106 protein-coding genes and 2 pseudogenes (1 of these 108 cut by a window edge) are annotated in these 111,579 nt (G+C 65.5%); 48 read left to right on the top strand and 60 right to left on the bottom strand.

The features are described 5' to 3' along the window. Nucleotides 1-107: pseudogene (locus QQL87_RS37330) on the top strand (IS30 family transposase); the annotation flags it as partial. 51 nt (nt 108-158) lie between these two features. Here QQL87_RS37330 and QQL87_RS16880 read toward each other — a convergent pair. Beyond that, nucleotides 159-359: a hypothetical protein gene (locus tag QQL87_RS16880; protein ID WP_006614616.1), complete on the bottom strand. Its 201-nt coding sequence runs from the start codon at nt 357-359 to the stop codon at nt 159-161. Nucleotides 360-525: 166 nt separating this feature from the next. Further along, a complete protein-coding gene (locus QQL87_RS16875; protein ID WP_284420044.1) occupies nt 526-2,385 on the bottom strand; it encodes an ABC transporter ATP-binding protein/permease in 1,860 nt (619 codons plus the stop codon). 233 nt (nt 2,386-2,618) lie between these two features. Between QQL87_RS16875 and rpmE the strand changes: the two genes are divergently transcribed. Next, nucleotides 2,619-2,846, top strand: coding sequence for a 50S ribosomal protein L31 (gene rpmE / locus QQL87_RS16870; protein ID WP_015664357.1), 228 nt, complete (start codon nt 2,619-2,621; stop codon nt 2,844-2,846). 156 nt (nt 2,847-3,002) lie between these two features. Here the strand turns inward: rpmE and rcdA are convergent, their stop codons facing one another. After that, entirely contained in the window at nt 3,003-3,515 is a 513-nt protein-coding gene (gene rcdA / locus QQL87_RS16865; RefSeq protein WP_284420043.1) for a protease adaptor protein RcdA, read from the bottom strand. A 612-nt stretch (nt 3,516-4,127) separates the two neighbouring features. After that, nucleotides 4,128-4,319 carry a DUF1192 domain-containing protein gene (locus tag QQL87_RS16860; protein WP_284420042.1) on the bottom strand — a complete coding sequence of 64 codons (192 nt, stop codon included), beginning with the start codon at nt 4,317-4,319 and terminating at the stop codon, nt 4,128-4,130. An 84-nt stretch (nt 4,320-4,403) separates the two neighbouring features. Between QQL87_RS16860 and QQL87_RS16855 the strand changes: the two genes are divergently transcribed. From QQL87_RS16855 to QQL87_RS16845, 3 genes are all read left to right on the top strand, one after another. Continuing rightward, nucleotides 4,404-5,402 carry an NAD(P)H-quinone oxidoreductase gene (locus QQL87_RS16855; protein WP_284420041.1) on the top strand — a complete coding sequence of 333 codons (999 nt, stop codon included), beginning with the start codon at nt 4,404-4,406 and terminating at the stop codon, nt 5,400-5,402. Nucleotides 5,403-5,571: 169 nt separating this feature from the next. Then, nucleotides 5,572-8,448, top strand: a complete 2,877-nt coding sequence (locus QQL87_RS16850; protein WP_284420040.1) for an EAL domain-containing protein — start codon at nt 5,572-5,574, stop codon at nt 8,446-8,448. Between the two features lie 161 nt (nt 8,449-8,609). Then, the gene (locus tag QQL87_RS16845; protein WP_284420039.1) at nt 8,610-9,146 is read left to right on the top strand and encodes a hypothetical protein; all 537 of its coding nucleotides are present in this window, start codon (nt 8,610-8,612) and stop codon (nt 9,144-9,146) included. A gap of 79 nt (nt 9,147-9,225) precedes the next feature. Here the strand turns inward: QQL87_RS16845 and QQL87_RS16840 are convergent, their stop codons facing one another. Continuing rightward, nucleotides 9,226-9,717 (bottom strand): MarR family winged helix-turn-helix transcriptional regulator, encoded by a 492-nt coding sequence (locus tag QQL87_RS16840; protein WP_284420038.1) that lies wholly within the window; start codon nt 9,715-9,717, stop codon nt 9,226-9,228. A gap of 287 nt (nt 9,718-10,004) precedes the next feature. Between QQL87_RS16840 and QQL87_RS16835 the strand changes: the two genes are divergently transcribed. From QQL87_RS16835 to QQL87_RS16825, 3 genes are all read left to right on the top strand, one after another. Further along, the gene (locus tag QQL87_RS16835) at nt 10,005-11,867 is read left to right on the top strand and encodes a feruloyl-CoA synthase (protein ID WP_284420037.1); all 1,863 of its coding nucleotides are present in this window, start codon (nt 10,005-10,007) and stop codon (nt 11,865-11,867) included. 19 nt (nt 11,868-11,886) lie between these two features. Beyond that, the gene (locus tag QQL87_RS16830; protein ID WP_284420036.1) at nt 11,887-13,719 is read left to right on the top strand and encodes an AMP-binding protein; all 1,833 of its coding nucleotides are present in this window, start codon (nt 11,887-11,889) and stop codon (nt 13,717-13,719) included. A gap of 154 nt (nt 13,720-13,873) precedes the next feature. Continuing rightward, nucleotides 13,874-15,859 carry a methyl-accepting chemotaxis protein gene (locus QQL87_RS16825; RefSeq protein ID WP_284420035.1) on the top strand — a complete coding sequence of 662 codons (1,986 nt, stop codon included), beginning with the start codon at nt 13,874-13,876 and terminating at the stop codon, nt 15,857-15,859. A 16-nt stretch (nt 15,860-15,875) separates the two neighbouring features. Here QQL87_RS16825 and QQL87_RS16820 read toward each other — a convergent pair whose 3' ends face one another. From QQL87_RS16820 to QQL87_RS16790, 7 genes are all read right to left on the bottom strand, one after another. Further along, nucleotides 15,876-16,874, bottom strand: coding sequence for an ABC transporter ATP-binding protein (locus tag QQL87_RS16820; RefSeq protein ID WP_284420034.1), 999 nt, complete (start codon nt 16,872-16,874; stop codon nt 15,876-15,878). Next, nucleotides 16,874-17,884 (bottom strand): ABC transporter ATP-binding protein, encoded by a 1,011-nt coding sequence (locus QQL87_RS16815; RefSeq protein WP_284420033.1) that lies wholly within the window; start codon nt 17,882-17,884, stop codon nt 16,874-16,876. The genes QQL87_RS16820 and QQL87_RS16815 overlap by 1 nt, the downstream gene beginning before the upstream one ends. Then, nucleotides 17,884-18,825: an ABC transporter permease gene (locus QQL87_RS16810; protein WP_284420032.1), complete on the bottom strand. Its 942-nt coding sequence runs from the start codon at nt 18,823-18,825 to the stop codon at nt 17,884-17,886. The genes QQL87_RS16815 and QQL87_RS16810 overlap by 1 nt, the downstream gene beginning before the upstream one ends. Beyond that, nucleotides 18,791-19,750: an ABC transporter permease gene (locus QQL87_RS16805; RefSeq protein ID WP_284420031.1), complete on the bottom strand. Its 960-nt coding sequence runs from the start codon at nt 19,748-19,750 to the stop codon at nt 18,791-18,793. Before QQL87_RS16805 ends, QQL87_RS16810 begins: the two co-directional genes overlap by 35 nt. Before the next feature lie 42 nt (nt 19,751-19,792). After that, the gene (locus QQL87_RS16800) at nt 19,793-21,586 is read right to left on the bottom strand and encodes a peptide ABC transporter substrate-binding protein (protein ID WP_284420030.1); all 1,794 of its coding nucleotides are present in this window, start codon (nt 21,584-21,586) and stop codon (nt 19,793-19,795) included. 261 nt (nt 21,587-21,847) lie between these two features. After that, on the bottom strand, nt 21,848-23,641 hold the full coding sequence (locus tag QQL87_RS16795; protein WP_284420029.1) for a peptide ABC transporter substrate-binding protein: 1,794 nt from the start codon (nt 23,639-23,641) through the stop codon (nt 21,848-21,850). Between the two features lie 144 nt (nt 23,642-23,785). After that, entirely contained in the window at nt 23,786-24,043 is a 258-nt protein-coding gene (locus QQL87_RS16790; RefSeq protein ID WP_284420028.1) for a DUF7662 domain-containing protein, read from the bottom strand. Nucleotides 24,044-24,184: 141 nt separating this feature from the next. Here QQL87_RS16790 and QQL87_RS16785 point away from each other — a divergent pair, with 141 nt between their 5' ends. Beyond that, the gene (locus QQL87_RS16785) at nt 24,185-25,693 is read left to right on the top strand and encodes a GGDEF domain-containing protein (RefSeq protein WP_284420027.1); all 1,509 of its coding nucleotides are present in this window, start codon (nt 24,185-24,187) and stop codon (nt 25,691-25,693) included. 39 nt (nt 25,694-25,732) lie between these two features. Here the strand turns inward: QQL87_RS16785 and QQL87_RS16780 are convergent, their stop codons facing one another. Beyond that, nucleotides 25,733-26,614: a UTP--glucose-1-phosphate uridylyltransferase gene (locus tag QQL87_RS16780; RefSeq protein WP_284420026.1), complete on the bottom strand. Its 882-nt coding sequence runs from the start codon at nt 26,612-26,614 to the stop codon at nt 25,733-25,735. Between the two features lie 212 nt (nt 26,615-26,826). On the opposite strand from QQL87_RS16780, the gene QQL87_RS16775 reads away from it, so the two are divergent. Together QQL87_RS16775 and QQL87_RS16770 are read left to right on the top strand one after the other, a co-directional pair. After that, entirely contained in the window at nt 26,827-28,227 is a 1,401-nt protein-coding gene (locus tag QQL87_RS16775; protein ID WP_284420024.1) for a lytic murein transglycosylase, read from the top strand. A gap of 152 nt (nt 28,228-28,379) precedes the next feature. After that, a complete protein-coding gene (locus tag QQL87_RS16770; RefSeq protein WP_284420023.1) occupies nt 28,380-30,164 on the top strand; it encodes an SGNH/GDSL hydrolase family protein in 1,785 nt (594 codons plus the stop codon). A gap of 175 nt (nt 30,165-30,339) precedes the next feature. Here QQL87_RS16770 and QQL87_RS16765 read toward each other — a convergent pair whose 3' ends face one another. The 3 genes from QQL87_RS16765 to QQL87_RS16755 form a co-directional block, all read right to left on the bottom strand. Further along, nucleotides 30,340-30,708: a CsbD family protein gene (locus QQL87_RS16765; protein WP_284420022.1), complete on the bottom strand. Its 369-nt coding sequence runs from the start codon at nt 30,706-30,708 to the stop codon at nt 30,340-30,342. A 74-nt stretch (nt 30,709-30,782) separates the two neighbouring features. Then, nucleotides 30,783-31,517, bottom strand: coding sequence for an SDR family NAD(P)-dependent oxidoreductase (locus QQL87_RS16760; protein ID WP_284420021.1), 735 nt, complete (start codon nt 31,515-31,517; stop codon nt 30,783-30,785). A gap of 109 nt (nt 31,518-31,626) precedes the next feature. Continuing rightward, nucleotides 31,627-32,772 (bottom strand): PQQ-dependent sugar dehydrogenase, encoded by a 1,146-nt coding sequence (locus QQL87_RS16755; protein ID WP_284420020.1) that lies wholly within the window; start codon nt 32,770-32,772, stop codon nt 31,627-31,629. A gap of 249 nt (nt 32,773-33,021) precedes the next feature. On the opposite strand from QQL87_RS16755, the gene QQL87_RS16750 reads away from it, so the two are divergent. The 3 genes from QQL87_RS16750 to QQL87_RS16740 all read left to right on the top strand — a co-directional run bounded on the left by QQL87_RS16750 (nt 33,022) and on the right by QQL87_RS16740 (nt 35,755). Continuing rightward, complete coding sequence (locus QQL87_RS16750) at nt 33,022-33,801, top strand: SDR family NAD(P)-dependent oxidoreductase (RefSeq protein WP_284420019.1); 780 nt, start codon at nt 33,022-33,024, stop codon at nt 33,799-33,801. A gap of 136 nt (nt 33,802-33,937) precedes the next feature. Next, complete coding sequence (locus tag QQL87_RS16745) at nt 33,938-34,825, top strand: TauD/TfdA dioxygenase family protein (RefSeq protein ID WP_284420053.1); 888 nt, start codon at nt 33,938-33,940, stop codon at nt 34,823-34,825. 90 nt (nt 34,826-34,915) lie between these two features. Continuing rightward, entirely contained in the window at nt 34,916-35,755 is an 840-nt protein-coding gene (locus QQL87_RS16740; protein WP_284420018.1) for a DUF4261 domain-containing protein, read from the top strand. An 83-nt stretch (nt 35,756-35,838) separates the two neighbouring features. On the opposite strand, the gene QQL87_RS16735 is transcribed toward QQL87_RS16740, so the two are convergent. Next, the gene (locus QQL87_RS16735; protein WP_284420017.1) at nt 35,839-36,489 is read right to left on the bottom strand and encodes a YqgE/AlgH family protein; all 651 of its coding nucleotides are present in this window, start codon (nt 36,487-36,489) and stop codon (nt 35,839-35,841) included. Between the two features lie 137 nt (nt 36,490-36,626). Between QQL87_RS16735 and QQL87_RS16730 the strand changes: the two genes are divergently transcribed. The 3 genes from QQL87_RS16730 (at nt 36,627) to QQL87_RS16720 (ending at nt 39,813) form a co-directional block, all read left to right on the top strand. Next, nucleotides 36,627-37,466 carry a protein-disulfide reductase DsbD domain-containing protein gene (locus QQL87_RS16730; RefSeq protein WP_284420016.1) on the top strand — a complete coding sequence of 280 codons (840 nt, stop codon included), beginning with the start codon at nt 36,627-36,629 and terminating at the stop codon, nt 37,464-37,466. 133 nt (nt 37,467-37,599) lie between these two features. Then, entirely contained in the window at nt 37,600-38,976 is a 1,377-nt protein-coding gene (locus tag QQL87_RS16725) for a lipopolysaccharide biosynthesis protein (protein ID WP_284420015.1), read from the top strand. 177 nt (nt 38,977-39,153) lie between these two features. Beyond that, on the top strand, nt 39,154-39,813 hold the full coding sequence (locus QQL87_RS16720) for a L,D-transpeptidase (RefSeq protein ID WP_284420014.1): 660 nt from the start codon (nt 39,154-39,156) through the stop codon (nt 39,811-39,813). Nucleotides 39,814-39,830: 17 nt separating this feature from the next. Here QQL87_RS16720 and QQL87_RS16715 read toward each other — a convergent pair. The 14 genes and pseudogenes from QQL87_RS16715 to cysG form a co-directional block, all read right to left on the bottom strand. Continuing rightward, nucleotides 39,831-40,381: pseudogene (locus tag QQL87_RS16715) on the bottom strand (RNA 2'-phosphotransferase). Nucleotides 40,382-40,390: 9 nt separating this feature from the next. Then, nucleotides 40,391-40,642: a SemiSWEET transporter gene (locus tag QQL87_RS16710; RefSeq protein ID WP_284420013.1), complete on the bottom strand. Its 252-nt coding sequence runs from the start codon at nt 40,640-40,642 to the stop codon at nt 40,391-40,393. 240 nt (nt 40,643-40,882) lie between these two features. Next, complete coding sequence (locus tag QQL87_RS16705; RefSeq protein WP_284420012.1) at nt 40,883-41,674, bottom strand: 3-hydroxybutyrate dehydrogenase; 792 nt, start codon at nt 41,672-41,674, stop codon at nt 40,883-40,885. A gap of 5 nt (nt 41,675-41,679) precedes the next feature. Beyond that, complete coding sequence (locus QQL87_RS16700) at nt 41,680-42,855, bottom strand: DUF3734 domain-containing protein (protein WP_284420011.1); 1,176 nt, start codon at nt 42,853-42,855, stop codon at nt 41,680-41,682. A 143-nt stretch (nt 42,856-42,998) separates the two neighbouring features. Continuing rightward, nucleotides 42,999-43,514, bottom strand: a complete 516-nt coding sequence (locus QQL87_RS16695) for a CAP domain-containing protein (protein WP_284420052.1) — start codon at nt 43,512-43,514, stop codon at nt 42,999-43,001. Between the two features lie 412 nt (nt 43,515-43,926). Then, nucleotides 43,927-44,967, bottom strand: coding sequence for a sulfate/molybdate ABC transporter ATP-binding protein (locus QQL87_RS16690; RefSeq protein ID WP_284420010.1), 1,041 nt, complete (start codon nt 44,965-44,967; stop codon nt 43,927-43,929). Beyond that, on the bottom strand, nt 44,957-45,862 hold the full coding sequence (cysW, locus tag QQL87_RS16685; protein ID WP_284420009.1) for a sulfate ABC transporter permease subunit CysW: 906 nt from the start codon (nt 45,860-45,862) through the stop codon (nt 44,957-44,959). Before cysW ends, QQL87_RS16690 begins: the two co-directional genes overlap by 11 nt. 9 nt (nt 45,863-45,871) lie before the next feature. Then, a complete protein-coding gene (gene cysT / locus QQL87_RS16680; protein ID WP_284420008.1) occupies nt 45,872-46,708 on the bottom strand; it encodes a sulfate ABC transporter permease subunit CysT in 837 nt (278 codons plus the stop codon). A gap of 57 nt (nt 46,709-46,765) precedes the next feature. Beyond that, the gene (locus tag QQL87_RS16675; RefSeq protein ID WP_284420007.1) at nt 46,766-47,755 is read right to left on the bottom strand and encodes a sulfate ABC transporter substrate-binding protein; all 990 of its coding nucleotides are present in this window, start codon (nt 47,753-47,755) and stop codon (nt 46,766-46,768) included. 318 nt (nt 47,756-48,073) lie between these two features. Beyond that, nucleotides 48,074-48,799, bottom strand: coding sequence for a phosphoadenylyl-sulfate reductase (locus tag QQL87_RS16670; RefSeq protein ID WP_284420006.1), 726 nt, complete (start codon nt 48,797-48,799; stop codon nt 48,074-48,076). Then, nucleotides 48,796-49,314, bottom strand: coding sequence for a DUF934 domain-containing protein (locus QQL87_RS16665; protein WP_284420005.1), 519 nt, complete (start codon nt 49,312-49,314; stop codon nt 48,796-48,798). The genes QQL87_RS16670 and QQL87_RS16665 overlap by 4 nt, the downstream gene beginning before the upstream one ends. Further along, entirely contained in the window at nt 49,301-50,956 is a 1,656-nt protein-coding gene (locus tag QQL87_RS16660) for a nitrite/sulfite reductase (RefSeq protein WP_284420004.1), read from the bottom strand. Before QQL87_RS16660 ends, QQL87_RS16665 begins: the two co-directional genes overlap by 14 nt. 10 nt (nt 50,957-50,966) lie before the next feature. Next, complete coding sequence (locus QQL87_RS16655; RefSeq protein ID WP_284420003.1) at nt 50,967-51,281, bottom strand: DUF2849 domain-containing protein; 315 nt, start codon at nt 51,279-51,281, stop codon at nt 50,967-50,969. Then, nucleotides 51,282-52,712 (bottom strand): siroheme synthase CysG, encoded by a 1,431-nt coding sequence (gene cysG, locus QQL87_RS16650; protein ID WP_284420002.1) that lies wholly within the window; start codon nt 52,710-52,712, stop codon nt 51,282-51,284. It abuts the gene before it with no gap. A gap of 204 nt (nt 52,713-52,916) precedes the next feature. Between cysG and cysD the strand changes: the two genes are divergently transcribed. Both cysD and cysC read left to right on the top strand, forming a co-directional pair. Further along, nucleotides 52,917-53,741 carry a sulfate adenylyltransferase subunit CysD gene (cysD, locus tag QQL87_RS16645; RefSeq protein ID WP_284420001.1) on the top strand — a complete coding sequence of 275 codons (825 nt, stop codon included), beginning with the start codon at nt 52,917-52,919 and terminating at the stop codon, nt 53,739-53,741. Between the two features lie 14 nt (nt 53,742-53,755). Continuing rightward, nucleotides 53,756-55,672, top strand: coding sequence for an adenylyl-sulfate kinase (cysC, locus tag QQL87_RS16640; RefSeq protein ID WP_284420000.1), 1,917 nt, complete (start codon nt 53,756-53,758; stop codon nt 55,670-55,672). 366 nt (nt 55,673-56,038) lie between these two features. Here the strand turns inward: cysC and QQL87_RS16635 are convergent, their stop codons facing one another. Next, on the bottom strand, nt 56,039-57,064 hold the full coding sequence (locus QQL87_RS16635) for a cytochrome-c peroxidase (RefSeq protein ID WP_284419999.1): 1,026 nt from the start codon (nt 57,062-57,064) through the stop codon (nt 56,039-56,041). A gap of 472 nt (nt 57,065-57,536) precedes the next feature. On the opposite strand from QQL87_RS16635, the gene QQL87_RS16630 reads away from it, so the two are divergent. The 4 genes from QQL87_RS16630 (at nt 57,537) to QQL87_RS16615 (ending at nt 59,896) form a co-directional block, all read left to right on the top strand. Next, the gene (locus tag QQL87_RS16630; protein ID WP_502871182.1) at nt 57,537-58,271 is read left to right on the top strand and encodes a hypothetical protein; all 735 of its coding nucleotides are present in this window, start codon (nt 57,537-57,539) and stop codon (nt 58,269-58,271) included. Between the two features lie 201 nt (nt 58,272-58,472). Next, nucleotides 58,473-58,643, top strand: coding sequence for a hypothetical protein (locus QQL87_RS16625; RefSeq protein WP_284419998.1), 171 nt, complete (start codon nt 58,473-58,475; stop codon nt 58,641-58,643). A gap of 76 nt (nt 58,644-58,719) precedes the next feature. Continuing rightward, nucleotides 58,720-59,181 carry a hypothetical protein gene (locus tag QQL87_RS16620; RefSeq protein ID WP_284419997.1) on the top strand — a complete coding sequence of 154 codons (462 nt, stop codon included), beginning with the start codon at nt 58,720-58,722 and terminating at the stop codon, nt 59,179-59,181. A 31-nt stretch (nt 59,182-59,212) separates the two neighbouring features. Next, nucleotides 59,213-59,896, top strand: a complete 684-nt coding sequence (locus QQL87_RS16615) for a DUF1493 family protein (RefSeq protein ID WP_284419996.1) — start codon at nt 59,213-59,215, stop codon at nt 59,894-59,896. A 59-nt stretch (nt 59,897-59,955) separates the two neighbouring features. Here QQL87_RS16615 and QQL87_RS16610 read toward each other — a convergent pair whose 3' ends face one another. Further along, nucleotides 59,956-60,429, bottom strand: coding sequence for a hypothetical protein (locus tag QQL87_RS16610; protein ID WP_284419995.1), 474 nt, complete (start codon nt 60,427-60,429; stop codon nt 59,956-59,958). A 978-nt stretch (nt 60,430-61,407) separates the two neighbouring features. Here QQL87_RS16610 and QQL87_RS16605 point away from each other — a divergent pair. Then, nucleotides 61,408-63,570 (top strand): malate synthase G, encoded by a 2,163-nt coding sequence (locus QQL87_RS16605; RefSeq protein ID WP_284419994.1) that lies wholly within the window; start codon nt 61,408-61,410, stop codon nt 63,568-63,570. Nucleotides 63,571-63,635: 65 nt separating this feature from the next. Here QQL87_RS16605 and QQL87_RS16600 read toward each other — a convergent pair whose 3' ends face one another. Beyond that, on the bottom strand, nt 63,636-63,791 hold the full coding sequence (locus QQL87_RS16600; protein ID WP_284419993.1) for a Thivi_2564 family membrane protein: 156 nt from the start codon (nt 63,789-63,791) through the stop codon (nt 63,636-63,638). Between the two features lie 169 nt (nt 63,792-63,960). Here QQL87_RS16600 and QQL87_RS16595 point away from each other — a divergent pair, with 169 nt between their 5' ends. Together QQL87_RS16595 and QQL87_RS16590 are read left to right on the top strand one after the other, a co-directional pair. Then, nucleotides 63,961-66,054, top strand: a complete 2,094-nt coding sequence (locus tag QQL87_RS16595; protein ID WP_284419992.1) for a methyl-accepting chemotaxis protein — start codon at nt 63,961-63,963, stop codon at nt 66,052-66,054. Nucleotides 66,055-66,163: 109 nt separating this feature from the next. Further along, nucleotides 66,164-68,257: a methyl-accepting chemotaxis protein gene (locus QQL87_RS16590; protein WP_284419991.1), complete on the top strand. Its 2,094-nt coding sequence runs from the start codon at nt 66,164-66,166 to the stop codon at nt 68,255-68,257. 13 nt (nt 68,258-68,270) lie between these two features. On the opposite strand, the gene QQL87_RS16585 is transcribed toward QQL87_RS16590, so the two are convergent. Both QQL87_RS16585 and QQL87_RS16580 read right to left on the bottom strand, forming a co-directional pair. Then, complete coding sequence (locus QQL87_RS16585; RefSeq protein ID WP_284419990.1) at nt 68,271-68,927, bottom strand: DUF2865 domain-containing protein; 657 nt, start codon at nt 68,925-68,927, stop codon at nt 68,271-68,273. 15 nt (nt 68,928-68,942) lie between these two features. Beyond that, nucleotides 68,943-69,680, bottom strand: coding sequence for a L,D-transpeptidase (locus tag QQL87_RS16580; RefSeq protein WP_284419989.1), 738 nt, complete (start codon nt 69,678-69,680; stop codon nt 68,943-68,945). Between the two features lie 220 nt (nt 69,681-69,900). Between QQL87_RS16580 and QQL87_RS16575 the strand changes: the two genes are divergently transcribed. From QQL87_RS16575 to QQL87_RS16565, 3 genes are all read left to right on the top strand, one after another. Continuing rightward, complete coding sequence (locus QQL87_RS16575; protein ID WP_284419988.1) at nt 69,901-71,022, top strand: AI-2E family transporter; 1,122 nt, start codon at nt 69,901-69,903, stop codon at nt 71,020-71,022. Nucleotides 71,023-71,102: 80 nt separating this feature from the next. Then, a complete protein-coding gene (locus QQL87_RS16570; RefSeq protein WP_284419987.1) occupies nt 71,103-71,474 on the top strand; it encodes an ElaB/YgaM/YqjD family protein in 372 nt (123 codons plus the stop codon). A 110-nt stretch (nt 71,475-71,584) separates the two neighbouring features. Next, nucleotides 71,585-72,028 (top strand): hypothetical protein, encoded by a 444-nt coding sequence (locus QQL87_RS16565; RefSeq protein WP_284419986.1) that lies wholly within the window; start codon nt 71,585-71,587, stop codon nt 72,026-72,028. A gap of 86 nt (nt 72,029-72,114) precedes the next feature. Here QQL87_RS16565 and QQL87_RS16560 read toward each other — a convergent pair whose 3' ends face one another. After that, nucleotides 72,115-72,564 carry a hypothetical protein gene (locus QQL87_RS16560; RefSeq protein WP_284419985.1) on the bottom strand — a complete coding sequence of 150 codons (450 nt, stop codon included), beginning with the start codon at nt 72,562-72,564 and terminating at the stop codon, nt 72,115-72,117. Between the two features lie 341 nt (nt 72,565-72,905). Here QQL87_RS16560 and QQL87_RS16555 point away from each other — a divergent pair, with 341 nt between their 5' ends. Beyond that, on the top strand, nt 72,906-73,379 hold the full coding sequence (locus QQL87_RS16555) for an energy transducer TonB (RefSeq protein WP_284419984.1): 474 nt from the start codon (nt 72,906-72,908) through the stop codon (nt 73,377-73,379). Nucleotides 73,380-73,462: 83 nt separating this feature from the next. On the opposite strand, the gene QQL87_RS16550 is transcribed toward QQL87_RS16555, so the two are convergent. After that, a complete protein-coding gene (locus QQL87_RS16550; RefSeq protein ID WP_284419983.1) occupies nt 73,463-74,266 on the bottom strand; it encodes a response regulator in 804 nt (267 codons plus the stop codon). A 196-nt stretch (nt 74,267-74,462) separates the two neighbouring features. On the opposite strand from QQL87_RS16550, the gene QQL87_RS16545 reads away from it, so the two are divergent. Both QQL87_RS16545 and QQL87_RS16540 read left to right on the top strand, forming a co-directional pair. After that, a complete protein-coding gene (locus QQL87_RS16545; RefSeq protein ID WP_284419982.1) occupies nt 74,463-74,699 on the top strand; it encodes a NepR family anti-sigma factor in 237 nt (78 codons plus the stop codon). Beyond that, nucleotides 74,700-75,248, top strand: coding sequence for a sigma-70 family RNA polymerase sigma factor (locus QQL87_RS16540; protein WP_284419981.1), 549 nt, complete (start codon nt 74,700-74,702; stop codon nt 75,246-75,248). An 89-nt stretch (nt 75,249-75,337) separates the two neighbouring features. Here QQL87_RS16540 and QQL87_RS16535 read toward each other — a convergent pair whose 3' ends face one another. From QQL87_RS16535 to urtA, 15 genes are all read right to left on the bottom strand, one after another. Continuing rightward, nucleotides 75,338-76,993, bottom strand: a complete 1,656-nt coding sequence (locus QQL87_RS16535; RefSeq protein ID WP_284419980.1) for a CHASE domain-containing protein — start codon at nt 76,991-76,993, stop codon at nt 75,338-75,340. Nucleotides 76,994-77,299: 306 nt separating this feature from the next. Then, nucleotides 77,300-77,923 carry an urease accessory protein UreG gene (ureG, locus tag QQL87_RS16530; RefSeq protein WP_284419979.1) on the bottom strand — a complete coding sequence of 208 codons (624 nt, stop codon included), beginning with the start codon at nt 77,921-77,923 and terminating at the stop codon, nt 77,300-77,302. A gap of 91 nt (nt 77,924-78,014) precedes the next feature. Then, a complete protein-coding gene (locus QQL87_RS16525) occupies nt 78,015-78,737 on the bottom strand; it encodes an urease accessory protein UreF (RefSeq protein ID WP_284420050.1) in 723 nt (240 codons plus the stop codon). Continuing rightward, complete coding sequence (locus tag QQL87_RS16520; protein ID WP_284419978.1) at nt 78,724-79,368, bottom strand: urease accessory protein UreE; 645 nt, start codon at nt 79,366-79,368, stop codon at nt 78,724-78,726. Before QQL87_RS16520 ends, QQL87_RS16525 begins: the two co-directional genes overlap by 14 nt. Before the next feature lie 27 nt (nt 79,369-79,395). After that, nucleotides 79,396-79,695 (bottom strand): putative quinol monooxygenase, encoded by a 300-nt coding sequence (locus QQL87_RS16515; RefSeq protein WP_284419976.1) that lies wholly within the window; start codon nt 79,693-79,695, stop codon nt 79,396-79,398. Nucleotides 79,696-79,743: 48 nt separating this feature from the next. After that, nucleotides 79,744-81,459, bottom strand: a complete 1,716-nt coding sequence (gene ureC / locus QQL87_RS16510) for an urease subunit alpha (protein WP_284419975.1) — start codon at nt 81,457-81,459, stop codon at nt 79,744-79,746. A gap of 54 nt (nt 81,460-81,513) precedes the next feature. Then, on the bottom strand, nt 81,514-82,053 hold the full coding sequence (locus QQL87_RS16505; protein WP_284419974.1) for an HD domain-containing protein: 540 nt from the start codon (nt 82,051-82,053) through the stop codon (nt 81,514-81,516). A gap of 4 nt (nt 82,054-82,057) precedes the next feature. Then, nucleotides 82,058-82,363, bottom strand: coding sequence for an urease subunit beta (locus QQL87_RS16500; protein ID WP_015669636.1), 306 nt, complete (start codon nt 82,361-82,363; stop codon nt 82,058-82,060). A gap of 128 nt (nt 82,364-82,491) precedes the next feature. Then, nucleotides 82,492-82,794: an urease subunit gamma gene (locus tag QQL87_RS16495; protein WP_015669637.1), complete on the bottom strand. Its 303-nt coding sequence runs from the start codon at nt 82,792-82,794 to the stop codon at nt 82,492-82,494. A gap of 48 nt (nt 82,795-82,842) precedes the next feature. Beyond that, nucleotides 82,843-83,679: an urease accessory protein UreD gene (locus QQL87_RS16490; RefSeq protein ID WP_284419972.1), complete on the bottom strand. Its 837-nt coding sequence runs from the start codon at nt 83,677-83,679 to the stop codon at nt 82,843-82,845. Nucleotides 83,680-83,738: 59 nt separating this feature from the next. Further along, a complete protein-coding gene (urtE, locus tag QQL87_RS16485; protein ID WP_284419971.1) occupies nt 83,739-84,434 on the bottom strand; it encodes an urea ABC transporter ATP-binding subunit UrtE in 696 nt (231 codons plus the stop codon). 118 nt (nt 84,435-84,552) lie between these two features. After that, a complete protein-coding gene (gene urtD / locus QQL87_RS16480; RefSeq protein WP_284419970.1) occupies nt 84,553-85,314 on the bottom strand; it encodes an urea ABC transporter ATP-binding protein UrtD in 762 nt (253 codons plus the stop codon). Nucleotides 85,315-85,318: 4 nt separating this feature from the next. After that, nucleotides 85,319-86,482 (bottom strand): urea ABC transporter permease subunit UrtC, encoded by a 1,164-nt coding sequence (gene urtC / locus QQL87_RS16475; protein WP_284419969.1) that lies wholly within the window; start codon nt 86,480-86,482, stop codon nt 85,319-85,321. Next, the gene (urtB, locus tag QQL87_RS16470; protein ID WP_284419968.1) at nt 86,479-88,092 is read right to left on the bottom strand and encodes an urea ABC transporter permease subunit UrtB; all 1,614 of its coding nucleotides are present in this window, start codon (nt 88,090-88,092) and stop codon (nt 86,479-86,481) included. Before urtB ends, urtC begins: the two co-directional genes overlap by 4 nt. A gap of 81 nt (nt 88,093-88,173) precedes the next feature. Next, entirely contained in the window at nt 88,174-89,496 is a 1,323-nt protein-coding gene (urtA, locus tag QQL87_RS16465; RefSeq protein WP_284419967.1) for an urea ABC transporter substrate-binding protein, read from the bottom strand. A 508-nt stretch (nt 89,497-90,004) separates the two neighbouring features. Between urtA and QQL87_RS16460 the strand changes: the two genes are divergently transcribed. The 3 genes from QQL87_RS16460 (at nt 90,005) to QQL87_RS16450 (ending at nt 92,245) form a co-directional block, all read left to right on the top strand. Then, nucleotides 90,005-91,414, top strand: coding sequence for a DEAD/DEAH box helicase (locus QQL87_RS16460; protein ID WP_284420049.1), 1,410 nt, complete (start codon nt 90,005-90,007; stop codon nt 91,412-91,414). Nucleotides 91,415-91,437: 23 nt separating this feature from the next. Then, on the top strand, nt 91,438-91,728 hold the full coding sequence (infA, locus tag QQL87_RS16455; protein WP_015669645.1) for a translation initiation factor IF-1: 291 nt from the start codon (nt 91,438-91,440) through the stop codon (nt 91,726-91,728). Nucleotides 91,729-92,032: 304 nt separating this feature from the next. After that, nucleotides 92,033-92,245, top strand: a complete 213-nt coding sequence (locus QQL87_RS16450; RefSeq protein WP_006612155.1) for a cold-shock protein — start codon at nt 92,033-92,035, stop codon at nt 92,243-92,245. 132 nt (nt 92,246-92,377) lie between these two features. On the opposite strand, the gene QQL87_RS16445 is transcribed toward QQL87_RS16450, so the two are convergent. The 4 genes from QQL87_RS16445 to QQL87_RS16430 form a co-directional block, all read right to left on the bottom strand. After that, the gene (locus tag QQL87_RS16445) at nt 92,378-92,935 is read right to left on the bottom strand and encodes a TadE/TadG family type IV pilus assembly protein (protein ID WP_284419964.1); all 558 of its coding nucleotides are present in this window, start codon (nt 92,933-92,935) and stop codon (nt 92,378-92,380) included. Between the two features lie 48 nt (nt 92,936-92,983). Then, the gene (locus QQL87_RS16440) at nt 92,984-93,532 is read right to left on the bottom strand and encodes a TadE/TadG family type IV pilus assembly protein (RefSeq protein ID WP_284419963.1); all 549 of its coding nucleotides are present in this window, start codon (nt 93,530-93,532) and stop codon (nt 92,984-92,986) included. A gap of 320 nt (nt 93,533-93,852) precedes the next feature. Then, on the bottom strand, nt 93,853-94,290 hold the full coding sequence (locus tag QQL87_RS16435) for a pilus assembly protein N-terminal domain-containing protein (protein ID WP_284419961.1): 438 nt from the start codon (nt 94,288-94,290) through the stop codon (nt 93,853-93,855). A gap of 197 nt (nt 94,291-94,487) precedes the next feature. Continuing rightward, entirely contained in the window at nt 94,488-95,315 is an 828-nt protein-coding gene (locus tag QQL87_RS16430; RefSeq protein WP_284419960.1) for a sterol desaturase family protein, read from the bottom strand. Nucleotides 95,316-95,746: 431 nt separating this feature from the next. Between QQL87_RS16430 and QQL87_RS16425 the strand changes: the two genes are divergently transcribed. From QQL87_RS16425 to QQL87_RS16375, 11 genes are all read left to right on the top strand, one after another. Next, a complete protein-coding gene (locus QQL87_RS16425) occupies nt 95,747-95,911 on the top strand; it encodes a Flp family type IVb pilin (protein ID WP_008964729.1) in 165 nt (54 codons plus the stop codon). A gap of 83 nt (nt 95,912-95,994) precedes the next feature. Beyond that, on the top strand, nt 95,995-96,123 hold the full coding sequence (locus tag QQL87_RS16420) for a hypothetical protein (protein ID WP_284419959.1): 129 nt from the start codon (nt 95,995-95,997) through the stop codon (nt 96,121-96,123). Nucleotides 96,124-96,262: 139 nt separating this feature from the next. Beyond that, nucleotides 96,263-96,787 (top strand): A24 family peptidase, encoded by a 525-nt coding sequence (locus QQL87_RS16415; protein WP_284419958.1) that lies wholly within the window; start codon nt 96,263-96,265, stop codon nt 96,785-96,787. Nucleotides 96,788-96,913: 126 nt separating this feature from the next. Further along, nucleotides 96,914-97,711: a Flp pilus assembly protein CpaB gene (gene cpaB, locus QQL87_RS16410; protein WP_284419957.1), complete on the top strand. Its 798-nt coding sequence runs from the start codon at nt 96,914-96,916 to the stop codon at nt 97,709-97,711. 17 nt (nt 97,712-97,728) lie between these two features. Then, entirely contained in the window at nt 97,729-99,210 is a 1,482-nt protein-coding gene (locus tag QQL87_RS16405; protein WP_284419956.1) for a type II and III secretion system protein family protein, read from the top strand. 22 nt (nt 99,211-99,232) lie between these two features. Then, a complete protein-coding gene (locus tag QQL87_RS16400) occupies nt 99,233-99,973 on the top strand; it encodes a CpaD family pilus assembly protein (protein ID WP_284419955.1) in 741 nt (246 codons plus the stop codon). Next, nucleotides 99,970-101,238 (top strand): CpaE/TadZ family protein, encoded by a 1,269-nt coding sequence (locus tag QQL87_RS16395; RefSeq protein WP_284419954.1) that lies wholly within the window; start codon nt 99,970-99,972, stop codon nt 101,236-101,238. The genes QQL87_RS16400 and QQL87_RS16395 overlap by 4 nt, the downstream gene beginning before the upstream one ends. 20 nt (nt 101,239-101,258) lie before the next feature. After that, entirely contained in the window at nt 101,259-102,722 is a 1,464-nt protein-coding gene (locus QQL87_RS16390) for a TadA family conjugal transfer-associated ATPase (protein WP_284419953.1), read from the top strand. Nucleotides 102,723-102,733: 11 nt separating this feature from the next. Continuing rightward, the gene (locus QQL87_RS16385; protein ID WP_284419952.1) at nt 102,734-103,708 is read left to right on the top strand and encodes a type II secretion system F family protein; all 975 of its coding nucleotides are present in this window, start codon (nt 102,734-102,736) and stop codon (nt 103,706-103,708) included. A gap of 9 nt (nt 103,709-103,717) precedes the next feature. Then, nucleotides 103,718-104,692, top strand: a complete 975-nt coding sequence (locus QQL87_RS16380; protein WP_284419950.1) for a type II secretion system F family protein — start codon at nt 103,718-103,720, stop codon at nt 104,690-104,692. An 84-nt stretch (nt 104,693-104,776) separates the two neighbouring features. Next, complete coding sequence (locus QQL87_RS16375) at nt 104,777-106,015, top strand: Zn-dependent hydrolase (RefSeq protein ID WP_284419948.1); 1,239 nt, start codon at nt 104,777-104,779, stop codon at nt 106,013-106,015. A 6-nt stretch (nt 106,016-106,021) separates the two neighbouring features. Here QQL87_RS16375 and QQL87_RS16370 read toward each other — a convergent pair whose 3' ends face one another. Further along, complete coding sequence (locus QQL87_RS16370; protein WP_284419946.1) at nt 106,022-106,843, bottom strand: tetratricopeptide repeat protein; 822 nt, start codon at nt 106,841-106,843, stop codon at nt 106,022-106,024. A 198-nt stretch (nt 106,844-107,041) separates the two neighbouring features. Between QQL87_RS16370 and QQL87_RS16365 the strand changes: the two genes are divergently transcribed. After that, a complete protein-coding gene (locus QQL87_RS16365; RefSeq protein ID WP_284419945.1) occupies nt 107,042-108,424 on the top strand; it encodes a leucyl aminopeptidase family protein in 1,383 nt (460 codons plus the stop codon). Continuing rightward, on the top strand, nt 108,417-109,265 hold the full coding sequence (locus QQL87_RS16360; RefSeq protein ID WP_284419943.1) for a C40 family peptidase: 849 nt from the start codon (nt 108,417-108,419) through the stop codon (nt 109,263-109,265). The genes QQL87_RS16365 and QQL87_RS16360 overlap by 8 nt, the downstream gene beginning before the upstream one ends. A 795-nt stretch (nt 109,266-110,060) precedes the next feature. On the opposite strand, the gene QQL87_RS16355 is transcribed toward QQL87_RS16360, so the two are convergent. Together QQL87_RS16355 and QQL87_RS16350 are read right to left on the bottom strand one after the other, a co-directional pair. Then, nucleotides 110,061-111,377 carry an O-antigen ligase family protein gene (locus QQL87_RS16355; RefSeq protein ID WP_284419942.1) on the bottom strand — a complete coding sequence of 439 codons (1,317 nt, stop codon included), beginning with the start codon at nt 111,375-111,377 and terminating at the stop codon, nt 110,061-110,063. 1 nt (nt 111,378) lies between these two features. Beyond that, on the bottom strand, nt 111,379-111,579 hold the final stretch of the coding sequence (locus QQL87_RS16350; RefSeq protein ID WP_284419941.1) for a glycosyltransferase family 4 protein. 1,221 nt of this gene lie beyond the right edge of the window; 201 of the gene's 1,422 nt are visible here — the last part of the coding sequence; the start codon falls outside the window, past its right edge — the gene reads right to left on this strand; the stop codon is at nt 111,379-111,381.

Raw genomic sequence — 111,579 nt, 5'->3', positions numbered from 1 at the left:
AGCAACGCGTCCACCGCCTCAACAATACCCCGCGCAAGTGCCTGGACTTCCAGACACCCGCCGAGGCATTCTCAAAACTCAAATCAACCGTTGCACTTCAACCGTGAGTCCATCTCCCTGCTTTCGCAGGGGCGACACCGAGAATGCCGGGATATCAACTACACCCCGCGAAACAGCACGCCGATCGTCAACACCACGAAGGCAATCGCCAGCGCGTCGAAGGCGTGAGCGGCCGACAGCAGCGGCACCGAGGCGTGCATGTAGTGCGCGAGCATCGCGACGAGGGCGAGCACCAGCGCGATCGCGAAGATCACGAACGAGGGCGGGGTGAGGGCAAAACTGCCACGACGATAAGGCATGCGCGTTGCTCCTGTTCGGTACAGTGTGCGGTACAGTGTGCGGTCCGGCGCGCGTCAGCGCAGCGCGCCATCTGTTCCGGCAGGGAACGTACAAGGCCCGCGAAAGGTTGCAGGCCCGGAAACGAGAATTCGCGGGTGTTGCCCCCCGCCCACGGTGTTGCCGGACCTACACGGTCTCGAACTGCAGCCGTGCGAGGCGCGCATAGAGGCCGTTGGCGGCGACCAGGGACGTGTGCGTGCCCTGCTCGACGATGCGGCCGCGGTCCATGACCAGGATGCGGTCGCAGGACAGCACGGTGGCCAGGCGATGCGCGATCACCAGAGTGGTGCGGTCCTTCATCAATCCTTCAAGCGCGGTCTGCACCAGGGTCTCGCTCTCGGCATCGAGCGCCGAGGTCGCCTCGTCGAGCAGCAGCAGCGGGGCATCGCGCAGGATGGCGCGCGCGATCGCGATGCGCTGGCGCTGGCCGCCGGACAGGGTGACGCCGCGCTCGCCGAGCGGCGTCTCGAAACCCTCCGGCAGGCGGCGGATGAATTCGCTGGCATGGGCGAGATCGGCGGCGCGCTCGACCTCGGCGTCGGTCGCTTCCGGCCGGCCGAAGCGGATGTTCTCGCGCGCGCTTGCGGCGAACACGACCGACTCCTGCGGCACCAGCGCCATGCGCTCGCGCACCTTGCGCGGATCGGCGGCGCGCACCGGCACGCCGTCGACGGAGATCGCGCCGGAGGCCGGATCGTAGAACCGCAGCAGCAGGTGAAAAAGCGTGCTCTTGCCGGCGCCGGACGGGCCGACGATCGCGACCTTCTCGCCGGCGCGGATGGCGAATGACACATCCTCGAGGACGCGGACGTCGGGGCGGCCCGGATAGGCGAAGCTGACGCGGTCGAAGCCGATGTCGCCGCGCGGCGGCTCGGGCAGCTCGCGCGGCTGCGCCGGCGCGGTGATCTCCGGCTGCTCGTTCAGCAGCTCGAACAGCCGCTCGGCCGCGCCGGAGGCCGCCGACACCTCGCCCCAGACCTCCGAGAGCTGGCCGAGGCCGGCCGCCGCGAAGGCTGCGTAGAGCACGAACTGGCCGAGGCGGCCGGCGCTGATATTGCCGGTCAGCACGTCGTGCGAGCCGACCCAGAGGATCGCCACCACGCTCGAGAACACGATGAAGATGATGATCGCGGTGAGCACGCCGCGCGCCTTTGTCGAGACCCGCGCCGCCTCATAGGCCTGCTCGACCTCGCCGCCAAAACGCCCGGCCGCAAGCTTCTCGCTGGTATAGGCCTGCACGGTCCGGATCGAGCCGATCAGCTCGGACGCATAGGCCGAGGCGTCGGCGAGGGTGTCCTGGGCGTTGCGCGACAGCCGGCGGACCCAGCGCCCGAAGGCGACCAGCGGCAGCACGATCAGCGGGATCGCCAGCAGCACGAAGCCGGAGAGCTTCGGGCTGGTGAACACCATCATCGCGGTGGCGCCGAAGAACAGCATCAGGTTGCGCAGCGCGATCGACACCGAGGCGCCGGCCGCCGACTTGATCTGGGTGGTGTCGGCGGTGAGCCGCGACACTAACTCGCCGGAGCGCGTGGAATCGAAGAAGGACGGCGACAGCGACATCAGATGCGCGAACACGTCGCGCCGGAGGTCGGCGACGATGCGCTCGCCGATCGTCATGACGAGATAATAGCGGGCCGCACTGGCCAGCGCGAGCACGACCACGACCGCGATCATGACGCTGAAATAGCTGTTGATCAGCGCGATGCCCTTCGGCGTGAAGCCGAAATCGATCATGCGGCGGACCGCGACGGGCACCAGCAAGGTGGTCAGGGCGGCGATCGTGAGCGAGATGAGCGCGAGGATTGCGCGGCCGCGATAGCGAAGGATATAGGGCGCAAGCGCCAGCAGCGGGCGCAGCTTGGAGCGGCGGACCGGAACGGCCGGCTCGGTCAGCGCCTCGACGGCGGCGACGGCATCCTCGACCGCCTCCTGCGCTGAGGGGGCAGCGCTCTGGCGCTCGTCAAGCCGTTCCACTGCACTCATGGGGTCACCTGAGAATTCATCCAATCTGACGTGGTGATAGGCCTGCGATACCGGCCTTGGCAAATCCGGAAACTTACCAAGGTGGTGCAGCGCCGCTGGCTTGTTTCGCGACCTTGGCTTGTTTTGGGCGGGACCATGGGCTATAGAGCCCGCGAATTGTCCCCCTTCAGTGACGACAGGATCAGGCGCGGCTGCGCCGTGTCATGTCTTCGCATCACGTCGCAGGATCAGCCATGAAAGCCGATATTCACCCGAATTATCATACGATTACCGTCGTGATGACCGATGGCACCGAGTACCAGACCCGCTCGACCTGGGGCAAAGAGGGCGACAAGCTCAACCTCGACATCGACCCCAAGTCGCACCCGGCCTGGACCGGCGGCACCCAGCAGCTGATGGATCGCGGCGGCCGCGTGTCGCGCTTCCAGAAGAAGTTCCAGGGCTTCCTCAAGAAGGATTGATGCTCAAGGCCGCCTCGCCGCGGCCTTCGGCTCTGCCCGACTGGATTGCTCACAGCAAAACGCCCCCGGAAACGGAGGCGTTTTTGTTTTGAGGCTGAAGCTGTCCTTGGACGCAGACCGGCTCGGCCGAAGCAGAGCCGGTGAGGCCAAAAGGTCTTACTGCTCGAACGCGGCCTTGAGCCGATTCAGGTGCGGAACCAGGGGATTGCCGATCGCGCTCTGGTCCGGCGGCGGGGAATGGATGGTGGCGTCGAGGCGGCGGACGCGCGCCTGCAGGTTCATCGAGCGCGAGATCAGGTCCTGCAGCTGCTGCGGCAGCTTCTCGAGCAGGTCATCCGGCCCGGGATCGGCGGCCGTGAGCTTGACCTTGGTCTTCTCGCGATTGGCCTGGCCGAGGGTCATCTCCCCCTCCTTCACCGCGCGGTGCAGCAGCAGCCAGGAGGCGAGCTGCATGAGGCGCGTGGTGAGCCGCATGCTCTCCGTCGCATAGGTCAGGCTGACGGCGCGATCGAGCGCCTTGGCTTCATTGCGGCCCTCGCCGTCGAGATAGGCGGCGGTCTCTTCGACGAGATCCATGCCTTCCCGGAACAGCGTGCCGAAAGCAGCGGAGTTGGTGAGCCGCTCATTGAACTGAACAAGAGCGCCATCGCCCAGCAAACGGTCCGACATGGTTAACGCCTCATAAACGCGACTGTTTACGCAATCCGGCAACCGTGCCGGTATGATGAACAAATCATTGCGCGCCCGGTTTCGAGAGTCCAGCAGCAACGCCTAATATGGTTTCCACGGCGTGGGACGTGCCGTGTCGGCGTACCACTTGAGGCTGCAGGACGGTCAGTTGAGCCGAGTCGCACCCTCGGCTCAACTAGCAAACACGATCACGGCAATAATGTGCGGGACGCGGACAACGATGACGTTTCTCTTGCTGCGACGCAAAGGATCCTGTCGCTGCCCGCCTGATATAAAGAGCCGACCCGAACTGATCGTTCCAAGCGACTGCCGCCGCCGCATCCTCGGCGTTCGCGGGCGTTAACAAGTTCGCAACGGAGGGGGCGGGAGGCGCGGATGGCGCGCGCAAAAAAAGAGCCGCCGTTTCCGGCGGCTTTGAAGTTGATAACAGGGAGGCGTCAAACAGAGTGGACAGGAGCCACTCAGTGTCCAAACGAGGACAGTCACGGTTGTAAACGCGAAAGCTTAATCAACCGTAAATGGCAGCATTTTTTCAAACTTCATTAGCCATGTCGGCCACTGGCCGACCGTAATCCTACGTGCCGGATGAGCTCATGACTTGAAGATGCTGGCCGCGGCGTCGCGCGAGGCGCGCTTCTTGGCCACGGCCTGCTCGATCCGCTCGATCTCGGCGCGCAGCAGCGCGACACGGCCGGTCAGTTCCTCGACCGACAGCATCGACAGATCCTGCCCGATTTCGTGTGAAACGGCCTTGCGCGGCCGATCATCGTCCTCTTTTGCCATCTCGCCCTCTCCCGGTTGCCAGCGGGGCCCGGGCTGGCTTAAGCACGCCGCAGCACCCGCTCGATCACTAGGGAAGGATTTCTCATGGAACAGCTGCCCGCGCAAATGACCGTGGTCGCCATCAGCCAGCCGGGCGGACCCGAGGTACTCAAGCCGGAGACCCGGCCTGTTCCCAAGCCCGGCCCCGGCGAGATCCTGATCAGGGTGAAGGCGGCCGGCGTTAACCGTCCCGACGTTGCCCAGCGCTCCGGCAGCTATCCGCCGCCGCCCGGCGCCAGCGACCTGCCGGGGCTGGAAGTCGCCGGCGAGGTGGCGGCGCTCGGCGAGGGCGCGGTCCGGCACAAGCTCGGCGACACCGTGATGTCGCTGGTCGCCGGCGGCGGCTATGCGCAATATTGCATCGCACAGGACGCCCAGGCGATGGCGGTGCCCTCCGCCCTCTCCATTCTGGAAGCCGGCGCCCTGCCCGAGACGCTGATGACGGTGTGGCACAATGTGTTCGAGCGCGGCGGCCTCAAGGCGGGCGAGACGCTGCTGGTGCATGGCGGCTCCTCCGGCATCGGCACCATGGCGATCCAGCTCGCCAAGGCGTTCGGCGCCAAGGTGCTGGTCACGGTCGGCTCGCAGGACAAGGCGGATGCCTGCGTCAAGCTCGGCGCCGACCGCGCGATCAACTACAAGACGGAAGACTTCGTCGCCGTGGTCAAGGAAGTGACCGGCGGCAAGGGAGCCAATGTCATCCTCGACATGGTCGGCGGCGACTATATCGAGCGCAATTACGACGCCGCGGCCACCGATGGCCGCATCGTCCAGATCGCCTTCCTGGGCAGCCCGAAGGCCACGGTCAATTTCGTTAAGCTGATGGTGAAGCGCCTCACACACACCGGATCGACCCTGCGCCCGCGCAGCAATGCCGACAAGGCGGCGATGGTGGCGGCGATCGAGGCCAAGGTGATGCCGTTCCTGCGCGAGGGTCGCATCAAGCCGCTGATGGACTCGACGTTTCCACTCGCAGATGCAGCCAAAGCGCATGCACGCATGGAGACGAGCCAACATATTGGCAAAATTGTGTTGGAAATCTAGGTGCGCTCTAAACAGAGCGTGTGTGGAATCCCTTTGATTTTCCTCGCTTTCGTGCCAATGATCGCGCACATCTGAACCGTGCCTGGAACGGCTCCAATTCCTTTCGCGAACGCGACTTTAAGTTTGATCTGTTTCGCTGTGGTCTGGTGTCGAACGCGGAGATTTGACATTGCGTCTGATCAGGTACCTGGCGTCGTTGGTGGCGCTGGGCCTCGTGATGTGTGCCGCTGCCCCCGCTCAGGCCGTTGACGCCGTCAGCGTTCGCAGCGACGCGCCTGCTATCGACCTGACCGGCATCCTCGATCACCAGCGCAGCGAGAACGATCGCATCCAGGTCTCCACCGCGCCGGGCACCGACGGTATCGTCCGCCGCATCGAGGTGCGCGCCCGCGAGGGCGGCCAGCACTGGATCGTGTTTGCGCTGGCCAACAACACCGACGACCAGCTCGACCGCCTGATCGTGGCGCCGCATTACCGCGTGGTCGGCTCCGGCGTGCTGTGGCCCGATCTCGGCCTGTCGCGCATCGCCACCATCACGCCCTCGATCGGCGACCTGCCGGAGCGGCAGGAGAGCCCGACCGCCGACGTGTTCCGCGTCACCCTGGATCCCGGCTCGGTCGTGACCTTCGTCGCCGAGCTGCGCACCGACAAGCTGCCGCAGCTCTATCTCTGGGAGCCCGAGGCCTACAAGGACAAGGTCAACTCGTTCACGCTGTACCAGGGCATCGTGATCGGCATTTCCGGTCTTCTTGCCCTCGTTCTCACCATTCTGTTCGTGGTGAAGGGCAGCATCATGTTCCCGGCGGCGGCCGCGCTGGCCTGGGCGGTGCTCGTCTATATCGGCGTCGATTTCGGCTTCTGGGGCAAGGTCCTGGACATGTCGAACAATGCCGAGCGCGTCTGGCGCGCCTCCGGCGAGGCGATCCTGGCGGCGACCCTGCTGGTGTTCCTGTTCGCCTATCTCAACCTGTCGCGCTGGCACGTCCGCTATTCCCACATCACGCTGGGCTGGCTGTTCTTCCTGGGTTCGCTGGTCGCGGTTGCGCTGTTCGATCCCGCCGTGGCGTCAGGCATCGCGCGCATCTCGCTGCTCCTGATCGCCGTCATCGGCTTCGCGCTGATCGTCTATCTGTCGAGCCACGGCTTCGACCGCGCGGTGCTGCTCATCCCGACCTGGTTCCTGCTGACCGTGTGGGTCGGCGCCGCCAGCATGACGGTGGCGGGCCAGGTCACCAACGACATCGTCGGCCCGGCTTTGCTCGGCGGCCTCGTGCTGATCGTGATGCTGATCGGCTTCACGGTCATGCAGCACGCGTTCGCCGGCGGCGGCGCCACCACGGGCATCGTCTCCGACGTCGAGCGCCGCGCGCTGGCGCTGGCCGGCTCCGGCGACCTGATCTGGGACTGGGACGTCTCCGCCGACAAGGTGTTCACCAGCCCGGAGACCGAGACCCTGCTCGGCCTCAAGCGCGGCACGCTCGAAGGCCCGGCGGCGAAATGGCTCGAGGTGCTGCATCCGCTCGACCAGGACCGCTTCCGCGCCGCGCTCGACAGCGTACTCGACCAGCGCCGCGGCCGTCTCGTGCAGGACTTCCGCCTGCGCACCCCCGACGGCCATTTCATGTGGTTCGCGCTGAAGGCGCGGCCCGTGGTCGGCTCCGACGGCGAGGTCTCGCGCGTGGTCGGCACGCTGACGGATGTGACCGAGTTCAAGAACGCCGAGGAACGCCTGCTCCATGACAGCGTGCACGACAATCTGACCGGCCTGCCCAACCGCAAGCTGTTCATCGACCGCCTCGCCGCTGTCGCCAATTTCGCCAAATCGATGCCGGCGATGCGGCCGACCTTGATGGTAATCGATCTCGACCGCTTCAAGCAGGTCAATGATTCCGTCGGCATCGCGGTCGGCGATTCCATCCTGCTGACCCTGGCGCGGCGGCTGTCGCGGATCCTGAAGCCGCAGGACACGCTGGCGCGGCTGGCCGGCGATCAGTTCGGCCTGATCCTGCTGTCGGAGCAGGACCCCGCCCGCATCACCGCCTTCGCCGAGACCATCCGCAAGACCATCCGCGCGCCGATCGCCTTCAACGAGCGCGAGATCTTCCTGACCGCCTCGATCGGCCTGGCGCTGTCCGATCCGCAGACCCAGCTGTCGGAGGACATCATCAAGGATGCCGAGCTGGCGATGTATCACTCCAAGCGCATCGGCGGCGACCGCATCGACGTCTACAAGCCGGCGATGCGCGCCCGCAAGAACGACCGCCTGACCCTGGAGAGCGAGCTGCGCCGCTCGATCGAGCGCCAGGAGATCACGATCCTGTACCAGCCGATCGTGCGGCTGGAGGATCGCTCGATCGCCGGCTTCGAGGCCCTGGCACGCTGGGACCATCCGAAGCTCGGCCGGATGTCGCCGATCGAGTTCATCACCATCGCCGAGGAGATCGGCCTGATCGTCGATCTCGGCACCTTCGTGCTCGACCAGACCGCGCGGCAGCTCTCAGTGTGGCAGCGCGCGACGCGGCTGCGCGAGCCGATCTTCGCCAGCGTCAACGTCTCGTCGCGGCAGCTGCTCCGTCACGACCTGATCCACGACATCCGCTCGGTGCTGGCGCGCTCCTCGGTTGCGCGCGGCTCGCTCAAGATCGAGCTGACGGAATCGCTGGTGATGGAAAACCCCGAGCACGCCGCGCAGATGCTGACGCGCATCCGCGAGCTCGGCGTCGGGCTGTCGATCGACGATTTCGGCACCGGCCATTCCTCGCTGGCCTATCTGCAGCGCTTCCCGTTCGACACCCTGAAGATCGACCAGTCCTTCGTCCGCACCACCGCGCGCGGCACCCGCCCGGTGATCCTGAAATCGATCATCGCGCTGGCCCACGACCTCGGCATGGACGTGGTGGCGGAAGGCGCGGAGTCGGATTCCGACGCCGTCGAACTCTACCAGCTCGGCTGCGAATACGCGCAAGGCTACGCCTTCGGCGAGCCGATGGACGCCGACGCCGCGATGCGGCTGCTGACGGAAGAGCGGCTCGAAGCGGCGAGCTGACGGGCAGCGTCCCTTCGCTGCGATCCAGTCCGCGAGAGCGTGCCGACGGCCCCCCACTTTCGTGCAACGGGCGAGCATGCCTTAAGATGCATCTTTCAATTCATGTATCTTGAGGTAGAGTATCTCGGCACCGCGTTTCAACCGATACAGGAGTGATGCTGATGGGCGCCAGGACGAACGCAGCCTTGGTCATCGCATCCCTGATCGTGTTCGTGACATCGTCCGTTGGTGACATCATCTTGGCTGCCGAGCCGCAAACCTCGGCGAGCACGGCCGACGAGCAGTGGTTGTTCTTTATCGTGGGGTCGAGAGGATTCGACCGCCGTAAGATTCTCAACTGCGGTGACGACAGGACGCTGTTCGACCGAGACGGGATGTGGGGAATCCGCGACGCCGACGGCCACGAGATCATCGCACCGCGCTATCGCGCGCTTGACTGCTTCAAGAGCGACACGATCGTGGCTGCCATAGACGAACGGCGTCAATGGTGCGCGTTGGCAGCTGACGGAACGCCACGAGATCCGTCCTCATGCAGCAGCTACTACTCGCCTGTGAATTGGACGCACACGCGCCAGCAGGAGCTCGACAAGGACCCCTACGAAAGCAGTGTGCTGTGGGCGCGCGCCCGGCTCGAATTTGGCGCTGGTAAACGCGATCGCCCACCGCAGTTCGAGAGTATCAACGTCAACACCTTCTAAGAACCGATTGAGACGAGCGCCGCTTCCTCGATCGTCCGACAGATAGCGCATGCGACACATGCCCGCGTATTGCTGCCGTCTAATCCATCTCGAACTGCGACAGCGCCGCCAGCGCGCGGCGATAATTGTCGGCGCCGAGGCGGCGCGCGACGCGCTTCTCATGGGCGGCCACGAGGGCATGGGCCTTCTTCAGGATCAGGCGGCCGCGCGGTGTCAGGCCGAGCGCGTGCGCCCGGCGGTCCTGCTCGGAACGTTCGCGCACGATCAGCCCGGCCTGCTGCAGATCGTCGAGCAGTCCCACCATGCGTGCGCGTTCGATGCCGAGCGCGCCGGCAACCGCGATCTGCGTCGCGCCGGGATTGGCCGCGATGGCCTCCAGGATCGAATAGAGAATGACGTCGAGATCGACAGCGGCCAGCGCCGCGTTGATGTCGCGGAAGATCCAATGCTGCAGGCGGCGGACGAAATAGCCGAGATGGTTCTCGAGCTCACCGAGACCGATCCCGGTGTCCTGTCTGGTGTCCTGCCTGACGGCGTCTCGTTGCGCTCCGGCGCTTGCGCTCTTGGACATGCTGGCTCGCTGATATGACGCGCTCATGCCTAGACCGGCGGCCGAGCCAGGACAAGTCGCCGCAATTGGTCACATCCACAATAATTGCAAATCACAACCATTCTGTTAGTCTGACCTGCAACGAATACAGCTGGGAGGGAGAGCCATGCCGTCATCGAGGACGACGACTGTCTGCATTGCGTCAGCAATGCGGCGGCGCATGACAGCGGATCGCCGCGCGTCCCGGATCGAGCGGACGCGGTTCGCATCAGCCAGCGACGTGCCCTCTCACGCGACGGAGGTGCGCCATGGGTAACGCCGAGCGCCGTCTCGACGCCGAGCCTGCCATGTTTGCGACACCCTCGATCGAGGCTTTGAAGCGAGACGACGGCGCGATCATCCTGCGCTCGCGCATGAAGCTGCAGCCTTCGGCGCGCTGCACCGGCGAATGGCTGGAAAAATGGGCACGCACCGTTCCCGACCGGACATTCCTGGCAGAGCGCCGCGGCGACACCTGGACCCGTCTCACCTATAGCGAGACGCTCGCCCAGGTCCGCGCCGCAGCAGCCTGGATGCTGGCGCACGGCCTCGGCCCCGACCGTCCGCTGGCGATACTCTCCGACAACAGCATCGCCCATGGCGTGCTGGCGCTCGCCGCGCAGCATGTCGGCGTGCCCGTCTGCGCGATCTCACCGGCCTACTCGCTGATGTCGACCGACCACGAGAAGCTGCGGGCGATGATCCGGCTGCTCGATCCCGGCGCCATCTTCGTGGCGCAGCGCGGCGCATTCGCGCGTGCCCTCGTCGCGATCGAGGGTCTGCACCGCGCCACGATCATCGCCGGCGACGGCGATGGGATCAGCGCCGTGCCGCTGCAGACCTTGATCGCGACGAAGCCCGGCCCGGACGTGGACCGCGCCTTCGCCGCAGTCACACCGGACACGATCGCAAAGCTGCTGTTCACCTCGGGCTCGACCGGACAGCCGAAGGCCGTGATCAACACGCACCGGATGCTGACGATGAGCCAGCAGGCGAAGTCGCAGCTGTGGACGTTTCTGCGCGAGGTCGAGGGCGGCCCCGTCATCCTCGACTGGCTGCCATGGAGCCACACCTTCGGCGCCAACCATAATTTCAACCTGGTGCTCGCCCAGGGCGGCTCGATCCATATCGACGGCGGCAAGCCGGCGCCCGGCCTGTTCGAGACCTCGCTCGCGAATCTGCGCAGCCTGGTGCCGACGATCTATTTCAACGTGCCGCGCGGCTTCGACATGCTGGTCACAGCCCTCAAGGCGGATGACGATCTGCGGAAGAAATTCTTCACGGGCGTGAAGTGCATCCTCTACGCGGCGGCGGCGCTGCCGCAGAACCTGTGGGATGCGCTCAACGAGATGAGCATGGCCACGATCGGCCGCCCGGCGCCGCTGGTCTCGGCCTGGGGCGCCACCGAGACCTCGCCGCTGGCGACCGACTGCCACTTCTTCGCCGAGCGCGCCGGCAATATCGGCGTGCCCATTCCCGGCACCGAGCTCAAGCTGGTGCCCGCGGGCGAAAAGCTCGAGGTCCGCGTCCGCGGCCCGAACGTGATGCCGGGCTATTGGAAGGCGCCGGAGATCACGGCCGCCGCCTTCGACGACGAGGGCTTCTACAAGATCGGCGACGCGGTGAAGCTGGCCGATCCGGATCACCCCGAGCGCGGCCTGTTCTTCGACGGCCGCATCACTGAGGATTTCAAGCTCTCCTCCGGCACGTGGGTGAATGTCGGCGCGTTGCGCGTCGCCGGCATCGCCGCGCTGGCGCCGCTGGCGCAGGACATCGTGATCGCCGGCCACGGCACCGACGAGGTGCACTTCCTCATCGTGCCCAACATCGCCGTGTGCCGCAGCACAGCAGGTCTGGCGGACACGGCCTCCGTCGGCGAGGTGCTGGCGCATCCGTCCGTGCGCGAGGGCGTCGCGCAAGGGCTCGCAAAGCTGCGCGACGAGGCCGTCGGCTCGTCGCGCTATGCGACGCGCGCGCTGCTGATGGCGGAGCCGCCGTCGCTCGATGCCGGCGAGATCACCGACAAGGGCTACATCAATCAGCGCGCGGTGCTCGTCCGTCGCGCCGATCTGGTTGCCCGGCTGCAGGACGACGCAGCGTCCGACCTGATCAGGCCGGGCACGAGCAGCTGAGCGCGAGAACGGAGCGGCGATGTCGCGCTGGATCGTCCGGACCGAAGCGGACCTCGCCGCCATCGAGCGCGACGGCCTCGATGCGTTCCTGCCGCACGCCTCGCCGTTCGCGCTGATCGAAGCCAGCGCGCGGCACTGGCCGCAGCAGACGGCGATCCGCTACGTCACCAGGGTCGGCCAGCCCGAGACCGACATCGCCGTCAGCTACGACGCTCTCGCTCGTCGTATCCGCCAGGCTGCGAACCTGTTCCGCAGGCTCGGCGTCGGCCCAGACGACGCCGTTGCGATCCTGGCGCCGCATACGCTCGCAACTGAGATCGCGTTGTGGGCGGCGCAAGTGGCTGGCCGCGCCTGCCCGATCAATCCGATGCTGCCGTCCGAGCATGTCGTGAGCCTGATCGCGGCGTCCGGCGCGAAGATCGCGATCGTGCTCGGCGAGAACGGCGATCTGCCGCTGTGGCCACGGCTGGTCCCGGCGCTGCGCGCGTCCAAGCGCCTGTCTGCGATCCTCCATTGCGATGCCGACGAGCCCACCGCCGGATCGGACGGCTGCTTCGAGGACCTGCTCAATCAGGAAACTGCCGACACACTCGACTTCGCCCTGTCAGGTGATGACGATGCGATCGCGGCCTGCTTCCACACCGGCGGCACGACAGGCGCGCCGAAGCTGGCGCTGCATACGCGCCGCAACGAGGCCTTCGTCGGCCGTGCCGCTTCCGTGATGTATGACCTCGGCCCGGGCGACATCCTGATCAACGGCTTCCCGCTGTTTCACGTCGCCGGCGCCTTCGTCTACGGCCTGTCGGTACTGGCGGCCGGCGGCACCATCCTGATCCCGACCCGGCTCGGCCTGCGCAACCAGGCCTTCGTCACGTCGATCTGGAGACAGGTGGCGCACTACGGCGTCACGGTGATCGGCGGCGTGCCGACGGTCATGAGCGCGCTGATGGCCGTCCCGGTCGACGCTGATCTTGCGACGTTGCGGATGATGCTGACCGGCGGCTCGCCGCTGCCGACCGAGCTTGCCGATGCCTTCGAGCGCGCGGTCGGCAAGCCCGTGCGCAACATCCTCGGCATGACCGAATGCGCCGGAATCGTCACGATCGAGCCGTTTCACGGCCCGCGTGTGTCAGGCTCCACCGGCTTGCGGCTGCCCTTCACCGAAGTGCATGCGTTCGCAGCGACGGCCACGCCGGCCGATCTCGCCCGGCCCTGCGCTCCCGGTGCGACCGGCGTCCTCGCGCTGCGCGGACCCAATGTCAGTCCAGGCTACAGCGATGCGGGCCGCAACGCCGGCACGTTCGATCATGGCTGGCTGATCAGCGGCGATCTCGGTCATGTCGACGCCGACGGCCGCGTCCATGTCACCGGCCGCGCCAAAGACGTGATCATCCGCGGCGCGCACAACATCGATCCCGGCCTGATCGAGGACGCGCTGCTGCAGCATCCCGCGGTGGCGATCGCGGCCGCGATCGGACGTCCCGATGCCTATGCGGGCGAACTGCCCGTTGCCTATGTCACGCTCAGGCCCGGCACTGGCGTCGACCCGGACGAGCTGCGGCGCTTCGTCGCCCGGCATCTCGAACCGGCCGCCCAGCCCAAGGCCGTGGCCGTCCTGACGGAGATGCCGCTGACGCCGATCGGCAAGATCTACAAGCCGGCGCTCCGCCTGCTCGCGACCCGCGAGGCCATCACCGATGCGCTCGCGCAGCGCGGGCTCCAAGCCGATGATTTTGCATTGGATGTCACCGAGGCCGGACTCGCGCTGCGGCTGAGACATGCCGGCCACGAAGCCGGCGCGCGGGCCGCGCTGCTCGGCATGCCCATCAACTACACGCTCCACGTAGGCTGAGACGTGTTTCCGGCTCAAGGCGCGCCGGAAAGCCGTAGAAATACGTAACAGCGCTCAAAATCCAGCAGCATGTTACCATTTCTACTTAACCGGGCATCAACCGCGATTCCTTAAGATTCTTTGCAACTAAGGCCCCTCGCGCCCGGATCGTCTCATGGCTCAACTGCGTTTTTCGCTCGCCTTCCGCATCTATGCGATCATTGGGCTGTCGTTCTGCGGGCTCGCCGGCCTCGCCGCAACACAGAGCCAAAATCTCGAAACCGCGCTGAAGGATCAGCGGCAGAGCGAGCTCGTTCACCTCTCGCAGACGGCGCTCAGCATCGCTCGCGAGGAGTATGACACGATCGCGCGCGACAAGGTGGCGCCCGAGCTCGCGCAGAAGAAGGCGGCCGAGCGGATCGGCAAGCTGCGCTACGGCAGCGGCGACTACTTCTGGATCAACGACATGGCTCCGAAGATGGTCATGCATCCGATCAAGCCGGAGCTGAATGGCCAGAGCCTCGCTGACAACAAGGACCCGACCGGCAAGCGGCTGTTCATGGAGATGGTCGACGTCGTCAGGCGCCAGGGCGCCGGCGTGGTCGACTACATGTGGCCCAAGCCCGGCAAGGACGCGCCGCAGCCGAAGATGTCCTATGTCGTCGGCTTCGAGCCATGGAGCTGGATCATCGGCACCGGCGTCTATGTCGACGATCTCGAAGCCCAGATGTGGGAGAGCAAGCGCGGCGTCATCATTGTCGCCGTGCTGGTGATGCTGATCATCGGATCGATCACCTTGATCATCGCGCGGCGGATGTCGTCGGCTTTGGCCGCGATGAGCGGCGCCCTGACCGAGCTCGGCCATGGCAATTTCGACATCAAGCTGCCGGGCCAGGACCGCAGCGACGAGCTCGGCGACATGGCGCGCTCGATTGAGCAGTTCAGGCTGAAGACAGAGGAGAAGACGCGGCAGACGGCGATGCTGGAGGACGAGCAGCGCCAGGTCGCCGAGCGCATCAAGAGCAGGGCGCTGAAAGAGATGGCCGAGGCCGTCGAGCAGGCGGCGAGCGCCGCGGTCGGCGAGGTCGCCGAAGGCACCGGCCACATGGCCACGAATGCCAAGTCCATGACCGAGAGCGCGCTGACCTTGGAGCGCAATTCGAGCAGCGTGGCGGCGGCCGCCGAGCAGGCGCTGGCCACGACGCAGACCGTCGCCAAGGCCTCCTCGCAGCTCGCGGCCTCGATCTCGCAGATCTCCAGCCAGGTGAACTCGTCCCGCGAGCTGACCCGCAAGGCGGTCGCTGCCTCCTCCGAGGCCCAGGCGACGATCGCGAAACTGTCGGAGGCGGCTGACAAGGTCGGCGCCGTGACCAGCCTGATCAGCGAGATCGCCGGCCAGACCAACCTGCTGGCGTTGAACGCCACCATCGAGGCCGCCCGCGCCGGCGATGCTGGCCGCGGCTTTGCGGTCGTCGCCTCCGAGGTCAAGTCGCTGGCCGAGCAGACGGCCAAGGCCACCAGCGAGATCGCGCAGCAGATCGCCGAAATTCAGGACTCGACGCGCGCCTCCGTGACCTCGATCGGCGCGATCGGCGAGGTCATCCGCAACGTGGAAGCGGTATCCTCCGGAATTGCCGATGCGATCCAGGCCCAGAACAGCGTGACCATCGAGATCTCGCGGACCGTCGAGGAGACCTCGGCAGCGGCGCGCGAGGTCGCGACCCAGATCTCCGAGGTCTCGCGCGAGGCCAGCGAGGCCGGCCGGCGCTCGACCGACATCCGCGACGGCTCGACGACCGTCGCCGAGAAGGTGCAGCGGCTGCGGACCGAGCTGGTGCGGGTGATCCGGACCTCGACCGCCGATGTCGACCGCCGGCTGTCGACGCGGCTCAACATCAACCGTCCGGGCACGCTGCAGGCGAATGGCGAGCAGATCAGCGTCACCGTGCGCAACCTGTCGCTGGGCGGCGCCCTGCTCGAAGCCGTTCCGGTTCGCCTGGCTGTCAACACGTCGGTGACGCTCGAGATCCCCGGCATGATATCCGACCTGCCGGGCACCGTGACACGCGCCGGCGATCGGACCGCGCTGATGCAGTTTACGCTCAGTGCGGAGCAGTCATCGCGCCTGACGGCCCTGATCTCGGACCGTCAGGCGGCGTGACCGGCTGAGGTTGACCTCAGCGGAAATGGCAGGCGACGAGATGCCCCTCGTCGCTTGCCTTGAGAGGCGGCACTTCCTTGCTGCAGACATCCTTCGCGATCGGGCAGCGGGTGTGGAAGTGACAGCCGGACGGCGGATTGATCGGGCTCGGCACCTCGCCCTTGAGCCGGATGCGCTTGCGCTTGACGCTTGGATCGGGGATCGGCACCGCCGACAACAGCGCTTCCGTGTAGGGATGCTTCGGCGTCGAATAGAGCTGGCGTGACGGCGCGGTCTCGACGATGCGGCCGAGATACATCACCGCGACGCGGCGGCTGATGTGTTCGACCACCGAGAGATCGTGCGCGACGAACAGATAGGCGATGCCGAATTTCTGCTGCAGGTCCTCGAGCAGGTTGATGACCTGGGCCTGGATCGAGACGTCGAGCGCCGATACCGGCTCGTCGCAGATGATCAGCTTGGGCTCGACCGCGAGCGCCCGGGCAATGCCGATGCGCTGGCGCTGGCCGCCGGAGAATTCGTGCGGATAGCGCGTCATGTGGTCGGCCTGCAGGCCGACGGTCTCCAGGAGATGGACGATACGCTCCTCGTATTGCTGCCGCGAGCTGGCCAGGCCGTGGATCGTCAGGGCCTCGCCGATGACGGCGCCGATGGTCATGCGCGGATTGAGCGAGGCGTAGGGATCCTGGAAGATGATCTGGATGTCGCGGCGCAGCGCGCGCAGGTTTTCGCCTGACAGCGCGATGACGTCCTTGCCCTCGAACTTGAGCTCACCCGAGCTCGGCTCGATCAGCCGGAGCACGCAGCGGCCGGTGGTCGACTTGCCGCAGCCGGACTCGCCGACCAGACCGAACGTCTCGCTCGGCTCGATGTGGAAGTTGACGCCGTCGACGGCACGCACGCTGCCGATCTGGCGCTTGAGCAGCCCGCCCCTGATCGGGAAGGCCTTGGTCAGGTTGCGTACGCTGAGCAACGGCGCCGGCGCAGCGGCAGGAGCAATACTGGCTTCAATCATCACGACAACGTCTCTTCGGCGCGGATGCACGCCACCTTGTGGCCGGGCTCGATCTCACGCAGCTCAGGCTGCGCGCGCCGGCAGTCCGGAATGGCGAAGCCGCAGCGCGAGGCGAAGCGGCAGCCTTCGGGTGGGTTGACCAGCTTGGGCACGCTGCCAGGGATGCTCTCCAGCCGGCTCTTCCTGACCGCCGCGAGATCGATCCGCGGGATCGAGCGGATCAGGCCTCTCGTGTAGGGATGGCGCGGATTGGCGAACAGCTGGTCGACCGGCGCCTCCTCGGCCACCCGGCCCGCATACATCACGACGACGCGCTGGGCGACCTCGGCGACGACACCCATCGCGTGGGTGATCAGCATGATCGACATGCCGAGCCGCTCCTTCATGTCGAGCAGCAGATCCAGGATCTGCGCCTGGATCGTCACGTCGAGCGCGGTGGTCGGCTCGTCGGCGATCAGGAGCTTGGGATTGCAGGACAGCGCCATCGCGATCATCACCCGCTGGCGCTGGCCGCCCGAGAAGTGATGCGGGTAGTCGTGAATGCGGCGCTGCGGGTTGGGAAGCTGCACCAGCGCCAGCATCTCCGCCGCGCGGTCCAGAGCCGCCTTCTTGGACAGGCCCTCATGCAGCCGGATCACCTCGGCGATCTGATCACCCACGGTGTAGACCGGGTTGAGCGAGGTCATCGGCTCCTGGAACACGATCGCGATCTCGCTGGCGCGGATCTTGTTCATCTCGGACGAGCCGAGCGGCACCAGGTCGCGGCCCTGCCACAGGATCTGGCCGCCGGCGATGCGGCCTGGAGGCATCGCGATCAGCTTCAGCACCGACATCGCGGTGACGGTCTTGCCCGAGCCGGACTCGCCGACCACGCACAACGTCTCGCCGCGGTTGATCGTGATGTCGACGCCGTCGACGGCCTGGACCTGGCCATCGTCGCTGTTGAAATAGGTCTTGAGCCCCTTGATCTCGAGGAGCGGTGTGGCGTTGGAGTGCACTTGCGCGTCCATCACATCACCTTCCGCGGATCGAGCGCGTCGCGCAGGCCATCGCCGATGAAGTTGATCGCGATGACGGTGAGGAAAATCGCGCCGCCGGCAAACAGCGCCCAATGCGGCGCGATGTCGAGATAGTCCTTGGCGTCGAACAGCAGACGACCCCAGGTCGGAATATCGGGCGGAAAGCCAAGGCCGAGGAACGACAGCGTCGATTCCGCGATGATCGCGGCCGCAACGTCGATCGTGCCGGCGACGATGACCGGGCCAAGCGCGTTGGGCAGGATGTGGCGGGTGACGAGACGAAAGTTGGAGGCGCCGAGCGCACGCGCGGCCTCGACGAACTCCTTCTCGCGCAGCGACAGGAACTGCGCACGCACCAGCCGCGCCACCGGCATCCAGCGGAAGCCGCCGATCACCAGCACGATCAGGACGAAGGTGCCGCCCTCCGGACCGACCAGGCCCTTCAGGAGATCGCGGAACAGATAGATCACGAGCAGCAGCAGCGGCAGCTGCGGCAGCGACAGGAACAGGTCCGTCAGCCACATCAGCGCGGCATCGACCGGTCCCTTCGAGTTGCCGGCGACGGCGCCGATGACGACGCCGACGAACAGGCCGACCGCCATCGCCGCAAAGCCGACTGCGAGCGAGATGCGTCCGCCATAGATCATCCGCGCCAGCAGGTCCTGGCCGAGATCGTCGGTGCCGAACGGATGATCCCATGACGGCGGCGCGAGCCGCGCGGTGAAATCGATCTCGTTGATCGGCACCCGCCAGATCCAGGGGCCGACGACGATCGCGAGCGCCAGCAGCGCCAGCACGACGATGCTGACGGCCGCCATGCGATGGCGCAGGAAGCGCCTGACGGCGTCGCGTCCGGGCGAGAAGCGGCGCTTCTTCGCAGCCGGCGCGACCGCCGTCTCAACGGAAGGAGATGCGTGGGTCAAGCCAGCCATACAAAATGTCTGCGATGAGGTTGAAGAGGACGACGAGGCAGGCGAACACGAAGGTCACCGCCATGATGACGGGCGTATCGTTGGCGAGGATCGCGCTGATCAGGAGCGAGCCGATGCCGGGAATGCGGAAGATCTGCTCGGTGACGATGGCGCCGCCGAACACCGTGGGCATCTGCAGCGCGACCAAGGTGACCACCGGGATCAGCGCGTTGCGCACCACGTGCTTGACGATCACCTTGCTCTCGTCGAGCCCCTTGGAGCGCGCCGTCGTGACGTAATCGAGCTTGATGACGTCGAGCACGGCCGAACGCACATAGCGCGTATAGGACGCGGCCTGGTAGAGGCCGAGCACGGTGACCGGCATCACCGCCTGCTTGAAGTTCTCCCACCACCACATCCATCCCGTGGCCGGGATATCCGCGCGATAGACGAACGGCAGCCAGCCGAGATTGACCGAGAATACCAGGATCAGGAGCAGGCCGGTGAAGAAGGTCGGCAGTGAGAAGCCGATGAAGGCGAAGGTGTTGGCGATCTGGTCGAAGATCGAATAGGGCCGCCGCGCCGCCAGCACGCCGACCGGGATGGCCACGATCAGCGCGAGCAGCTGCGCGGTGCCGACCACGTAGAGCGTGGCCGGAATCCGCTGCAGGATCAGCGTGTCGACATTGACGCGGCTGGCGAAGGAGAAGCCCCAGTCGCCATGGATCATGGCGACCAGCCAGCGGAAGTAGCGCACCATGATCGGATCATCCATGCCGAACTTGATGCGCAGGGCCTCGCGGACCTCCGGGGGAATGTTCGGGTTGCTCGCAAGCTCGCCGAACGGATCGCCCGGCGCGAGTGCAAGCAGCACGAACAGGATCAGGCTGATGCCGAGCAGGCTCGGCACGGCGACGATGAGGCGCCTGAGAAGGTAGTTTCCCATCGCTCCACCTCTACGATGTCTGGCTGGTCATGCTGGTTGCGATCAGGTCTCGCGATACCAGTTGGCGATCTGCCAGAGGTCGTTGTCCCAGCCGCTCTTGTTCGCGACCATCCCGTTCTTCAAGCCGATGCAGTTGCGGCGGTTGATCTCGGGCAGGATGTAGTTGTCCTGCACGACGAGGTCGTTGAGCTTGACGAACAGCGCCGCGCGCTTGACCGGGTCGAGCTCGCTCGAGGCCTGCTTGTAGGTCTCGTCGTAGTCCTTGTTCTGCCAGCGCGAGATGTTGCGGCCCTGCCACTTGTTCTCCTTGCTGGCGACCTCCCAGGAGGTGAACTGGTTCATGAAGAACTGCGGGTCGGCCTGCGGCATGGTGGTCTGGTACATCTCCATGTCGCAATAGAAGTGCGGATAGGTGTCGGGGTTCGCCGGGTCGGAGGAGAAGAACACCGACGCCACCACCGACTTCAGCTCGACCTCGATGCCGGCCTTCTGGAACGCCTGCTTGATGATCGCCTGGTTCTTCTGGCGCGGCGCGTTGATCGAGGTCTGGAACACCAGCTTGATCGGCTTGCCGTCCTTCTCGCGCACGCCGGACGAATTCTTCTTCCAGCCAGCCTCTTCCAGGATCAGGTTGGCCTTCTCGATCGAGAACTCGAACTTGTTGTTCGGCGAGCGGAAGCGCTCGGGGTTGTTGAGGAAGTTCGCGGTCGCAACACCGGCGCGGCCGTAGATGAACTTCTGCACCGAGGCGCGGTCGATCAGCAGGTTGATGGCCTTGCGCACGGCCGGGTCGGTGAAGAACGGATGCTTGGTCTTGACGCTGGCGCGCTCGCCGTCGACCTCGGTCCAGGGATCGGTGACGTTGAGCGCGATGTACTCGATGTGGCCGGTGACCGTGAGCTGCGCCTTGCCCTGCCCGCCGGCCTCGAGCTTGGTCAGGATCTCGTCCTCGACCTGCAGATTGTAGGCGTAGTCGTATTCGCCGGTCTGCAGCACGGCGCGCGCCGCGGAGACTGCGTCACCACCGCCCTTGACCTCGACGGAGTCGAAATACGGACGGTTCGCCTGATGGTAGTCCGGATTACGCTTGGCGGCGATGGAATCGCCGGGCTTGAAGTCGACGTAGACGTAGGGGCCGGTGCCGACCGGCTTCAGGTTCGCCGGCGCCTCGCGCGACTTGGCGCCGATATAATCGGCGAACAGATGCTTCGGGATGATGAGGCCGTAGGCAGCGACGAACGGATCGGCCCAGAACGGTGTCGGCTGCTTGAAGTTGAGCTTCACCGTGTAGTCGTCGATCTTGTCGATCGCCTTGATGCCGCGATAGCTGCCGACCGAGACGGCCGCGGTGTCCGGATTGACCGAGTATTCCCAGTTGAAGATCACGTCGTCGGCGGTGAAAGGCTTCCCGTCGTGCCACTTCACGCCCTGCTTCAGCTTCCAGGTCACGGACATGCCGTCGGCGGCGAGCAGACCGTTCTCCTTGCTCGGAATCTCCGCTGCGAGAATCGGCACCAAATTACCGTCGGCATCCCAGCCGGCGAGCGGCTCGTAGAACAGGCGGCTGGCCTCCTGATCCTTGGTGCCGTTGGCGAAGTGGGGGTTGAGCAGGGTCGGCGCCTGCCAGAACAGCAGCTTGAGCGGACCACCAGCGCCGGCCTTGGTCGGCTTGTACTCCATCGAATCGGCGGCGAAGGCGACACCGGAATGGGCGAGCATCGTGCCGGCCATCGGCGCGGTCAGCCCCACGGCAATCATTCGCTGCACAAATTCGCGCCGTGACAGGCGTCCCGCTTTGACATCAGCGATCTGGTTACGGAGGTCACGCTCGTTCATCATCAACTCCAGTGTGGTGCTGAATGCCAAAAAAATGCGCCCCGCGACGCATCTGCGCGGAGCTGCATAAAATTGGATCAGCCTTCGAAGCGACTGTCAAAGCAGAATCCGGGCCAATTCCGCAAGAAGGAACGGATCGATTGTCGCACCTTGCATTGCGGCAAGAAACACCCGCGAACCATCCCGGAAAATGGAACTACATCACCGGAGATGGTCCGCAGTGCAGCGGGTGTTCTGCTGGCGCGGAAGCCGAGATCGCGCTCAGCTCTCGCGATACCAGTTCGGCAGCTGCCAGAGGTCGTTGTCCCAGCCCGAGGAGTGCGTCTGCAGCCCCTTGCGGATGCCCGAGAGACGCGGGCGGTTGAGCTCGGGCAGCACATGATGCTCAGAGCAGACGATGTCGTTGAGCTTGATGTAGAGCGCGGCGCGCTTGACAGGATCGAGCTCGATCGTCAGCGCGTTGTAGAGATCGTCGTATTCTTTGTTCTGCCAGCGCGCGATGTTGCGGCCCTGCCATTTGTTGGCCTTGCTCGCGGCCTCCCACGAGACGTACTGGGTCATGAAGGCCTGCGGCTCGGGCGACGCCATCGTCATCTGGAACATTTCGATGTCGCAGTAGAAATGCGCGTAGGTATCGGGATTGGCGACGTCGCTGGAGAAGAACACCGAGCCCACGACGGATTTCAGCTCCATCTCGATGCCGGCCTTCTGGCAGGCCTGCTTGATGATCGCCTGGTTTTTCTGCCGCGGCCCGTTGGTCGATGTCTGGAACACCAGCTTGAGCGGCTTGCCGTCCTTTTCGCGGATGCCGCTCGCTCCCTTCTTCCAGCCGGCATTCTCCAGGATCTGATTGGCCTTCTCGACCGAGAACTCGAAGCGCATGTTGGGCGAGCGATAGCGCTCGGGATTGTTGACGGCATTCGCCGTGGCGATGCCGCCGCGGCCGTAGATGAACTTCTGGATCGAGGCGCGGTCGATCAGCAGGTTGATCGCCTCGCGCACCGCGGGATCGGAGAACAGCGGATGCCTGGTCTTGAGGCTCGCGCGCTCGCCATCGACCTCGACATTGGGATCGGTGGCGTTGAGCAGGATGAACTCGAGATTGCCGGTCGGCACGATCTCGACGACCCCGGCTCCACCCGTTTCGAGCTTGATCAGGATCTCGTCCTCGACCTGCAGATTCCAGGCGTAGTCGAACTCGCCGGTCTGCAGCACCGCACGCGCGGCCGACACGGCGTCACCGCCGCCCTTGATCTCCAGGCTGTCGAAATAGGGACGGTTCGGGACGTGATAGTCCGGATTGAGCTTGCCCGTGACGGTGTCGCCGGGCTTGAAGTCGACGAACAGATAGGCGCCGGTTCCGACCGGCTTGAGATTGTTCGGCGCCTCGCGCGACTTGGCGCCGATGTAGTCGGCGAACAGATGCTTCGGAATGATCGCGCCGCGGCCGCCGACGAACGGCGTGAACCATTGCGGCGTCGGCTTATCGAACACGAGACGGACGCTGTGATCGTCGATCTTCTCGATCGCCTTGATGTCCTTGTAGTCGGCGATGGTGACCGCGGACGTCTCGGGATGGGTGGCGTATTGCCAGTTGAAGATGACGTCGTCGGCGGTGAAAGGCTGGCCGTCATGCCATGTCACGCCGGGCTTGAGCTTCCAGACGACCGATGTGCCGTCGGCTGCCAGCGTACCGTTGGCGAGGCTCGGAATTTCGGCCGCAAGCACCGGCACGAGATTGCCGTCGGCATCCCACCCCGCGAGCGGCTCGTAGAAGGCGCGCGCGGCCTCCTGGTCCTTGGAGCCGATCGCAAAATGCGGATTGAGCAAGGTCGGCGCCTGCCAGAACAGGATCTTCAGCGGTCCGCCACCGCCGGCCTTGGTCGGCTTGTAGGGAAAGGCCTGCGCGGCCATCGCGACACCGGAATGCGCCAGCATCATGCCAGCCAGCGGGGCCGTCAGTCCGGCGGCGAGCATCCGCTGCACGAAGTCGCGGCGCGACAGCCGCCCGTGCTTGACCGCAGCAATCTCGCGGCGCAGGTCCTGTTCATTCATTCCTTGTCTCTCCAACCATCAAAGATTGCGACCGTGCTCGCATCTCGAGCGAGCGGCGCAGCCGCGTCACGATTGACTCTCTGCCCGAGTGCCCCTGTTCCCAGGCCGAAGGCACGATCCGGGCCAATTGGCTGCGACATCCCGTCAGCGCGGCGGCTTCAGCTTACGGAATCGGACGCCTTTGCCATCCGGCAGCCGGGTCGCGACGTAGCCAGCCGCCAGGCAGGCCTCGCGCTGCGGCATCTTCTCCTGCGGACTCCTCAGGCTGTCCCACCACGACGCGCGCTGCGCGGCGCGCGGCAGGCTGTCGCCGATCAGCTCCTCGATGGCTTCGAGGCTCAGCATCAGTTCGGGAAGGGTCTGTCGCTTGAGGTAGTCCCGAAGCGCATCATAGTCCGGCAAGTCTCAACTCCATCGTATCGGCGAGCGTGCGGCAGCCTTGACGACAGGCGCAGCAAACGCAACCACTCGTTAACCTAACATGCGTTACCTCGGAGTATCCGTCAGTCTACGGACGGAACTCCACGGGGACGGGACGAGCCGATGCGCTGGACACGCCGAACAGGCCGGGCAAAGCCGCCTTGGCGTCTCTCGGCACGCACGCTCGTGACCTGCTCCCTCTCCACCATCATCGGCTTCTCCGCAATCTGCGCCAGCGTCATGATCGACCTGCGCCGCGGCGAGGAGGTGCGCGCCCGGCAGTCGCTGGACAATCTGGCCGCCGGCATCGGCGCCGACATCAGCCGCAACATCGAGCTTTACGACCTGTCGCTGCGCGCGGTCGCCGCCAACATGTTGCTGCCCGAAATCAACGAGGTCAGCAAGCCGATCCGGCATCTCATCCTGTTCGACCGCGCCTCCACGGCGCGAAATTTCGGCGCCATCCAGGTGTTCGACCCGAACGGACGCCTTACCATCGACTCGGCGACGCTCGATCCCGTGCCGGAGAATCGCAGCGACTCCGACTTCTTCCAGGTGCATCGCGATCGCACCGACGCAGGCCTCCATGTCAGCCGGCCCGCGCAGCATCACGGCCAGTATTCCATCGCGCTGAGCCGCCGCATTTCCGCGCCCGACGGGCGCTTCGCCGGCGTCGTCGCCGGCTCGATCCGCCTCAGCTATTTCCGCGACCTGTTCAGCCGGCTCTCGCTTCCGGCCGGTGTCGGCATCACCGTGTTCGGGCGCGACGGCACCATCATCGTGACCGCCCCATTCGATCCTGCCGCGATCGGCCGCAATCTGGCGCGCGCCCCGGCGGTGACCCGCGCATTGACCGAGCCGAGCGGCTGGTCGACCAGCGTCGGCGCCTTGGACGACCAGTCGCGTCTGCTGATCTGGCGCAGCGGCAACGACCCGCTGGTGGTGGTCGCCAGCCGGACCTGGGACAGCGTCTATGCGGTCTGGCGCCACGAGGCCGCGCAGATCGGCGCGATGATGCTGGCCCTCATCGTCTTCGTGCTCGCCGCGACCCAGGTCGCCGCGCGCGAGATCCAGCTGCGCACGAAGGTCGAGTCCAGGCTGCAGCAGCTGGCAACGACCGACTCGCTGACCGGCCTGAAGAACCGGCGCAAGTTCGACGAGACCATCGAGATCGAGTGGCGGCGGGCGCAGCGGGTCCAAGCGCCGCTGGCGCTGCTGATGATCGATGCCGATCACTTCAAGAGCTACAACGATACCCATGGCCATCAGGCGGGCGACCAGGTGCTGGTCGGCATCGCCGTGTGCATTTCGGATTCGGTGCGGCGGGCCGGCGACTGCGCCGCGCGCTATGGCGGCGAGGAGTTCGCGGTGCTGCTGCCGGGCACCGCGGAAGCCGACGCGCTGCATGTGGCGGAGACGATCCGCAACAAGGTTGCGATCTGGGCGGGCGACGCCGCCAACACCTCGATCAGTGTCGGCGTCGCCAGCGTCACGCCGGCGCGCGAAACGGACTGGACCGGGCTGCTGAAGGCCGCCGACCGCGCGCTGTACATGGCCAAGGCGGCGGGCCGCAATCGCTGCGCGACCGTGGCCGTGCCGAAGCCGCGACCCTCGGCCTCGCTGGCGGCGTGAGGCCGCCAGCCGGAGCTCACACGTTCAGCTCTTGTCTTCTCAGCTCTTGGCGTCGAGGTACTTCTTCATGTCGGCACGCAGCCCGTCGCGCAGGTCGGACCGGGACATGCCGAAGGCGATGTTGGCCCTCAGGAAGCCCGATTTCGAGCCGCAATCATGCCGCTCGCCATCGAAGTCGACGCCGTAGAATTTCTGCGTCTTCGACAGTCCGATCATCGCATCGGTGAGCTGGATCTCGCCGCCGGCGCCGCGCTCCTGCGTCGCCAGGATCTTGAAGATCTCGGGCTGCAGGATGTAGCGCCCGGTGATCGAGAAGTTCGACGGCGCGGTGCCCTTCGCGGGTTTCTCGACCATGCCGTCGACCTCGAAGATCTTGCCGTCGCGCTTGCCGACGCCGCAGATGCCGTATTGATGGGTCTGGTCGGCCGGCACTTCCTGCACCGCCAGCACGTTGCTCTTCTCGGGCAGCGCATCGGCCGCAGCGATCATCTGCGCAAGGCACCCCGGCGAGTTCAGCACCAGCTCGTCCGGCAGCACGACCGCGAACGGCTCATCGCCGACGATGTCGCGCGCGCACCACACCGCATGGCCAAGCCCGAGCGGCGCCTGCTGGCGCGTGAAGCTGACCGCGCCCGCCTCCGGCTGATCGCGCGCCAAAATCTCGATCTCGATCTTCTTGCCGCGCGCCGCAAGCGTCGCGTCGAGCTCATACATGTGGTCGAAATGATCCTCGATCGCGGTCTTGTTGCGCCCGGTGACGAACACGAAATGCTCGATGCCCGCTTCCTTGGCTTCGTCGAAGACATATTGGATCAGCGGCTTGTCGACGATCGTCAGCATTTCCTTCGGCATCGCCTTGGTGGCGGGAAGGACGCGGGTGCCGAGACCGGCGACCGGAAATACGGCTTTGCGGATCTTCATGGGGGCTGATTAAACCTTGTGACGAATGAATGCGAAAACGATCGCATGTTGGTAGCTCGTTTGCAGCCGAGAACAAAGGCGGATGTTGGTCGAGTGGTTCCGTTTGATGGCAGCCCAACGGCCATATTTTGCCGCTGAGAATTCGCTAGGCTTGTTAATCTCCCGTTAAGCAGGACCGGGCCTCCTGGGCTCTCCATGCGATGGATCCACTGATGATGCGACGGAACGTCATGCTGGCAGCTTTGAGGACCGCAACGCGGGCGGCGGCGGTAGCCGCAGGCCTCGCGGTGGTGTCCGGTTCCGCCAACGCCCAATCCGGCAATCCGCTGAACTTCCTCGACAGCCTGTTCACGGGGTCGCTGACCAAGGGCAACCCGGGCGCTGCGGCGCCGGCGCAGGCCCCCACCCCCGGCGGGCCGCAGCCCTGGAGCGGCGAGGACGGCGCCTCCGGCCATCCGCTGATGACCGCGGCGGCGATTCGAGAGGCCGCCGGCAATTTCGACGCCTGCGTCGCCGGCATGTGGCCAGATGCCGCACGCCGCAACATCACGCAGGACAATTTCCAGCGCTTCACCGCCGGCCTGTCGCCGGACCTGCGCATCATGGACCTGCTCGACGCCCAGCCCGAGTTCACCAAGTCGATCTGGGACTATCTCGACATCCTGGTGAACGATAACCGGCTGGCCAAGGGCCGCGAGGTGCTCGCGAAATACAAGGCGCAGTTCGATGCCACCGAGCGCGCCTATGGCGTCGACCGCTACATCGTCGCAGCCATCTGGGGCATCGAGTCCAACTACTCGACCCAGATCGGCGACCGCAGCGTGCTGCAGTCGACCGCGACGCTCGCCTGCATCGGCCGCCGCCAGGCCTATTTCAAGGACGAGTTCCTGTCGGCGCTGGAGATCCTCAACCGCGGCGACCTCAGGCCCGAGCAGCTGCGCGGCTCCTGGGCCGGCGCCTTCGGGCCGACCCAGTTCATGCCGACCGCCTTTAAGCGCTTCGCCGTGGACGCCGATGGCGACGGCCGCCGCGACGTCGTCGACAATCCGGCCGACCTGATCGCCTCGACCGCCAACAATCTGAAGAAGGACGGCTGGCAGAGCGGCCAGAGCTGGGGCTACGAGGTCGTGCTGCCGCAGGGCTTTAATTTCATGCTGGCCGACCGCGCCAAGACCATGAGCTTCGGCCAGTGGGAGCAGCTCGGCCTGAAGCGCGCCGGCGGCCAGCCGTTCCCGGCGACGGCCGAGAAGGCCTATCTGCTGGCCCCGGCGGGCGCCCAAGGCCCCGGCTTCCTGATGCTGCAGAACTTCCGCGTCATCATGAAATATAACCCGGCGGAGGCCTATGCGCTGGCAATCGGCCATTTCGCCGACCGGCTGCGCGGCGCGCCACCCCTGGTGCAGGCCTGGCCGCGCGAGGAGCGCACGCTGTCGCGCGCCGAGCGGCTGGAGCTGCAGCAGCTGCTGGCGGAGCGCGGATTCTACCGCGGCACCCCGGACGGCCAGTTCGGCGGCCAGACCCGGGAGGCGCTGCGGAACTTCCAGGCCTCGATCGGGGCGCCTGCGGACGGCTTTGCCACGACGGACGTGCTGGAACGGCTGCGCGGGCGCTGATCGCCCCCCCATTTGCCTGGAATGGGTAACCTTTCGGGGCGATTGCCCCGGACCATCAACACCATCCGGTGAATGCCCGTTTGCGGCCTGATTTGGCTCCTATTATATGTGCTGTCACGGTTTCGCCGCGCGACGGCTGCGGACGGGTGTGCATGTCAAAGCTGAAATCCATCCTCAAGCTGTTGAACGAGCCCGGCCCGGCGGTGGTGCTCGCGGTCGTCATCGCCATGCTGGTCGGGATTACCGGCCCGGCGTCGGCGCAGTTCTTCAATTTCAACCCGTTCTCCTCGCCCCGGCCGGTCCCTCGCGGCGGCGGTGGCGGCGGGTGGTTCGGCAGCGATTTCTTCTCGCCCTATCAGCCGCAGCAGCCGAAGAAGGTCACCCAGGACTATTCCAAGGCGCCGCCGCCGGAGAAGCGCGACACCGCCAATGCCCCGGATCGCTATGTGCTGGTGCTCGGCGACGGCATGGCGGACTGGCTCGCCTATGGCCTCGAGGACGCCTATTCCGAGCAGCCCGACATGGGCGTCACCCGCAGGATCAAGACCAATTCCGGCCTCATCAAATACCAGCCCAAGGGCGAGCCGGCCGATTGGGCGGCCGCTGCCAAGGGCATCCTGGCGACCGAACGCGCCGACGCGATCGTGATCATGCTCGGGCTCAACGACCGTCTCTCGCTGCGCGAGCCGGCCGTCGAGAAGACCGACAAGCCGGCGGACAAGACCAAGAAGGACGCCAAGGCCAAGCCCGGCGATGCCAAGCCAGGAGATGCCAAGCCGGGCGACACCAAGGCGGCTGATGCGAAGCCCGCAGACGCCAAGCCAGGCGACGCCAAGCCAGACGCCAAACCCGAGGCGAAGGCCGACACGGCCGCCAAGCCTGCCGACAGCGATCTGCCGCAGGACGAGATCGACAACGACACGCCGGCGGTCGCCGCGCCGGAGAAGACTGCACGCGCGCCGGGCGCCCTCTACGAATTCCGCGAGGAGCGCTGGGTCGAACTCTATACCAAGAAGATCGAGGAGCTGATCGCGGTCGCCAAGACCAAGGGCGTGCCGGTGCTCTGGGTCGGCCTGCCGGCGGTACGTGGCCCCAAGGGGACGGCCGACATGCTGTTCCTGGATTCGCTCTATCGCGACGTCGCCGGCAAGGCCGGCATCACCTATGTCGATGTCTGGGACGGCTTTGTCGACGAGGCCGGCCGCTTCTTGCAGAAGGGTCCGGATTTCGAAGGCCAGATCCGCCAGCTGCGCGCCTATGACGGCGTGTATTTCACCCGGCCCGGCGCGCGCAAGCTCGCGCATTATGCCGAGCGCGAGATCAACCGGCTGCTCGCCGCCCGCTCCGCGCCGCTGGAGCTGCCGACCGAACCGGCGACCCCGGACGCCAATGCGGTGCCCGGGCAGCCGGCGCCGCGCCCGGTCGCAGGTCCGATCCTGCCGCTGGTGGCCTCGTCGGTCGGCACCGATCAGCTGCTCGGCGGTCCCGGCTCGCGTCCGGCGGCGGTCGATGCCTTGGCCTCACGCACGCTGGTCAAGGGCGAGGCGCTGAGCCCGCCGGCCGGTCGCGCCGACGATTTCGTCTGGCCGCGCCGCGAGGTCGGCCGCGAACAGGCCAAGGAGCCGCCGAAGGAGCTCACCAAGCCCGACACGCCTGTCGCGGCGACATCGCCGACCGAAGCTGCGCCCGCGGCGTCCGCTCAGCCTGTCCAGCCGAGGCAGAAGCGGCTGACGACGCCGGCATCCCCCAACCAGCAGCCCCCCGCCCAGGCCCAGCAGCCGAACCAGGGAGGCCGCGACTTCTTCGGCTTCGGCGCGCCGCAGCAGCAGCCGGCACAACCGGCCAGGCCGCCGGCCGCGCGCAATCCGAATGCGCCGCCACGGCCGCCGGGATCGGTAGGCCGCGCGGCAGCCGTGCTGGAGACGCAGGGGCGCTGACGGCCATACAAGGCCCATCGCGCCGAGCGGTTGCGGCCCAGATCGGCAGAGACATCCTCTGGAACGCGATCCTCTGCAACGACATCGCGTGACAAATCGGCCCGCATTCGAGAACGAATGCGGGCCGATGTCTCTTAAGCGTAGTCAGTCAGTCCTCAGACTGACTTTGATGGGCTCAGTACCGCCAGCGCTGCGGCGGCTGCGGCCGGCTCGGACGCATCAGCACCGCGAGCAGGAAGCCGATGCCGCCGGCGACCAGGAGCGCACCCATGGGATTTTCATGGACTCGCTTGGTCAGCGCTTCGGTTCCGCCGCGCAGCGTGTCGGTGCTGCTGCCCAACGTATCCTTCGCGTAGTCCATGGCGGCATCGCCGGCCTCGCGTGCCGCATCCTTGGCCTGGCCATAGAGATTCTGCACCACGCCGGACGCTTCGCGCGCGCGACCCGAGGCCTGCGTGCTCTTGTCACCCAGCAATTCGCCAACGCCGCCTTCGACCTTGCCTGCGACATCCTTGGCCGTACCTGTCAGCCGATCCTGATCCATTGCCGCTCTCCTTGTTCTGCACCTGCGGGATTGCTGTCGAGCTAACCGGCTGAGGCGGCGACGGTTCCGAACGGCTACAAAATCAACCCGCCATCGACGACGATGGTCTGGCCGATGATGTAGGACGACAGCGGCGACGCCAGGAACAATGCAGCGCCGGCCATATCCTGCGGCGTGCCGAGCCGCTTCAGCGGGATCCGTTGCAGCGCGCCTTCGAGCCGCTGCGGATTGGCGGTAGTCACCTTGGTCATCTTGGTGTCGACGAGTCCCGGCGCGATGCCGTTGACGCGGATGCCGTCGCCTGCCCACGCTTCGGCCAGCGTCCGGGTCAAGCCGACAGCGCCGGTCTTGGAGGCGTTGTAGGCCGGGTTGCCCATGGTGGAATGATAGGCCGCTGTGGACGAGACGATGATCAGCGCGCCCTTGGCGTCGCGCAGCATGGCATGAAACTTCGTCGCACAGCCCATCAGGCTGATGAGGTTGACCTCCATCACCTTGCGGAAGCCATCCATTGCGAACTCGCCGCGACGGTACAGCACCGCGCCCTGCGCCAGCACCAGCACGTCGAGCCGGTTCAGGCGCGGCGCGAACGCCTCGATCGCGGCAGCATTGCTGACGTCGAGCTGCTGATAGTCCAGTCCCTCAAGTTCGGAGCCATCCTCCGCACGGTAGTCGGCCGCGCTGGCGCGCGTGCCGCAGACCGCGACATCAGCGCCCTGCGCCCGAAACGCCTGTGCGATGCCGTTACCGATGCCGCTGGAACCGCCGATCACCAGCACCTGCCGTCCCGAGAAATCGAGCGCGTTCATCTCCTGCCCTTTCCTTGTTGTTTGTTGGACATGTGTGGAGAGCAGCGCGGGTGCTGTCAACGCGCTCCGGCCGGCGGTCTTGCTCGTCCGGCGGCCAGCAGGCGCATTGTTATTTCGACGGCGTGAGCCGCCTGAGACGGCCGGGCGAGTCATCCTCGATGATCCACACGGCGCCATCCGGCGCAACCGCGACGTCGCGGATGCGCTGGCCCATGTCCCAGCGCTCGGCCTCATCGGGCTGGCCGTTGGCGCCAAACGTCACACGCACCAGCGCTTGCGCCCTGAGGCCACCGATCAGCGCCGACCCCTTCCATTGCGGAAACATCGCGCCGTCGTAGAAGACGAGGCCGGCCGGCGCGATCACCGGGTCCCAATAGAGCGGCGGTGCGGCCAGATCGGGCCGCGTCGCATGACGCGGGATCGGCGTGCCGTCGTAATTGTCGCCGTTCGAGACCAGCGGCCAGCCGTAATTCTTACCCGGCTCGATCAGGTTGAGCTCGTCGCCACCGCGCGGACCCATCTCGTGCAGCCAGAGCCGGCCATCCGGTGCGAAGGCCAGTCCGTAGGGGTTGCGATGGCCGGTGGTCCATGTCTGCGCCGGCACGCCCTTGTCCTCGGCCATCGGATTGTCCGACGGCGTCGAGCCGTCGAGATTGAGCCGCAGCACCTTGCCGCGCGCCTGCCGCGGATCCTGCGCGCTGTTGGGCTGCATGCGGTCGCCCACGGTCAGGAACAGATGCGTTCCCGCCGGATCGAATGCGATGATGCCGCCGGGCTGACCTCCGCCGCCGGCCGGCGCCTGGCGCCAGATCACGGTCGGGTCGGTCAGCATGGCGCGATCGCTCGCCAGCGACAGTACCGCGCGGGTCAGCACGAGCCGACTGCCCTCGGCGTTCGGCTCGGTATAGGTGATGTAGACCTGCGACGTCGTCGCGAAGCTCGGCGAGACCGCGATGTCCAGCAGGCCGTTCTGCCCGCGCGCCACGACCGCAGGCACATTGCCGATCTCGGTCTTCTGTCCGCTCTGGGTGACGACGAAGATCCGGCCCGGCTTTTCCGTGACCAGCATCCGCCCGTCGGGCAGGAACGCGATCGCCCACGGCGTGTCGAATTCGGCGATGCTCTGGGCATCGAAGGGCTGAACGGCGCTGGCCTTGCGGCCACCGGCATTGATGCTCTCGGCCCGCGCCGATGGCGCTGCGGCAAGGGCTGCCGCCGCGACGACGAGCGCAAGGAATGTTCGGCGCAGAACCATGATGACTCCGGTGGGCTCGTGGGATGGGGGCGCGCGTCGGTCCCGAGAGAAACGCGACGGCGGACAAGGCTGGATCATAGGGGGCACTGCGGCAAAGTTGAGTACGCCAGACCTGCATGGTCTCATGGTCCGGGCTGACCAATGCCCGGGCTTCAACGCACGCGTCCGCGAATCGTGCCTACCGAGCGGAGCCGATCGGTGCTAACCCGATCATGCCGTCGTGATCATGATTTTCCGCGGGCCGAAACCATGCAGCAGCACAAGCAACTCAGCCGATCCGTGAAGGGATTGTCCGTGCTGATCACCGGCGCGGCGTCGGGCATGGGGCGCGCCACCGCGCGCGTGTTCGGCGATGAAGGGGCGCAGGTCGCCGTCACGGATGTCGACGAGGACGGTGCGCGCGCCGTGGCCGCCGAGATCGCCGCGGCAGGCGGAACGGCGCGCGCCTGGCGACTCGACCTGACGGATCGCGACGCGATCGCAGCCGTCGTCGGCGAAGCCGCGGCGCATTTCGGCGGGCTCGACATCGTCGTGAACAATGCCGGCATCTCGGTGCGGGTGGCGATCGACGACGACGCCTATGACGACGCCTGGGCCAAGGGCCTGGCCGTGATGCTCACCGCGCAGCAGCGCGTGATCCGCGCCGCACTGCCGCATCTGCGTCGGTCGCAAAGTCCGCGCATCGTCAACATCGCCTCGACCGAGGCGCTCGGCGCGACTGCGCTGCACAGCGCGTATTCGGCAGCCAAGGCCGGCGTGACCGGACTCACGCGATCGCTGGCCGTCGAGCTCGGCCGCGACGGCATCACCGTCAACTGCATCTGCCCGGGGCCGATCACGACTGCGATGACCGCGCGCATCCCCGACGAGCACAAGGCGACCTATGCGAGGCGCCGCACGGCGCTGGGACGCTATGGCGATCCCGAAGAGGTTGCGCACATCACCTTGAGCCTGTGCCTGCCGGCCGCCTCGTTCATCACCGGCGCCGTGATCCCGGTCGACGGCGGGCTGATGGCCCGCAACGCATGATGCCCGGCGCGCCGGCATGACAGCTGTGCGTGCCGCCGTTCAGCGCGTCCGTTGACTTCGCGACTCGCCGGCGTAGCCTTGCTGCTCCGAAGCGGACTTTGAGTTCGCCATGACGAGGACACGCAAGGAGGACGCCATGGCCATCGCCATCCGGCAGCTGCATCCCCATTTCGTCGGCGACGTGTCTGGTGTCGATCTGCGCCAACCTCTCACGCCCGATGAGGTCGCGCAGCTGCAGGCTGCGATCGACCACTACGCCGTTCTCGTATTCCACGATCAGGCCATCACGGATGAGCAGCAGCTCGCCTTCGCGCTGAATTTCGGCGAGCGCGAAAAGGCGCGCGGCGGAACGGTGACGAAGAAAGAGGACTATCGTCTCAGCACCGGCCTCAACGACGTCTCCAATCTCGGCAAGGACGGCAAGCCGCTGCCATCGGATCATCGCACGCATCTGTTCAATCTCGGCAACTGCCTGTGGCATTCCGACAGCTCGTTCCGGCCGATCCCGGCGAAGTACTCGATCCTGTCAGCGCGCATCGTGAATCCGAAGGGCGGCAATACCGAGTTCGCCGACATGCGCGCGGCCTATGACGCGCTCGACCCGGACACCAAGGCGGAGATCGAAGATCTCATCTGCGAACATTCGCTGATGTACTCGCGCGGCTCGCTCGGCTTCCTCGACTACACCGACGAGGAGAAGGAGATGTTCAAGCCGGTGAGGCAGCGGCTGGTCCGGACGCATCCCGCGCATGGCCGCAAGTCGCTGTATCTGTCATCGCATGCCGGCGCGATCGTCGGCATGAGCATGCCCGAGGGGCGCCTGCTGCTGCGTGATCTCACGGAGCACGCGACCCAGCCGGACTTCGTCTACGTGCACAAATGGGCGCTGCACGACCTGATCATGTGGGACAACCGTCAGACGGTGCATCGCGTCCGCCGCTACGATCAATCGCAGCCGCGCGACATGCGCCGCGCCACCGTGGCCGGCACTGAGCCGACGGTGGCGCAGCAGGCGGCCGAGTAGCGCGCCGTACGGATCGACGACGCCGCGGGATTCCGTTCCGCCTCCGGAGCTCCAGTGCTAGGACGAGCGCGAGTGTTGGAGGATGGGGCGATGGACAAAGCGAGCAAAGCCGAAGACGCACAACCGAAAATGATCGGTGCGACGTTGTTCCTGGAGCGCCAGCAGCCGATCGACTATGCCGCAATGGCCGCGCGGATTGGACCGGCCATTGGACTGAATCCGGCCAATCTCGATGGTCAGGGGCCGACCAGTCCGATGGTCCTTCCTGTCGACGGCGACGTCGTGTTTGGCTTGCCGATGGATTTTCCCTATCCGGACCCGCTGCAGCAGCAAGCGCAATTCGCGTTCTGGTGGCCCACTGCGCTCGCCGACCTGTCGCGCCACACCTCTCATCTCATGATCCACTGCAGTTGGCGGTCGCACACGCGGCTCGAGGCGCACATGCGCCACCTCATCCTCATGCGTGAGCTGGTCGAGCAACTGCCGGTCATCGGTGTGCTGTGGGGCAGCAGCCTGGTGCAGACTGAGACGTTCAAGGGTGAAAGCGCCAGCGCGATGCGCGGAGCGATTCCGTTTTCGCTCTGGGTGCTGATTCAGTTCTCCATGCAGCCCAATGGCAACATCCTGATCTCGACGATCGGAATGCGCGATTTCGGCCATATGGAAATAGAGACCGAGAGCAGCCTGACGCTGGACCAGACCTTCGATCGCGTCCGCAAGTTCGGCAGCTACATTCTCGCCAAAGGAGCCGTCATCAAGGACGGCGAGACATTCGGTCTGACGGACAGCGAGCGGATCAAAGTCCGTTACACCCGTTCCTTTCGGCCGGACGTCAACACGGTCTATTGGCTGGAGCTGACCAAGCAACCGTCGATTCACAAGCCGAGCGGATTTTTCAGCAAGCTGTTCGGCTCCAAGACCAGGCAATGAGTTGCGGACGCAATCCGGATCGGTTCTGGGCTGGCCACCGGCACCGCTGGCGGTCGGTAGCCCGACCATGCCAGGCGCGCCCTCTACGCGTGTCCCGCAGCGTTGGAGAGCATGCCGGGATCGATGCCGATCTTGCGCAGCGCAAGATTGTACTTGTCGTCGACATTGTCGCCGAAGATCAGCTCCGGATCGGCGTCGCAATGCAGCCAGCCATTGTCCTGGATCTCTTCCTCGAGCTGGCCGGCTCGCCAGCCGGCATAGCCGAGCGCCAGGATGGCGTGCTTCGGACCGTTGCCCTTGGCGATCGCCTTGAGGATATCGATCGTCGTCGTCAGGCAGACGCCGTCATTGATCTTCAGCGTGGCGTTGGCGATGAAGTAGTCGCTCGAATGCAGCACGAAGCCGCGGCCGGCGTCGACCGGACCGCCGCTCAAGACCTTCATCGTCTCGGCGCTGTCGGGCAGGCTGATCTGCTTGCCCTTCTCGATGATATTGAGTTGCATCAGGAGCTGCGGAAAGTCGATGCTGCCCGCCGGGCGGTTCACCATGATACCCATGGCGCCCTCGGCCGAGTGCGCACAGAGATAGATCACCGAGCGCTCGAAGCGGGAATCGCCCATCACGGGCATCGCGACCAGCAACTGGCCATCGAGGTAGCCACCCTGCGAGGCGTGATCCCCGATCCCCGTCATTTTGCGGCGAATGTCGCCCGGCCTTTTTGCTTCAGGATTCATCCGCAAGGACTCTCATGATCGTTGATATCCTGATATTGGGATGCGCATCTGTCAATCAAGGTTCAGGTCCGCGCGGCGAAATCTGCCTCACAAGCAATTCAATGGTTTGCGCCTGAACAGCACTCTAAAGACGTCTCATGTCCGCCTTGGTTCCTCACCACTCCGCCACACTGTTCATCGCCGCTGTCGTGTCGTGCTGCCTTGCTTCCGGCGCGCGGGCGCAGGACTCCTCCCCGTGGCAGCGCGACGGCCACTCCGCGGTGCGTCTGCTCGCAGGCTCGCGCAGCGGCCCGGTCATGCTGGGCGGCATCGCCTTTCAGCTGCAGCCGGGATGGAAGACCTATTGGCGGACCCCCGGTGACTCCGGCGTGCCGCCGCGATTCGACTTTTCCAAATCGGAGAACGTCGAAGCCGTGACGGTTCTATGGCCGGCCCCGACCAAGTTTGACGACGGCGCGGGCGGGCACTCGCTCGGCTATCACGACCAGATCGTGCTGCCGCTGCGCATCGTCAGCAAGAATGCCGACAAGCCGATGATCCTGCGCGCCGACATCAGCTACGCGGTCTGTGAGAAGATCTGCATCCCGGTGGAAGCCAAGACCGAGCTCGCGCTCACCAGCGTGGCCAGCACCGAGGACGCATCGCTGTCGGCCGCGCTCGACACCGTGCCCAAGCCCGCCACGATCGGTGATCCCACGCCGCTGACGATCCGCGACGTCAAGCGCGACGGCAACAAGGACGTCATCGTCGATGTCGCCGCCGCCGATGCGCGCGGCGTCCACCTCTATGTCGAGGGTCCGACGCCGGACTGGGCGCTGCCGATCCCCGTCGCGCGCGACAGCGGCACGCCGGGAATCAAGCGCTTCGTCTTCGAGCTCGACGGCGTGCCGCCCGGCGTCAAGCCCGACGGCGCCGCGCTGAAGTTCACGCTGGTCGGGCCGGACAAGGCCTACGAGTTCAACTTCAACCTGCCCTGACATGGCCGCCGCCTCGCGGGCGGCGCCGTGAGCCGGCCGTGCCCCGCAAGCGCGGGTCCAACCCATTCTTAACGATGCGTTGATAGGAAGGACCATCGCCGCCAGCCGCGCGGCCGTGGAGCCGGACCCCGCCGTGGCCGTGATGGATGCCCGCAACGAACCCGCGTCGCGCGGACCGGCCGCCCGGCTGAAGGCGCGCTTGCAGTCGCTCGGCGGCAGCGGCGAGGCATCGCTGACGCGACGGCTCGCCGGAACCATCTTCCTGATCCGCGTGCTCAGCGCCGGCCTCGCCTATCTCAGCCAGATCCTGCTCGCGCGCTGGATGGGCGGCTCCGACTACGGCACCTATGTGTATGTCTGGACCTGGGTACTGCTGCTCGGCAGCATGCTCGATGTCGGCATCGCCTCCTCGGCGCAGAAGATCATCCCGGACTACCGCACCTCCGGCCAGCACGCGCTGCTGCGCGGCTTCCTCTCCGGCGGCCGTTGGCTCACGCTGGCAACGTCGACGGCGGCGGCACTGCTCCTCGCCGGCCTCGTTGCGCTGCTGTCGCCGTGGATCGACGCCAGCGAGCGCATGCCGCTCTATATCGGCTGCCTCACGCTGCCCGCCTTCGTGGTCGCCAACACCCAGGACGGCATCGCACGCTCGCACGACTGGATGGCGCTCGGGCTGATGCCGCAATTCATCATCCGCCAGACGCTCATCATCGGCTTCACAGCGGGCGCGTTCGTGCTGGCCTTCGATCTCGACGCCACCGCGGCGATGGCCGCAAGCGCCGCAGCCGTGTGGATCGCGATGCTGGGCCAGATGCTGGTGCTGAACCGCCGGCTCGGCCGTCACATCGCGCCAGGGCCGAAACAATATGATCTCCGCGGCTGGCTCGCGGTCTCGCTGCCGATCCTGCTGGTCGAAAGCTTCTATCTGCTGCTGTCGTACACCGACGTGCTGGTGCTGCAGCAGTTCCGCTCCTCGGAAGAGGTCGGCATCTATTTCGCAGTGGTGAAGACGCTCGCGCTGGTGTCGTTCATCCACTACGCGATGTCGGCGACGACGGCGCACCGCTTCGCCGAATATCACGCGCTCGGCGACAAGGCGCGGCTGTCGGCCTATGTCGCCCATGCGATCAAATGGACATTCTGGCCGTCGCTCGCGGCGACCGTCGTGCTGCTCGCGCTCGGCAAGCCGCTGCTCTGGCTGTTCGGCGCGCAGTTCACCGCCGGCTACGACATCATGTTCATCGCCGCAATCGGCCTCGTCGTGCGCTCCGCGATCGGCCCGGTGGAGCGGCTGTTGAACATGCTGGGCCAGCAGCGTGCCTGCGCGTCCGCCTATGCGGCGGCCTTCGTCATGAACCTCGTGCTGTGCATCGTGCTCGTGCCGCGGTTCGGCGGCCACGGCGCCGCAGCCGCCACCTCGCTGTCGCTCGCCTTCGAGACGGTGCTGCTGTTTCGAATCGTCAAGCAGCGTCTCGGCCTTCACGTTCTTGCCTTCGGCAAGGCGAGTTGAGGGAACCGCGATGACGCATCTGTTGCGTCATCTTGTCCCCGGCTTGACGGAACTGAGAGCGTCGCAAAGGTGCATCTGCCATCGCACCGCGATCACGCAAGTGTTGGGTGCAACGCCTTGATATTGGCGCGATCCTCCGGGCACATGCTTTTCGACCGCGCGTTGGGGGAGATCGAGATGCCGAGACTGGGGCTCGCTGTGTCGCTGGCCGGAACTTTGTTGTTGGCCGGCTGCATGGAGGCGACCTTGTCGCCGACGTCCGATGCGGCCCTCACGTCGCGCGACCGCCAGCTGCTGGCGCGCGCGCCCTATGCCGAGGCGCAGATCCCGCAGCAGTTCCAGCGTCACATCGTCGAATATACGCGGCAGGAACAGCCGGGCACGATCGTCGTCGATACCGATGCCCGCTTCCTGTACTACGTGCTTCCGGACCGCAAGGCGATCCGCTATGGCGTCGCCGTCGGCGAGGAGGCGCAGGCCTTCTCCGGCGTTGCCACGGTCGGCAAGCTCGCGGAATGGCCGGACTGGGTTCCCACCGCCGAGATCCAGGCCCGCCTCGGGCCCTATCCGAAGCGCGTCGCCGGCGGCCCGGCCAATCCGCTCGGGGCCCGTGCGATCTATCTCTACGAGGGCAACAAGGATTCGCTGTACCGGATTCACGGCACCAACCAGCCCGAATATATCGGCCAGGCGATCTCGTCCGGCTGCATCCGCATGACCAACACCGACGTCGCCGATCTCTACGGCCGCGTCCAGCTCGGATCGACCGTGGTGGTGCTGCCGCCGGGGCAGAGCGTGGCTGCCACGAGCACCAATATCTTCGCGCGCCGCAGCTGATTCAGGCGCGCCGGGACTCAGTGCGACTCGGGCCCACTGAGAAATTCCGGCGGCACGTGATCCGTCAGCCAGACGCCGTTGTCGGCAACGAAAAACCGAAATCCGCACGATGCATCGCCGCCGCATCGACCCGCAGGACGACGGGCTTGCCGTGCCGGCGGCCGACATTGACGGCCGTCGCCTCGTCAAGGGACAGGTGCACCTGCTGGCGTGATTGGGGTGTCAGTCCCTGCGCCATGATCGCCTCGACGAACCGCGTCGCCGTTCCGTGATAGAGCACGGCCGGCGGCTCGCGCGGGGCCAGTCCGAGCTCCACCGTCACCGAATGCCCCTGCGCGGCGCGGATGCGCAGCCCATCCTCCGAGACGGTGAAGCGCTTCTTGTCGCTGGTCGCGACCACCTGCTCCAGATCGGCCCGGCTGAACGCCGTCCCCGCCGCAGCCGCGCGCGCGATCAGCTCATCGATGACGGCCCAGCCCTGCGCATCCAGCACCAGGCCGATCGTCTCCGGCTGGTGCCGCAGCACTAGGCTCAGAAACTTGCTCAAGCGAACCGGATCGAGGGCCACCGTGTACTCCTAGCCGTAGCGCAGCTTCAGGCCGAGGATCGCCGTCACCAGCCCCAGCGTGATGGCGTTGGCGACCACCAGCGGGACGTCGCTGATCAGCGCGCCGTAGAGCAGCCACATCGCGTTGCCGGTGGTCAGCAGCACGAACATGCCGGTCGAGATGTCGGTGGTCGAGCGCGACCGCCAGGCCTTGATGACCTGGGGCAGGAACGAGCTCGTGGTGCAGGCGGCGGCACCGAGGCCGATGAGGGTGGTCAGCAAGATGAGAGGTCCGTGGGCGTGCGTCCGAAACAGCCCCGCTTGTAGAATGGACTGCGCCGAAGCGAAACCCGCGACGGCGCAGAATGATTCCGCCGATTTGGATGCACCGCCCACAGTCATTCCCCGCGAAGGCGGGGAATCCAGTACGCCGCGGCTCCTCGATGGTGTTTACTGGATCGCCCGGCTTGACTAAATACCAAGCTTGGCGATGACGACGGAGGGAGCGGCGAGTCGCCGGTCTCAGGCCGCGGTCCAGCCGCCGTCGATCGACAAATTGGTGCCGGTGATCTGCGCCGCCTCGTCGCTGCACAGGAACAGCGCCAGCGCCGCGACCTGGTCGACGGTCACGAACTCCTTGGTCGGCTGTGCGGCCAGCAGCACGTCGTTGATGACCTGCTCCTTGGTGAGGTTGCGCGCCTTCATCGTATCGGGAATCTGCTTCTCCACCAGCGGCGTCCAGACATAGCCCGGCGAGATGCAGTTGCAGGTGATCTTGAAGGTCGCGAGCTCCAGCGCGACGGTCTTGGTCAGGCCGGCGATGCCGTGCTTGGCCGAGACATAGGCCGACTTGAACGGCGAGGCGACCAGCGAGTGCGCGGACGCCGTGTTGATGATGCGGCCCCAGCCGCGCTTCTTCATGCCGGGCACGGCGGCATGGATGCCGTAGAACGCCGAGGAGAGGTTGATCGCGATGATCTGCTCCCACTTTTCCGGCGGAAAGTCCTCGACCGGCGAGACGAACTGGATGCCGGCATTGTTGACGAGGACGTCGACCGAGCCGAACGTCGTCTCGCCGAGCGCGATCATGCCGGCGATCTCGGCCGGCTTGCTCATGTCGGCCGGCGAATGCACGGCCCTCACCTTGAACTCGCTCTCGATGCCGGCGCGTTCCTTCTCGATGTCTTCAGGCGCGCCGAAGCCGTTGATCACGATGTTGGCGCCGGCCGCGGCAAAGCCGCGGGCGATGGCGAGACCTATGCCGCTGGTCGAGCCGGTCACGACCGCGGTCTTGCCCTTCAGATTCGTCGTCATGTTGTTCACTCCTTCTTGGCGGCAGCCAGGCTGCCGTCCTGCGTGAGATCGTAGGTGACCATGGTCTCGCCGGATTGCGGCCGCTCCAGCCAGTCCTTGTGCCGCATCGACTGGTGGACGTCGCGCACGCCCGCCTCCCAATGCTCGACCATCGCGACATGGGAGAAGTCGTAGTCCTTCGACGAGGTCTCGTAATTCTTGCTGCGGTAGATCAGATGCACCACGGTGACGGTGTTCTCCTGCGCGGCCTTGCACAGGATCTCGAGCGAGGGATCGTTGCGCAGCTCGTCCGGCAGCTTGGCATAGAGCTCGCGCAGCGCCTTGCGCGTGTTGTGGATCATGCGGTTCTTGTCGGTGTTCATCCGCGTCCGGCTGGAATAGCGGATGTCCTTCTCGCGCTCGGCGGCTTCGAGCAAGGTCCGCGGCAGGTCGCCACGCGCGGAGAACAGGTCGACCTGGAAGATCAGGAGGTCGCGGCCGGTCTCGCTGTCGAGCACGTAGTCGAGCGGCGTGTTGGAGGCGATGCCGCCGTCCCAATAATGCTCGCCGTCGATCTCGACCGGCGGGAAGCCCGGCGGCAGCGCGCCCGAGGCCATGATGTGCTCGGGGCCAATCCGCTTGCCCTGCTTCCTGAATTCGACATTGTCGAAATAGGTGAAATTGCCGGTGGTGACGCCGACGGCGCCGACCGAAAGCCGTGTCTTGAGATCGTTGATGCGATCGAAATCGACCAGCCGCTCCAGGGTCCGCTTCAACGGCGCGGTGTCGTAATAGCTGACCGACTGCGGTGTCCCTGCGGGCCACAGCGGCGCCGGCGGAAACCGCGGCGTGAAGAAGCCGGGCACGCCGAAGGCGGCGATCAGCCCGGCGCTCATCTCGTTGAAGGCGGAGCGGTGATGGTCGCCGTTGAGCAGCGGCTTCCAGGGCACCGGCGACGACACCATCTCCCAGAATTCCTTGAGCCGGCCGATGCGCTTGTCGCGGTCGTTGCCGGCGATGATCGCGGCGTTGATGGCGCCGATCGAAATGCCGGCCACCCATTCGGGCTCGAAATCGAAATGGCACAGCGCCTGATAGGCGCCGGACTGATAGGAGCCGAGCGCGCCGCCGCCCTGCAGGACGAGCACGCGTTGCGATTCGGTGGGAGTTGTCGGCTGTGGGGGAAAGGAATGTTGGGTCATTGGCCCGGTCATTAGCAAAACAAGGCGCCAGCGTGGCGTCACTTCGCGGTGACGTCAATCCACCCCAAGGGCGTGACCGTACCACCCGCCAGGTGACCGCCGATCATGCAATCCGCTGCGCAAGCCGACGGCAGCCGTGCCCGTCAGGAAGGCTTTTTACCGTCCGGCGCCGCCAGAATCATGGTCCAGAACACCTTGTACTTGGTGTTCGGCGCATAGCTCGCCGCGATGCCTATTTTGGTAACACCGGTCTTCAGCATGTTCGCCCGGTGAGGCGGCGAGTCGCGCCAGCCCGAGAAGGCCTCCGCCAAGGTGTGATAGCCGGCCGAGACGTTCTCGACAGCAACGACGGCGTCATAACCCGCGCCGTTGAGCCGCTTCGCCAGCGGGGCGCGGACGTCGTGATCGAGCTTGTTCTTGTCGGCCATCGCCTGCGATTGCGTCTCGGCCAGCCGCATCAGCTCGGGGTCGACCTCGACCATGCCGAGCCCATTGTTCTGGCGGTATTGCGAGATCATCGTCGCCGCGGCGACCGCATCGAGCTTCGCACCGGCGACCGCCATGTCGGCATACATGGTCGGCGCCTGCACGACCGGCGTCTCGGCCGCGCAGCCGGCGAGCAGGAGTGCAATGGAGAAAGCGAGAGCGCGATGCTTCAATGAACCAATCCCTATGCCGACGAGAGAGGCGGGTTGTTGCACATCAACCGTGGCTGAAAGGTGAATCGCCGGTAAGTTCCATTCGGACAATTGCGGCCATTCCGGCCGGCAACGGTTCGTCAACCATAGGGGCAGCGGGGTCAAGCGCCACGGATCGCCCGTGTGATCGAGCCGCAGGCGGCGCCACAGATTAGGTGTCGTCCCGGCCTCCGCGCCGGGACCCATACGCCGCGGCGGTCGTTGCGAGACGAGATGCCGCTCCAGCGTGCCTCGAACAGGCTTCACGGCGTATGGGTCCCGGATCGGCGCCCAGCAACGCTCGCGCGTTGCCGGGCTTGTCCGGGACGACACCGACTGTTTGGTGGCGATCTGAGGCCAACGACCTGTGATCGAGCCTGAGCCCGAGCAGCCTCTACCCGCTCGCGAAAATCCGGTAATGCCGCGGCTTCAATCCGATGCGGTCGCCGATCTTGAGCTCGCGGTCGCGCGGGGCGTCGATCTCGATGATGGCTGAGCTTTCCGTCAGCGCGATCTCGGCGCGCTGCACCGGGCCGAAGCTGCGGACGTGGGTGATGGCGCCGTCGAGCGTGCCGCTGCCGGCCGGGCCGATCACCATGTCGTGGCGGCGCACGAACAAGGTCGACGCACCGGCGGCGTCGCCGGGCGCAGCCAGATCCAGCGGACGGCCGTTGAGATGCACGGCACCGCCGGAGACTTCGACCGGCAGCATGATCGATTCGCCGATGAAACCATGCACGAAGGCGGTGGCCGGAGCGTCATAGACATCGTTAGGCGAGCCGACCTGCTCGATGCGGCCCTTGTCCATCACCACGACGCGATGCGCGACCTCGAGCGCCTCCTCCTGGTCATGCGTGACGAAGATCGAGGTCACGTTGATGGAGTGATGCAAGGTGCGCAGCCATTGCCGCAGCTCCTTGCGCACCTTGGCATCGAGCGCGCCGAACGGCTCGTCGAGCAGCAGGATGCGTGGCTCGATGGCGAGCGCGCGCGCCAGCGCGATGCGCTGGCGCTGGCCGCCGGAGAGCTGGCTCGGATAACGGTCGGCGAGCCAGTCGAGCTGCACGAGGTCGAGCAGCTCCTTCACGCGCGCACGGATCTGCGCCTCGCTCTTACGGATGCTGCGCGGCTGCACGCGGAGTCCAAAGGCGACGTTCTCGAACACGCTCATGTGGCGGAACAGCGCGTAGTGCTGGAACACGAAGCCGACATGACGCTCGCGCGCGCCGCGGTCGAGCGCGTTCTCGCCGTCGAACAGGATCTCGCCGGCATCGGGCCATTCGAGGCCTGCGATGATGCGCAGCAGGGTGGTCTTGCCGGAGCCGGAGGGACCGAGCAGCGCCAACAGCTCGCCATTGGCGACCTTCAGGTCGACACTGTCGAGCGCCTTGAATGAGCCGAAGGTCTTGACGACGCCCCTCGCTTCAATGGTCATGAGGCATGTCCTCGTCGATGTTCCGTTCGAGAATGGTCTTGGCGATCAGCGTGATCAGCGCCAGCATGGCGAGCAGCGAGGCGATCGCGAACGAGGCCACCATCTGGTACTCGTTGTAGAGAATCTCGACCAGCAGCGGCATCGTGTTGGTCTCGCCGCGGATGTGTCCCGACACCACCGACACCGCACCGAACTCGCCCATCGCGCGGGCATTGCAGAGCAGGACGCCGTACAGCACGCCCCATTTGATGTTGGGCAGGGTGACCCGGAAGAAGGTCTGCAAACCGGACGCGCCGAGCGAGATCGCGGCCTCCTCCTCCTGCGTGCCCTGCTCCTGCATCAGCGGGATCAGCGCTCGCGCCACGAAGGGAAAAGTCACGAAGACGGTGGCGAGCGTGATGCCCGGGAAGGCGAACAGGATCTGCAGACCATGGCTCTGCAGCCACGGACCGAAGAAGCCCTGGGCGCCGAACAGCAGCACGAAGACGAGGCCTGAAATGACCGGGCTCACCGAGAACGGCAGGTCGATCAAGGTGATCAGGAAGGTCTTGCCGGGGAAATCGAACTTCGCGATCGCCCAGGCGGCGGCCAGTCCGAACACCAGATTGGTGCCGACCGAGACGGCCGCGACGCCGAGCGTGAGGCGGATGGCCGACCACGCCTCGGGGTCGGCCAAAGCGGACAGGTAGGCCATCACGCCCTTGCCGAACGCCTCGACGAACACGACCACCAGCGGCAGCACGACGAAGAGCGAGAGAAAGCCGATGGCGAGCGTGATGATGGCAATGCGCACGGCCGCCGGCTCGGCGCGCGGATCGCGCCGGGCGGCACTTTCGACATGGCTGGACTGGGCGGCTGTGCCGGACGTCCGTTGCAGGGTCATCTCGATGCTCATGTCGCGGCCTCAGGTCGACGGCGCCTGGGCCTGGGCCCAGCGCTGCAAGCGATTCACCGCGAAGATGATCACGAATGCCACCACAAGCATGACCACTGCAATGGCCGTGGCGTCGGCATAACGGAACTCGGACAGGCGGATCACGATCAGAAGGGGGGCAATTTCCGACACGTTCGGCAGATTGCCGGCGATGAAGATCACCGAGCCGTATTCGCCAACGGCGCGGGCAAAGGCGAGCGCGAAGCCGGTCAGCAGCGCCGGCGTCAGGCTGGGCAGGATGACCTTGGTAATGATGTGCCAGCGGCTGGCGCCGAGGCTCGCGGCCGCCTCCTCGATCTCGGGATCGAGATCGATCAGCACCGGCTGCACGGTGCGGACCACGAAGGGGATGCCGATGAAGATCATCGCGATGAAGATGCCGAGCGGCGTGAACGCCACCTTGATGCCGAGAGCGGCGAGCGGCGCGCCGAGCCAGCCCTTCTGGGCGAACAGGGCGGTCAGCGCCACGCCGGCCACCGCCGTCGGCAGCGCGAATGGGACGTCGACGATGGCGTCGAACAGCCGACGGCCCGGGAAGCGGTAGCGCACCAGCGCCCAGACCACGATCGTGCCCATCACTAGGTTGACGAGAGCGGCGGCGAACGACAGTCCGAACGAGATCTTGAGCGCGCTCAGGGTGCGGCGGCTGGTGACGATGTCCCAGAACTGCGCCAGGCTGAGGTCGGTCGAGCGCACGAACAGCCCGGCCAATGGAATGAGGACGATGAGGGACAGCCAGGTCAGCGTCAGTCCCATGGTGAGACCGAAGCCCGGCAAGGTGCTGCGTCGCGGTGCAAGGACGCTCAAGACGCCACCTGGCTCATTCCCTGGCTCACCCCATCGTCTCCTGCTGTCGGCGTCGGATCAGTTCTTGTAGATCTGATCAAACATCCCGCCTTCGCCGAAATGATCCTTCTGCGCCTTGGTCCAGCCACTGAACACATCGTCGATCGTGAACAGGTCGACCTTGGCAAACGACTCGGCGTAGGTCTTGGCAACGTCGGGATCGCGCGGACGATAGAAGTTGCGTGCGGCGATTTCCTGACCTTCCTTCGTATACCAGTACTTCAGATAGGCTTCGGCGGCGGCCTGCGTGCCCTTCTTGGCCACGACGGTGTCGACGATGGCAACTGGCGGTTCGGCCAGGATCGACAGCGACGGCGAGATGATCTCGAACTTTTCCTTACCGAATTCTTTCAGCGCCAGATAGGCCTCGTTCTCCCAGGCCAGCAGCACATCGCCGACGCCGCGTTCCACGAAGGTGACGGTGGCGCCGCGGGCACCGGTGTCGAGCACCGGAACATGCTTATACAGGTCGGCCACGAACTGCTTGGCCTTGTCGGCCGAGCCGGTCTTCTTCAGGGCATAGCCCCAGGCGGCGAGGTAGTTCCAGCGGGCGCCGCCCGAGGTCTTCGGATTCGGCGTGATGACGTCGACGCCCGATTTGAGCAGGTCGTCCCAGTCCTTGATGCCCTTCGGATTGCCCTTGCGGACCAGGAACACGATGGTCGAGGTGTAGGGTGAGGCGTTCTGCGGCAGGCGCTTCTGCCACTCCTTGTCGAGCAGCCCCTTGCCCGCGATCGCGTCGATGTCATAGGCGAGCGCCAGGGTCACGACGTCGGCCTGCAGGCCGTCGATCACGCTGCGGGCCTGGGCGCCGGAGCCGCCATGCGACTGCTTGATCTCGACGCTCTTGCCGGTCTCTTTCTGGTAGCTCGCCGCAAAGGCCTTGTTGAACTCGACATAAAGTTCGCGGGTCGGATCGTAGGACACGTTGAGCAGGTTCACGTCGGCCGCATAGGCCGATCCCGCCGATGCCAGGGCCGCGACAACAGCCAGAACACGCCGCATCATCCAAGCTCTCCATTCCAAATGACGGGCCCGCAATGTTGCAGGCGCGTCCTGCAGATCGCCGGATGTACGGTTCAGAGTCAACGAAACCGGATTCTCTTGTTTTCAGCCGGACATGAGCATTGTGCTACGAAGCGGGGCACAATGGGATGAGCATTCTGTGCCGCGACACATTGCCGTCGTCGACGCGCAAACGACGGCGAATGTCCGCGATCGGGCGCACGCGACAACCACATGCGCCTGATGTTGTTCTCGATATGTCCGCACAAGCAGACCGCAACCTGAGCGGGACATGTGGATGGTGCCCCACAGCTGGACTCGCTACACCGACGACGTCGCCACCGTGTGGATCCCGCACTCGGTCTTGCCGCGGCCGCGCCAGCGGCCGGCGCGATCGTCCTCGGCGGAGTCCGAGCGGCTGGTGCAGGGCATGCAGCCGATCGAGCGGAAGCCGGAGGCGACCAGCGGATGCTGCGGCAGGTTGGCCGTGCGATAGATCTCCGCGATGTCCTCGCGCGTGACGTTGGCGAACGGATTGAACTTCACCCGTGTGCCGTCCTGCTCGACGACCGGGATCGCGGCGCGCAGGCCGCCCTGGAAGCGCTTGCGGCCATTGATCCAGGCGGTGAAGGGCGCGAGCGCGCGCGCCAGCGGCTCGACCTTGCGGATGCGGCAGCAGGCGTCGGGGTCCGAGAACCACAGCTCGTTGTCGGCATCCTCGCGCGCCAGCGCCGCGGCATCAGGCTTGATCGAGCGCACGTCGCGCAGGCCGAGGATCTCGATCAGCTGGTCGCGATAGGCCAGCGTCTCGGCGAACATGTGCCCGGTGTCGAGGAAGACGACGGGGATCGCCGGATCGACGTCGGCGGTGACCTTCAGCAGCGCCGCGGACTCCGTGCCGAACGACGACACCACGGCGAGCCGCTCTCGCCCGATCGCCTGCAGGGCGGCGGCAATGACCTCATGCGGCGCAGCCGTGCGCAGCGCTGCATCCAGCGCCGCGACCGGCGTCTGTGCGTCCGACGATGATGCAGCCAGCGTGCTCACAGCCCGGCACTCTCCGAATGGCGCAATTGCAGGCGCTGATGCAGGGCCGAGAGCCGGCCGTCGCCGGTCGGCTGATAGAACACCGAATAGCGCTTCACCGTCTCGGCGAAGGCGTCGGCGTCGGCCTGCTTCTTGACGTCGAAGGCGTCGAAGCCGGCGCGCAGCATGAACACGAACTGATCGCGCAGCACCTGCCCTGTCGCCCGCAGCTCGCCGCGATAGCCATGGCGCTCGCGCAGCAGGCGCGCCTGGGTGTAGGCGCGGCCGTCGCGGAAGCTCGGGAACACCAGCGCGATCAGCGCGATGCGGCCGAGATACGGCACGAGATCGTCGACGTCGCGGTTGTTCGGCCAGATCACGCCGAGCTTGCCGCTGGAGCGGCTCGCGAGCGCGTCAGGCCCGGCCAGGAAGCGCGCCTCGGAGACGAGGATCGCGCCCTGCGCCGGCAGCTCGGCATCGTCCGAGACACGGACGAACTCGTCCGCAATGATGTGTCCGCCCTTAACGAGTGGCATAGACCCGCTCCTTGAATGGTTCGACTCCGAGCCGCTTCACCGTGTCGACGAACAGCTCTTCGGGATGCGCGCGCAGCGCGAGATAGGCTTCGACGATGTCCTCGACCACGTCGGCGACCTCGCCATAGGGCACCGCGGGCCCGATCAGGGTGCCGAGCACGGCGCCCTCGTCGGCGCGGCCGCCGATGGTGATCTGGTAGAACTCCTCGTCGTTCTTCTCGACGCCGAGGATGCCGATATGGCCGACATGGTGATGGCCGCAGGCATTGATGCAGCCGGAGATGTTGATGTGCAGCCGGCCGATCAGGTTCGCCGTGTCGTGATTGGCAAAGCGGCGCGTGATCTCCTGCGCGATCGGAATCGAGCGCGCATTCGCCAGCGAGCAGTAGTCCAGCCCCGGACAGGCAATGATGTCGGACACCAGGTTGACGTTGGGGATCGCAAGGCCGATCGCGTCGAGCGCCTTCCACAGCTTCGGCAGGTCGCTCTTCCTGACATGCGGCAGCGCCAGGTTCTGCTCATGGCCGACGCGGATCTCGCCGAACGAATATGTGTCGGCGATATCGGCCAGCGCATCCATCTGGTCGGCGGTCGCGTCGCCCGGAGGTCCGCCCACCGGCTTCAGCGACACGACCACGATCGCATGGCCCTGCACCTTGTGGGCGAAGACCGAGTTCTTGCGCCAAGCCTCGAACTTCGGATCATGCGCGGCCTGCTTGAGCTCGTCCGGCATGGCCGGCAGCGTCTCATAGGCCGGATAGAAGAAGCGCGAGCGGATATCCTCGACGACGCCGTCGTCGATCTTCAGCGCGCCGTCGCGGATCTGCAGCCACTCCTCCTCGACCTCGGCGGCGAACTTCTCGATGCCGAGTTCGTGCACCAGGATCTTGATGCGCGCCTTGTAGATGTTGTCGCGGCGGCCATACTGATTGTAGACGCGCAGGATCGCCTCGACATAGCTGAGAATGTCGTGGCCGTGGACGAACGGCTTGATGGTCTTGGCGATGAAGGGCGAGCGTCCCAGGCCACCGCCGACCAGCACCTCGAAGCCGGTCTCGCCCTGCTCGTTCTTGAGGAGCCTGAGACCGATGTCGTGGATCTTGATCGCGGCGCGGTCATGATCGGAGGCCGTGATCGCGATCTTGAACTTGCGCGGCAGGAACGAGAACTCCGGATGCAAGGTCGTGAACTGGCGCAGCAGCTCGGCCCAGATGCGCGGATCCTCGATCTCACCGGGCGCGACTCCGGCCCACTGGTCCGAGGTGACGTTGCGCATGTTGTTGCCGGAGGTCTGCATCGACTGGATGCCCACTTCGGCAAGATCGGCCATCGCGTCGGGCAGCTCGGCGAGCTTGATCCAGTTGAACTGGATGTTCTGCCGCGTCGTGAAGTGGCCATAGCCGCGATCGTAGCGGCGTGCGACATGCGCCAGCCGGCGCAGCTGATCGGACGACAGCGTACCGTAGGGAATGGCGATGCGGTACATGTAGGCGTGCAGCTGCAGATAGACGCCATTCTGCAGCCGCAGCATCTTGAACTCGTCCTCGGACAATTCGCCCGACAGGCGCCGCTTCACCTGGTCGCGAAATTCGGCGACGCGCTCGTTGACCAAAGTGCGATCGATTTCGTCGTAAGCATACATGACAGGGCCTTCAGGCTTGAGCCGGGAGCGCAATGGTGGCGCCCGTGAGCCGGATGTGTTCGCGCATATTGCCGGGCTTGACCGCGCCGTCGGCAGCGACCTCGACCGGCGCGATATAAGGACCGATGGCGCCGAGATCATCGGCCACGGCTTCCGCCAGCAGCGCGCGCGCCTCGTCGGCGGTGCGGACGATCGCGGCGTGGCTGAGGTCATCCGACCAGCCCTTGGCGCCGGTGCGGTAGATCACCGCGCCGTCCCACGTCCGGTTCGCGGTGATGATCGAGGGACCGGTGATCTTGATCTTCTGTTGCAGCGGGGAGGTCATTCAGACGGGTTCCAGGAGTTTTGCAATCACGCCACTGAGATTCTGCTGACGCCACGGCGCCGAATGCGCCACGACGTCACCGATGATGAGGATGGCCGGGCCGCCATCGATCTGGCCGACGAGATCCGGCAACTGATCGAGCGTCCCGACCGCGGCCTGCGCATCCGGCCGAGTCACCCGCGCGAACACGCCGACCGGCGTCTGCGGCGAACGTCCCGCCGCGAGCAGGCCGGAGCGCACCGCCGGCGCCGCGGTCATGCCCATGTAGACGACGACGGTCATCTTGGTGTCGGTGAGAACCGACCAGTCGACCGCCTCGGCATCGCGCTCCTTGTGCGCGGTGAGGAAGGTGATGCGCAGCGCCTTGCTGCGGAATGTCAGCGGCACCTCGAACTGCGCGGCCGCGCCGATGCCGGCGGTGATGCCGGGCACGATTGTGTAGGACACGCCGGCCTTGCGCAGCGCATCGACCTCCTCGCCGCCGCGGCCGAACACGAAAGCATCGCCGCCCTTCAGACGCACGGCGCGCTTGCCCTCGCGGGCGGCCTCGATCAGCAGCGTGTTGACGGCATCCTGGCCGATGCCGGGCTTGCCGACGCGGCGGCCGACCGGCACGCGCGAGGCGTCGCGGCGGATGCGATCAAGAATCTCCGGCGTGACCAGTTCGTCGTAGAACACGACGTCGGCGTCCTGCAGCGCGCGCAGCGCCTTGATCGTCAGAAGATCGGGATCGCCGGGACCGGCGCCGACCAGGGTCACATGCCCCTCGCTGCGGCCGGCATGATCGGCGCCCGCATAAGCCGTGGGATCGGCGATGCCGCGCAGCGCCGCTTCGGCCTCCGGCTTGCGCCCCGCGAGCACCAGCGCGCCGATCGGGCCGTCGACGACACGCTCCCAGAACCGGCGGCGCAGCGGCATCTCGGCGATGAGGGGATTGATGATCTTGCGGAAGTCGCCGATGAAGCCCGCGAGCTCGCCGATCCGCGCCGGCAGCAGCGCCTCGATGCGCTCGCGCACGCGCCGCGCCACCACCGGCGACGAGCCGCCAGTGCCGATCGCCACCACGACGTCGCCGCGATCGACGATCGCCGGAAAGATGAAGCTGGAATGCGCGAGGTCGTCCATCACGTTGACGGGCAGGCCCACCGACCGCGCCCGTGCTGACATCGCCACGCCGATGTCGCCGGCGCCGGCGCACAGCACCGCGATGACACCGGTGAGATCCGCACTCAGCGGATCGCCCTCGGAACGCTCGATCTGGCCATGATCGTCGTGCAGACCGCCGAGCTCGAAATCGCCATCGGTCGCGAACCAGCGGATATCAGCGCCGGCCGACAACAACACCCGAAGCTTGGCGCGCACGAGCTCCCCCGCGCCGATGAGCAGCACGGGGCCGGCCTTCAGATCGAGAAACACCGGCAGATATTGCATTGCGCTCTTCGGTTTCGACTCTTCGGGGTTGACTGGAATTATTTTCTATATAAGTGTCACACCGCAGACGTAAAGAGAAAATTATTCCTTGGCTTCGCCATAGAATTTTCTCCCAAGCAGGCGATGGCTAGTAGCATGCACATTCTCACAAACGACGTTTCCAGAGATCGGTTGCCCTCGACCCAACTCGATCAAGCATCTTCCATGCCGCGCGTCCTTCATGGGGCAGCCGCGATGGATCATCTCGATCAGCTGGAGGCGCAGAGCATTTACATTCTCCGCGAGGCCTTTGCACGGCTGAAGAAGCTCGCTTTGCTGTGGTCCCTGGGAAAAGATTCCAACGTCATGATCTGGCTGGCGCGCAAGGCCTTCTTCGGCCGCGTGCCGTTCCCGGCCATGCATGTCGATACCGCCAAGAAGTTTCCGGAGATGTACGCCTTCCGCGACACCTACGCGCAGGAATGGGGCCTCGACCTGAAGATCGAACCGTGCCCGCCGATCGACGCGGTCGATCCGACCCTGCCCCCCGCGGCGCGCTCGGCCGCGCGGAAGACCGAGGGCCTGAAGATGGCGCTGGCCAAGCATGGCTTCGACGGCCTGATCGCCGGCATCCGCCGCGATGAGGAGGCGACGCGCGCCAAGGAGCGCGTGTTCTCGCCGCGCGGCGCCGAAGGCAACTGGGACGTGCGCGACCAGCCGCCGGAATTCTGGGACCACTTCAACGCCTCGCCGCCGCAGGGCGCTCATCTGCGCATCCATCCGATCCTGCATTGGACCGAGGCCGACATCTGGGCCTACACCGCGCGCGAGAACATCCCGATCATCCCGCTGTATCTCTCCAAGAACGGCAAGCGCTATCGCTCGCTCGGCGACCAGGACATCACGTTCCCGGTGGCGTCCAACGCCTCGACCATTCCGGAGATTCTCGCCGAGCTCGAAAGCACCAAGGTGCCGGAGCGCGCCGGCCGTGCGCTCGACCACGAGACCGAGGACGCCTTCGAGCGTCTGCGCGTCGCCGGCTATCTGTGAGCGGAGCCGAGGCGATGAACATGAGAGTCCCGTCCGCTTCCCCCGCCACGCCGAACGGCACCACCCGTCCCCAGGTCAGCATCGTGATCGTCGGCCATGTCGATCACGGCAAGTCGACGCTGGTCGGCCGCCTGCTGCATGAGACCGGCAGCCTGCCCGATGGCAAGCTCGAAATGCTGCAGGCCGTCTCGGCGCGCCGCGGCATGCCGTTCGAATGGTCGTTCCTGCTCGACGCGCTGCAGACCGAGCGCGACCAGGGCATCACCATCGACACCACGCAGATCCGCTTCCGCACCAATGCGCGCGAGGTCGTGCTGATCGACGCGCCCGGCCACGCCGAATTCCTGCGCAACATGATCACCGGCGCCTCGCAGGCCGACGGCGCAGTGCTGATCATCGACGCGCTGGAAGGCGTGCGCGACCAGACCCGCCGCCATGGCTATCTCTTGCATCTGCTCGGCGTGAAACAGGTCGCCGTCGTCGTCAACAAGATGGACCGGGTCGATTTCGGCCAGGCCCGCTTCGACGAGATCAAGACCGAGATCTCCGCCCACCTCGAAGGCCTCGGCGTCAAGCCGGTGGCGGTGATCCCGATCTCGGCCCGCGACGGCGACGGTGTCGCCAAGCACACCTCGCGGATCGGCTGGTACAAGGGCCCGACCGTGGTCGAGGCGCTCGATGGCCTCGAGCCGGCAAAGCCGCTGTCGAGCCTGCCGCTGCGTCTGCCGGTGCAGGCGATCTACAAGTTCGACGACCGCCGCATCGTCGCCGGCCGCGTCGAGGCCGGCGAGCTCAAGACCGGCGACGAGATCGTGATCATGCCGGCCGGCAAGATCGCCAAGATCAAGTCGGTCGAAGGCTGGCCGCAGACGCCGGTGACCACGCCGCAAGGCGCGGGCCGTTCTGTCGGCATCACGCTCGACCGCGAGCTGTTCATCGAGCGCGGCGACGTCATCGCCCATGTCGGCCGCGAGCCGCAGGCGGCGCGCCGGCTGCACGCCCGCATCTTCTGGCTGCATGACCAGCCCTTGTCGAAAGGCGACAGCATCCTGGTGCGGCTCGGCACCCGCGAGGCCCGCGGCGCCGTGGTGGCGATCGATAAGGCCGTCGATCCCGGCTCGCTGTCCAACGAGGAGACGGCCGCGATCGCGCGCAATCATGTCGGCGAAATCGAGATCGCGCTGACCCAGCCGGTCGCCGTCGATCCCTATACCGAGAACGCGCGGACCGGCCGCCTCGTCATCGAGGTCCAGGGCCGCATCGCCGGTGGCGGACTCGTGCTCACCGTCGACGCCGGCAAGCGCGCCTCGCCCGTCGACATCATGCCGGTGGAATCGGCGCTGCAGCCGCAGGAGCGCGCGGACCGCTATCGCCACAAGGGCGCCGTGGTGTGGATGACCGGACTGCCCGGCGCCGGCAAGTCGACCTTGGCGCGCGCGCTGGAACGGCGGCTGTTCAGCCGCGGCGGCGCGCCCGTGCTGCTCGACGGCGATACGTTGCGCGCCGGCCTCAACAAGGATCTCGGCTTCACGCCGGACGATCGCGCCGAGAACATCCGCCGCCTCGCCGAGGTCGCGACGCATCTGGCCCGCAACGGCCATATCGCGATCGTTGCCGCGGTGTCGCCCGCGCGCGACGACCGCGCCACCGCGCGCCGCGTCGCCGGCGAGCTGTTCCGCGAGGTGCATGTCGCCACGCCGGCCGAAATCTGCGAGAGCCGCGATCCCAAGGGCCACTACGCCAAGGCCCGCGCCGGAAACCTGCAGAACTTCACCGGCATCGGCACCGACTACGAGCCGCCGCTCGACGCGGAGCTGGTGATCGACACCGCGACGCGCGGCATCGCCGACGCCACCGACGAGCTAGAGACCCTGTTATCCAAGACCGGCGTGCTGTTCGACGACATCGCCGATCTCGGCGCCAACATCTGAGGCGCAGATCCGGGGCCTGGCCCTCTCCATGAGCACGCTGCTCTTGGCCAATGTGCAGCGGCGGTCTCGGCTCCCAAACCTCATGGTGAGGAGCGCCGTGCGCCGCAGACTGCTGCGCGACAACTGCCCAAGGCGGCGCGTCTCGAACCATGAGGCCACCGCCGCCGGGGCCTCGCCCTTCGAGACGCCCGCCTGAGGGCGGGCTCCTCAGGGTGAGGGTTGAGGGTGTGCAGGCCGAGAGAGAATGAGATCGAAGTTCGCTGCCCTCGATGCAAGGTGAGAGGCCCTCGGGCGCGGCACGCTCAGGCAATGCTCTCGCATCGGCTTCGGAACCATGAGGCCACCGTCAGCGCGGACCGGCGCACGCTACAGCGCACCGACATAGGCGGTGAGATCGTCGAGCTCGGCGTCGGTCGGCAGCCGCGACTCCATCTTCTTGGCATAGACCTCCCACATCATCTTGACCGCCTCGCGCAGCGAGGCCGTGCGGCCGTCGTGGAAATACGGCGCGGTCGACGCGACCGCATGCAGGGTCGGCACCTTGAACTTGCCGCCGGTGCCGATGTCGTCGCGGCTCTTCTTGTCGAAGGTCGGCAGCTGGTGGCAGGTGCCGCAGCCGCCATCGCCGGTATAGAGCTCGAAGCCGCGCTTCACGGCCGCGCTCGCGTCGGGCCGCGGCGAGCCGTCCTCATTGACCTGCCAGTTGGCCGGATAGTTCAGCGTGCGGACATAGGCGATCAGCGCCGCCAAGGTCTCCTTCGACGGCTCCGGCCCCTTCATGCGGTTGACGATGATGCCGCGGATGCTGTCCTCGAGCGTCGCCGCCTGGCCCTGCCAGCCGAACACCGAGCGCTCGCCGACGCCCCACAGGGTCGGCGTGTTGCGGCCATTGGGATCGCCGTCGGCGACCACGTCGAGGCCGACATAGGTCTTGTTGTTGGTGTGCCCGGTCGAGAAGTGGCAGGTGGCGCAGGACGCCTTGTTGCCGCCCGAGAGACCCGTGTCGTTGAACAGCTCCAGCCCCTTGGCGGCGAGCTCCGCTTCGGACAGCGTGGCCGGCGCCGTCATCGCGGCTCCAACCGTGGAGGGCGCCGCCACCGGCACCGGCGTCTCGGTCGCGACAGGCGCTGGCGGCGCCTTCGGCTTTCGTGCCACGACGGCCGCGTGCCGGACCCCGTGCTTCCGCATCGACAGATGCCTGGCCGGCGGCTTCCGATGCATCATCACCGTCTGCGCGGGCTTCGGCCTCCATGACGCCAGCAGCATCTGCAGCATCGTCGGTTTGCTGGACGCCGCATGAAGATGCGGCCGCGTCGACTGGTCTGCGGCGAGCGCGGGCAAGGCGAGCAGGCTCAGGCACAGGACGACTGACTTGAGCCCAGCGAACGACATCACCCCGTCTCCCCGACACCCTGTAGATGCAAATCGTTATCTGTAGCCTTTACGTCCGAAGTGGGACTGTGCAGGGGCAATGAATCGACACGAGTGCGTCCTGCATGATGCACGGTCCGTGCGAGCCGGCTGCGATCGCAGGACGATCGATCACCTGATGATCGATGGCTTGATGATCCACCGCTTGATGATCAACGGCTTGATGATCAACGGCTTGGCCTTGTGTGACCCCAGCCACGGTCGAGGATCGCGTGCCGTCCTGCCGAGTGAGCCGATCACCGCGCAACGGACGTCGGAGGCTGCCGGCATGGCGGACGACGAACGCGCGACCTGCCTGTGGCGCTGGCGTGGCGACACCCGCGTGCATGCTCCCCCTTGCACAACTACGCCCTCCCGGTGACAATCCGCGCGGGGTTGCTGGGGGGTGATGCCGATGACTGCGAGGCCGTTTCAAGCCGTACTGATCGTCATGATGATGATCATCGGGACCGGTCAGGCCGGGGCTCAGCCGTCAACCACGCCACCGCCGCCGATCGCCGAATTCGGTACGCTTCCTGATGCGATGATCTTCTACGTCGCCCATGGCGCGCCCGATTCCTGCGGTCCCGGCTGCGCCGACTGGATCGCGGCCGAGGGCACGATCCAGTTCGACACCTTCAAGCGCCTGATCGCGATCCTCGACCGCCAATCCGGCCGCAAGCTGCCAATCATCATCAACACCCGCGGCGAGGCCAATCTCAATGTCGCCGTCAGCATGGGCCGAATCCTGCGCGACCGCGGGCTCGATGCCAGCCCCGGACGCACGCTGGTCGACGCCTGTCGCGACAAGCCGCAAGCCGATTGCGTCGCGCTGAAGCGCGCGGGTGGTCCATTCGACGCCAAGCTCGATGCGTCGCGGATGCTGTGCGACACGCCCTGCGTGCTGATGCTGGCCGGTGGCGTGCACCGCAGCCTGCCGGCGGACGCACATGTCGAGCTGGTCGGCATGGAGATCCGCAACCGGCTGGCACCGAACGTCTCCGCCGAGCATCGCGCCGGCCTGACGACCTATTACGGCGGACAGGCCCGGCTCTATCTGCGCGAGATGGGCATCGACCCCGCGCTGCTCGACATCGTCGACCGCAACTGGGCCGATCGCCATCGTCCCACCGATGTCCCGCCGTCGGCATGGCTGAAGTTTGGGTTGGTCACGTCGGGGGCGTTGTAGCAGCGCCATCATGGCGGGTGAGCCAAGCGTCGTCGGAGGGGCGCGTGCCCACCATATCGAACAGATCAAGCATGGTGTGCGCGGTCCGCCGCGTGGCTGCCGCTGCGCTAGGGGGCCGACGGCCGTTTGCCACCAGCTATGCCGCCGCCGTTTAATGTTATATTTTCGATCATGACAACAGCCGAAGAGATCGAGAACGCCGTGCAGCAGCTCACTCCGGACGAGCTTGCGCGCTTTCGCGCGTGGTTCGAACGGTTCGATGCTGCGTCATTCGATGCTGCGATCGAGCGTGATGCGCGGGGCGGAAGACTCGACGCGTTGGCAGACGAGGCTGTATTGTCGCACCGGGCCGGCCGCTCCCGGCAACTGTGACACAGTTCGCATCTCCGAGATTCTGGGCGGCCGATGACCTGCTGCCGGAAGCGGGCCTCGCATGCGGAGCGGATCGATGTGGAAAACGCTATGGCGGAGATGGACGATCGACAAGCCCGCCCTCCTCGGCGACTGGTTGTGGGACGTTTTCGTCGTCCAGCTGGCCGCCTTCCTGGACCGGCTGACGTTGCGGCGGATCATCGCGTTCCTGCCGGTCATCATCCTTGGCCTGGCTTACTATCACAGCATCCCGATCCCGCCCGAATTGATGCTCGTCGGCGACATCCTGGCCTATATCGATGTCTACTCGGTCCTGCTCTTGCTCGGCATCCTCAGCCGCGTCACGACGATCCTGTTCGTCATCAGACAGGCCATCGCGCGGCTCGGGCGTGTGACGAACGGCTTCATGACCGTGGCGAGACGCCTGGATGCTCGACATCGGCGCGCACGCGGCGCGAGGATCCAGAGGCGGGCGACCGAGGCATCCAATAAGGACGGCGACGATCCAGCCATCGTGACCGGCATGGCTTGGGCTTAGGCTCCGTTGTCGAAGGCGAAGCGAAGCGACATTGTCGCTCGCGCTCGGCAGCGGGCCGGACGGAAATGAGATGACGCCGCTGCTCTCAGACCCTCTCCATCAGCGCGTTCTACATTTTGTCGCGGCGCAGACCGGAGCGCGCGTAGAACTGTCCGAACAGACCGACATCGCCCGAGGCCTCGGCCTCGACGGCGACGATGCGCACGAGTTCATGCGCGCGTTTGCGCGCGCATTCGACGTCGACATGTCCGGCTTCGCGTTCGCCCGCCATTTCGGACCGGAAGGCCTGTCCTTGATTGGGCTCGTCCGGACTGTTCTGCGCGTGCGCCGTCCCCGCCAGCCGCTGACGATCGCAACACTCGTCGACGCCGCAAGACAGAAGCGCTGGCCCCACGACGTGACGTCGAAGGTCTGCTGTGCCGGATTCGACAAACTGGTTGCAGACGCAGGTCAGAGAGGCGCTGGCGTGGTCGTCTCCGAACGGCCCGGCGGCTTCGTCTTCCATCTGCAATTTCGTGCCGTCTCGCCGGAAGACATGCGGACCTTGACAGAGCATCCGAGGCCGCTCGGCACTGCCGGAAACGTGACCCTTGCCGCCGCGGTCCAAATCCAATTCTGTCCCTATTGCGGAACGAGGCTATCGACCCTGGTGAAGCCGTCGACCGTCAGGACGTTCCGCGCCTTGGCGCGGGATCATGCGGCGTATGATCTTTGACATTGGGGCACGCCGCTCCCGCGCGACGCGCCGGCGCCCCGTTGCCCGCCCTGCCCATGTCAAACGGACAGGCTTGCCTTGGCGAAGAATCCGCTCAACGTTCCGGTCACGACCTCAATACGACCCAGCGGGTACTGCTGCTCAACAGCGAAGTCATGAGGAACCCGCACCAGGGGCGGATCGGCGGCACCTGGGCGGAGATCGAGAAAATAGGGATCGCCTGATCCATAGGCACAAGCGCCGATCGGAATGAAGCCGAGTGGGGCAACCGACATTCCCGGCTCGCTTTCGGTCGCCTCAGAAGCGATCTGCCTCGGTGTCAGCCAGATGAGCGCCACTCCAAGACCGGACACATCGGCATCGCTCGGCAAGTCGAAACATTGTCCAGCCAAAGCATACGTTCTGACCAGGGAGAGAAGCCAATCCGGCGTCAGTCGACTGCCAAGTCGCGAGGTCAACATGCGAACGTCGTCGTCCGTTGCAACGGCTCCGGCAAGCCCCACGACCAACCTTTCGATGGCAAGTTCAGGCATGAAAGGCTCTCACATTTGATGCGCAAGCGAGCGCTGCTGAAAAGTCCTTAGTCCAGGTCACGTGCACGAATCCCTCTTCGCGGAAAACCCGAATACACGTTCCGCCTCAACCTGATCCACCCTGTCCAGTCCCCGGCGCAAAATAATTCTCTTTCTTTTTTTCGGAAATCATGCTTATCTCTACGCATCCCGTCCCACACGAGGGACAGTTCGCGACCGTCACGGACGTCGGGTGCGGGATGCGGTGGGCGCTTTGGGCTGCGGCGTGAGCGATCATGTCGACGGACAGTCCCGAGGCGCACGGCCAAGCCGTGGGGTCCTGGCATCCCGACGCTGATGCCACGTTCGTGACGACGCTGACGCGTCGCGCGGGCAACGGTGACCAGAAAGCCCGGCGCACCGGGGAGACCACGGAGCAACCGTAAATCCATCGCGCAGGGGAGGCCGGATGTCCGGCTCGTACCTGTGGTGACTGCCGCCTGCATTTTTTTCTGCAGGCGGGCCATGGGTGCAGCCTGCACCCGGCCTTCCCTGCGCCTCTCGTTTTTGAGAGGCGGCAAATAGCAAAGCTCGGACGCGATCAGGCGCCGCGAGAACGCCGGCGATTGTCCGCGAAGGCATGATCTAAGATGGGCAACGAGTTGCAAACTCGGGCGTCATTGCGAGCGATGCGAAGCAATCCAGACTGTCTCCGCGGAGGCAGCCTGGATTGCTTCGTCGCTTCGCTCCTCGCAATGACGGCGGAGTTTGGGGCGCGTGCCCTGGGTCGACAGGCGATGAGCGGGGTCCGGGAAGCGGCTTCGGCCCCGACCGCCTTCGGAACCACCACCCCACCCCCGACCAACTGCGATACCCCTCCCCCCTTCCTTGGCCCCGGCTTTCACGTTAAATGCACTGCACAAGCCGCCCCGGAGGCGGCCATTTCGGCATGCCCAGAGCTCGCGCAACGTCGCCCTTATTCGAGAGAAACGTCTCATCATGACCCGTATCGACGCCCATGGACTGAAGATCGCCCCGGTTTTGTTAGACTTCATCGCCAAGGAGGCGGCGCCGAAGACCGGGATCGATCCGGACGCGTTCTGGGCCGGCGTTGCCGCCATCCTGCGCGATCTCGCCCCCAGGAATCGCGAGCTGCTCGCGGTCCGCGACGCGCTGCAGGACAAGATCGACGCCTGGCACCTCGCCAACAAGGGCAAGGCGTTCGACCTCGGCGCCTACACGGCGTTTTTGAAGGAGATCGGCTACCTGCTGCCCGAGCCGGCGACCCATGAGGTCGAGACCGCCCAGGTCGACGAGGAAATCGGCCAGATCTGCGGCCCGCAGCTGGTGGTGCCGCTGACCAACGCCCGCTACGCGCTGAACGCCGCGAATGCGCGCTGGGGCTCGCTCTACGACGCCTTCTACGGCACCGACGCCATCCCGCATGACCCGAGCGAGGGCGGCCGTGGCTACAACAAGGCTAGGGGCGACAAGGTGATCGCCAAGGCCAAGGCGTTTCTCGATACCGCCGTTCCGCTGGCCACCGGCAGCCACACCGACGTCACCGCCTACAGCGTCATCGCCGGCCAGCTCTCGGCCAAGCTGAAGAGCGGCAACGCCACCGCGCTGAAGGACGCCGCGCAATTCGCCGGCTACCAGGGTTCGGCTGACGCCCCCTCCGTGATCCTGCTCGGCAACAACGGCCTGCACGTCGAGGTCGTGATCGACCGCAGCCACGTCATCGGCAAGGACGATCCGGCCGGCGTCTCCGACATGATCCTGGAGTCGGCCGTCTCGACCATTCTCGACATGGAGGACTCGGTCGCCGCCGTCGACGCCGAGGACAAGGTGCTGGTCTACCGCAACACCCTGGGCCTGATGAACGGCACCTTGTCGGCCGATTTCGAGAAGGGCGGCAAGACGCTGACGCGCGCGCTCAACAGCGACCGCAGCTACACCACGCCGTCCGGCGGCAAGCTGACCCTGCATGGCCGCAGCCTGCTGCTGATCCGCAATTGCGGGCATCACATGTTCACCGACGCCGTGCTCGGCGCCGATGGCCAGGAGGTGCCGGAAGGCATTCTCGACGCCGCTGTGACCGGCCTGCTGGCGATCCATGACCTCAAGGGCAACTCCAAGGTCAGGAACAGCCGCACCGGCTCGATCTACATCGTCAAGCCGAAGATGCACGGCCCGGACGAGGTTGCGCTGACGGTCGAGCTGTTTGCGCGGGTCGAGAAACTGCTCGGCCTGCCGGAGAACAGCATGAAGGTCGGCATCATGGACGAGGAGCGCCGTACCACGGTCAACCTCAAGGCCTGCATCCAGGCCGCCTCCAAGCGCATCGTCTTCATCAACACCGGCTTCCTCGACCGCACCGGCGACGAGATCCATACCTCTATGGAAGCGGGTCCGATGATCCGCAAGAACGAGATGAAGGCGCAGGCCTGGATCAAGGCCTATGAGGACTGGAACGTCGACAACGGCCTGACCTGCGGCCTGCCCGGCCACGCCCAGATCGGCAAGGGCATGTGGGCCGCGCCGGACAAGATGGCCGACATGCTGGCGCAGAAGATCGGCCATCCCTCGGCCGGCGCGACCACCGCCTGGGTGCCGTCGCCGACCGCCGCGACCCTGCACGCCCTGCACTATCACCAGGTCAACGTCCACGCCCGCCAGGCCGAGCTCACCAAGGGCGGCCCGCGCGCCAAGCTCGGCGACATCCTCACCATCCCGGTGTCGCAGTCGAACTGGGCGCCGGACGACGTCCGCCAGGAGATCGACAACAACTGCCAGGGCATTCTCGGCTATGTCGTGCGCTGGATCGACCAGGGCGTCGGCTGCTCAAAGGTGCCTGACATCCATGACGTCGGTCTGATGGAAGATCGCGCCACCTTGCGCATCTCCAGCCAGCATCTCGCCAACTGGCTGCATCATGGCGTCGTCACCAAGGAGCAGGTGATGGATTCGCTGAAGCGCATGGCTGTCGTCGTCGACAAGCAGAACGCCGGCGACGCGCTCTATCAGCCGATGGCGCCGTCCTTCGATGGCGTGGCGTTCAAGGCAGCCTGCGACCTCGTGTTCGAAGGCCGCACCCAGCCGAACGGCTACACCGAGTACATCCTCACCGCGCGGCGGCGCGAGGCGAAAGCGAAGGCCTGAGGAGGAAAAGCCCCGGCGATCGACCGGGGCTTTTTTTGATCAGACGGAGGTAACATGATGCCAAATTAGATGACCGCGATGTAGCGCAGCAGCGAGATCACGCCGAGCACGATCACGACCACGCGGCAGATCTGCTTGGCCCGGCCGTCGAGTGGCAGCAGGTTGATCAGATAGAGGATCAGGATGACGACGAGAAAGGTGACGAGAGCACTGATGAGCATGGATGACCCCTGGAGATGATGCGCTGGCGTTGACCAAGCTAACCCGCTTGTCCGCCGCTGGTTCCATGTCCGGAACTTTTCCCCATGGAATGATCCGTAGTTTCACGGATCGAGCCCTGACCCAGATTTTTACCGGTTTGCGATCGAATGAAGTGAATCGGAGATCACCATGCTGAACCGCCTTACCATTTCTTCGCTGCTGAAGACGGTGATCGTCACGGCCGCCCTCGCCGTCATTGCTCTCGTCTCGCTGAATGCCTGGAGCTCCTGGAACAGGCTGCAATCCGCCCAGCGGCTGGCCCGCGTCGCCGAGGTGTCGGGCGTCCTGTTCAAGGCCATGAACAGCATGCGCAGCGACCGCTCGACCACGATCCGGGTCCTCAATGCCGACCAGGCCATGGACGGCGACACCGAGAAATTCGTGCGGTCCGGGCGCGACATCTACGTGCCCGCGCTGAACCAAGGTCTCGAGCTGCTGCGAGCGATCGATTTCGCGCAAAGTCAGACTCTGGTGGCCGACCTCGAGCGGCTCAACAAGACGCTGATCGCCGAGCACACTGAATTCTGGACCGAGATCGTCAAGCCGAAGGCGGCGCGCCGGGCCGGCCTGCCGAAGGAATATGGCGAGACGTTCGATACGCTGCTGCCTTTGCTCGACAAGATCGCGGGCAACGTCGCCGCCAGCGTCAATCATCAGAGCGCAACCATCGATCAGTTGCTGCTGATCAAACAGATGGCCTGGCTGATGCGCAACACGGCCGGCGAAGCGTCGCTCATCATCAGCAACGGGCTCGCGGCCGGCAAAGTCTCGCCCGAGGCAGTGCTGGCTTACACCAAGCTGGTCGGCGGCATCGAGACCGGTTGGAAGGCCGTCCAGCTCGCGACCTCCGGCATGGACCTGTCGCCTGCACTTGCGGCAGCGATGTCGAACACGGAGAAGGCCTACTTCACGCCCGACTATGCCGGCCTGCGCGAGCGGCTGCTGGCGGCGCTGCAGAAGGGTGAGAAGCCCGAGTTGACGCCCTATCAATGGAGCCCGTTCTCGGTGAACAAGATGACGAGCGCCGTCGCCTTGGCCGAAGCGGCGCTCGATGCTGCCAAGGAGCATTCCGGCGCGCAGCAGAGCACGGCAATGGAGTCGCTGGTGCTGCAGCTGACGCTGCTGCTCGTTGCCATCGTCCTGAGCGGCTCGGCCATGGCCGCCGTGAGCGGCCGCGTCATCCGTCCGTTGCACCGGATGCGCGATGCGATGCTGGCGGTCGCGGGTGGCGACCTCGGTGTCGATACCGGCTACACGACGCGCCAGGACGAGATCGGCGCATTGGCCAATGCGCTCGAGACGTTCAAGCAGCAGGCGCAGGACAAGCTTGCCATTGAGGCCCAGGAGCGCGAGCGCAATGCTGCGACGGCAGCGCGCCAGCGCGCGATCGAAAGCTATGTCGCCGACTTCGAAGGGCTGGTGCGCGACTCGCTGGAGCAGCTTGGCCGCGCCTCCACGGACATGCAGGCGACGTCGGCGGGCCTGACCAACGTGTCGCGGCAGACCAACGCCCGCGCCGAGGTCGCCGAAAAGGCCTCGAGCGACGCCTCGATGAGCGTGCAGACGGTGGCCTCGGCTGCGGAGGAGCTGAACGCCTCGATCGCCGACATCAGCAAGCAGGCCTCGCATGCCGCCGGCATCGCCAGCCGCGCGGTCGAGCAGGCGCGCATGACGGACGGCACCGTACAGGGCCTGTCACAGTCGGCCGTTCGCATCGGCGAGGTCGTCGGCCTGATCAACAGCATCGCTTCACAGACCAACCTGCTGGCGCTCAACGCGACCATCGAGGCGGCGCGCGCCGGCGAGGCCGGCAGGGGTTTTGCGGTCGTCGCCTCCGAGGTCAAGACGCTGGCCAGCCAGACCGCGAAGGCGACGGATGAGATCTCGGAGCAGATCTCCGACATCCAGCGCGTCGCCAACGACGCGATCGACGCCATCAAGCGCATCGGCGGCATCATCGGCGAGGTCAACGAGGTCGCCACCGCGATCGCCGCCGCCGTGCAGGAGCAAGGGGCGGCGACGCAGGAGATCTCGCGCAGCACCCAGTTCGCGGCCGACGGCACCAAGAACGTCTCCGACAACATCACCGGCGTGAAGTCTGATGCCGACGCCGCGGCGGCCGCGGCCGAGAACGTCAGGACCGCATCCGAGACGCTGGAGCATCAGAGCCGCAACCTCGGTCATCAGGTGACCGATTTCCTCGGCAAGATCCGCGCGGCATGAGGCGAGCCGACATGAAGATTCCTGAACGTCCCGGCCCGGGCCAATCGTCGCAGCCTTTTCCCGGAAGTTTACATCTCGGACGCTACGTTGGCCCGTCTCGGGGGACCTCATGCTCAATCGTCTGACCATCTCGGCGCTGCTGAAGGCCGTCATCACCGCCATGACTCTCGTCGTGATGGCGCTGTTTTCGCTGAACGCCTGGACGTCCTGGCAGCGCCTGCAGGAAACCGCGCGCATCGAAAGGGTCGCCGACGTCTCCGAAGTTCTGTTCAAGTCGATGAACAGCCTGCGCAGCGACCGCTCGACGACCATCCGAGTGCTCAATTCCGATCAGCCGATCGATGCGGAGACCGAGACATACATCCGCTCGGCGCGCGACATCTCCCGCCCGGCTCTGACCCGTGCCGCACAGCTGCTCCCGCAGATGGATTTTCCCCAGTCCGCGACGCTGGTGCCGCAGCTCGACCGCCTCATCAAGACGCTGTTTGCCGAGCAGGCCGAATACGCAACCGAGATCGCCAAGCCGAAGGCGGCAAGGCGCCTGGCGCTGGCGAAGGAGTATGGCGAGACGGTCGGAACCCTGCTGGACGCATTGGACAAGACCTCGGACCTGCTGGCCGGCAGCGTCAACCATGAGGATGCTACCGTCGATCAGCTGCTACTGATCAAGCAGAACGCCTGGCTGATGCGCAACACCGCCGGCGAGGCCTCGCTGCTCGTCGGCAATGCCCTGACGGCGGGCCAGATCAACCCGGCCAACCAGGCCGCCTACACTAGGCTGGTGGGCGGCGTCGAGGCGGCGTGGAAGTCGCTGCAGCTCGCCACCTCAGGCATGCAGCTGCCGGCGTCGATCTCCACCGCCATGACCGCGGCTCAGAACGCCTATTTCGGCCCGAAATATACCGAGCTTCGCGACCGGCTGATTGCGGCCGCGACCAAGGGCGAGAAGCCGGAGCTGACGGCGCTGCAATGGAGCCCGGTCTCGGTCGAGCACATGTCGACGGCGGTGGCCGTGGCGGAAGCGGCCCTGGAGCAGGCGAAGGCGCACGCCGGCCGGCGGCACGGCGAGGCTTTCACGGCGCTGATCGTCCAGTCCGTCCTGCTCGTCATCGCCGCGATCGCGAGCATTGCTATGATGATGCTGATCGGACGCCGGGTGATCCTGCCGCTCGGCCGGATTCGCGACGCGATGCTGCAGGTCGCCGGCGGCGATCTCGACGTCGACACCGGCTACACGCAGCGCCGTGACGAGATCGGAGCGCTGGCCGGCGCGCTCGAAACCTTCAAGCAGCAGGCCAAGGAGAAGCTCGCCATCGAGGCCCAGGAACGCGCGCGCAATGCCGGAACGATCGCACGCCAGCGCGCCATCGAAGGTCATATCGCCACGTTCGAGGAGCTGGTGCGGCAATCGCTGCAGCAGCTGAAGCAGGCGTCGACCGACATGCGTTCGACGTCATCAGACCTGTCCGAGGTGTCGCGCCAGACCAATGATCGAGTCGAGGTCGCCGGCCGCGCCTCCAACGACGCCTCCAGCAGCGTCCAGACGGTCGCTGCGGCGGCGGAGGAGCTGAATGCCTCGATCGCCGACATCAGCAAGCAGGCCGCGCATGCGGCCGGCATTGCCAGCCGCGCCGTCGACCAGGCCCGCTTGACCGACGGCACGGTGCAGGGGCTCGCGCAATCGGCCAATCGCATCGGCGAGGTCGTCGGCCTGATCAACAGCATCGCGTCGCAGACCAATCTGCTGGCGCTCAACGCCACCATCGAGGCTGCCCGGGCCGGCGAGGCCGGGCGCGGATTTGCCGTGGTCGCCTCCGAAGTCAAGACGCTGGCGACCCAGACCGCCAAGGCCACCGACGAGATATCCGAGCAGATCGCCGGGATCCAGAAGGTGGCCAGCGAGGCCATCGATGCGATCAAGGGCATCGGCGGCATCATCGGCGAGGTCAACGAGGTCGCCACCGCGATCGCGGCCGCCGTTCAGCAGCAGGGCGCGGCGACGCAGGAGATCTCGCGCGCCACCCAGTTTGCGGCACGCGGCACCCAGAACGTTTCGGAGAGCATGACCGGCGTCAAATCCGATGCCGACGCCGCCGCGGCTGCGGCGGTCGACGTGAAGCAGGCGTCGCAGACACTGGAAAACCAGAGCCATCAGCTCGGCCGCCAGGTCGATGAATTCCTCGGCCAGATCAGGGCGGCGTGACGCGCCGCCGCGATCAGTCGTCCGCGGCCAGGATCGGCGTGCGCTCATATTTGGCGCGCAGCGACGCCGGGGCCGGCGAGAAGTTGAGCTCGGCGCTCTTGCGGCCGGCGCTGCGGTTGGCGACCTTCAGCCCGTCGTCGCTTGCGACGACGTCGCCTTTGCGCAGGGTCGGATCGTTGTCGATCGACACCTTGGCGAGGCCGAAATGGTCCTTGCCGTTGCAGGTGCAGCCGTCGACCACTTCGGTGCGATAGCGGAACGCATTGGGCAGCGCCGAATAGGATTTGCCGCCCTCGGTCGTCGCGCCGTCGATCGAGCTGCCGTAGACGATCTCGGTCTTGGCCGCCGGGCAGAAGCTGTTGCAGGCCGCCTCCTTGCTCTGGTCGCCGGTGGCGCCGAGCGGGAAGTAGCGGCCGTCACAGGTGCGGACGCACCACGCGGCGCTGCCGCCGCTGCGGGAGGTGGCCTCGCCGCGCGGCGCCGGCCGTGGTGCGGGCGCGTCGTCGGCGAACGGCATGCGGATGTAGGGCGCCTGGCGCTGCGGCGCATAGACGCCGCCGAACAGCGACTGCAGGAAATCCTGCGCGCCCGCCGCACTCGGCCCCGCCAGCGCGCCCGCGCTGGCCATGGTTGCCACCGCGATGGCAGCGAATACCCGTCGACCGTTCATGACGAGGCTCTCCGCTCAATTGATCGTGGCGACGGGCAGCGACATCGCCTGCCGCCCGGACGGCACGCCCGGCAGCCGGCCCGCGCGGGCCTGCAGCGACGCGGTCTTCGGCAGCACCACGACCTTGGTGCCAACCTGCACGCGGCTGAACAGGTCGGAGACGTCTTCATTGGTGAGACGGACGCAGCCCGACGACACGAACTTGCCGATCGTGGTCGGATCGTTGGTGCCGTGGATGCGATACTCGCTGGAGCCCAGATACATCGCGCGCGCGCCGAGCGGATTGCCGGGTCCACCGGCCATGAAACGCGGCAGATAGGGCTGCCGCGCGATCATCTGGGCCGGCGGATGCCAGTCCGGCCATTCGGCCTTGCGTGTGACCGTCTGAACACCCGACCAGGTGAAGCCTTCACGCCCGACGCCGACGCCATAGCGCAGCGCGCGGCCGCCGCCGAGCACGTAGTAGAGATAGGTATTGCCAGTATCGATGATGATCGTCCCCGGTGCCTCGCGCGTCTCGAGCGTGACGACCGTGCGGCGCAGCCGATCCGGCAGCAGGCTGTCCTCATCTGCCTCGACGGCGGGTGCCGTCGCGTCATCCGGCGGAAACACCCGCTGCTCCACCGGCGCGTAGCCGAGGCTCTGCGCGTGAGATGTGGACATGCCCGGCGCAAGCACGAAGGCAGCGGCGATAGCGATCATCGATACGGTCCGCTGCATCAGGCGATGCCGGCCGAAAACCTGCTGTGTCATGGGATGCCCCTGTCGATCGAGCATCGCGGTGCGATGCATCAGTCCCTCCTCCAACGCCCGGCAGGTCGCCGTAGTTCCGGCCCCGATGTGGTCGTCTTGCGTCAGTCAAGCCTAGCCGGCCTCACGTTCTCGCGACGGAACCGCGCGCGGGGCCGGCGGTTGTCGCTACCCAGAACGTCGCACGCGCAAGCTGCGCGTGGCGACCTCCTCGGGGGAAACCATGGCGCGCGTACTTCCCACCGAGCGGCTGCTCGGGAGCGGCAACGAAAGCTCGGCGTTGGACGAGAGCCGGCACGACGCCCCTCCAGTGATCCAGCGCGCCGAGGTGGTCGCGATTGCGCTGGTGATTCTTGCGGCGGTCAGCGTCACGGGCGTTCTCTATGTCGCGAGAGGGTTCTTCCTCCCGATCGTGATGGCTTTCGTGGTCGGCACGATGCTGTCGCCGGCGGCCAACTTCCTGGAGCGTTATCGCGTTCCCCGCAGCGTCGGCGCCGTGCTGATCGTCATCGCGGTCGCCACCGGGCTGGCCTTCATCATCGGCCTGATATCGGCCCCGGTGCTCGACTGGACCAACCGGCTTCCGGAGCTCGCGACACAGCTCAAGGCCAAGCTGCACGTCTTCGACCGGCCGCTCGCGCTGTGGCACGAGATGCAGGCCGCGATCGGCGGCGGCAGCGTGCAGACCCCAACCACCCTGGAGCTTCCAAAGTTCGACTGGGTGCAGCCGACGATCGAATTCCTCTCTCCGACCTTCACCGAATTCATGCTCTTCTTCGCGACGCTCGTGCTGTTCATCGCAAGCTGGCGCGATCTGCGGCGGACGCTGATCATGACGTTCGGCGATCATGAGGCCCGCTTGCGGACGTTGCGGATCCTCAACGAGCTCGAGCTGCATCTCGGCAACTACCTGCTGACGGTCACGCTCATCAACACCGGCGTCGGCATCGCGACCGGTCTGGCCTGCGCGCTCACGGGGATGCCGAATCCGGCCGGCCTCGGCGCGCTCGCCGCAACGCTCAACTTCGTTCCGATCATCGGCCCGATCGCGATGTTCGTCGTGCTGGTTCTGGTCGGCGCAATCGCATTCCCGACCTTGAGCGGCGGAATGGTGGGGCCGCTGATCTTTGCCGTGATCACCTTCATGGAGGGCCACTTCGTGACGCCCACCATCATCGGCAGGCGGCTTGCGCTCAACGCGCTCGCGGTCTTCATCGCATTGGCCTTCTGGACATGGCTGTGGGGCCCGATGGGAGCCTTTCTCGCTTCGCCGCTGCTGATCGTCGGCCTGATCGTGAAGGAGCACCTGCTGCCGGACGATTCGCCGCAACTGCCCGCGGGCTAATTCGGTTTCATCGCAGGAACTTCAATCGATGCGCAGCGTTTGTCGAACATACGCCCATCACCTTGCTTCGGGAGCCACCAATGCCGCCGACCGATGGTGAAACTGCCCTGAAAGATCTCACCGACAAAGCAAACTATGAACGTCTGCAGAAGGATGTCCGCGCCGTGAAGAACGATATCTCAGCTCTCACTGATCAGATCACCGACGTGCTCAACGCCTTCGCCGGTCAGGCCGGCAAACAGGCGCGCAGCGGCTATCGCCAGGCACGCGAGAACGTGGACCAGACGATCGACGACATGTCTGAGCGCGGCAGCGCGATGCTCGGCGCAGCTCAAGATGCAGCGAATTCGCTCGAAGAGCGACTGGAGGACGTCATCTCGCAGCGTCCGCTGGCGACGGTCGGCCTTGCACTTGGACTGGGATTCCTGATCGGCGTGTCCTGGAAGAGGTGAGCCTGTAGCTCCTGATCGAGCGCAGGTTCCGAGCTTAAACCGTGTCGGCGCCGCTTTCGGCGCCGATTTGAATTTGTCGGGTCGCGCCGACGAGAACCGGGAGAAGAGACATGCTTCAGCGGATGATTGCAGACGTCAAGGAATCGACCGGCCACACCGTCCGGCTGACGTCGCTGGCATTTGCTGCGGCGATAGGACTGTTCATCACGACCTGCTTCCTGTGCGCCGCCGCGTTCGTTGCTGTGTTGCAGCGCTACGGACTGATCGCGGCATGCCTCACTGGCGCGGCCGTCTTCTTCGTCGTCACCTTGATCGCAGCGGTCAGCTATATCGTCCGCAAGCGCTCCGTTCAGGCCCGCGCCCTGCGGCCGACGGAGGCCGCGCGGTCAGCGGCTCAGTCCCTGCTTGCCGATCCGATGTTGCTCGCCAGCGGATTGCAGGTCGTGCGGATGGTCGGGTTGAAACGGCTGATCCCCATTCTCGCCGTCGGGGGATTGGCGTTAGGCCTCCTCGCCCGGGGTCAGATGACCGGAGACGCCGAGCCTGCAGAGTAGCAGGCTGACACGAGCTCATTCACTGAGCGCGCTTCTCAGCCGTCATATCAACACGGCGTCGCCGACGAAGATGCGGCGCGTGGTGATCAGGTCACGCATCGCCCCGGCTGCAATCGCTTTGCAATCTCAGTCAGCACGGAGACCGACGGTTCGCATGCGATCGGATGTTTCGTCACCCGACGCTCGTTTTCCGCGCTGATGATCTGTGAGCCTGTCTGTAGGCGCGTGGGAACGCTACTGCCACCCGCGGTCACGCCAGAAGGCGTGAGTGGCAGTCGAAGCAGGAACGTGGTCTCAGCAAAGGCCGCCAGCTTGACCGACACCGTCTGCGTCGACGTCGCACCGGCCACGGCAGCCGCACGGTCGGTCTTGGACGCCCTGTTGACGCTGCCGGCAGTCACGTTTGAGATGTCGCCGGCCGACGTCTGCGGAACATCGGACGCGAGATCGTGTCCGGAGGCGAGCTGAATCGCCCCCACGAGCATGGCGGACGCCGCGAGGGTGCCGAAGATGACAACTTTTCCGGTCTGCGACATGTCACTACTCCCCTCGCCGGCAGGCGATCGGCCTATCAACGTAAGTCGCAGGAACTGGGTTCTGGGATGGGCAAATCACTTAACCGTGTGTCAACGAATGCCATCTGTGACGAAAATAATTGAGCGCGATGGGAACGACTTCTTGGCTCGCGCGTCATCAAGGCAGCCGGTTATTCCCCCTGCCCCATTGACCGGCGACGCGGGGCACCGCCGTGGTGATGCCGGCGGTGCCCCGCATCCTTTCTCCCCCCGCCAAAGGCAACGGCAGTTTTCCCCTCGTTGATCGAGCGCTATATTTGCCCCCGCGCGCCAGCCTTGCTGCGACGCGCTTGGGGATGGACATGCAGGGGACGGCAGGTTTGTTGCGAGGGTTGGTGGCGCTGACCATGCTGAGCCTCGTGCCGACGATGGCTGCGGCCGACGGCGCCAAGGATGATTGGATCAAGAGCCTCGTTGCGGCGCTGAAGGCGCACCGGCGGTACCCGCCTGAGGCCACCGATCAGGGCGGCAGTGCCAAGGTGGTCTTCCGCATCGACGGATCAGGACACCTCATCTCCGCCGCACTGATCGAAAGCACAGGGGATCCGGCGCTCGACCAGGAGGCTTTGGCCATGGTCGAGAGGACCCAGCCGTTTCCTCCGCCACCCCCGGATCTGCCAGAGCACGATCTGACGTTGCTGCTGCCGGTCGTGTTTGCACCGAGGCGGACGTCGGGGATCATGACGTTCGAGGAAACCAGGCTTCAATTCGAAGAAACCAAGCCGAATGATGCCGCGCTCAAGGCGCGATTGAACGGCGTCTGTCGCGGCTGCTGACCTTGATCCCCAACACATGATTCAACAAAAAGCGGCGCGCTCCGACGAGCGCGCCGCGAACCAGCTGACATCGTTACGACCGCTCAGGCGGCAGGCTTGGGCATCCTGTTGCGCGAATTGCGTTGGAAGAACAGCGCCTGGCTGGCGACGGCCGAGACCATCGCGGGCTGGAACGGCTTGGAGATCAGGAAGGCCGGCTCCGGCCGCTCACCGGTCAGGAACCGCTCCGGATAGGCGGTGATGAAGACGACCGGGACTTCGAACGTCCGCAGCAGCTCATTGACCGCATCCAGACCGGACGAACCGTCGGCGAGCTGAATGTCGGCCAGGATCAGGCCGGGCTTCTTGTTCTTGGCGAGCGCGACCGCATCGGCATGCGTGCGGGCGACGCCGATGACGTTGTGACCGAGATTCTTGACGAGACTCTCGAGATCCATCGCGATGAAGGTCTCGTCCTCGATGATCAGCACATCGGTGGCAATCTCGGCCGCGAGCTCGCGCCCCGCCGCATCCGCCAGCCGGCGGGTCTCGGCGACGTCGATGTCGAGAATGAACGACACTTCCTCTTCCGGAAAACCTTCGAGCGACAGCAGCAGGAACGCCTGCCGCGGGAGGGGCGTGATGTTGGAGAGGCGCCGCTCGGGCGGCATCGGCAAGGTCGCCACTTCGGCGTCGTCATTCAGTGCGACCGAGTTCCAGATCTGCGTAAACAGTCGGAACAGACCCGCGCGAGCCCCGTAGCGTTCGTCCAGCACCGACGGATCCTGGATCAAAGCCTCCAGCATGGCGCCGACGTAAGCATCTCCGGAACCCTGGCTGCCGGTGAGGGCACGGGCATACCTTCGCAACAGCGGCAAATGTTCAGCAACTAGCTGTGATCGGCTCATCCCCACTCCATTCGGTAATCTGGGCTTCCGCCCCGGTTCCATGATGGGCTGATTACGCCTGAAAGGAAGAAAAGTTCCACATACCCGTGGAACTTTTCTCGCCCGGTTGCATTAGTTCCCGATCAGACCTCCTCGATGGCGAGGATAATTCTTGAAGCTTCAGAGACTTAACTCTCGGGGAAACGTGGAAAAGGTCATGAAAGATGTAAAGTCTCAAGCCAGCAAGAATGCGGCACCTCGCAAACCCGGCGGGCTCAACGCGGAGATCCAATCACGGATCGGTCATCAACTCCGCGCGATGTACGACGATGTCGTCCGTCAGGGTGTTCCTGACCGGTTTGCAGATCTTGTCCGCAAGCTTGATGCGCCGGCAGCACAGTCCCACGTGGAGAACGGCGGGGGATCCAACGACCAGAACGACGGGAGGGAGTGAATGCCTCTCACTGATTCCTTGCGGGACGATATTCTTGCAGCCGTCCCAAGCCTCCGCGCTTTTGCAATTTCCTTGAGTGGTAACAGCGATCGCGCCGACGATCTGGTGCAGGAGACTTTGCTCAGGGCGCTGGCAAACATCGACTCGTTTCAACCGGGCTCAAATCTGCCCGCGTGGTTGTTTACGATTCTGCGCAACCTGTTCCGTTCCGACTATCGCAAACGCCGGCGCGAGGTCGAAGATGCCGAAGGCAACTACGCCAAGACGCTCAAGACGCATCCCTCTCAAGGGGCGCATCTCGAGTTCGAGGAGTTCCGCGTCGCACTCGAGAAGCTGCCTCAGGATCAGCGCGAAGCATTGATCCTGGTCGGAGCCTCCGGCTTCTCCTACGAGGATGCGGCGGCGATCTGCGGCTGCGCCGTGGGCACGATCAAGAGCCGCGTCAACCGCGCGCGCTCGAAGCTCGCGGCGCTGCTCTACGTCGAAGGTGCCGAGGATTTCGGCCCCGATGAGACGGTGCGGGCCGTGATCGGCGGCAGCGGCGGGTAACGCCGCTCACGCCTGTCAACAAAGCTGAAGAGGCGGCTCCACCAGAGCCGCCTTTTCGCGTTCGATGGATCAGTCCCGGATGAGTGGGATTACTTGGGCGGGCGGACCGGCGCGGAGAACTGTTCGGTGCGATCACGCTCGGTCATGTCGACCACCGTCTCCATCGGAGCGGTCAGCTCATAGACGTAGCTCGCCTCGGTGAAGAGGCGCTTCGACGTTCCACCGAGCGCTTCCGGAGCCACCCGATCGAGCAGGATCAGGCCGAACTCGCTGTCCGGCCGCCGCGTCGCTTCGCTGGTGTTGCACTCCTCCCAGCGGAAATTGAACACGGTATTGGGCTCCTCACCCGTCACCTCCCATTTCGCGGTGATGTGCGGGTGCTTGCCGACCAGCGAAAGCCCTTCGTCGGAATGCGAGGCGAGTTCGAAGAACAGCAGCGACAGGCTCTGCGCGGCCCGGGCGCTCACGGTGATGTCCGGCCCGCTCACGGCAATACGCTCGGCATGCGGGATGGCGCGGGCTTCGAACAGGCCGCGCAACTGAACGCCCTGCCACTGGCTCTCGCTCAGCAGCGTGACCACATTCGACATCGCATGGATCCGCCCGATCAGCAGCTCTCGCGCAACGTCGATGTCGCTGCCGTGGCGCAGCGTGCGCGTCACGATCGATTGGATCACCGCGAGGATGTTCTTGACCCGGTGGTTCAGCTCGTCGATGACCGCCGTCAGACGGCGCTCGAAGCCGATCCGCACCTGGATCTCACGGCTGAGCCGGAGGTTGTTGTAGGCGACGTAGCCAAACAGGCCGCAAATGATGCCGGTCAGCGCGAGCCCGATCACGCCGACGATCACCGCGGTCTGTTGCGCCCGCCGCACTGAATTGCTCTTGGCGTAATAGACCAGCGACCAGTCGTGATTGCCGAAGGCGACGGTGCGCGTCGACGACGGCGCCGGATCGTCCGGGCCGCGCGTCCGGCCCGTCACCGCCCCTTGATCGTTGGCCACCAGCTCGTCCGAGGCGTTCCGCGGGTCTTTCAACGCGACCGAGAACAGCGAGAGATCATCGTTGGTCAGCAGCAACGGTCCGATCTCATAGGAAAACGTCACGAAGCCTGCCGGCGCCGTCGCCCCCTGCGGGACCACCGGCGCCGCCAGAACGATCCCGACGGGGCCATTGGGGCGCAACAGCGGCGTGGGATCGGAGGCGACCGGCTTGCCCTCGGCCATGGCGCGCGCCAGCATCGGCCCGACGATGGGTTGACGATCGAGCGCCATGCCCGGAAGCCGGGAGGTTTCGGCATTCCGCGGCTCGAGATCCATCAGGACGTCCAGAGGACGGTCGACGTTGGGGCCGAGCGGCGTGTCGTCGTAGTTGCGGATGGTCGGGTTGGGAAAGCCTGCCTGGCGCAGTTCGGCCTGTGCGACCGGAAGCTCGTCGGGCCGCAGCCGCGCGATCCAGGACGCCACCACGAAATCGGTCTTGAAGGCGTAGATCGACGACCGCAGCGGCTCCAGCATGTTGGCCTTGATGACGGACGGAGCCCGAAACAATCCCGAGGCCACCCGCGCCAGCAGCTCGCGCTCGGTCAGTCGGTCCTGGACCAGGCTGGCATGGACATCAATGGCGCGTGCCAGCGCAATACGATCAAGAACCAGCTCCTGGTCATGAACGCGATAGGCCGCGAGGCCGGACAACGCCGTGCCGAGCAGCGCGATCAAACCAATGATGACTCCCAGCCGCAGCACTCGTTTACTCTAAGGTCAAGGGTTGGCGAACGAGAAAACGAGTCATCCAATAACCGGGCCTGCGACTCAAGTAGCGTAACTCGGGGCGAGCGGAAGTGATCGGAGCAGTCAGCGAAAAGATCCCAGAATACCGGCCGTCCATCAGCCGCCAGGGCGCCCTTGGCAAAACGCCTTTGACAAAGGCGCACCCCGGGCGGAAGCAACAGCGGAAAGCAGAAGTTGTTCCGGCCGGGTAAGGCTTTTTTGCGTCTGCCAGACCGGCAGACAAGGACAGCAACGTCACACTGATCCGGCCGGATCAGCCGCTCAGGCCGACGGCTTGAGGCCGCCCTTGGCTTCGATGAAACCGATGATCCGGTCGAGACCCTGGCTCTTCTTCAGGTTGGTCATGACGAACGGCCGCTCGCCGCGCATGCGCCTGGCGTCCGTCTCCATCTTCTCCAGGGAGGCGCCGACATGCGGCGCGAGATCGATCTTGTTGATCACAAGCAGGTCGGAGCGGGTGATGCCAGGACCGCCCTTCGAGGGGATCTTGTCGCCGGCAGCGACATCGATCACGTAGATCGTGATGTCGGCCAGTTCCGGAGAGAACGTCGCGGCCAGATTGTCGCCGCCGGACTCGATGAGCACGAGATCGAGGCCGGGAAACTTGGCGCGCATGTCGGCCACGGCCGCGAGATTCATCGATGCGTCCTCCCGGATCGCCGTATGCGGGCATCCGCCGGTCTCGACGCCGGCGATGCGGTCAGGCGTCAGCGAGCCGGAACGGACGAGAAATTCGGCATCCCATTTGGTGTAGATGTCATTGGTGATCGCCGCGATGTCGTAGCGCTCCCGCATCGACTTGCAGAGCAGATCCATCAGCGCGGTCTTTCCGGAACCGACGGGGCCGCCAACTCCGACGCGGAGCGGACCGTGAGACGAAGCCATATCGTATGCCCTTCTGTCGTCCCCTGCGAAGACGGGGACTGAAAATCACCAGATCTGATCGCCGCCGCGCATTGGCGCCGGCGAGCCGCCCTCACGAGCGGAACAACCTCGTATACTGCGTCTCGTGACGGAGACCGGCCAGATCGGCCCGGAAGCACGCACTGCCGATGTCATCGAGCGAAGCGACCAGAGCACGCTCGGCCGTTGCGACGACCACGGGCTCCAGCGCTGCCAGCACGCGCTGGCTGTCCGTCTGCCCCAACGGAACAAGCCGGCTGCCGGCCGAAATCCAGTTCGACGTCACGGCATGCAGGAACCCGTGTAGCAACGGCGCCAGCGGCACGCCATGGAGCGCGCCGACAAGTCCTACGGCGATCGGATAGACGATAGCCTCGCATTGCGACACCGCGTCGTCGAGACCTGAACAGCTCCAGGCGGACCGTGCGATCTCGATGAAGGCGAGCCCTTGCGCGGTCGTTTCCAGCTGGCGCTCGCGCGACGGCACGAAGGCCGCAGCCAGCTCGGCGACCTCGCTTAGCGCCGTGTCGCTTCCCAGCTCAGCCGCACGATGGGCGTGGGCCAGGAACACGGCATCGCTGAAGCCAGCGCCCTCGGTGAGCATCGTCGCGAGCCAGCCGCGCAGCGAGGCGGCGTCGGTGATGTCGCCGGCTTCGACGGCCCATTCGATGCCGCTGGAATAGGAGAAGCCGCCGACCGGGAACGCCGGCGACAGCCACGTCATCAGCCGGTAGAGCGCCGCGTGATCCAGTCCGGTCATCGCCTCCAAGGAGCCCGCGCGCTCACTTGTGGTCATGAGCATGGGAATGACCGTGATGGGAATGATCGTGGTGATCATGGCCGCAATGCTCGTCGTGCACATGAGGAGCATCGTGCGCGTGGCCGTGGTCATGGTCGTGGCCGTGATGCGCATGATCATGGGCACCATGATCATGGTGGTGATCGTGGCCGTGGTGGTCATGCCCGTGATGATCATGATCATCATGCGCATGGCTGGGCTCGGCATAGGCGCCGCCTTCCGGATCGAACGGCGCCTCGATCTCGATCACGCGCGCGCCGAGACCCTTGACCATCGCCTCGATCACATGATCGCGGCGGATGCGCAGGCTCTTGGCCATGATCTGGGTCGGCAGATGCCGGTTGCCGAGGTGCCAGGCGAGCCGCACCAGATGGTGCGGATCGCTGGCGCGGATCTCGAGCAGCGGCTCTGCCGCCGCCACGACCTCGATCAGCCGCCCGTCCTCCAGCACCAGGGCATCGCCACCGCGCAGCGCGGTAGCGTGCTCGAGGTCGAGCAGGAACTCGAGCCCGCGCGTGCCGGCCATCGCCAGCCGCCGCCGGTGCCGATCATCGAAATCGAGCAGGACGGAATCGGCGGCCGCCTCTTTCCAACGATGCTGCCCGAGCACGCGGGTGGCGCGGATCATGCTGAAACCCTCATTCTGATATTCCGTTCAGCGAACATCGACCTTCTCAGGCGTAATGATCTCGATCTTGGGCGGCGCCGCCATGCATTTCACTGCCACGCGCCCGAACGTCTTCATGTGCTCGGTCGCGCGATGCGGCACCAGGGCCTCGGCGTTCTCCCACTGCTCGACGAACACCATCCTGGTCGGGTCGGTGACGCTCTCGTGCAAATCATAGGCGATATTGCCGGGTTCCTTGCGGGTCCCTTCGATGCAGGCGGTGGCGGCGGCAATGAATTCGGCGCGCGTTTCGGGCTTGATGGTCAAGGTGGCGACGACATAGATCACGAAGCAGTCCTCCCGGTACGTTTCTGGTTTCTTGTACCGGGCGGAAGTCTAGAACATGAAGTATCGCTGCGCCATGGGCAGCACCTCGGCCGGCTCGCAGGTCAGGAGCTCGCCATCGGCGCGCACCTCATAGGTCTCCGGATCGACCTCGATGTTCGGCGTCGCATCATTGTGGATCATGCTCTTCTTCGAGATCTTGCCGCGGGTGTTCTGCACCGCATAGAGCTTCTTGGACAGGCCGAGCTTGCGGGCAAGCCCGCCGGTGATCGCGGCCTTGGAGGTGAAGATCACCGAGGAGGCCGTCAGCGACTTGCCGAACGCGCCGAACATCGGCTGGTAGTGCACCGGCTGCGGGGTCGGGATCGAGGCGTTGGGATCGCCCATTGGCGCGGCGACGATGGTGCCGCCCTTGATGACGCAGTCGGGCTTGACGCCGAAGAAGGCCGGCGACCACAGTACGAGGTCGGCGAGCTTGCCCTTCTCGATCGAGCCGATCAGCTTCGACACGCCGTGGGCGATCGCCGGATTGATCGTGTACTTGGCGATGTAGCGCTTGACGCGGAAATTGTCGTTGTCCTTGCCCTTGTCCTGCGGCAGCGCACCGCGCTGCTTCTTCATCTTGTCGGCGGTCTGCCAGGTCCGGATGATGACCTCGCCGAGCCGGCCCATCGCCTGCGAGTCCGACGACATCATCGAGAGCGCGCCGAGATCGTGCAGGATGTCCTCCGCCGCGATCGTCTCCTTGCGGATGCGGCTTTCGGCAAAGGCGAGGTCCTCGGCGATCGACGGATCGAGATGGTGGCACACCATCAGCATGTCGAGATGCTCGTCGATGGTGTTGCGCGTGAACGGCCGGGTCGGATTGGTCGAGGACGGCAGCACGTTCTTCAGGCCGGCGACCTTGATGATGTCAGGGGCGTGGCCGCCACCGGCGCCTTCGGTGTGGAAGGCGTGGATGGTGCGACCCTTGAAGGCCTTGATCGTGTCCTCGACGAAACCGGATTCGTTGAGCGTGTCCGAGTGCAGCATCACCTGCACGTCGTAGTCGTCAGCGACCGACAGACAATTGTCTATCGCAGCCGGTGTCGTGCCCCAGTCCTCGTGCAGCTTCAGCGCGCAGGCGCCGGCCTTGATCATCTCGACCAGCGCGGCCGGACGCGAGGCGTTGCCCTTGCCGGAAATGCCGAGGTTCACGGGGAACGCATCGAACGACTGCATCATACGGCCGATGTGCCAGGGGCCGGGCGTGCAGGTGGTGGCGAAGGTGCCGTGCGACGGGCCGGTGCCGCCGCCGAGCAGCGAGGTGACGCCCGCCATCAGCGCGTGCTCGATCTGCTGCGGGCAGATGAAATGGATGTGGCTGTCGAAGCCGCCGGCGGTAAGGATCTTGCCCTCGCCGGCGATGACGTCGGTGCCCGGTCCGATCACGATGGTCACGCCCGGCTGGATATCGGGATTACCGGCCTTGCCGATCGCGCTGATCATGCCTTCCTTGATCGCGACGTCGGCCTTCACGACGCCCCAGTGGTCGACGATCAAAGCGTTGGTGATGACGGTGTCGGCGGCGCCCTGCTTGTTGGTCGCCTGCGACTGCCCCATGCCGTCACGGATGACCTTGCCGCCGCCGAACTTCACCTCCTCGCCATAGATGGTGAAGTCCTTCTCCACCTCGATGATCAGATCGGTATCGGCGAGCCGCACCTTGTCGCCGGTGGTCGGGCCGAACATGTCGGCATAGACGGAACGCTTGATCTTGACGGACATCGATGGCCCCCACTCAGCTCTGCTTGTCTTGATTTCGCGACACTGGCGATCCGCTCACAACGACCCCCGCGCATTCGCAACCGTTTCGTCGAACAGCGCATCCAGCCGCGCGTTCACACCGCGGCAGCCGGCGACGACCTGCTCGGCCCAGCCGACATACTCCATCAGCTCGAGCTGCTGCTCCAGGTCCGGCTCGAAGACGATGCGGACGCGGATGTTGCTGATCTTGTCGGCGATCTTGATCTGCTTGGCGCCGGCCGATTTGCCGGGAGCTGCGATGACCTGGACCTGGCGCCGCTCGCTCTTCGGCAAGGTCATGTCGTCGGTGACCTCCTCGACCAGCCCGGCGACGCGCTGTCCGAAACGCTGCGTCAGCTCGTCGGCTGCGGTGTCGGTGTCCTCGATGACGTCATGCAGCCAACCGGCTGCGACCAATTCGGCGTCCTCGCCGGCGCAGGCGGCCGCCAGGATATTCGCCACCTCGGCCAGATGATTGACATAGGGCTCCTCGTCGCGGCCCTTGCGCTGCTGGCCGGCGTGGCGGCGCGCCGCGAGCTCAGCCGCTTCGGAAACGAGGCACAATCCGCTCAGCATCGCTCTACAGCTTGCCCATGACGTCGCCACGGAAGCCGTAGACGGTGCGCTTGCCGGCGAGCGCCACCAGCTGCACGTCGCGGGTCTGGCCCGGCTCGAAGCGCACCGCCGTGCCGGCCGCGATGTCGAGCCGCATGCCCCTGGCTTTCTTGCGATCGAACTTCAGCGCCGGATTGGTCTCGAAGAAATGGTAGTGCGAGCCGACCTGGATCGGCCGGTCGCCGGTGTTGGCGACCGACAGGGTCACGGTCTTGCGGCCGGCATTGAGCTCGATCTCGCCGTCCTGGATGAAGAGTTCGCCGGGGATCATTTCGCTTTTTCTCCGTCATTCCGGGGCGGTTCGCAGGACCGAACCCGGAATCTCAAACGATTGTTTTCAAGCCATCTCTGGATTCCGGGCCCGGCGCTGCGCGCCGTCCCGGAGTGACGTGCAATGATTTAGCGGATCGGCTCGTGCACCGTGACCAGCTTGGTGCCGTCCGGAAACGTCGCTTCGACCTGGATGTCATGGATCATCTCGGGGATGCCAGGCATCACTTGGTCGCGGGTCAGGACCTGGGCGCCAGCCTGCATCAGTTCGGCTACAGTGCGGCCGTCGCGCGCGCCTTCGAGGATGAAATCGGAGATGATCGCGACCGCCTCGGGATGATTCAGCTTGACGCCGCGCTCAAGCCTGCGGCGCGCCACGATGGCGGCCATCGAGATCAGGAGCTTGTCCTTTTCGCGGGGAGACAGGTTCATGCGGACTCTCTTGTGATCGTCTTCTAATGATCGTCAGTTGGTAAACGTCTAGTTGAGCCACAGCCGCGGCAACGGCCCGGTCGACGCACAGCCAAGCACCGCCATCATGTCGGCACGCAGGCTCGCGGCATCTTGGGCACAGAAGCGCGCCATTGCAAATCCATTCCAGGCCGACAACCCGGCCTCTCCACGGAAGGCCGGCAGGCTCTCCCTGATGCGCTCGACCAGTGCGGCGTCGCCTGGGACGATCAGCGCGGTCCCGATCGCGGCTGCGCCCTTGGCGATGGCCGGCTGCGCCAGTTTGTCGCTAATGTCCCCGTCGAGGCGGACCGTCTCGGCGAACACCAGCTTGCCGCCGCGCCGGACCCGCCAGCGGTCGACGAACTCGCCCTCGCGCATCGTCTCCCCCATGGCCGTGCGCCCGAACACGACGATCTCGCACAGCAGCAGCGAGGCGGTGGCCGCGAGGTCGATGTCGATGCGGCGACGGATGCGGGCGCGGTCGAACAGGATCGTTTCCTGCGGCAGCCAGGAGATGTGGGCACCCGCATGGGCGCTCAGCGCGATATCGAGCTCCGCAGGCTTGCCGGCGGCGCGATAGACCTTTTCGGCCGCGGCGCTCGACAGCGTCACGCGGCTGCCCTCGCCGGCCGCGACCTCGATCGCGAAGCGATCGCCGCCGGCGATGCCGCCGGCCGTATTGACGAACATCGCTGACAGGCCACCGTCCTCGGGCGAGGGAAAGCGCACCCGTAGCGAGCCGGATTCATGCAGATGATGGCGACGCGTCATGCCGTCCTGCAGCCGCGCGTCGAAGCGCACCGCGCCGCGGGCGCGGTTGGCCTCGAAAATATCGGCAGCGGCGTTGGCGGGATCGGCCCGCATCGATCCCCTCCCCTGGGACCAGACGCGAGGCGAGCCCGCGTCGGGAAGCTACGTCGTGGTCACAGCGCCATCTGGCGGCTGATCTCGGCCGGATCGAGATTGGCGCGCGTGCAAGTGAACTTGACCGCGCCGCGATCCATGACCGCGAAGTTGTCGCCGAGTTCGCAGGCAAAGTCGAGATACTGCTCGACCAGTACGATGGCGATATTGCCGAGATTACGCAGGTACGAAATGGCCCGGCCGATGTCCTTGATGATCGAGGGCTGGATGCCCTCGGTCGGCTCGTCCAGCAGCAGCACCTTTGGCCGCATCACCATGGCCCGCCCGATCGCGAGCTGCTGCTGCTGGCCGCCGGAGAGGTCGCCACCGCGCCGGCCGAGCATCGACTGCAGCACCGGAAACAGCGAGAACACGTCGTCCGGGATGCTGCGGTCGGCGCGCTTCAGCGGACCGAAGCCGGTCTTGAGGTTTTCCTCGACCGTGAGCAGCGGGAATATCTCGCGGCCCTGCGGCACGAAGCCGATGCCCTTGCGCGCCCGCTCATAGGGCTTGAGATGGGTGATGTCGGCGCCGTCGAAGGTGATGGTGCCGGAGGCCAGCGGATACTGCCCGACCAGCGCCCGCAGCAGCGAGGTCTTGCCGACGCCATTGCGGCCGAGCACGCAGGTGACCTTGCCGGGCTCCGCCGCGATCGAGACGCCGCGCAGCGCCTGGGCGGCGCCGTAATAGAGGTTGATGTTGTCGACGCTCAGCATCAGCGGCCTCCGGTCGTTGATGGGCGAATGGCGAATAGCGAATAGCGAATAGATTGAATTCTCTGCGTCATCGTCCCTTGCCCTATTCGCTACTCGCCATTCGCTATTCGCCGACCAGCTAGCGGCCCAGATAGACCTCGATCACCCGATCGTTCGACGACACCTGATCGATGGTGCCCTCGGCCAGGACAGTGCCTTCATGCAGGCAGGTGACCTTGACGCCGAGCTCGCGGACGAAGGTCATGTCGTGCTCGACGACCATGACGGTATGATCCTTGTTGATTTCCTTGAGCAGCTCGGCAGTCTGATGCGTCTCGACATCGGTCATGCCGGCCACCGGCTCGTCGACCAGCAGCAGCTTCGGATCCTGCGCCAGCAGCATGCCGATCTCCAGCCACTGCTTCTGGCCATGAGACAGGCTGCCGGCGAGCTTGCGGCGGACATCCTTGAGCCGCACCGTCTCCAGCACCTTGTCGATCTGCTCGGCCTCGCCCCTCGAGCCACGCCAGAACAACGTGCCCTTGACGCTGTGGTCGACGTTGAGCGCGAGCAGCAAATTGTCCTCGACCGATTGGCTCTCGAACACGGTCGGCTTCTGAAACTTGCGGCCGATGCCGAGTTCGGCGATGCGGGTCTCGTCGAGGCGGGTCAGGTCGGTCTTGCCGTCGAACAGCACCGTGCCCTCGTCCGGCTTGGTCTTGCCGGTGATGATGTCCATCATCGTGGTCTTGCCGGCGCCGTTCGGGCCGATGATGGCGCGCATCTCGCCCGGCTCGAGTGCCAGCGAGAGGTTGTTGATGGCGTGGAAGCCATCGAAAGAGACATGCACGGCGTCGAGGTAGAGCAGCGCCGAGGTCGATCGCGTATCCATCACGTTCATGCGCTCACTCCGCCATCTTGGGTTCGGTGACGCCGTCCTCGCGGGCGGCGCTGTCGGCGTTCGGCGTCTTGCTGGTGAACTGGTCCCACCACGAATTGAAGGTGCCGATGATGCCCTTGGGCAGCAGCAGGGTCACGAGCACGAACAGCGCACCGAGCATGAACAGCCAGTAGGGCGCCAGCACGCCAGACGTGAAGAACGTCTTGGCGTAGTTCACGACGACGGCGCCGAGTGCGGCGCCGACCAGCGTGCCGCGACCGCCGACTGCCACCCAGATCACGGCTTCGATCGAATTGCCCGGCGCAAACTCCGAGGGGTTGATGATGCCGACCTGCGGAACATAAAGCGCGCCTGCGACGCCGGCCATGCAGGCCGACAGCGTGAACACGAACAGCTTGTAGGACTCGACGCGATAGCCGAGGAAGCGCGTGCGGGACTCGGCGTCGCGGATTGCAATCAGCACCTTACCGAGTTTCGACGACACGACGGCCCGGCAGATCAGGAAGGCCAGAATGAGTGAGAGGCAGCTCAGCGCAAACAGCGCGGCGCGGGTGCCCTCCGCCTGGACGTTGAAGCCGAGGATATCCTTGAAGTCGGTCAGGCCGTTATTGCCGCCGAAGCCGAAATCGTTGCGGAAGAAGGCGAGCAGCAGCGCATAGGTCATCGCCTGGGTGATGATCGACAGATAGACGCCGGTCACGCGCGAGCGGAAGGCGAGCCATCCGAAGCAGAAGGCGAGCAGGCCGGGCACGACGAGCACCATCAGCGCTGCGAACCAGAACATGTCGAAGCCGTACCAGTACCAGGGCAGCTTGGAATAGTTCAGGAACACCATGAAGTCGGGCAGGATCGGATTGCCATAGACGCCGCGGGTGCCGATCTGGCGCATCAGGTACATGCCCATCGCGTAGCCGCCGAGCGCGAAGAACGCGCCGTGGCCGAGCGAGAGAATGCCGCAATAGCCCCAGATCAGGTCGATCGAGAGCGCCAGGATGGCGTAGCAGACATATTTGCCCCACAGCGCGACCAGATAGGTCGGCACCTGCAAGGCCGAGCCGGCCGGCAGCAGCAGATTGGACAGCGGAATCAGGATGCCGCAGGCCGCAACGACCAGCACGAAGATGGTCGCGGCGCGGTCCAGCGACCTCGTCAGCATATGCGGCATCATGCTTCCACCGCCCGGCCCTTGAGCGCGAACAGGCCGCGCGGGCGCTTCTGAATGAACAGGATGATCAGCACCAGGATCGCGATCTTGCCGAGCACGGCGCCCGCCACCGGCTCCAGGAACTTGTTGGCGATGCCAAGCGTGAAGGCGCCGACCAGGGTGCCCCAGAGATTGCCGACGCCGCCGAACACGACGACCATGAAGGAATCGATGATGTAGCTCTGGCCGAGATTGGGGCTGACATTGTCGATCTGCGACAGCGCCACGCCGGCGATGCCGGCAATGCCCGAGCCCAGCCCGAAGGTGAGCGCATCGACCCGCGAGGTCGCAATACCCATCGAGGCCGCCATGCGCCGGTTCTGTGTGACCGCGCGCATCTCCAGGCCCAAAGCCGTGTAGCGCAGCATGGCGAGCAAGATCGCGAACACCGCCATGGTGAAACAGAGGATCCAGAGCCGGTTGTAGGTGATGGTGATCTGGCCAAGCTCGAAGGCGCCGCTCATCCAGGAGGGGTTGCCGACCTCGCGGTTGGTCGGACCGAACGCCGAGCGCACCGCCTGTTGCAGGATCAGCGACAGCCCCCAGGTGGCGAGCAGCGTCTCCAGCGGACGCCCATAGAGGAAGCGGATGATGGTCCGTTCGATGACCACGCCGATCGCGCCGGCCACCAGGAAGGCCAGCGGCGCCGCGATCAGCAGCGAATAGTCGAACAGCGCCGGATAGCGCGTGCGGATGATCTCCTGGACGACGAAGGTCGTGTAGGCCCCCAGCATCACCATCTCGCCATGGGCCATGTTGATGACGCCCATGACGCCGAAGGTGATGGCAAGGCCGATGGCCGCGAGCAGCAGTACCGATCCGAGCGAGAGGCCATACCAGGCGTTCTGCACCCCGGACCAGATCGCAAGCGAGCTCTGGATCGAGGCGATCGCGCCCGCGGCGGCTTTGGCGACGCTCGGGGGCTGATCGCCGCTGCTGATCTCGGTCAGCAGCGCCAGGGCCTCCTGATCGCTGCGCGCCCTGATGGTCGCAACCGCTTCGAGCTTGTCGACCTCGCTGGCGTCGGACTTGAACAGCAGAATGGCGGCGCGCGCCTCGGTCAGCGCCTGCTTGACGCCGCGGTTGGTTTCCTTGGCGAGCGCCGATTCCACGGTCGGCAGCGTCGCCTCGTCATGCGACTTGAAAACGGATTTCGCGGCCGACAGGCGGGTGCTGAGATCGGGCGAAAGAAGAGTGAGGCCGCCGAGCGCGGCATCGACGGTCCGGCGCAAACGGTTGTTGAGACTGACCGCGGCGGCAGTGTCGGGAAGCTTGTCGACGACAGCGCCAGTCGCAGCATCGATGATCTTGCCGTCGGCCTGCTTGACATAGACCTTCTTGGTCTCGGCATCGAACATCAGCCGCTCGTCCTGCAGCGCGCTGATGATCTGGAACGCCAGCGGGTTGCCGGAGACGGCGATCTCGCTCACCGCATCATCGGTGTCGGAGAAATCGTCATTGGCGAACTTGGCGACGGATTCTTCGAAACTGGCCGCGAAGGCCGGAGCGGCAGCCGCGATGAGGGCAATGGACAGAAGAAGGCGGCGAACGATCGCAAGAACAATGGCAGGCACTGGACCACCCCGGCAGGAGGAAGAGAGAAGGCGGCAGTGATCGCCGCCTTCTCCGGTCGTGATGAGTTCGTCAGGTCGAGATCAGGTGCCCGAGCCCAGGCACTTGTTGGTCTTGACGTTGAAGTTGCCGCACTTCTTGCCGACCCAGTCGCCGATCAGGTCCTTGGAGCCCTCGAGCTCCTTCGACCAGGCGTCGCCGGGGACCAGATCCTTGGTCTTGTAGACGACGCTGAACTGGCCATCGCCCTTGATCTCGCCGATGAACACCGGCTTGGTGATGTGGTGGTTCGGCAGCATCTTGGACACGCCGCCGGTCAGGTTCGGCGCCTCGGTGCCCGGGAGGGCGTCGATGACCTTGTCCGGATCGGTGGACTTGACCTTCTCGACCGCCTTCACCCACATGTTGAAGCCGATCACGTGGGCTTCCATCGGGTCGTTGGTCACGCGCTTCGGGTTCTTGGTGTAGGCCTGCCACTCCTTGATGAACTTCTCGTTGGCCGGGGTCTTGATCGACTCGAAATAGTTCCAGGCGGCGAGATGGCCGACCAGCGGCTTGGTGTCGATGCCGGCGAGCTCTTCCTCACCCACCGAGAACGCGACGACCGGGATGTCCTTGGCCTTGACGCCCTGGTTGCCGAGCTCCTTGTAGAACGGAACGTTGGCGTCGCCGTTGATGGTGGAGACCACCGCGGTCTTCTTGCCGGCCGAGCCGAACTTCTTGATGTCGGCGACGATCGTCTGCCAGTCGGAGTGACCGAACGGCGTGTAGTTGATCATGATGTCTTCCTGAGCCACGCCCTTCGACTTCAGGTAGGCTTCCAGGATCTTGTTGGTGGTGCGCGGATAGACGTAGTCGGTGCCCGCCAGCACCCAGCGCTTCACCTTCTCGTCCTTCATCAGGTAGTCGACCGCCGGGATCGCCTGCTGGTTCGGCGCCGCACCGGTGTAGAACACGTTGCGCTCGCTCTCCTCGCCCTCGTACTGGACCGGATAGAACAGGATGCTGTTGAGCTCCTTGAACACCGGCAGCACCGACTTGCGCGACACCGAGGTCCAGCAGCCGAACACGACCGCGACCTTGTTCTTGGTGATCAGCTCGCGGGCCTTTTCGGCGAACAGCGGCCAGTTCGAAGCGGGGTCGACGACGACGGCCTCGAGCTTCTTGCCGAGCACGCCGCCCTTCTTGTTCTGTTCGTCGATCAGGAACAGGATCGTATCCTTCAGCGTCGTTTCGCTGATGGCCATGGTTCCGGACAACGAATGCAGAACGCCGATCTTGATGGTGTCGTCGGCAGCCATGGCCGGGCCGAAGCCGGCCGCGCCGAGTGCCAGGCCGGCAGCAGCAGCCAGCCAGCGACGGCGGCTGAACGGCGCCGTTAATTCCTGAGTGAGTCGAGTAAGCATGAGGTAATATCTCCCTGACGCAGACGTGCTTCGCAGCCAAGGCGGCCGGCGGTCTGCGGCAGAAGAATCGCAAGAAGCATGCCATGCCGTTCACGTCGCGTAAGTCTCTGACGCCCCTGGAGAACTCGGCAAAATCGCGACGGAAGGCCGCACCTCCCTGGCGTTACTTTAGGCAGAGACACTGATTATTCAGCCAGCATTGAGCGCACAATTTATGCACTTTGTTTTGAATGGCTAAATTTAAAGCAGCAGAGTACCGGCTGTATCGCCGCTCCGTTACGCATCGGCCTTGAAAGTGCCGTCTACCTGCTCCATATAACCCGGAGATCGAGGCGAATCGGCCGGATCTTTGCAAGCCGCGTGTTCTTTAGCTCGACAAGAGCTTCTGGCTTCGCATTTTACCCCATCCAATCTAGGCGCTCCAAACACGCGGGTGTCTCTCAACCACCCTCCCGCGTCCGGCTGCCTGCCGACACGGGCCTTATCCTCATATGGAAAGCCCAATCTTTTGACATCCTTCCAGGATTTTAACCTCGCCGACGCGCTGACGCGCGCGCTGAAGGAAGAGAACTACACCACCCCCACCCCGATCCAGGCCCAGACCATTCCGCTCGCGCTCGAAGGCCGCGACGTGATCGGCATCGCCCAGACCGGAACCGGCAAGACCGCCTCGTTCGCGCTGCCGATCCTGCACCGCCTGCTGCAGAACCGCATCAAGCCGCAGCCGAAGACGGCGCGCGTGCTGGTGCTGAGCCCGACCCGCGAGCTGTCCGGGCAAATTCTCGACAGCTTCAACACCTACGGCCGTCACATCCGGCTGACCTCGGCGCTCGCGATCGGCGGCGTCCCGATGGGACGCCAGGTCCGCGCCGTCATGCCAGGCCTCGAAGTGCTCGTCGCCACGCCAGGCCGGCTGCTCGACCTCGTCCAGGGAAATGCCCTGAAGCTGAACCAGGTCGAGTTCCTGGTGCTCGACGAAGCCGACCGCATGCTCGACATGGGCTTCATCAACGACATCCGGAAGATCGTGTCCAAGCTGCCGATCAAGCGGCAGACGCTGTTCTTCTCGGCCACCATGCCCAAGGACATCGCCGAGCTCGCCGATGCCATGCTGCGCGACCCGGCAAGAGTGGCCGTGACGCCGGTCTCGTCGACGGTCGAGCGTATCGCCCAGCGCGTGATCCAGGTCGACCACTCGGCCAAACCGAACCTGCTGGCTCAACTGCTCAAGGAAGAGCCGGTCAACCGCGCGCTGGTGTTCACCCGCACCAAGCACGGCGCCGACAAGGTCGTGAAGAGCCTGGAAAAGGCCGGCATTCCCGCCCAGGCCATTCATGGCAACAAGTCGCAGAACCATCGCGAGCGGACCCTTGCGGCGTTCCGCACCGGCGAGATCCGCACCCTGGTCGCGACCGACATCGCAGCCCGCGGCATCGACGTCGACGGCGTCAGCCATGTCGTGAATTTCGATCTGCCGAACGTTCCTGAGACCTATGTCCACCGCATCGGCCGCACCGCGCGCGCCGGCGCCGAGGGCATTGCGATTTCGCTCGTCGCCGGAGCGGACGAAATGTCCTACCTCCGCGACATCGAACGGCTGATCAAGATCTCGCTGCCGCGCGAAGATCGTCGCATTCCTGGCCAGCGCGAGCCCGCGGCACCGGCCAAGCCGCCGCAGCGCGGCGGCCGTCCTGGCATGCAGAATGCGCGGACCAATGACGGCGGTGCAGCCGCAAAAGGCCCTCGCCGTCGTCGCCGTTCCAATGTTAAGATGGCGGCTCTGCCAGGCAATCGTCAGGAGTCCAACCGGCCGTCGCAAGGCGGCGGCAACTCCGGGTCGATTCAGGGCGTTGCATTCCTGCATCGCGAAGGCAGACCCAAAAACCACGCTCACAACCGCAACCAACGGCCAAACTGACGTCTATCGATCTGGAGAGAGACATGGCTAAGGAAGAGCTGATCCAGTTCGAAGGGCTGGTCACCGAAATCCTTCCCGACGCACGCTATCGGGTACAACTCGACGCGGGGCACGAGATCGTCGCCTACACCGCCGGCAAGATGAAAAAGAATCGCATCAAGACGCTCGCGGGAGACCGCGTGACCGTCGAAATGTCGCCCTATGATCTGGAAAAGGGCCGTCTGATCTTCCGTCACAAGGACGAACGCCCAAGCTCAGCCGGCGGTCCGCCGCGCGGTGCAGCGCAACGTGGTGGGCAGTTCCGCCGACGCTGATGGCCGGGGCGGAACAATGGTCCGCCCCTGTCATGCAGTTTGATCAAGTCTTGCGCAAATCAGCGACAATTCAGCGCGTCGGCGGTCCAGCCGGCGCGTCAAAAAATCGTGCGCCCTCCCGCACCTCAGGATTGTTTTGCGCGGCCATTTCCAATAATATACCCCGCAATCGATTTTCGGCCGGACGAGATTAGCTATTACCGGTACAGCCGGTTCAGACGCTGACGACCCTTCCAAAAATTCGATCTAACCAGCCCAGACCCCTGGGTTACGACATTTGATATCTGAGAAGGGAACTACCCCCGTGAGCATGGGAACCGTGAAGTGGTTTAACGCGACCAAGGGCTATGGCTTCATTCAGCCGGATGACGGCGGGAATGACGTGTTCGTGCACATCAGCGCCGTCGAGCGCGCTGGTCTCGGCACGCTGCGCGAAGGTCAGAAGATCTCCTACGAGATCGTTGCTGACCGCCGTTCGGGCAAGTCGTCGGCCGATAATCTCCGCGCTGCCAACTGAGGCTGCGACAGGGCGATCTCGATCGCTCCCGATAAAACGAAAGGCCGCCTCGGGCGGCCTTTTTCATGTCTGATGTTCAGGGGCCAGCGCCCCTGCGAGGCGAGGCCGGTGCAGTGCCGACCGTGCCAGGGCTCAGCAGCTCGTCAACACCGAGGTGTACAGGACACAGGTCGACTGCCGCGGACGAGTATAGGCGACATCGCTGAGATTGATCCCGGTCTTGGCCATCACATAGCCGATCGTCGGGACGTACTGATAGTTCACCTCGCTGAAGATCAGGTAGCTGTTGGCGACCAGCAGATCAGCCGGTACACCGACCGCCGTGCCCGTCGCCCGCGGCGCCGATCCCTTGCTCCACTTGACGGTCGCCTGCGTGCCGGTGGAATTGACGAGAAGCTCGGTGATGGTCGCGTTCACCGGCGTCGTCGAATACGGATACATGATGCCGGTCGAGGCGGCGAAGAAGTTCGACATGTCGCTGTCGCCGACCGTGGTCGACTGCGAGGTCAGGTCGGACAGCGTTCGCGCCATCAGCGTCACCTTGCGGTCGACGGCGATCGCCGAGCAGAACTCGACCGTGCCGAAGAACATCACTAGCATCAGCGGCACGATGAAGGCGAATTCGGTCGCGGCGACACCGCTTCGATCGGCGCCAAACGCGCGGAAGCGACGGAGCAGGTGGAATGTCATCTCAGGCCTCGGTCTTTCTGCACGATACATGGCGGGTTCCTGACGCGCTCATGAGTACGGCTCGTTCTTGAATGCGGCCGTTCCCACCAGGAGCCGCTTGCTGCCTGACAGGTTCGCGATGTTGTAGCCGAGCCCGGTCACGAAGATCGGCCACTGATAGAACAGCCTGACCACGACAATGTCGCCGGCGGCGCCCGGACTGTAGGTCATGTTGTTGACGAAATTGCCGGAGTTGTCGATCTGGCTAGCGATCGAGACGCTCCCGAACGACGAGTAGCTCTTCACGTCGACGTAGATCTTGTTGCAGTCGAACAGCGCCGCCGGCACCTGGGTGCAGACGTAGCTCGCGAACTGCGACTGCGAGTAGGAGCCCTGCTGCGCCTGCCCGGTCAGGATCATGCGCGCGGAGTCCTGCGTGATCGTCTCGAGCACCTGCCCGGCGAAGAACATCAGGGCCGTCTCGAGGATGGCGAACAGCAGCGCGAAGAAGATCGGGGCGACCAGCGCGAATTCGAGCGCGGCCGACGCGCGGCGGTTGCGTCGAAAGCGCCGAAGCAGCCTGCGGATCGAGCCGGACGCGGAGACGGAGGCTTGCATTGTTTGACCCGGAATTGGAAAGGCACATCAACCTGGGTGAAAGAAATAGCGGAAACTCGTTCGCAAAGAGTTTCCTACAATCCGAACCACCTGGCCGCCCGTCGCAACCTCCCGCTAACCATCGCCGCACGAGGTCGCTCATGCCGACGCATCGGCTCGGGTTCGCGCGGGCATGACCTCAGCCTGAACGGATCGCCCAACTTCGAGGTGGGCACAGGCACGCGCATCCGCCGCGCGAACCGCGCCGGTTCTGCGTCAGGCCTTGCTCGGAGCACGGCGGCCGCAGCCGAGCCGATCTCAGCTCGTCGAGTTGGTCTTGGCTAGTTGGTCTTGGCGGCAGATGCGGCATTGCCGCTGGCCTGGCTCGACATCGTGCCGGCCTGATCGAGCACCGACTTGAAGTAGCTGTCGCCGTCACCAAGGGTCACCCGGCGCTGGCAGACCGGCATGCAGCTGTAGGTCTCGCGGTCGACGCCGCGATACACCGTGACGAGCCGGTCGGTGGGGCCGGCGACCTGGATCTGACGATCGATCAGCACCTGCCCGCCGCGGTCCATGGCGATGAAATTGGTCGCGCCATAGCTCTTGCCGGTCACGACGATGATGCCGCCGCTCTGCAGGGTCACGTCCGCGATCATCGGATTGCCGACGACCAGGGTCGCGACCCGGTCGGGAAGCTTCACCAGCTTGGCCTGGTCGACGTTCACGGCGATCGCGGGATCGGGGTCCGCCGACGCGGCGGCCGGCCACAGCAGCATCGTGGCGACAGCTGCCCGCAGAGCAAAGGAGACACAAGGACGACACGACACACTGAACGACATACTCAACCCCGGGACATCTTCGAGCCGTCTCAAGCGATACGCAGCGGTGACGGCGCCCGACGCGGCAAATCTGCGCTCAATTGGTGAACGATCTACAAACGTGGTCCAACTCTCTCGCCTGCCCGCCGTGCCATTCAGCGGCGGAACGGAAATGCGAGCTGGCCGGCGAATTCACCCGGCATCGCCGCTTCGTCCTTGCCGTATTCGGCCGGAAGCTGGCCCTCCGGCATCCGGAACGTGCCGAACAGGATGTCCCAGACCGGGAACGTGCCGGCAAAATTGGTATTGCCGCCTTCCTCGAGCCCGGTGTGATGCCAGCGGTGAAAGACCGGCGTCGCCAGGACGTATTTGAACGGCCCCAGCGTCCAGTTGAGATTGGCATGCACGAAGGCGGAATGGAACGTCGTGAACGGCCCGACCCAGAGCATCACGTTCGGCGAGATGCCGGCCGTCAGCAGGATCACGTCGACCGCGATGGTGCCGAGGATCAAATTGATCGGGTGGAAACGCGCCGCCGAGATCCAGTCCAGCTCCTCCGAGGAGTGGTGGACGGCATGGTACTTCCAGAACTCTCCGCCGTGGAACAGCCGGTGGGTCCAGTACAACATGAAATCGGCAAGCACGATGAAGAGCAGCCCCTGCAGCCATTCCGGCAGTTGTGCCAGCGGACCGTGGCCGTTCTCATAGAACGCGATCAGCTCATCCGCATCATGGATCTTGAAGATCACGCCGGCCGCGAGCACCAGCAGCCCGATGCGAAGCACGCGGGCGAACACCGGCACAAAGAACCAGTAGACCATGTCGGTGACGAGCTCGCGCTTCTGCCACCACGGTCCGCCGGGATTGCAGGCCCAGAAATGGCCGAGCACCGAGAACACGACCGCCAGAACCAGCGTAATCGGCAGAATCTTCTCGATGGTCTGGCCGAGCATCAGCGCGACTTCCCATGGCAGACCGGACATCACATGCCTCATCTCATGAACGTGCTCGAGGGGTACTCCCTGGCGCTTAAGGAGCCGTGAACCCTCCACGCCTCCGGCGAGAGCGGCGCGCCGCCATTACGCTGCGACGAGACGGAGAGATCGTCACTCGGGAACCTCGCTTGCAGAACCACCGCCCGCCCGCATCAGAGCCGATCATATAGAGGCGGCTGGAGGCCGCGCTCATGACATCAGGACGGATATCCGGCCGCCCGGACTTTGTTTCCAATTTTTGTCGTCCGGTTCATTCCAAATTTACTCTGCGCAAGAACGGCCATCCGCAGCGATGTTTCATCGGTTGAATTAACTACGCCGAAATTCCTGCCCCCTAGGGTGCCCATATGGTCACGGTGCTGAGAACGCCGCAACGACCAGAATTTGTTCGACCAGCCACGTGTACATGGAGTTACCCTATGAAGAATCTTCTTGCTCGCTTCGTGAAGGATGAGTCCGGCGCGACCGCCATCGAGTACGGCCTGATTGCCGCCGGCATCTCGCTCGCGATCATCGCGGCGGTGAACGGCCTCGGCTCCAGCCTGAGCTCCAAGTTCGGCTCGATCAACTCGTCGCTGAAGTAAGCGGTCGTCACGACCGAGCAAAGAAGGCCCCGGAATTCCCGGGGCCTTTATCATTTCCTCGTCCAGCTCCGCGGCGTTCAGTGATGCGTAACCACATTGTCCTCGCAGCCGCAGCCCGGCGCCAGACCAACGACGCAGCGTTGCGCCTGATCTGCGGCGCACTCGCGCTGTCCATCGTCGCCCTGGCAGCTCGCATCGCCAGCGTCTGGTGAGCCAGGACCTGATCAACCAGGACCTGATCAACCGGAACCCGCTCGACGGGATTCCAGGCCGTTTCCCGATCATTTATCTGTTGCCGCTAGATTCGGCGCCTCGGTGCATCCCGCGCCGCCTCGATGCCGTTGAGAGCCCATGACCCTCGATCTCGCGCGCCTGCTGCTGTTTCCGGCCCTGATGGCCTTCGCTGCGGCGAGCGACCTGCTCACGATGACCATTTCCAACCGGGTTTCGCTGGCGCTCGTCGCCGGCTTCCTGGTGCTGGCGCCGCTGAGCGGAATGAGCATGGACGACATGCTGATGCATCTCGGAGCCGGCACGCTCGTGCTCGTGATTGCGTTCACATGCTTCGCCTTCGGCTGGATCGGCGGCGGAGACGCCAAGGTCGCCTCGGCTGCCGCCCTGTGGTTCGGCTTCGCCCATCTGATGAACTATCTGTTGTACGCCTCGATCTTCGGCGGCGTGCTCACCCTCGCGCTGATGCAGTTCCGGCAATGGCCCCTGCCCTATCTGCTCGCGGGGCAACCCTGGCTTGCGCGCCTTCATGCCAAGGACAGCGGCGTGCCCTACGGCATCGCGCTCGCGCTCGGCGCCTTGATGGTCTATCCGGAGACCGAATGGGTGAAGGCGATCGACGCGGCGCGTCTCGCGCTGCTCTGACAACACCGTGTCAACGCGGTGTTAGGGTGATTTAGATACGCCTCATTAACCATGCTTTGACGAATAACTGCTCAACTCCCATCACGGCGGCGGAAGCGTCGCGGCGTAATGTGGAAAGTGAAGCGTATGAATACCGCACGCATTGTGGTTCTGACCATCGCTGTGGGCGCTGGCGGCGTAGCCGCATATCTGGCGAGCGGATCCGACGACCGCCCGGCTCAAGTTGCTGCGCCCGCCCCGCAGGTGCCGACGGTCGACGTTCTCGTCGCGAAGGCCGATATCGGCCTCGGCCAGTCGCTCAAGCCGGAGCACCTGCAATGGCAGAGCTGGCCGGCGTCGACGGCGAGCTCCAGTTTCATCCGGCGCAACGAGCGGCCGGAAGGTCAGAACGAAGTCACGGGGACGATCGCGCGGGCGCCGTTCATTGCCGGCGAGCCGATCCGCGAGCAGAAGCTGGTCAAATCCGACGGCTCGGGTTTCATGGCGGCGATCCTGCCGGCCGGCATGCGCGCGGTCTCCACCGAGATCTCGCCGGAGACCGGCGCCGGCGGCTTCATCCTGCCCAACGATCGCGTCGACGTGATCCTGTCCAAGCGCGAGCGCAGCCCGGATCAACCCAATGCCGGCGACATCGTCAGCTCCGAGATCATCCTGCCGAACATCCGCGTGCTGGCGATCGATCAGGCGCCGAAGGAGAAGGACGGCCAGAACACGGTGGTCGGCAAGACCGTCACGCTCGAGCTGAAGCCGGAGCAGGCCGAAACGCTGGCCCGCGCCAGGCAAACCGGAACCCTGTCGCTGGCCCTGCGCAGCATCGCCGACGTGAACACCGTCGAGAAGCGCAACGACGACAATCGCAGGCGCGGGGACAGCGTTGCCGTCGTTCGCTTCGGCATTCCCAGCACGATGACGTCGCAGAAGTGACCGAGAGGACGACCAAGATGATTTGCAGCGAAAATCAGCGGAAACTGCGGACCCTGATGGTCCGCGCGCTGTCGCTTTCGGCCGCCGCTGCGCTGACGTTCAATCCTGCGCTCGCACCGGTGATCGCCGCGGACTACCGCCCGGCTGCGGCGGCAACCACCGCCAGCGACGGCCAGATCAACGCGCGCTTCCTCGCGCTCGGCATCGGCAAGTCGGTGGTCATCGATCTACCGCGGGACATCAAGGACGTTCTGGTCGCCGATCCGAAGATTGCGAACGCCGTGGTCCGCTCGTCGCAGCGCGCCTATATCATCGGCGCCGCCGTCGGCCAGACCAACATCGTCTTCTTCGACGCGCAAGGACAGCAGATCGCGGCCTATGACATCGCGGTCAAGCGCGACCTGAACGGCGCGCGCGCCGCCCTGAAGCAGCTGCTGCCGAATGCCGACATCCAGATCGAAGGTCTCGGCGACGGCGTCGTGCTGACCGGCTCGGCGTCGAACCAGATCGAAGCTCAGCAGGCCGGCGAACTGGCCGCGCGCCTGGCGGGCGGAGCCGAAAAGGTCGTCAATTCCATCACGGTGCGCGGCCGCGACCAGGTCATGCTGAAGGTGACGGTCGCCGAGGTGCAGCGCTCGATCGTCAAGCAGCTCGGTATCGATCTCTCCGGCCAGCTCAATTACGGCACCGCCGTCGTCAAGTTTGCCAACTCCAATCCGTTCACCGCCTACGGCAGCAACCTGGTCTCCAACAATGCCATCAGCGCGGCGTTCGGATCGACGCCGTCGGTGCAGGCGACGCTGCGAGCGATGGAGAACGCCGGCGTGATCCGCACCCTGGCCGAGCCCAATCTGACCGCGATTTCAGGCGAGTCCGCGACCTTCATCGCCGGCGGCGAGTTTCCGGTTCCGGCCGGCTACTCCTGCGATCCCACGACCCATGTCTGTACGACGCAGATCAGCTTCAAGAAATTCGGCATCTCCCTCAACTTCACGCCGGTGGTGCTGACCGAGGGCCGCATCTCGATGCGCGTGATGACCGAGGTCTCCGAGCTCTCCAACGAGAACGCGATCACCCTGTCGCAGGCCGTGAGCTCGTCGACGGTCAACTCGCTCACGGTGCCGTCGATCAAGACCCGCCGGGCCGAGACGACACTCGAAATTCCCTCCGGCGGCGCGATGGCCATGGCCGGCCTGATCCAGCAGCAGACCAAGATGGCGATCAGCGGCATGCCAGGCCTGATGCAGCTGCCGGTGCTCGGCGCCCTTTTCCGCAGCCGCGACTACGTCAACAACCAGACCGAACTGATGGTGCTGGTGACGCCCTTCGTCGTGCGGGCGGTGGCGCAGAAGGATCTCTCGCGCCCCGATGATGGCTTCGCGGCGGCCTCCGATCCGCAGGCTGATCTCCTGGGCAGCATCAACCGCATCTACGGCGTGCCCGGACGGACCGAGCCCGGACGCAACTATCGCGGCACCTATGGCTTCATCACGGACTGAGCCGGGACAAGGACTTGCACCGATGACCATGAAACCCCGCTCCGCTCACCACCGCCGATGGCCGCTTGCCGCTGCGCTCGCCGGCGCGGCTGCCCTGCTCGGTGCCTGCAATCTCCACAAGGACGCTGCCCCCACCGCCAGCATCCCCGACGACTACCGGCTCCGCCATCCGATCGCGGTCCAGGAAGCCCCGGACTCCATCGTAGTCTTCGTCGGCCAGGGCCGCGGCGGCCTGACCGCCGAGCAGCGCGCCGACGTCATGGGACTGGCGCAGAGCTGGAGCCGCCAAGGCACCGGCGCTATCAGCGCCGACGTGCCGAGCGGCACGCCGAACGCCCGGGCGGCCGCCGACTCGATGCGCGAGATCCAGTCCCTGTTCGCGGCTGCCGGCGTTCCGCCGCACGGCCTCACCGTCCGCAACTATCAGCCCAAGGACCCGCGCCAGATGGCTGCGATCCGGCTGAGCTACCCGAAGCTCTCGGCCTCGGCGGGTCCCTGCGGCGTATGGCCGGACGATCTCGGGCCCACGATCAAGAACAAGAACTGGTACGACAACAAGCCCGATTGGAACTTCGGCTGCGCCTATCAGCGGAACATGGCCGCGATGGTCGACAACCCGTCCGATCTCGTGCAGCCCCGGTCCGAAACTCCGTCCTACACCAGCCGACGCACCGCGTTTTTCGACAAATACCGCAAGGGAGCGTCAACCGCGATCACGTATCCCGAGGCCGACAAGGCCAAACTCAGTGACACAGGCAAATGATCAGCTACGCCCGACAGACCCCAGAGGAGCAGCCTGACGTCGTGCCGCCGCCGGCCGACGATCATATCGCGCCAGCGCCGCGTGTCTCGGTGCAGGCGTTCTGCGAGACGGTGGAGACAGCCGCCACGGTGCAGGCTGCCGGTGAGGACCGGCGGCTCGGCAAGGCGCATCTGAAGATCCAGATGGGCGGCATGGCGGCCGCGATCGAGGCCTACCGCTCGGCCCCGACGCCCAATGTGATCATCCTCGAGACCGATGCCCGCTCCGACATCCTTGCGGGCCTCGATCATCTGGCAACCGTGTGCGATCCGGGCACGCGCGTGGTCGTCATCGGCCGCGTCAACGATGTCACGCTGTATCGCGAGCTGGTGCGGCGCGGCGTCAGCGACTACGTGCTGTCTCCGGTGACGCCGATCGACGTCGTCCGCTCGATCTGCAACCTGTTCTCGGCCCCGGAAGCCAAGGCCGTCGGCCGCATCATTGCCGTCGTCGGCGCCAAGGGCGGGGTCGGCGCGTCGACCGTTGCGCACAACATCGCCTGGGCGATCGCCCGCGATCTCTCGATGGACTCGGTGGTCGCCGACCTCGATCTCGCCTTCGGAACGGCCGGTCTCGACTACAATCAGGATCCGGCCCAGGGCATCGCCGACGCCGTGTTCTCGCCCGACCGCATCGACATCGCCTTCATGGACCGGCTGCTGTCGAAATGCACCGATCACCTCAGCCTGCTCGCTGCGCCGGCGACACTCGACCGCGTCTACGATTTCGGCGCCGAGGCGTTCGATGCCATCTTCGACACGCTGCGGGCCTCGATGCCCTGCATCGTGCTCGACGTGCCGCACCAATGGTCCGGCTGGACCAAGCGGGCCCTGATCAGTGCCGACGACATCCTGATCGTCGCAGCTCCGGATCTCGCCTCGCTGCGCAACACCAAGAACATGTTCGACCTGCTCAAGGCCGCGCGGCCGAACGACCGCACGCCGCTGTACTGCCTGAACCAGGTCGGCGTGCCCAAGCGGCCTGAGATCAACGCGAGCGAATTCGCCAAGGCGATCGAAAGTCCCCCCATCGTCACCATTCCGTTCGAGCCGCAGATCTTCGGCGCGGCCGCGAACAACGGCCAGATGATCGCGGAGATGTCTCCCAATCATCGGACCACCGAGATGTTTCTGCAGATCGCGCAGCGGCTCACCGGCCGCAGCGAGACCAAGAAGCCGAAAGGCTCCTTCCTGTCGCCTCTGCTTGACAAGCTGAAGGCGAGGTAAGGCCGCGTGGAGTTCTAGTCGTGTTTGGTAAGCGTAGCGGATCGGACAACGATACCAGGGCCCTCAGGCCGGCCGCGTCAGCGCCCGAGCCGGCGCCCGCGGCGCCGCGTGCGGCGTCTCCAGCCGTGTCGTCGCCTCCTCTGGCTCCGACCCGGCAGGCGCCTCCGCCGCCTCCCCCCGTGGTGGAGGCCCGGCGCTCGGACAATTACTACCAGGTCAAGGCGACGATCTTCGGCGCGCTGATCGAAGCGATCGATCTCGCCCAGCTGGCCAAGCTCGACGGCGAGTCCGCGCGCGAGGAAATCCGCGACATCGTCAACGAGATCATCGCGATCAAGAACATCGTGATGTCGATCGCCGAGCAGGAGGAACTGCTCGACGACATCTGCAACGACGTGCTCGGCTATGGTCCGCTGGAGCCGCTGCTGTCGCGCGACGACATCGCCGACATCATGGTCAACGGCGCCGGCACGGTGTTCATCGAAGTCAACGGCAAGATCCAGCGCACCGGCATCCGCTTCCGCGACAACCAGCAGCTCTTGAATATCTGCCAGCGCATCGTCAGCCAGGTCGGCCGCCGCGTCGACGAATCCTCGCCGATCTGCGATGCCCGTCTCGCCGACGGCTCGCGCGTCAACGCCATCGTGCCGCCGCTGGCGATCGACGGCCCCGCACTCACCATTCGTAAGTTCAAGAAGGACAAGCTGACCCTCGATCAGCTGGTCAAGTTCGGCGCCATCTCGCCGGAAGGCGCGGAGATCCTGCAGATCATCGGCCGCGTCCGCTGCAACGTGCTGATCTCCGGCGGTACCGGCTCGGGCAAGACCACGCTGCTGAACTGTCTGACCAACTATATCGATCACGACGAGCGCGTCATCACCTGCGAGGACGCCGCCGAGCTCCAGCTGCAGCAGCCGCATGTGGTGCGCCTGGAAACCCGGCCGCCCAACATCGAGGGCGAAGGCCAGGTCACCATGCGCGAGCTGGTGAGAAACTGTCTGCGTATGCGACCCGAGCGCATCATCGTCGGCGAAGTCCGCGGACCTGAAGCCTTCGACCTGCTTCAGGCCATGAACACCGGCCACGACGGCTCGATGGGCACGCTGCACGCCAACAACCCGCGCGAAGCGCTGTCGCGCTGCGAATCCATGATCACGATGGGCGGCTTCTCGCTGCCGTCGCGCACCATTCGCGAGATGATCTGCGCCTCGATCGACGTCATCGTCCAGGCCGCGCGCCTCCGCGACGGCTCCCGCCGCATCACCCACATCACCGAGGTGATGGGCATGGAGGGCGACACCATCATCACCCAGGACATTTTTCTCTACGACATGATCGGCGAGGATGCGAACGGCAAGATCATCGGCCGCCATCGCTCGACCGGCATCGGCCGTCCCCGCTTCTGGGAGCGCGCGCGCTATTACGGCGAAGAGAAGCGGCTGGCGGCAGCGCTTGACGCCGCTGAAGCCGCGGCCAAGGAATAAGGGAGAGCTCCATGAAGTTTCAGGCTCTCGCCCTCGCCTTCCTCGCCGCGACCGGCATCGGCGGCATCGCCTGGGTGTTTCTCTATCCGATGCTGTCGGGCGAACGGAAGGCCGAGCAGCGGCGCAGCACCGTCGCCAAATCGGAGCCGGTGGTCCGCCAGGCCGAGCGCAGCCAGCGCTCGCGCCGCGAGCAGGTCGAGTCCTCGCTGAAGGATCTCGAGGCCAAGGCGCAAAAGCAGAGCAAGGTGCCGCTCAACCTGCGGATCTCGCAGGCCGGCCTCGACTGGACGGTGCAGAAGTTCTGGATCGTTTCCGGAATCCTCGGCTTCGCGGCCTGCGCCATCGCGTTCTTCGGCGGCGGCGGTCCGCTCGGGGCGCTCGGCCTCGGCTTCGCAGCAGGGCTCGGCCTGCCGCGCTGGGTGCTCGGCTTTCTGAAAAAGCGACGCGAGAAGAAGTTCCTGGCGGCGCTGCCCGACGCGGTCGACGTGATCGTGCGCGGCATCAAGGCCGGCCTGCCGCTGTTCGAATCGATCAAGGTCGTCGCGGCCGACGCGCCCGAGCCGCTGCGCAGCGAGTTCCTCGCGATCATCGAGACTCAGGCGATCGGCATGCCGCTCGGCGAAGCCTGTGCACGACTCTATGAGCGGATGCCGCTGCCGGAGGCCAACTTCTTCGGCATCGTCATCGCGATCCAGCAGAAATCGGGCGGCAACCTGTCGGAGGCGCTGGGCAACCTCTCCAAGGTGCTCCGCGACCGCAAGAAGATGGCCGAGAAGATCCAGGCGATGTCGATGGAGGCCAAGGCTTCCGCCGGCATCATCGGATCGCTGCCGCCGATCGTGATGCTGCTGGTCTACCTGAGCACGCCCGACTACATCTCGCTGCTCTGGACCCATCCGACCGGCCAGCTGATGCTGGTCGGCTGTGTGGTCTGGATGTCGATGGGCATCATGGTCATGAAGAAGATGATCAACTTCGATTTCTGAGGTGGGACCATGGTCGACTTTCTGGTCACCAAGCTGCACGACCCGCACTTCATGACGATGTTCTTCGCCGCCATCGCGGCGACGGCCACCGTCTACACGTTGATCATGCCGTTGTTTGCAGGCGAAAACCTGAACAAGCGCATGAAGGCGGTCGCCAGCGAGCGCGAGCGGATCAAGCAGCGCGAGCGCGAGCGGCTGAACGCCGGCGAGAAGGTCTCGCTGCGTCAGACGCCGAAGCAGCTGGTCGCCAAGGTGGTGGATGATTTCAACCTCACCAAATGGCTGGCCCAGGAGGCCGCCCGCGAGAAGCTGATCATGGCCGGCTATCGCGGTCAGGCACCCTACATCACCTTCCTGTTCGCCCGCATGGTGACGCCGATGGTGCTGTTCGTCGGCTCGGTGCTGTATGTCTTCGTGATCGCCAACCTCCAGAAGTCGATGCCGGTCAAGATCGGCATCTGCGTCGGCATGGCCTATCTCGGCCTGCAGGCCCCGATGCTGTTCCTCAGCAACGCGATCTCCAAGCGCCAGCTGTCGATCAAGCGCGCGTTTCCGGATGCGCTCGACCTGCTGCTGATCTGCATCGAGTCCGGCATGTCGATCGAGGCCGCATTCCGCAGGGTCTCGATCGAGATCTCGAGCCAGTCCATCGCACTGTCGGAGGAGTTCACGCTGACCACGGCGGAGCTCTCCTATCTGCAGGACCGCAAGGTGGCCTATGAGAACCTCGCCAAGCGCACCGGCCTCGAAGGCGTGAAATCGGTCTGCCTCGCGCTCCAGCAATCGGAGCGCTACGGCACGCCGCTCGGGCAATCGCTGCGCGTGATGGCGCAGGAGAATCGCGACATGCGCATGAACGAGGCCGAGAAGAAAGCCGCGGCGCTGCCGCCGAAGCTGACGGTGCCGATGATCCTGTTCTTCCTGCCGGTGCTGTTCGTGGTCATTCTCGGACCGACCGGCATCAAGGTCGCGGCCATGCAGTAGACGTAGACCGCGGCTCCGAAATATCGCTTGCGGTCGCGGCGCCGCCCTGGAAGCTAGGCGGAGCATGATCGAGGTCTCCGCCTGATGTCCGACAAGCTCCGCCGCGCCGATGGCGCCCGCGTCCTCGCCGACCTGAACGCGCTGCGCGCCTTCGGTCTCTACAAGACCGGCGTGCATCGGCCGACCTTCTCCGAGGCCCACCGGCAATCCTTGACGTGGCTTGCCGAGCGCCTGCCCGACGCGCAGCTCACGCCCGAGATCGACGGCATCGGCAACGTGCTGGGCACCAGCGCCAAGCCAGGTCCCAAGCTGCTGGCCGGATCGCATCTGGAGAGCCAGAACCATGCCGGCTGGCTCGACGGTCCGCTCGGCGTCATCTACGCGCTCGAAGCGGCGCGCGTGCTCAATCCCGATCCGTCCATTGCTGGCGCGGTAGAAGTCGCCTCCTGGTGCGACGAGGAGGGCCATTTCGGCAGCTTCCTCGGCAGCCGCTCCTATGTCGGCGATGTCAGCGACGCCGACATCGATGCCGCCCGCGACCGCAGCAGCCCGCGCACGATGCGCGAGGCGCTGACCGAGATGGGCCTCGCCGGACGGCCGCGGCTGCAGGCCGAGCGCGGCCGGCATATCGGCTATCTCGAGGCCCATATCGAGCAGGGCGACACGCTCGAGAAAGGCGAACTCAAGGTCGGCGTCGTCACCTCCATCGTCGGCATCTGGCAGTACCGCATCGTCTTCACCGGCGAGCAGAACCACGCCGGCACGACGCGCATGGCGGTGCGCAGGGATGCCGGGCTCGCGCTCGCCAGGTTCTGCGTCGCAATCGACGAACGTTTTCCCTCCGCCTGCGGCCCGCGCACGGTGTGGACCACGGGCCGCATCACGCTGGATCCGGGCGCGCCCAGCATCATCCCCGGCCAGGCCGAGATGCTGTTCCAGATCCGCGACGACAATGCTGCCGTCATTGACCGGCTGGAGCAGTTGCTGCGCGAAATGGCGGCGCAGGCCTCCGAAGCAGGTCCCTGCCACGTCGCCGTCGAGCGCATCCGCACCGGCGCGCCCGCGATGATGGACGGCACGTTCCAGGATGCGATCGAGGCTGCGAGCGGCGCGCTCGCCGGCGGCAAGTCTCTGCGGATGCCGAGCGGTGCCGGGCACGACGCGCAGGTGCTGGCCACGATCATGCCGGCCGGCATGCTGTTCGTGCCGTCGATCGGCGGCATCAGCCATCACTGGACCGAGAACACCTCCGACGCCGACATCATCACCGGTGCCGACGTCTTCGTCGACACCTGCCGCCGTCTGCTCGCAGGCGCTCTGTAGTCGCGCTTACTGGTCCGGCTGGTTGAGCGCCGCCATCGGCACCGCATTCCGCGCCTTGCCCTTGCCCTGGCCTTCGCGCTGCCCCTGGATCATCTGCTTGAGATAGGCGACGTTGGCGGCGGCCTCGTCGGGCGGCAGGTCGGCGCGCGCAATCTGCTCGGCTTCGCTGAACCGCCCCTGCAGGCCGACGACGAGCGCGAGGTTCTGGCGCACCCGCGCGTCTGCCTTCTGCGAGCCATAGGCCTGGCGCAGCGCCTCCTCGGCCTTCGGCAGCTCCCGCGTCAGCATGTAGGACAGGCCGAGATTGGACAGCACCGACGGCTCGCCCGGCACGATCTTCAGCGCGCTGTCGTAGTAGCGCCGCGCCTCGTCGTGGCGGCCCATCTGGTCCAGCACCGTCCCCTGCACCGAGAGCAGCTTCCAGTCCGGATTGTCGGGCGAGTGGGCGCGCGCCAGCACGTCGAAGGCCAGCTTGAAATTGCCGTTGTCAGCGAGCGCCCGGCCATAGGCGGCGAGCACGGCCTTGTTGCCGGGGCTGGCCAGCGTGGCCTGCTCCAGCACGGCGACGGCCTGCTCGCGCTGGCCGTTGTTGCGCAGCGCCTGCCCATAGGCGATCGCGGTCGCCCCATCCTTGGGGTTGGCGCGGTAGCGCTCGCCATAGACCTCGGCCGCACGCTGCGGCGTCTCGGGCGCGCGCGGCTGCTCGGCCCGGCTGCCCAGCGAGCCCGTGATGTCGGACACGGTCTGGCAGCCGCCGAGGCCGGCGGCGATGAGAGCGGCGAACGCGGCCGACGCGAGGAGCCGGCGGATGGAAGGCTGCTGACGCATTGTCACGGGACTCGAGGGACGAGCGGATTGAACGCGCCAGCAATAAACTGTTAACGCTAACAGCCGGTTAATGGCGTGACGCGGGCGCGGCTGTGACGGCTGCGCCGGTTTGCGGGCGATGCGGCCGGCGCGATTGCAGCGGCCGTCAAACTCTGCGAAGTCTGCCTGCAGCGCGCGCCACGCAAGGAACCATTAGGCATGCCGTCGATCTTCGAGACCGCCTCCCCCTCGTCCGCCATCCCGATCACCTTCGTGACCAAGTCGAGCTGGCCGGGCGTCCGGGAGAGCCTGCCGATCGAGGCCCGCAATTTCGCCGACGCCAACGTCTACACCGCCAAGCCCGGCAGCTGCCTGCTGCTGCCCGCCGCAGACGGCCGCCTTGCGCAGGTGCTGTTCGGCATCGAGGACGCCGACGCCAGGCACCGCGATCTGTTCCGGCCAGGCAGCCTGCCGGGCCTGCTGCCCGCCGGTACCTACCACTTCGCCAATGCGCCGCATGATATCAGGCTCGCGGCACTCGCCTTCGCGCTCGGCAGCTATCGCTTCGGCCGCTACCGCAAGACCGAGACGCCGGAGGTTCGCTTGGTTCCTCCCGAAGGCGTCGACGTCGCCGAGCTCGACCGTCTTGCCGAGGCGGCGACGCTGGCCCGCGATCTCGTCAACACGCCGTCCAACGACATGGGACCGGAGGAGCTCGAGGCGGCCGCCAAGCAGGTCGCCGATCGCTTCGGCGCCCGCTTCACCAGCATCGTCGGCGACGACCTGCTGCAGCAGAACTATCCGCTGATCCACGCCGTCGGCCGCGCCTCGACGCGCGCGCCGCGCCTGATCGAGCTCAACTGGGGCGATCCATCCCATCCCAAGGTGACACTGGTCGGCAAGGGCGTCTGCTTCGACACCGGCGGGCTCGACCTCAAGCCCTCCAGCAGCATGCTGCTGATGAAGAAGGACATGGGCGGCGCGGCCAACGTGCTGGCGCTGGCGCAGATGGTGATGGATGCCAAGCTCAAGCTGCATCTGCGCGTGCTGATTCCGGCGGTCGAGAACGCCGTCGCCGGCAATGCCTTCCGTCCGATGGACGTGTTTCCGTCGCGCAAAGGCCCGACGGTCGAGATCGGCAACACCGATGCCGAGGGCCGGCTGATCCTCGCCGATGCGCTGGCGCTCGCCGACGAGGACAAGCCGGATCTGCTGATCGACATGGGCACGCTGACGGGTGCTGCGCGCGTTGCGCTCGGTCCCGATTTGCCGCCGTTCTACACCCAGGACGAGGCGCTGGCCGCCGACGTCGCGCGCTGTGCGGCGGCCGAGAACGATCCGCTGTGGCGGATGCCGCTGTGGGCGCCCTACGATTCATGGCTCGACTCCAACGTCGCGGCGATCAACAACGCGCCCTCCGGCGGCTTCGCCGGCTCGATCACCTGCGCGCTGTTCCTGCAGCGCTTCGTCGAGCCCGCAACGCGCTGGCTGCATCTCGACATCTTCGCCTGGACGCCCTCGGCCAAGCCGGGCCGGCCCGAAGGCGGCGAGTGCCAGGCCGCGCGTGCGCTCTACAAGCTCTTGAGCGAGCGCTATGGCTGATCCGCGGATCACGCCGGCGCGCGGCGATATCGCGGCGAAGCATCTCGAGGGCCAGGTGTCGGCCGCGCGCTTTGTCGACGGCGAGGCGCGGGTCGTCGTCGATGCCATCGCACCGCTGCGCCAGCAGCCGTTCTCCGGCGCCGAGCAGGCGACGCAGGCGCTGAAGGGCGAGCGCGTCACGATCTATGACCGCAACGGCGAGGGCTGGGCCTGGGGCCAGCTCGACGCCGATCATTATGTCGGCTGGCTGCCGGAGCAGGCGCTCGCCACGCCGACCGCGGCTCCGACGCACAGGATCACCGCGTTGCGCAGCTTCGCGTTCCTGGGGCCGTCGATCAAGCTGCCACCGGCCGACACGCTGGTGATGGGCTCGACCATTGCGGTGACCCGCGAGGAGGCGAGCTTCGTCGTGACCGCGGACGGCCAGTTCATTCCGAAGCAGCATGTCGCCCCGCTCGCTCATGTCGAGCCCGACTACGTCGCCGTCGCCGAGCGCTTCGTCGGCACGCCCTATCTGTGGGGCGGCAAGAGCAGTCTCGGCATCGACTGCTCGGGTCTGGTGCAGGTATCGTTGAATGTTGCAGGCATGGCGTGCCCGCGCGACAGCGACATGCAACGCGACGCGCTCGGACGCAGCCTCGATGACAGCGAGCAGCAGCAGCTCCTCCGCGGCGACCTCATCTTCTGGAAGGGCCATGTCGCCATCGTGCGCGATGCCAACACGATCGTGCACGCCAACGCGTTTCACATGGCGACCGCGATCGAGCCGACGCAAGAGGCGATCGCGCGCATCAAGGCCGGCGGCAGCGACGTGCTCGCGATCAGACGGCTCTTCGATTAGTTGGTAGGGTGGGCGAAGACGCGATCGCAACGCGTCAGCGTTGCGCATCGCGACGTGCCCACCGTCATAGATGCGAGCGCGCGGCAGGCTCAATTCCTCCGTCATTGCGAGCGCAACGATCCGATCTACCTATCAAACAGCATGAGGACGAGCGGTCGCGGTCTCGCGGCATCAATCGCCCGAGTTCTGCGATATTGTCCGCCCTCGAAAACATGAGAGGGCGCAGAGAAGGCCGGGCGCCGACTGCACCCGTGGTTGCGTGCAGGAAAGCACGCAATAGTCACCACAGGTACGAGCCGAACATCCGGCCTTCCCTGCGCGATGGCTTTACGTCTTATACGTGATCTCCCCAGGGACCGGCTTTCTTGCCCCTGTCGGCCGCGCAGCTCATCGGCTCCCGCGACCTTGACGCCAGCATCGGGGCGCCAGGACCACACGACTTCGCCGTCCGCAACGGCAGCGCTCGTCCGGCGCCACCCTTACGGCCATCGCATCCCGCACCCGACATCCGTGACGACGCGTACGCCCCTCTCGTGGGACGGGACGCGGCAATCAATGAGGCTGATTTGCCCGACGACGCAAGCTGATTCTTTTTTTCCGCAGACCTGGACAGAATTCGCAGCGGCCGCCCGTCGGGCAAATCACTCCACCCAAACCGGCACATTGCGGGCTGGCGGAAAGTACGCCCATTCCGCCGATCTGCAGATCGGCCCAAGTTTTCAGGCTGCACGAGATGCGTCTGGGACCTGCGGAGCGCCGCGCGGCGCGGCGACCGACGTTGCCGTCCTTGGCCTTTCAATGATCTGCAGACGTGGGCCGCTCCTGCGGGTCGACCTGGCGTGCGTGGCCGAGGACTGCCCCGCCGGCAACGCCGACACCGATCACATACATCCAGCCTGCATTGAAATCGAAAAGATGAGAGTTCAGCAGCGAGCTGACGACGTTCTGCACCACCACGGCAAGCCCGATCCAGGCGACCGTGCTCTTGGCCAGAAACATCCGCAGATGGAATGACCACATCGCATAGAGGAGGAGGACACCGGCGAGCCCCCATTGGATGGCGACGTTGAGAGTCTGGTTGTGAGGATTGTTGACGACCTCGGCCCGCAGACCGGTCTGCCCCACCGCGTCGCTCTCGAACAATTGCTGGATCGAGCCGGTGCCATGTCCAAGCAGAGGCGCCTCGGCAATGAATTTGATGGACTTCTGCCAGTACATCAGTCTCTGCGCGGTCGAAGCCGGGACGTTGGCATCGAATGCGCGATACTCGATCGCGACGTCGCCGACACGCTGACGGAGATAGGGCGACGTCGACCAGACCAGGCCGGTGACGACGACGGCACCCGTGAGCACCGCGAGCATGGCGCGGCGGCCGAGATGACGCACCGCGAACAGCACCAGAAGCACTGGCATGTAGATCAGGGCCGTCCGCGCCGATGCGACGAACAGCAGATTGGCGAGGAAGGCGATGATCAGCGCCAGCAGACCGGCTGCCATCAGAAACCGGCGCCGCTTCCATTCCATCAGCAGCGGTGCGGCAAGAGCAAAGGCGCAAAGCGCAAATTCCTGGCTCTGATCGATGTAGTTCTTGACCGGCACACCGGCCGAGGCCGTTGCCGTAACCTTCCAGGTCGGATCGACGAGGACGATCCATGATAGCGCCATCAGCACCGTGCAAGAGCCGACAAAGCCCGCGAGAACCCAGTGCGCGCGCTGCGATCGCCTGAAATGATACAGCAGCAACGGGACCAGCAGCAGCTTGGAAACCGGGTTCAGGCCGCGCAAGCCCGCTTCCCACGGGCCGCCAGACCACAAGACGCCGATGTCGGCGAGCACAAAGAACGCCAGTGGCAGAGCGCAGGCCGGGGCTGCGAGGCCACGGACCAGCTCGTCCCAGTCGATCGTCGGGATGATCAGGATCAGCCACGCCATCATGAAGACGGCGGTCGCCGTCGTCGACCAGGGCAGCGCGGCGGCCGTCAGCACCACCATCGTGTCGGCAACGCGAAGATAGGCCGGCGCCTCGAGCAGCGACTGCGATATCGCGCAAGCGTTGACGGTCCGATGCGACGAACCCGCCTCGATATGCATGAGGTACGTCTCCTGGAACATGTCAGACCACCTGGGTCGCCAGACGCTCGGACCCGGCTAACGGCGTCTCAGACGTCGATCGTCCGCCCGCGGCCGGCGCGCCTGCCGGTGGTCCGAGCAGATCGCGCGCCTGGCTGTGATGACCGAACCGCGCCGCCAGCTCCCCCCGCCGCTCGGCGATTTTCTGGCGCCAATCGTCCTGCTGAAGCAGCGCCCGATTGAC

It is taken from the genome of Bradyrhizobium sp. SSBR45G (assembly GCF_030159255.1).
Taxonomy (GTDB): domain Bacteria; phylum Pseudomonadota; class Alphaproteobacteria; order Rhizobiales; family Xanthobacteraceae; genus Bradyrhizobium.
Note: the sequence above shows the minus strand (reverse complement) of the source record. Positions and strands in the feature narration are given on the sequence as shown.

Coding starts and splice junctions, on each gene's coding strand:
- QQL87_RS16880 (WP_006614616.1), bottom strand. CDS start 359: ATGCCTTATCGTCGTGGCAGTTTTGCCCTCACCCCGCCCTCGTTCGTG.
- QQL87_RS16875 (WP_284420044.1), bottom strand. CDS start 2,385: ATGAGTGCAGTGGAACGGCTTGACGAGCGCCAGAGCGCTGCCCCCTCA.
- rpmE (WP_015664357.1), top strand. CDS start 2,619: ATGAAAGCCGATATTCACCCGAATTATCATACGATTACCGTCGTGATG.
- rcdA (WP_284420043.1), bottom strand. CDS start 3,515: ATGTCGGACCGTTTGCTGGGCGATGGCGCTCTTGTTCAGTTCAATGAG.
- QQL87_RS16860 (WP_284420042.1), bottom strand. CDS start 4,319: ATGGCAAAAGAGGACGATGATCGGCCGCGCAAGGCCGTTTCACACGAA.
- QQL87_RS16855 (WP_284420041.1), top strand. CDS start 4,404: ATGGAACAGCTGCCCGCGCAAATGACCGTGGTCGCCATCAGCCAGCCG.
- QQL87_RS16845 (WP_284420039.1), top strand. CDS start 8,610: ATGGGCGCCAGGACGAACGCAGCCTTGGTCATCGCATCCCTGATCGTG.
- QQL87_RS16840 (WP_284420038.1), bottom strand. CDS start 9,717: ATGTCCAAGAGCGCAAGCGCCGGAGCGCAACGAGACGCCGTCAGGCAG.
- QQL87_RS16835 (WP_284420037.1), top strand. CDS start 10,005: ATGGGTAACGCCGAGCGCCGTCTCGACGCCGAGCCTGCCATGTTTGCG.
- QQL87_RS16830 (WP_284420036.1), top strand. CDS start 11,887: ATGTCGCGCTGGATCGTCCGGACCGAAGCGGACCTCGCCGCCATCGAG.
- QQL87_RS16825 (WP_284420035.1), top strand. CDS start 13,874: ATGGCTCAACTGCGTTTTTCGCTCGCCTTCCGCATCTATGCGATCATT.
- QQL87_RS16820 (WP_284420034.1), bottom strand. CDS start 16,874: ATGATTGAAGCCAGTATTGCTCCTGCCGCTGCGCCGGCGCCGTTGCTC.
- QQL87_RS16815 (WP_284420033.1), bottom strand. CDS start 17,884: ATGGACGCGCAAGTGCACTCCAACGCCACACCGCTCCTCGAGATCAAG.
- QQL87_RS16810 (WP_284420032.1), bottom strand. CDS start 18,825: ATGGCTGGCTTGACCCACGCATCTCCTTCCGTTGAGACGGCGGTCGCG.
- QQL87_RS16805 (WP_284420031.1), bottom strand. CDS start 19,750: ATGGGAAACTACCTTCTCAGGCGCCTCATCGTCGCCGTGCCGAGCCTG.
- QQL87_RS16800 (WP_284420030.1), bottom strand. CDS start 21,586: ATGAACGAGCGTGACCTCCGTAACCAGATCGCTGATGTCAAAGCGGGA.
- QQL87_RS16795 (WP_284420029.1), bottom strand. CDS start 23,641: ATGAATGAACAGGACCTGCGCCGCGAGATTGCTGCGGTCAAGCACGGG.
- QQL87_RS16785 (WP_284420027.1), top strand. CDS start 24,185: ATGCGCTGGACACGCCGAACAGGCCGGGCAAAGCCGCCTTGGCGTCTC.
- QQL87_RS16780 (WP_284420026.1), bottom strand. CDS start 26,614: ATGAAGATCCGCAAAGCCGTATTTCCGGTCGCCGGTCTCGGCACCCGC.
- QQL87_RS16775 (WP_284420024.1), top strand. CDS start 26,827: ATGATGCGACGGAACGTCATGCTGGCAGCTTTGAGGACCGCAACGCGG.
- QQL87_RS16770 (WP_284420023.1), top strand. CDS start 28,380: ATGTCAAAGCTGAAATCCATCCTCAAGCTGTTGAACGAGCCCGGCCCG.
- QQL87_RS16765 (WP_284420022.1), bottom strand. CDS start 30,708: ATGGATCAGGATCGGCTGACAGGTACGGCCAAGGATGTCGCAGGCAAG.
- QQL87_RS16760 (WP_284420021.1), bottom strand. CDS start 31,517: ATGAACGCGCTCGATTTCTCGGGACGGCAGGTGCTGGTGATCGGCGGT.
- QQL87_RS16755 (WP_284420020.1), bottom strand. CDS start 32,772: ATGGTTCTGCGCCGAACATTCCTTGCGCTCGTCGTCGCGGCGGCAGCC.
- QQL87_RS16750 (WP_284420019.1), top strand. CDS start 33,022: ATGCAGCAGCACAAGCAACTCAGCCGATCCGTGAAGGGATTGTCCGTG.
- QQL87_RS16745 (WP_284420053.1), top strand. CDS start 33,938: ATGGCCATCGCCATCCGGCAGCTGCATCCCCATTTCGTCGGCGACGTG.
- QQL87_RS16740 (WP_284420018.1), top strand. CDS start 34,916: ATGGACAAAGCGAGCAAAGCCGAAGACGCACAACCGAAAATGATCGGT.
- QQL87_RS16735 (WP_284420017.1), bottom strand. CDS start 36,489: ATGAATCCTGAAGCAAAAAGGCCGGGCGACATTCGCCGCAAAATGACG.
- QQL87_RS16730 (WP_284420016.1), top strand. CDS start 36,627: ATGTCCGCCTTGGTTCCTCACCACTCCGCCACACTGTTCATCGCCGCT.
- QQL87_RS16720 (WP_284420014.1), top strand. CDS start 39,154: ATGCCGAGACTGGGGCTCGCTGTGTCGCTGGCCGGAACTTTGTTGTTG.
- QQL87_RS16705 (WP_284420012.1), bottom strand. CDS start 41,674: ATGACGACGAATCTGAAGGGCAAGACCGCGGTCGTGACCGGCTCGACC.
- QQL87_RS16700 (WP_284420011.1), bottom strand. CDS start 42,855: ATGACCCAACATTCCTTTCCCCCACAGCCGACAACTCCCACCGAATCG.
- QQL87_RS16690 (WP_284420010.1), bottom strand. CDS start 44,967: ATGACCATTGAAGCGAGGGGCGTCGTCAAGACCTTCGGCTCATTCAAG.
- cysW (WP_284420009.1), bottom strand. CDS start 45,862: ATGAGCATCGAGATGACCCTGCAACGGACGTCCGGCACAGCCGCCCAG.
- QQL87_RS16675 (WP_284420007.1), bottom strand. CDS start 47,755: ATGATGCGGCGTGTTCTGGCTGTTGTCGCGGCCCTGGCATCGGCGGGA.
- QQL87_RS16665 (WP_284420005.1), bottom strand. CDS start 49,314: ATGCCACTCGTTAAGGGCGGACACATCATTGCGGACGAGTTCGTCCGT.
- QQL87_RS16660 (WP_284420004.1), bottom strand. CDS start 50,956: ATGTATGCTTACGACGAAATCGATCGCACTTTGGTCAACGAGCGCGTC.
- QQL87_RS16655 (WP_284420003.1), bottom strand. CDS start 51,281: ATGACCTCCCCGCTGCAACAGAAGATCAAGATCACCGGTCCCTCGATC.
- cysG (WP_284420002.1), bottom strand. CDS start 52,712: ATGCAATATCTGCCGGTGTTTCTCGATCTGAAGGCCGGCCCCGTGCTG.
- cysD (WP_284420001.1), top strand. CDS start 52,917: ATGCCGCGCGTCCTTCATGGGGCAGCCGCGATGGATCATCTCGATCAG.
- cysC (WP_284420000.1), top strand. CDS start 53,756: ATGAACATGAGAGTCCCGTCCGCTTCCCCCGCCACGCCGAACGGCACC.
- QQL87_RS16635 (WP_284419999.1), bottom strand. CDS start 57,064: ATGTCGTTCGCTGGGCTCAAGTCAGTCGTCCTGTGCCTGAGCCTGCTC.
- QQL87_RS16630 (WP_502871182.1), top strand. CDS start 57,537: ATGATGATCATCGGGACCGGTCAGGCCGGGGCTCAGCCGTCAACCACG.
- QQL87_RS16620 (WP_284419997.1), top strand. CDS start 58,720: ATGTGGAAAACGCTATGGCGGAGATGGACGATCGACAAGCCCGCCCTC.
- QQL87_RS16610 (WP_284419995.1), bottom strand. CDS start 60,429: ATGCCTGAACTTGCCATCGAAAGGTTGGTCGTGGGGCTTGCCGGAGCC.
- QQL87_RS16605 (WP_284419994.1), top strand. CDS start 61,408: ATGACCCGTATCGACGCCCATGGACTGAAGATCGCCCCGGTTTTGTTA.
- QQL87_RS16600 (WP_284419993.1), bottom strand. CDS start 63,791: ATGCTCATCAGTGCTCTCGTCACCTTTCTCGTCGTCATCCTGATCCTC.
- QQL87_RS16595 (WP_284419992.1), top strand. CDS start 63,961: ATGCTGAACCGCCTTACCATTTCTTCGCTGCTGAAGACGGTGATCGTC.
- QQL87_RS16590 (WP_284419991.1), top strand. CDS start 66,164: ATGCTCAATCGTCTGACCATCTCGGCGCTGCTGAAGGCCGTCATCACC.
- QQL87_RS16585 (WP_284419990.1), bottom strand. CDS start 68,927: ATGAACGGTCGACGGGTATTCGCTGCCATCGCGGTGGCAACCATGGCC.
- QQL87_RS16580 (WP_284419989.1), bottom strand. CDS start 69,680: ATGACACAGCAGGTTTTCGGCCGGCATCGCCTGATGCAGCGGACCGTA.
- QQL87_RS16575 (WP_284419988.1), top strand. CDS start 69,901: ATGGCGCGCGTACTTCCCACCGAGCGGCTGCTCGGGAGCGGCAACGAA.
- QQL87_RS16570 (WP_284419987.1), top strand. CDS start 71,103: ATGCCGCCGACCGATGGTGAAACTGCCCTGAAAGATCTCACCGACAAA.
- QQL87_RS16565 (WP_284419986.1), top strand. CDS start 71,585: ATGCTTCAGCGGATGATTGCAGACGTCAAGGAATCGACCGGCCACACC.
- QQL87_RS16560 (WP_284419985.1), bottom strand. CDS start 72,564: ATGTCGCAGACCGGAAAAGTTGTCATCTTCGGCACCCTCGCGGCGTCC.
- QQL87_RS16555 (WP_284419984.1), top strand. CDS start 72,906: ATGCAGGGGACGGCAGGTTTGTTGCGAGGGTTGGTGGCGCTGACCATG.
- QQL87_RS16550 (WP_284419983.1), bottom strand. CDS start 74,266: ATGAGCCGATCACAGCTAGTTGCTGAACATTTGCCGCTGTTGCGAAGG.
- QQL87_RS16545 (WP_284419982.1), top strand. CDS start 74,463: ATGAAAGATGTAAAGTCTCAAGCCAGCAAGAATGCGGCACCTCGCAAA.
- QQL87_RS16540 (WP_284419981.1), top strand. CDS start 74,700: ATGCCTCTCACTGATTCCTTGCGGGACGATATTCTTGCAGCCGTCCCA.
- ureG (WP_284419979.1), bottom strand. CDS start 77,923: ATGGCTTCGTCTCACGGTCCGCTCCGCGTCGGAGTTGGCGGCCCCGTC.
- QQL87_RS16525 (WP_284420050.1), bottom strand. CDS start 78,737: ATGACCACAAGTGAGCGCGCGGGCTCCTTGGAGGCGATGACCGGACTG.
- QQL87_RS16520 (WP_284419978.1), bottom strand. CDS start 79,368: ATGATCCGCGCCACCCGCGTGCTCGGGCAGCATCGTTGGAAAGAGGCG.
- ureC (WP_284419975.1), bottom strand. CDS start 81,459: ATGTCCGTCAAGATCAAGCGTTCCGTCTATGCCGACATGTTCGGCCCG.
- QQL87_RS16505 (WP_284419974.1), bottom strand. CDS start 82,053: ATGCTGAGCGGATTGTGCCTCGTTTCCGAAGCGGCTGAGCTCGCGGCG.
- QQL87_RS16500 (WP_015669636.1), bottom strand. CDS start 82,363: ATGATCCCCGGCGAACTCTTCATCCAGGACGGCGAGATCGAGCTCAAT.
- QQL87_RS16495 (WP_015669637.1), bottom strand. CDS start 82,794: ATGAACCTGTCTCCCCGCGAAAAGGACAAGCTCCTGATCTCGATGGCC.
- QQL87_RS16490 (WP_284419972.1), bottom strand. CDS start 83,679: ATGCGGGCCGATCCCGCCAACGCCGCTGCCGATATTTTCGAGGCCAAC.
- urtE (WP_284419971.1), bottom strand. CDS start 84,434: ATGCTGAGCGTCGACAACATCAACCTCTATTACGGCGCCGCCCAGGCG.
- urtD (WP_284419970.1), bottom strand. CDS start 85,314: ATGAACGTGATGGATACGCGATCGACCTCGGCGCTGCTCTACCTCGAC.
- urtC (WP_284419969.1), bottom strand. CDS start 86,482: ATGATGCCGCATATGCTGACGAGGTCGCTGGACCGCGCCGCGACCATC.
- urtA (WP_284419967.1), bottom strand. CDS start 89,496: ATGCTTACTCGACTCACTCAGGAATTAACGGCGCCGTTCAGCCGCCGT.
- infA (WP_015669645.1), top strand. CDS start 91,438: ATGGCTAAGGAAGAGCTGATCCAGTTCGAAGGGCTGGTCACCGAAATC.
- QQL87_RS16445 (WP_284419964.1), bottom strand. CDS start 92,935: ATGACATTCCACCTGCTCCGTCGCTTCCGCGCGTTTGGCGCCGATCGA.
- QQL87_RS16440 (WP_284419963.1), bottom strand. CDS start 93,532: ATGCAAGCCTCCGTCTCCGCGTCCGGCTCGATCCGCAGGCTGCTTCGG.
- QQL87_RS16435 (WP_284419961.1), bottom strand. CDS start 94,290: ATGCTGCTGTGGCCGGCCGCCGCGTCGGCGGACCCCGATCCCGCGATC.
- QQL87_RS16430 (WP_284419960.1), bottom strand. CDS start 95,315: ATGTCCGGTCTGCCATGGGAAGTCGCGCTGATGCTCGGCCAGACCATC.
- QQL87_RS16425 (WP_008964729.1), top strand. CDS start 95,747: ATGAAGAATCTTCTTGCTCGCTTCGTGAAGGATGAGTCCGGCGCGACC.
- QQL87_RS16420 (WP_284419959.1), top strand. CDS start 95,995: ATGCGTAACCACATTGTCCTCGCAGCCGCAGCCCGGCGCCAGACCAAC.
- QQL87_RS16415 (WP_284419958.1), top strand. CDS start 96,263: ATGACCCTCGATCTCGCGCGCCTGCTGCTGTTTCCGGCCCTGATGGCC.
- cpaB (WP_284419957.1), top strand. CDS start 96,914: ATGAATACCGCACGCATTGTGGTTCTGACCATCGCTGTGGGCGCTGGC.
- QQL87_RS16405 (WP_284419956.1), top strand. CDS start 97,729: ATGATTTGCAGCGAAAATCAGCGGAAACTGCGGACCCTGATGGTCCGC.
- QQL87_RS16400 (WP_284419955.1), top strand. CDS start 99,233: ATGACCATGAAACCCCGCTCCGCTCACCACCGCCGATGGCCGCTTGCC.
- QQL87_RS16395 (WP_284419954.1), top strand. CDS start 99,970: ATGATCAGCTACGCCCGACAGACCCCAGAGGAGCAGCCTGACGTCGTG.
- QQL87_RS16385 (WP_284419952.1), top strand. CDS start 102,734: ATGAAGTTTCAGGCTCTCGCCCTCGCCTTCCTCGCCGCGACCGGCATC.
- QQL87_RS16380 (WP_284419950.1), top strand. CDS start 103,718: ATGGTCGACTTTCTGGTCACCAAGCTGCACGACCCGCACTTCATGACG.
- QQL87_RS16375 (WP_284419948.1), top strand. CDS start 104,777: ATGTCCGACAAGCTCCGCCGCGCCGATGGCGCCCGCGTCCTCGCCGAC.
- QQL87_RS16370 (WP_284419946.1), bottom strand. CDS start 106,843: ATGCGTCAGCAGCCTTCCATCCGCCGGCTCCTCGCGTCGGCCGCGTTC.
- QQL87_RS16365 (WP_284419945.1), top strand. CDS start 107,042: ATGCCGTCGATCTTCGAGACCGCCTCCCCCTCGTCCGCCATCCCGATC.
- QQL87_RS16360 (WP_284419943.1), top strand. CDS start 108,417: ATGGCTGATCCGCGGATCACGCCGGCGCGCGGCGATATCGCGGCGAAG.
- QQL87_RS16355 (WP_284419942.1), bottom strand. CDS start 111,377: ATGTTCCAGGAGACGTACCTCATGCATATCGAGGCGGGTTCGTCGCAT.